We start from the raw sequence: 115,006 nt of genomic DNA, 5'->3' as shown, positions 1-115,006 counted from the left end.
CGCTCCCAGCTCAGGGTCTGCCGGTACAGCGCCGGGCGCACCTGGCGGTTGAGCAGGCGGTAGCGGTAGCGGCGCGCGCGGGCGGAGAAGCGTGCGTGGAAGTCGTCGGCCACCGGCACGCACCAGCGCACGCACACCGAGGGCGGCAATCGCGCGGTGGCGCCCAGCATCCAGCCGCGCGCCGGGCGCGGCGCGTCGCAGTCGAAATGCACCACCTGGCACTCGCCGTGCACGCCGGCATCGGTGCGGCCGGCGCAGACCACGCTCACCGGCGCGTCGGCCACCGACGACAGCGCCGCCTGCAGCGTCGCCTGCACGCTGGGGCCGCCGCTCTCGCCGAGCTGCTGCCAACCCTGGAACTCGCTGCCGTCGTACTCCACGCCTAGCGCGTAGCGCATGGCGACCTCCGCTGCAGTGCGGCACCGGCGGCAGTGCGCCGTGCGGCCGCTTCACACGTGGGAGCGCGCACGGCGCCCGTCACATGGCCGCGGCGGCAGTGCCCCGACCGGGCGCTGAGCGCACCCTCAGCGCTGGCCTGCCGCCGATGGGCAGGGTGCCGCGGGGCCGTCCCGATCCAGACCGGACGGCCGCGGCGAGCGCGCCGCGCGCCGCCTGCCGCCATCAGTCCAGCCGTCCCAGCAGTTGCAGCGCCTCGGCGCGCGCGGCCGGGTCGCCGCTGGCCGCGACCTCGGTCAGCAAGGTGCGTGCGGTCTCGTTGTCGCCCAGGTCCATGTACGCCACCGCCAGTTCCAGGCGTTCGCGGCCGGCCGGTGGATACGGCGACGGCGCTTCGGCCGGTGCGGGTGCGGGCGCCGCGGCGGGCTGGTGCCAGGTCGGCTCCTGTCGGCCGCCGCCGGCATCGCTGTCGGCACGGGCGTCGCTGGTCGGCAATGCGACCACCGGCGACGGCTGCCGCCAGGCCGCCTCGGTCGCGGATTCGGCGGCCGGAGCGGCCTCCGGATGGGCATCGGACACGTCAGCGGAATGGTCGTCGTCGTTGTCCGCGGACAGCGGCGCATCGGCTGGCGCCTGCCGCAACGACTGCTGCGCCAGCACGCGCTCGAACGCGTCATCGTCGAGCGCGGTGTGGTGATCGGCGTGATCGGCGTGATCGGCGGCAGCGTGGTCCACGTGGCCGGCATGCTCCCACGCCTCCAGCGCCTCCTCGTCACGGGTCGCCGTGGCGTCCTCGGCCAGCGGCTCGGCCGGCTCCAGCGGCGGTAGCTCCGGCGCATCGACATCGCGGTGCGCGACCACCGGCACCGCGGCGCTCGCCGCCAGCGCGGCGTCGTCGTCGCGCGGCAACGGCGGCAGCGGCGAGGGCTTGCGCCGACGCGACAGCAGCCAGGCGCCGAGGCCCAGCACCAGCAGGCTCAGCCCGCCCCACAGCCACAGCGGGAACCCGTCATTGGCCGGCGCCTGGGCGGCCGCCGCCGCCGGCGGCGCCTGCCCGGCCTGGGCCAGGCGCTTCTGCGCCGCGGCCAGGTCGCTGTCCTTCAGCGCGATCAGTTGCTGCTGCTGGGACTTGAGCTTTTCGAGCTGGTCCACCCGCGAGCGCAGTTCCTGGACCTCGGCATCGCGTGCCGCGAGGTCTTCGCGCGCCTGCTGCAATTGTTGGGCTGCCACCATGTCTCCTTCGTCGCCGGCACCGGTGCCGGACTTGGTTCCCGCCTCGCGGCGCGTCGCCGGCACCGCCGGCGCGATTTCCAGCCGTGCGCCGGCTGCGGCGGCGGCCGGCGCTGCGGCGGCCGGTTTGGCTGCGGCCTGCGCCGTCGCCGCGTCCTGCTGGGCCTGTGCCGGCTGCGGCACCGGCGCGCGCGCCTGGCGCCACTGCGCCGCCTGCTCGCGCACCACCGCCTCGGCGGCGGCGGCATCCAGGCTCGCCAGGTCCTCCTCGCGCGGCGTGCGCAGCACCGCGCCCTGCTTGAGCAGGTTGAGGTTGCCGCGGATGAAGGCGTCCGGATTGGCGCGCAGCAGCGCGACCATGGTCTGGTCCATCGAATGGCCGTTGCCGCGCGCCAGTTGCCCGGCGATCTGCGACAGGGTCTGCCCGGCGCGTACCGGCGCCAGCGCATCGCCGGGCGCGGCCGCGGGGGCCGGCGCCGGACGCGGCGTGGCGGCCGGCCTGGCGGTCGGCGTCGCCGACGTGGCGGCGGCCGCCGGCGCGGGGGTGGCCGTGGACGCATCGCGGGCGATGCGGTCGGACGGCTGCGCCGCGGCAGGTGCATCGATCGCCGGCGCATCGATCGCCGCGGCCGTGTTGGGCGCGTCGATCAGCGCGGAGTATTCGCGGATCAGCCGGCCCTGGCCCCAATCGACCTCGATCAGGAAGCTCAGCGACGGCACGTCGACCGGCATGCGGCTGCTGACCTGGATCACCGCGCGGCCCTTGCGGGTCTGGGTGAAGCGGAACTGCAGGTCGCTGACCAGGCCTTGCGGCCGCTCCAGCCCGACCCGCGCGAAGGTCGCCGGCGAGGCCAGCGCCACCCGCGCCCGCTCCAGTTCGCCCGGTTCGTTGGAGATCACCGGGATCTCGGCCAGGAACGGCTCGCCCGGCTTGGACAGCACGCGGATATCGCCCAGGCCAAGGGCCAGCGCGGCCTGGCTGCAGGCCAGCAACAGCAGCGCGGCGGCCGCGCGACAGAGGTGGCGCAACCCGCGCGCGGCGGACACCGCATCGCCACTACGGCGATGGAACACACGTGGTTGTAGGCGCATCCCGCCCCTGCCCCTTGGAATCATGCGTGCAATATATAGGAAGCCGGGACCGGGGACCCGGGACCCGGAAAAGCCGGGATGGTGAGAGGACGGGACTCGGGACTGGGGATTCGGAGAAACCTAGGCAGGTACCCCGTTGCCGATACGCTGCTGAAATCCGCGGCTCAGGGATCTGCCGATACAGAAACGCCCAGACAGGCCACTGTGGGAGGGACTTCAGACCCGACGCGAGGTCCAGACGCTGTCTGGACTGAAGTCACCGCATAACCCGGGACTCAGAACGCCCAGGCAGGTACTGCGCTGCGTACTGCGATGTGTGGATCTCGCGTCGGGACTGAAGTCCCTCCCACAACGGGGCGAGCGCGCATGCCTGTAGCTTCCCTTTTCTAGACAAAAAGCCAGGGCTCACGCCCTGGCCTTGGTTCCACTCCACTACACGCTCGGGTCCGCGCAGCGCCGGCCACGCCGACGCGCTATGAAACCACGGGACCCGGGTCCCCGGTCCCGGGTCCCGGCCTTCAGCCCTCCTGGGCCACCAGCTCGGCCAACTGCACCGCATTGAGCGCGGCGCCCTTGCGGATGTTGTCGGCCACCACCCACAGGTTGAGGCCGCGCGGGTGCGAGAAGTCCTCGCGGATGCGGCCGACGAACACCGGGTCCTTGCCCGAGGCATGGGTCACCGGGGTCGGATAGCCGCCGGCCTTGTGCTCGTCGACCACTTCCACGCCGGGCGCCTGACCCAGCAGCGCGCGCGCCTGCTCGACGGTGATCTTGCGCTTGGTCTCGATGTTGACCGCCTCGGAGTGGCCGAAGAACACCGGCACGCGCACCGCGGTCGGGTTCACCAGGATGTTGCTGTCCTCGAGGATCTTCTGCGTCTCCCACACCAGCTTCATCTCTTCCTTGGTGTAGCCGTTGGGCTGGAAGTCGTCGATGTGCGGAATCAGGTTGAAGGCGATCTGCGCCTGGAACTTCTGCGGCTCGATGTCCTGGAACGCCAGCAGCTGCGCGGTCTGCTTGCCCAGTTCCTCCATGCCCGAGCGGCCGGCACCGGACACCGACTGGTAGGTGGCCACGTTGATGCGCTCGATGCCGTACTCCTTGTGGATCGGCGCCAGCACCGGCATCAGTTGCATGGTCGAGCAGTTGGGGTTGGCGACGATGCCGCGCGGACGGTGCTTCAGCGCGTGCGGATTGACTTCCGACACCACCAGCGGCACATCGTCGTCGTAGCGGAAGGTCGAGGAGTTGTCGATCACCACCGCGCCGGCCGCGGCGAACTTCGGCGCGTATTCCTTGGAGATGCCGCCACCGGCGGAGAACAGCGCGATGTCCACGCCGGTCGGGTCGAAGGTGGCCAGGTCGAGCACGGTGACCTTCTGGCCGTTGAACTCGACCTGGCCGCCGGCCGAGCGCTCGGACGCCAGCGGGTACAGCGTGGCGACGGGGAAATCGCGCTCGGCGAGGATGCTCAACATGGTTTCGCCGACGGCACCAGTGGCGCCGACGACGGCGACGTTGAAACGACGGGTTGCATTGCTCATGGAAGATTCGATCCGCAGAAAAAGAAGGGAGGAACAGCCGCACTGCCACGTGGATTCGGGGAACCTGCCGTGTGCGCCGCGCACAGGGCCGCAGGCTCCCTATCGTTTTTTGTCCGCAATCGCCCGCGCAGCGCCGCCGGCCGCGGCGATCGCGTCCAGGTTCAGCGCGTTGGGCGGGCGCCCGGCGTCGGCGCCAATGCCCAGCGCGGCGAGCAGGTTGTCCACCGCCAATGACACCATCGCGCGGCGCGTGGCCACGCTGGCGCTGCCGATATGCGGGGTCAGCACCACGTTGCGCAGCGCCAGCAGCTCCGGACGGATCGCCGGCTCGCCTTCGAACACGTCCAGCCCGGCCGCGGCCAGGCGCCCGTTGGCTAGCGCATCGGCCAGCGCGATCTCGTCGACCAGGCCGCCGCGGGCGATGTTCACCAGCGTCGCGGTCGGCCGCATCTTCGCCAGCGCGGCGGCGTCGATGACGTGGTGCGATTGCGCGCTGTACGGAAGCACCAGCAGCAGGTGGTCGGCGCGCCCCAGCAGGTCGTCGAAGCCGACGTACTCGGCGCGGTGCGCGCGCTCCACCTCGGCCGGCAGGCGGCTGCGATTGTGGTACAGCACGCGCATCGAGAAGCCGGCGGCGCGGCGCGCGATGGCCTGACCAATGCGGCCCATGCCGAGGATGCCGAGGGTGCTGCCGTGGACGTCGGCGCCGAGCATGGTCTGGAACGACCACTGCTGCCACTGCCCGGCACGCAGCCAGCGCTCGGCCTCGCCGACGCGGCGCGCGGCGGCCATCAGCAGGGCGAAGCCGAGATCGGCGGTGGTCTCGGTGAGCACGTCGGGGGTGTTGGTGGCGACGATGCCGGCCGCGCTGAGCGCGTCCAGGTCCAGATTGTTGTAGCCGACGCCGACGTTGGCGATGGCGCGCAGCCGCGGCGCGCCGGCGATCTCGGCAGCGCCGATGCGTTCGTTGAGGGTGACCAGGGCGCCGTCCAGCGGCGCCAGCGCCTGCGCCAGGTCCTGCGGCGAATACTTGGTCACGTCCTCAGTGGTGGTCAGCGCGCAATGGTCGCCGAGCCGTGCGACGACGTCGTCGAACAGCGGCTGGCTGACCCACACCCGCGGCCGCGACTCAGCCATCGCCACCGCCGGGGATGCGCGGCATCACCGTGCCGACGTCGCCGCATTGTGCGCGGTGGCGCAGCGCCTGGTCCATCAGCACCAGCGCCATCATCGCCTCGGCGATGGGGGTGGCGCGGATGCCGACGCAGGGGTCGTGGCGACCGGTGGTGATCACGTCCACCGCCTGCCCGTCCACGTCCACCGTGGCGCCGGGCAGGCGCAGGCTGGAGGTGGGCTTGAACGCCACCGAGACGACCACGGGCTGGCCGGTGGCGATGCCGCCGAGCACGCCGCCGGCGTGGTTGGACTGGAAGCCGTCCGGCGCGATCAGGTCGCGGTGCTCGGTGCCCTTCTGGGTCACCGCGGCGAAACCGTCGCCGATCTCCACGCCCTTGACCGCGTTGATGCTCATCATCGCCGCGGCCAGTTCGCCGTCGAGCTTGCCGTAGATCGGCTCGCCCCAGCCCGCCGGCACGCCATCGGCGACCACGGTGACCCGCGCGCCGATCGAATCGCCGGACTTGCGCAGCGCATCCATGTACGCCTCCAGCTCCGACACCTGCGGCGCATGCGGCCAGAAGAACGCGTTGTCCTCCACCGCCTCCCAGGCAAAACCCTGCGGCAGCAGCGGCCCAAGCTGCGACAGGTAGCCGCGCACGCGTACGCCGTAGCGCTGCGCCAGCCACTTCTTGGCGATCACGCCGGCGGCCACGCGCATGGTGGTCTCGCGCGCGGACGAACGCCCGCCACCGCGCGGATCGCGGATGCCGTACTTCTGCCAGTAGCTGTAGTCGGCATGGCCCGGACGGAACTGCCGGGCGATGTCGGTGTAGTCCTTGCTGCGCTGGTCGGTGTTGCGGATCAGCAGCCCGATCGGGGTGCCGGTGGTGCGGCCCTCGTAGACCCCGGACAGGATCTGGATCTCGTCGGCCTCGCGCCGCGCCGAAGTGTGCCGGCTCTTGCCGGTGGCGCGGCGCTGCAGGTCGTGGGCGAATTCGCTGGCGTCCAGCTCCAGCCCCGGCGGGCAGCCGTCGACCACGCAGCCGATCGCCGGCCCGTGCGATTCGCCGAAGGTGGTGACGGTCAGCAGCTTGCCGAAACTGTTCGCGCTCATGTCGCTTGCGTCACCGGTCCGCGGCCAGCGCGGCGATGCGCGCGTGGTGCGTCAGCAGTTCGCTGCGCTCCACCGCGAAGATGCCCATCTGCCCGACCTTGAACTCGACCCAGGCGAAGTCCACTTCCGGCAGCAGCTGCGCCAGCGCGCGTTCGGACTCGCCGACCTCGCAGATCAGCAGGCCGTCCTCGCTCAGGTGCGCCGGCGCGTCGCGCAGGATCTTCAGCGCCAGGTCCAGGCCGTCGTCGCCCGCGCGCAGGCCCAGCTCCGGCTCGTGCGCGTATTCCGGCGGCAGCGCGTCGGTCTCGGCATGGGTAACGTAGGGCGGATTGGTCACGATCAGCTCGTAGCGGCGCCCGCCGAGCCCGGCGAACAGGTCGGACTTGACCAGTTCGACGTTGTCGGCCAGCAGCCGCTCCTTGTTCTCGGCCGCCAGGCTCAGCGCGTCGTCGCTGATGTCGACCGCGTCCACCTGCCAGTTCGGGTTGTAGTGCGCCATGGCGATGGCGATGCAGCCCGAGCCGGTGCACAGGTCCAGCGCGCGCTCGACCGGGCGGCCGGCCAGCCATGGCTCGAAGCCGGCCTCGATCAGCTCGGCGATCGGCGAACGCGGCACCAGCGCGCGCGCGTCGCTCTTGAAGCTGAGCCCGGCGAACCAGGCCTCGCCGGTGAGGTAGGCGGCGGGGATGCGCTCGGCGATGCGGCGCTCGAACAGCGCCAGCACCTGCGCCTTCTCCGGTGTGGTGACCCGCGCGCTACCGTAGGCCGGGCCCAGGTCGTGCGGCAGGTGCAGCGCGTGCAGCACCAGTTGCGTGGCCTCGTCCAGGGCGTTGTCGTAGCTGTGGCCAAAGCTCAGCCCGGCGGCGTTGAAACGGCTGGTGCCGTAGCGGATCAGGTCGATGATCGTGTGGAGTTCGGCGGCCGCGTCGGCAGTCATGGCAACAGGCAAGGCAATGTGGCCCCCGATTATAGAGGCCCGGCCGCTATGATGAGCGTTCGTTGCATGGGAAATCAGTATGTTCAACCGCACCTTCGGCATCGTCCTGGTGGTTGCCCTGGCCGCCGGCCTGGGGCTGCTGCTGGCCCAGAAGTACTTCGGCGGCAGCGCCGCCCCGGCCTGGCCGGAGACGCGCACGGTGCGCATGTACCCGCAGCCGCGCCCACTGCCCGACTTCCACCTGCGCCAGACCGACGGCACGCCGCTGGTCCCGGGCGAGCTCAAGGGCCACTGGACCCTGGTGTTCCTGGGCTTCACCGCCTGCCCGGACGTGTGCCCAACCACGCTGGCCGACCTGGCGCGCGCGCAGAAGCAATGGGAGACGCTGCCAGACACGCTGCGCCCGCGCGTGCTGTTCGTCTCGGTGGACCCGCAGCGCGACACCCTGCCGCGGCTGGGCGAGTACGCCCACGCCTTCCACAAGGACACCATCGCCGCCACCGCCGACGTGCCCGAACTGGAGCGCTTCGCCACTGCGCTGGGCTTCGTGTTCCAGAAGGTGCCGGGCAAGCATTACGCCGAGAACCCGAACGACTACAGCATGGACCACTCCGCCGCGATCGCGGTGCTCGACCCGCAGGGCCGCCAGGCCGGGCTGATCCGCCCGCCGTTCGATGCCGCGGCGATCGCCGCCGACCTGCAGGCGCTGACCAAGGCCACCGCCCCATGAGCCTGACCACCCGCCTGACCTACGTGCTGCCGCACCGGCTGCTGTCCTCGCTGGCACGGCGCCTGGCCTACTCGTCGCGGCCCGGGCTGAAGCAGTGGCTGATCGACACGGTGGTGCGCCGCTTCGGCGTGGACCTGAGCGAGGCCGCGCAGCCGGATGCGCGCGCCTATCCGACCTTCAATGCCTTCTTCACCCGTGCGCTGAAGCCGGGCGCGCGCGTCGCCGATCCCGATCCGCAGGCGCTGCTGATGCCGGCCGATGGCCGCATCAGCCAGCTCGGCCGCATCAAGGACGGACGAATTTTCCAGGCCAAGGGGCAGTCGTTCACCGCGGCCGAACTGCTCGGCGACGACGCCGCAGCGGCGCCATTCGCCAACGGCCTGTACGCCACCGTGTACCTGTCGCCGCGCGACTACCACCGCGTGCACATGCCCTGGACCGGCACCCTGCGCGAAACCGTGCATGTGCCCGGCAGGCTGTTCAGCGTCGGCACCGACGCGGTGCGCAGCGTGCCACGCCTGTTCGCGCGCAACGAGCGCCTGGTCTGCCATTTCGACACCGACTTCGGCCCGATGGTCTCGGTGATGGTTGGCGCCCTGCTGGTGTCCGGCGTGGAAACGGTGTGGAGCGGCGTGGAGATCCCACGCTACGCCGACCGCATCACCCGCAAGGAGTGGCGCGGCAAGGGCATCACCCTGCAGCGGTTCGAGGAAATGGCGCGTTTCAACTACGGCTCCACCGTGATCGTGCTGCTGCCGCCTGGCGTGGCCGCGTTCGATCCTGCACTTGCGGCGGAATCGCCGGTACGGCTGGGGCAGGCACTGGCGCGTCTGCTGCGCTGAGGCGTGCAGGGCCGCGTTGCGGCCATTTGTGGGGAGTGCAATTGTGGGAGGGACTTCAGTCCCGACGCATTGACGGTGGCGGGCCACAGGCTCTCACTGGATGGCCGAAACGCCATACACCCGACACCGCGGCCGCCGCACCCTCATCCGGCGCTGCGCGCCACCTTCCCCCGAAAAGGGGGCCAGGGTCCCGGGGGGAGAAGGGATGGAGCCGCGCTTGGGTCTCGCCATCGGCTTTTCAGGCTGGCGACCCGCGAGAGCAACAGCCCCACTGTGGGAGGGACTTCAGTCCCGACGCATTGGCGGTGACAGACCGCAGGCTCTCGATGGATGGCCGAAAAGCCATGCACCCGACACTGCGGCCGTCGCACCCTCATCCGGCGCTGCGCGCCACCTTCCCCCGAAAAGGGGGCCATGGTCCCGGAGGGAGAAGGGATCGGCCTACTTCTCGCAGCCCACCAGCTTCAGCGACTGGCCCGGCTTCAATGCATAGCCCGGGGCGCGCAGGCCATTGGCCTTGGCCAGTTCCTTCAGGTCGCAGTCGTGGCGGTCGGCGATCCGGCCCAGGGTGTCGCCCTTGGCCACGCGGTAGTTGCGCACCTGCTTCTGCTTGGGCTTGGCCGGCGCGGGACGGCCGGTGGCCACCGTGGTCGGCACGCCGGCGACCGGGCTGACGTCGCCCACCGCCACGTTGCCGGTCAGGTCGGCGGCCGGCGCCGGGCTGCTGCTGCGCACCGCGGCAGTGACGTCGGCGGTGATCAGCGCGCGGGCCAGGTCGGCGCGCGGGCCGCTGACGCAGTAGCGGTTGTACAGGCCGACGATCTTGGTGGTGGCATTGATGGTCACCCCGGCCGGGATCCAGCCGTCCGGCTCGTAGCGCGGGTTGAGGTTGCGCAGCGCGCGCATGTAGCCGTCGCGGGTGCCGTCGCTGCCCAGGCAGATGGTCAGTTCGTAGATGGTGGTGGACTTGGCCAGGCGCAGCGTGGCCGGCTGCGCATTGATCTTGGGGAAGGCCACGCCGTACTGCTGCGGGTGCAGGAAGATCCACGCCGCGGCGATCACCATCGGCACGTAGTCCTTGGTCTCGGCCGGGAACTGGTTGTACACCGAGGCGTCCCAGAAGCTGCGGCCGGGCATCTGGTTGAACACGCGCGCGGCACGGCCTTCGCCGCCGTTGTAGCCGGCCAGCGCCAGTTCGACGCTGCGGTTGAGTTCGGCCATGCGCTCGTTGATGTAGACCGCGCTGGCCTCGGCGGCACTGCGCGCGTCGTAGCGGGTGTCGAAGCCGGTGCCGTCCGGGCCCAGGCCGAAGCGGCGCCCGGTGGCCGGCATGAACTGCATCAGCCCGGCGGCGCCCACCCGCGAATTGGCGTGCACGCGGCCGTTGGATTCCTTGGCGATGATGCCGAACAGCAGCGCTTCCGGCAGGCCGCGCTTCTCCCACTCCGGCCACATGATCGCGCGCAGGTTCTGGTAGTTCTCGTAGCTGCTCATCAGCGCCGGGCGCATGTCGGTGAGCCAGCGGCGGATGCCGGCCTGCACCGCCGGGTTGTACTCCACCATCGAATCGAAGGCGTGGCGCTTGTCGTTGAGCAGGCTGGCCGCGCGCATCGCTTCGGGCACGTCGGCGGCGAGCGGGCTGATGTGGTCGGGGTCGGCCTGCAGCGGCGCGGAATCGTCGTCGGCAGCATCGGTGTCGCTGGCCTGGCCCTGCGCGTCGGCCTTGGCCTTCAGCAGGCGCTTGTACGCGCCCAAGTAGGTGCCCACCTCGCAACCGCGCTGCTTGATGCAGGCCTGGATCACGTCCTCGATGTCCTCCAGCGCGGCGTCGCTTTCCTGGGTGCCCTTGGGGTCGCTGTTGCCGACCAGCACCATGGCGTCGTTGTAGCGCTTCTCGGCGGCGGCCAGGCGCTGGTCGAGGACGGCGATGGCGGCCTGGTCGCGGGCGGACACGCGGGCTTGGGCGGCAGGAGCGGTGCAGGTCAGCGCCACGGCAGCCGCGACGGGCCACGCGTGGGTGAAGCGGAACGGAAGGGGCATGGTGGGACGCGGCGACGGAAAGGCCGCAGGGTAGCCCCCGCCGTCGCATCGCGGCAAGGTCGCCGCGGCCACGGCGCGGCCCGCGGCGGGCCAGGGTTCATCGCCGCCGGCCATTCCGCGCCGCAACACGGACACCGCACGCGCCGGCCCCGCGCCACCGATGCAGTGCGCCGCGCCCGTGCCGCACCAGCGAATGACCACATCGTGCAAAGACCACCGTTGCCGGGTTGCGACGGCATCCGCAGGGCGACGCGACACGCCCAAGGCAGCCTGTACGCATTCGGCCATGCCGCAGACGCTCTAGAATCCGGGCATCTCATTGCGGACCCCGATATGGACCCGATCCTGCTAGGCAAAGGCGTGACCGACGACATCGCGGTGCTGCTGCAACCGCGCCTGGGCAATCGCCACGGCCTGGTCGCCGGCGCCACCGGCACCGGCAAGACCGTGACCCTGATGACCCTGGCCGAAGGCTTTTCGCGGATCGGCGTGCCGGTGTTCCTGGCCGACGTCAAGGGCGACGTGGCCGGCCTGGCGATGCCCGGCGACGGCAGCGAGAAGGTGCTGCAGCGCGCCGGGGAGATCGGCGTGGCCGACTATGCCCCGGCCGCCAACCCGGTGCTGTTCTGGGATCTGTACGGCAAGCTCGGCCATCCGGTGCGTACCACCGTCAGCGAGATGGGTCCCACCCTGCTGGCGCGCGTGCTGGAACTCAACGACACCCAGGCCGGCGTGCTCGACATCGTGTTCAAGCTGGCCGACGACCGCGGCCTGCTGCTGCTCGACCTGGACGATCTGCGCGCGCTGCTGGCGCTGGTGGTGGAAGAGCGCAAGGACATCTCCACCGAATACGGCCTGGTCAGCGCGCCGTCGGTGGCGGCGATCCAGCGCGCGCTGCTGCGCCTGGCCCAGGACGGTGGCGAGGGCTTCTTCGGCGAACCGGCGCTGGACCTTGCCGAGCTGATGCGGGTCGACCACGACGGCCGTGGCGTGATCGGCATCCTCGCCGCCGCGCAACTGGTGCTCAAGCCGCGGCTGTACTCGACCTTCCTGCTGTGGCTGCTGTCGGAACTGTTCGAGCGGCTGCCGGAAGTGGGCGACCTGGACAAGCCCAAGCTGGTGTTCGTGTTCGACGAGGCGCACCTGCTGTTCGACGATGCGCCGCCGGCGCTGGTGCAGCGCATCGAGCAGGTGGTGCGGCTGATCCGCTCCAAGGGCGTGGGCGTGTACTTCTGCTCGCAGTTCCCGGACGACGTGCCCGACAGCATCCTCGGCCAACTCGGCAACCGCGTGCAGCACGCGCTGCGTGCCTATACGCCGCGCGACCAGAAGGCGGTGCGTACCGCGGCCGAGACCTTCGTGGCCAATCCCAAGCTGGACGTGGCCAAGGCCATCTCCCAGCTCGGCACCGGAGAGGCACTGGTGTCCACCCTGCAGGACAAGGGCGTGCCGGCGCCGGTGCAGCAGACCCTGATCGCGCCGCCGCGCTGCCGCATGGGCGCGATCTCCGACGCCGAGCGCGCGCAGGTGCGCGCCGGCAGCCCGGTCGGCACGCGCTACGACACGCCGGTCAACCGCGAATCGGCGGCGGAGCTGCTGGCGCGCCGGGTCGAGCAGAGCACCGACCGCAGCGCCACGCCGCCGGCGCGCACCCGCGAACAGGACGAGGCGCAGGACAGCGGCTTCGGCCAGGCGGTCAAGGACGCGGTGTTCGGCACCAAGCGCCGCCAGGGCATGCTGGAGGCGATGGCCAAGCAGACCTCGCGCACCATCGGCAATCGCATCGGCCAGCAGATCGTACGCGGCATCTTCGGCAGCATCTTCGGCGGCAAGCGCTGAGCGCTGCCGACGCCAAAGGAAGCTCCAGCATGGACAGGGAAGCAATGAGCGCCTTTCAATGATGTCGCGGGCAGACAAGCTGACAGCGCTCCAGGGAAGCTGCCACTGCGGCTGCCTGACCGTGGAGTTCTCGACGGATCAATCGGCAGAGGAAATCCGTCCGCGCGCATGCGACTGCAGCTTCTGCCAGAAGCATGGTGCGGCATACGTTTCCGATCCCGCCGGCACACTGCGACTGACGGCCACGCATGCCGAGGCCGTGCATCGCTATCGTCAGGGCGCAGAGGCCGCCCAATTCCAGCTGTGCCGCCAGTGCGGGGTGCTGGTTGCGGTCACGTTCGAACACCAGGGGCAGCTTTACGGTGCCGTCAATGCCGGCTGTCTGAACAAGACGCCGGCGCTGGGGGCTGCAGTGCCGGTGTCCCCGCAATGGCTGGACGCCGAAGCAAAAATGGCCCGATGGCGGCAGGCGTGGGTGCCGGACGTGCAATGGGTCATCGCTGACACCTGAGCATGCCTGCCGCACACCGTCGCCACCAGCGATCGACAGGCCCAGCGTGCAGAGCGCTGGATTCGCTGTGAGGCGCGGCCTTCGATCCAGGCGATGCCACGCGCAGAGACAAAAACCGACAACGCTACGCTAGGCCAGCAGCCCGTGCAGCTTGGCGTACTGCAGCAGCATGATGGTCTTGGCGTCGGCGATCTCGCCGGTGTCGATCATCGCCAGCGCGGCATCGAGCGCCAGCTCCAGCACCTCGATCTCCTCGCCCTCGGCGGCCACGCCGCCACCGGCGCCGACCTTGTCGCGGTCGACGTACTCGCCCACGAAGAAATACAGCCGCTCGGTCACCGAGCCCGGACTCATGAACGCTTCGAACACCTTGCGCACGTTCTCGATCCGGTAGCCGGTCTCCTCCTCGGTCTCCTTGCGGATGCAGGTCTCCGGATCGTGGCGATCGAGCAGGCCGGCGCAGGCCTCGATCAGCATGCCGTCGGGATTGCCGTTGAGCAGGGTCGGCAAGCGGAACTGGTGGGTCAGCATCACCGTGCCCTTGGCGCGGCTGTACAGCAGAATGGTCGCGCCATTGCCGCGGTCATAGGCCTCGCGCGTGAGCGCCTGCCAGCTGCCGTCGTGGCGCTGGAAATCGAAACTGACCTTGCGCAGCACGTACCAGTTGTCCGACAGCACTTCGATGTGGGTGACGCGCACGCGCGGATTGCCGGAAACGAAGGAAGGGTCCAAGCGAAACTCCAAGGGGTGAGGGGCACGGCAGGCGGCAGGTGCGGCGTCCGCCACCCTCCCCCGTCGTTCGGCCGCGCAGTGTAGCCAGCGCACGCACGGACGCAGCGGCACAGGTTGCGCTTTGCGCAGCCGACCACACTCCCTCGGTGCCGCCGTCCGCATCGCGCAGCCGCCCCAGCCAGCGTCCCGATTGCGCGCGACGCAGCCGACCCGCACAATCGTCACACTTCGTAGACAGGGGGCGTCATGGAAGACCGTCGTCGCGTGGGCGCAAGCCGCACACACCGCAGTACACCCGAACCGTTCTGGGCGCGCACCCGCGCCATCGCGCTGTATCCGCTGCGCGGCGGCGCGCTGTACGCGTTGATCGCGCTGACCCTGTGCAGCCTGCTGGAAGTACTGCCCGGCATCGGCTGGATCCTGGGCATCGTCACCACCCTGGCGATCTACAAATACGCCTTCGAGATCCTGCGGCACACCGCCGACGGCTACCTGGACGCGCCGGAGCGCGGGTTCGACATCGGCGACGGCGTGGTCGTGCGGCTGCTGGCGCTGATGATCGTGCTCGGCGTGGCGGTGTTCGCCGCGCTGCTTCTGACCGGGCCGGTCGGCGGCCTGCTGATGCTGCTGGCGGTGGTCCTGCTGCAGCCCGGCTTCCTGATTTCCCTGGCGATGGACGGCAGCCTGCGCCGCGCGCTGAACCCGGCCGTGTCGATCGGCCTGGCGCTGCGCATCGGTTGGCCATACCTGGCCGCGTTCGGCCTGCTGTTCGTGATCCAGGCCAGCGCGCTGGGCGCCGCCGCCTGGCTGCAGCGCGCCCTGCCGCCGCTGGTCGCCGACCTGGCGGTCACCGTGGTGACGATCTGGGGCCTGTTCGCCGCCTTCCACCTGATGGGCTATCTGGTCTACCAGTATCACGCCGTGCTGGGCTACGAACCGGCCGCCGACGCAGCGAGCGGCTTCGCCCGCCACGACCCGGACCAGCGCGTGCTCGACGAGGCCGAACAGTTGGTGCGCGACGGTCACACCGACGACGCGCTGCAGGTGCTGCGCAGCGAAGTGCGCACCCGCGCGGTGAGCCTGGGCGTACACGAGCTGTACCAGCGCCTGCTGCGCAGCAGCGCACGCCACGACGAACGCCGCGAGCATACCCGCCAGTACATGCACCGGCTGCTGCAGGAAAAGCAGGAACGGCGTGCGCTGGCCCTGCAGCGCGAGGCACTGGATGCCGATCCCGACTTCGCGCCGCTGCTGCCGGAACAGGCCACGCTGCTGGCCGAACGCGCGCAACTGGCGGGCCAGTTCCGGCTGGCTGCCGATGGCCTGCAGGCCGCGCTGCGCGCCTGGCCGAAGGCGCCGGAACGCAGCGCCTGGTCGCTGCAGGCGGCCCTGCTGCTGGCCGAACGCTTCGGCGAAGACGCGCAGGCGCGCGACCTGCTGGAGGACGCGCTGAGCCGCTGCGACGACGAGGTGCAACGCGGCAAGCTGCAGGCAGCGTTGCGCGCGGTGACGATCGCACCGGTCTAGCGCGCCCTGCACGGCGCGCGGCACCGGACACTCCGCGCACCAGGCAGCGCTCAGGCGTTGGCGAGCAGGAACCGCGCCTTGTCCGCCTGCGGCAGATCCGGATAGCGCACGATCAGTGCCTCCAGCACGCGCCGCCACTCCGCCATGGCCTGGCGTTCGCCATGACCCAGCGCGAGCCGGAACCAGGCCTGCGCCTGCTGCTCGCGCGACGAGCCCGCATCCTGCGCCAGCAGTGTCTCCGCCTCGACCAGCAAGCCCAGCGCCATCCAGCGCGCGAACAACGCCATGCGCGTCGGCACATCCACGTCGCCGGACGCTTGCAACACGGCGGCCTGCTGCCGCGCCTCGTGCACGGACGGCGCCGACAGGCGCAACAGCTCCTGCGCCCGCACCTGTGCCGATGCGGCGTGGCCGGCATTGGCCGCCAGGCGATAGCGCGCCAGCGCCACATCGAAGCGCTGCGGCGCTTCCGCGGCCAACGCGTCCAGCAGCGCGCCGGCCTGGACGTGTTCCATCCGCCCCAAATGCGCCTGCGCGCGCTCCCAGCGATCGTCGGCCGTTGCGTCGCTCTCGTCGCGCAGGAAGGCCTCGCGGGTCTGTCCGGTCGCCACCAGCACGGCACCGAGCAGCGCGCCGATCACCAGGCCGCCGGCATGCGCATCGAAGCCGATGCCGGCATCGCCATTGAACAGCAGGTTGTAAATTTCCCAGCCCAGCCACAGCGGCAGCAGCACGATGGCCGGCGCGCGCACGTAGTCGAACAGCACCGCCACCCAATAGAAGAAGCGCACCGGTCGCCGCCCCCAGACCACGCAGAACGCGCCCATCAGCGCGGCGATGGCGCCGGACGCGCCGAGACCGGCCCCGGCCTCGCCCCAGCGCCACCACAGGCTCACCGCACTGGCGCCGAACGCACCAAGCAGGTACACCGCCAGGAACCGCCAGCCGCCGATCGCGCCTTCCAGCAGCGTACCCAGCGCCAGCAGGAACAGCATGTTGCCGATCAGGTGCATGGCGTCGGCATGCAGGAACGCCGCCGTGAGCATGCGTAGCGGCGCCCATTCCGAGCTGCGCTGCACATGGCGCAGGGTGAACACGCGCTGCAGCAGCGTGTCGTAACGCGCCCGCAGCGGCGCCCAGGCCTGCTGCGCATCGGCGTCCGCGAAGGCGCTGCCGTCGCGCAGGGCCTGCACGAAGCGCACATCGTGCACGGTGATGGCGCCGACGAAGGCCGACCGCTCCGCTGCCGGTACCTGCTGCAGCTGCGCGAGCGGCTCGCGCTGGCCGCTGCGTTCCAGGTAGCGCGCATAGGCCGGCGCTTCCAGCGCGCCGAGTCCGGAGTCCAGGTAATAACGCTGCGCCTGCCGCAGCGGCGCCGCGTCGTGGCGCTGCCAGCCCGCATAGACCGCGATGTTGAGCAGGATCAGCAGCAGCGTGACCAGCGGGAGGTTGTCCCGCGACAGCGGCTTGTGCAGCGGCAGGATCAGCATCGAGCGACGTCCATGTGCGGGGCGGCGCCAGCTTCGGCCATCGCCTGCGGGTGCGCAAGGCGCAGGCACGCGCTAGCATCGCCACCCCGCTCCACCGCAGTCGCACCGATGAGCCGCTGGCGTCCCCCTGCCGAGAAAAGCACCGCCCTGATCACCCCGGAAGGCCATGCCCGGCTCAAGGCCGAGCTGGAGGAGCTGTGGCGGGTACGCCGTCCGGAAGTGGTCAAGGCGCTCGCCGCGGCCGCGGCCGAGGGCGACCGCTCGGAGAACGCCGAGTACACCTACCGCAAGAAGCAACTGGGCGAAATCGACCGCCGCGTGCGCTACCTGAGCAAGCGCCTGGAAGCGCTGCGCGTGGTCGCCGAGGCCCCGTCCGACCCGCAGGCGGTGTTTTTCGGCGCGCACATCGAACTGGAGGATGCCGACAGTGGCGAACTGCGCCGCTACCGCATCGTCGGCCCCGACGAGACCGACGCGGCGCGCGGTTGGATCAGCATCGATTCGCCGCTGGCGCGGGCGCTGCTGAAGAAGCGCGTCGACGACGAAGTGGAAGCGCAGCTGCCCGGCGGCCGCCACAGCTTCGTGGTGGTGGCGGTGGACTACGCCGCGCTGTGAGCGCGTGGCGCCGTGGCGCCACGCATGCCGTCGTCTGCGGCCTCAGAGTACCCGCAGGTCCAGCGGCCTTGCCGGCGTCGCCGGCGCCGGCAACGCATCGCCGAACAGATCGTGCTCGTCGCTGTCGGTGATCTCCACCTGCACCAGGTCGCCCGGCTTCAGCCCACGCTCGCCGCCGTTCTGGATATGCACCAGGCCGTCGATCTCCGGCGCATCGGCCTTGGAACGCGCCACCGCGATGCCGTCCTCCAGCAGGTCGACCAGGCACTCCTGCACGCTGCCGATCTTGGCTTCCAGACGCGCGGCGGAAATCGCCGCCTGCCGCTCCATGAAGCGCGCCAGCCGCTCCTGCTTGACCGCTTCCGGCACCGGATCCGGCAGCGCGTTGGCGCTGGCGCCTTCCACCGGGGAATAGGCGAACGCACCGACGCGGTCGAGCTGCGCGGCGTCCAGGAACTCCAGCAACTGCTCGAACTCGGCGTCGGTCTCGCCAGGGAAGCCGACGATGAAGGTCGAACGCAGGGTGATCTCCGGGCACAGCGCACGCCAGCGTTGCACGCGTTCCAGGGTGCGCTCCACCGCGCCGGGCCGCTTCATCAGCTTGAGGATGCGCGGGCTGGCGTGCTGGAACGGGATGTCCAGGTACGGCAGCAACTTGCCCTCGGCCATCAGCGGGATCACGTCGTCCACGTGCGGGTACGGATACACGTAGTGCAGGCGCGCCCACGCGCCCAGTTCCGACAGGCCCTCGCACAGCGCCTTCATCCGCGTCTGGTAGGCACGACCGCGCCACTCGCGCTCGGCGTACTTCAGATCCACGCCGTAGGCCGAGGTGTCCTGCGACACCACCAGTAGCTCGCGTACCCCGCCCTTGACCAGGCGTTCGGCCTCGCGCAGCACCTCGTCGACCGGCCGTGATACCAGGTCGCCGCGCATCGACGGGATGATGCAGAAGCTGCAGCGGTGATTGCAGCCTTCGGAGATCTTCAGATAGGCGTAGTGGCGCGGGGTCAGCTTGACCCCGATGTCGTCTTCGTTGCCACGACCGCGCGGCAGCAGGTCCACGAACGGATCGTGGCGCGGCGGCAGCGCCGCATGCACCGCTTCCATCACGCTCTGGTAGTCCTGCGGGCCGGACACCGCCAGCACGTCCGGATAGGCCGCGCGGATCTGCTCCGAGCGCTTGCCGAGGCAGCCGGTGACGATGACCTTGCCGTTCTCGGCCATGGCCTCCCCGATCGCCTCCATCGACTCGGCCACCGCCGAATCGATGAAGCCGCAGGTGTTGACCACCACCACGTCGGCCGCGTCGTAGCTGGGCACGATCGCGTAGCCTTCCACGCGCAGCTGGGTGAGGATGCGTTCGGAATCGACAAGGGCCTTCGGGCAGCCGAGGCTGACGAAGCCGACTTTGGGGGTCGCGAGAGACATTGGGGCCGGGGTCCGGGGGCCTGGGAGAAAAACAGCGCGCGAAGTATACCGGGCCGGGGCCGCCGGCGCGGCGGCCGCCCGCTGTGCGCCCGCTCACCCGGGCTTAGCCCGGGCGATGGATAATCGGCCGCTTCCCCCCACCCCACAGGACGCCGCACATGGGCCACTGGACCACACTCGACACCGCTCACGGCCAGGTTTCCGCCTGGCATGCCCTGCCCGAGGGCACGCCGCGCGGCGGCCTGGTCGTCATCCAGGAGATCTTCGGGGTGACCGACTACATCCGCGAGGTCGCCGACCGCTACGCCGCGCACGGCTACGAAGTGCTGGCGCCGGCGCTGTTCGATCCGGTCGAGAAGGACGCGCAACTGGCCTACGACCAGGACGGCGTGCGCCATGGCCTGGAACTGGTCGGCGCGCTCGGCTTCGATCGCGCCCTGGACATCGTGCAGGCGGCCGCGCAGGCGCTGGCGCCGGCCGGCAAGGTCGGCACGCTGGGCTACTGCTGGGGCGGCAGCGTCGCGCTGCTGGCGGCACTGCGCTTGGGCCTGCCCTCGGTGAGCTACTACGGCGGCCGCAACACCCAGTTCCTGGACGAGACGCCGAAGGCGCCGGTGCTGTTCCATTTCGGCGCGCAGGACGGCAGCATCCCGGCCGAGTCGATCCAGCAACATCGCGAGAAGCTGCCGCAGATGCAGACCTTCGTCTACCCGGCCGGGCACGGCTTCGACCGCCATGTGGACCCGAACCACTACGACGCCGACAGTGCCGAGCTCGCCCGCGAACGCAGCCTGGCGTTCCTCGCCGAGCACCTGGGCTGAGCCGCGGCATGGCCGACTTCGTCCTCGACCCGCGACTGCAGGCCGACAGCGCGTTCGTCGCCGACGGACCGCTGTCGCAGGTGCGGCTGATGGACGACGCGCGCTTCCCGTGGCTGCTGCTGGTGCCGCGCGTGGCCGAGGCCAGCGAGTGGATCGATCTGGACGGTGGCCAGCAGCGCCTGCTGCTGGCCGAGATCAACCAGCTTTCGCAGCTGCTGCGGCAGGAGCCGGGCGTGCACAAGCTCAACATCGGCGCGCTGGGCAACGTGGTGCGGCAACTGCACGTGCACGTGCTGGGGCGGCATCCCGGCGATGCCGCCTGGCCCGGCCCGGTGTGGGGCAGCGGCGCGGCACAGCGGATCCCGGCGGAGGAACTGCAGGCGCGTGTTGCGGCGTGGCGCCAGCGGCTACGATAGGCGCCCTTTTTGCGGAAGCCGCGTCTCCATGAAATCCAATGTGATCGCCGCCATCGTGCTGATCGTGATCGGCCTGGTGTTCCTGGCCAACAACCTGGGCTGGACCAACCTGAGCCTGGGCCGGCTGATCGCCACCTGGTGGCCGGCGATCCTGGTCGCGGTCGGCGTCGGCATGTTGTTCGGCCGCGGCAAGTAGTCGGGGCCGGGATTGGGGATTAGGGAGTGGGGATTCGTCAGGGCGATCCCCGACTCCAGCCGCGTGTGTCGCGCGAGCGGCTTGCTGGCGCGCCCCTGCTAGAGGCAGGGGCGCCGTCTCGCGACTACGCGCTCAGCGGCGAACGTTGACCACGCGGGTGCCGGCGATCAGGTCGTGCAGGCAGCGCTTGTCCTGGCGGAAGATGAACAGCGCGTCCACCAGAGCGTAGATGCCGCCCACGATCGGCACCAGCGAGATCGCCTGGGTCGGCAGATAACGCAGCGCGATCAGGCGCCAGAACGGCGGCTGCCCACCGTCGAGGTCGGCGATGCGGATCCACAGCAGCTTCTTGCCCCAGGTCTGGCCGGTCTTGGCCAGCGGGTAGCCCTGCACCAGCAGGAAGATCAGCATGCCCAGCACGCCGTAGCCAAGCGTGGTCAGGAACGACACCTGCACGCCGCTGCGGGCGGCTTCCATGACCTTGCCGAAATAGCCGGTCAGCGCCGCCACCGGCAGGAACGTCGCCAGCGAGATCACGCCGTCGATCAGCGCCGCGCCGAGGCGCTCGCCGCGGCCGGCCAGGACCTCGCCGTCGGCAGCGCCGGGCAGCGCGGGCGGCAACGCCGCGTCGGGGGCCTGGTAGGGGTTGGGGTCGTTCATTGCGCGCTCCTTGTGCTGTCGAAAAGAAGGGAGTTGGAGATCAGGTCTTGGGCAGGGTCACGCCGGTCTGGCCCTGGTACTTGCCGCCGCGGTCCTTGTAGCTGGTCTCGCAGACGTCGTCGGCATCGGACTGGAAGAACAGCATCTGCGCCACGCCTTCGTTGGCGTAGATGCGCGCCGGCAACGGCGTGGTGTTGCTGAACTCCAGGGTCACGTGCCCTTCCCACTCCGGCTCCAGCGGGGTGACGTTGACGATGATGCCGCAGCGCGCATAGGTGCTCTTGCCCAGGCACACCACCAGGGTGTCGCGCGGGATGCGGAAGAACTCCACGGTGCGCGCCAGCGCGAAGCTGTTGGGCGGGATGATGCACTCGTCGGCCTCGATGTCGACGAAGCTCTTGGGGTCGAAGTGCTTGGGGTCGACGATGGTCGAGTTGATGTTGGTGAACACCTTGAACTCGCGCGAGCAGCGCACGTCGTAGCCGTAGCTGGAGGTGCCGTAGCTGACGATGCGCTGGCCGTCGACCTGCTTGACCTGGCCCGGCTCGTAGGGCGCGATCATGCCGTGCTGTTCGGACATGCGGCGGATCCAGCGGTCGCTCTTGATGCTCATGGGGCTTCCTGATGCGGTGGCGGCGGCCGCAGCCTGCGCGCCGGGAACGCGACCGGCGGATGGGGCCGGCCGTAATGACCGGCGATTCTAGCCGGTTGCAAGGCCTTCGCGGCAGGCGCCGCGCGCCGCTCAGCGCAACGCCGCGGTGATCGGGATTGCCGCGCGCGGGCGCTTGCGCAGTTCCTCGGTCAGGCGCTGCGCGGTGGCCAGGTAGGCCTGCGCCGCGGCCGACTCCGGCGCTGCGGCTACCACCGGGGTGCCGGCGTCGCCCTGCTCGCGGATCGCGATCGCCAGCGGCAGCGAACCCAGCAACGGCACGCCGTACTGCTGCGCCATGCGCTGGCCGCCGCCCTCGCCGAACAAGTGCTCGACATGGCCGCAGTGGCTGCAGGTGTGCACCGCCATGTTCTCGACGATGCCCAGCACCGGCACCTCGACCTTCTCGAACATCTTCAGCGCCTTCTTCGCGTCCAGCGTGGCGATGTCCTGCGGGGTGGTGACGATCACCGCGCCGGCCACCGGGATCTTCTGCGCCAGGGTCAGCTGGATGTCGCCGGTGCCGGGCGGCAGGTCGATCAGCAGGTAGTCCAGGTCGTCCCACAGGGTGTCGGCGAACAACTGGGTGAGCGCCGAGGTCGCCATTGGGCCGCGCCAGATCATCGGCGTGTCCTGGTCCACCAGCAGCCCGATCGACATGGCCTCGATGCCGAAGGCGCGCATCGGCTCGATGCGCTTGTCGTCAGGACTATCGGGGCGCCCGCTCAGGCCGAGCATGGCCGGCACGCTGGGGCCGTAGACGTCGGCATCCAACACCCCGACGCGCGCGCCCTGACGCTGCAGGGCCAGCGCCAGGTTCACCGCAGTGGTGGACTTGCCCACTCCCCCCTTGCCGGAACCGACGGCAATGACGTTGCGGATGCGTGGATGCGGGGCGAGCTTGGGCTGGACGGCATGGGCGGGGAGACGCGGGCGTTCGGTCATCGGAAAACTCAACAAGAAAGCGTCGGCGCCGCACACGGGCGTGCGCTGGACGAAAGGGAGACATGGACCGCGAGCGGGGCCGCGGACAGCGGCAGCGTCGCGGGCCGCACGGACACATGACTATACAAGTGTGCCGGTGCCGGGTCCCGCGTCGCGGGCGACGCGACTCTTGGCGAATTTGCGCAAATGGCCTCCAACACCGGCCACCACCCGGCTTCCGCAGGCGGCCGCCATCGTCGAGTGCACCTGCCCGCGCAGCCGCCGGACCAACGCTTGGCGTACTGCGAAGCAAGGCGGCGAGCCCACGACCGCCCCACGATGGCGAAACGCACTCACCGAAGTGGTGCAGCGGCGAGCGCACCCGGACGCCGGCTCCGTTGGCGCAGCCCTGCCGGCGCGGGGCCTGACGAGGTGCGCGCCAACGTAGCGCCGTGCCGTTCAGCAACCTGTCCGCGCAACGCCCCGCAATGGTGCAAAGCAGCGTGAAAATGGTTCTCACTGCCGCCCAGTGCCGGCATTTGCCGACGTTTCCCACCCGATCGCGGCACTTTTCGCTTGTAGACGAAAAAAGTGACACCCATGTACAAACGGCGTTAAGTCCGTGTTACGTTTGGGTTGATCGCAGGATGCGGTCCCACTTTCAAGGCACATGTCGCGGCACGAGGCCCCTCGCCTTATCGATTGATTTTCGGGGATAGAGAAAGATGACTGCTCGTCATACTCGTAGTTTCAAGCACAGCCACCTGAGTGCCGCGCTGGCCTCCGCCCTGCTTGTTCCGGCCGCGTTTGCCGCCTTTGCGCAGGACGCCACGACCGATGACAAGACCGACAAGGCGACGAATCTCGACAAGATCACCGTCACCGGGTCGCTGATCCCGCAGACCGAGATCGAGACCGCCACGCCGGTCACCACGATCAATGCCGAAGAGATCAAGGCGCGCGGCTTCAGCACCGTCGCCGACGTGCTGCAGAAGAGCTCGTTCGCCACCGGCGGCGTGCAGGGCGGGCAGAGCTCGGGCACCTTCACCCAGGGCGCGAAGACGGTGAGCCTGTTCGGCCTGCCGCCGGGCTACGTGAAGTACCTGATCGACGGCCGCCCGATGTCGAACTATCCGGCGCTGTACAACGGCAGCGACACGTTCAACAACATCAGCGGCATTCCGATCGACCTGGTCGACCGCATCGAAATCCTGCCGGGCGGCCAGTCGTCGCTGTACGGCTCCGACGCGATCGCCGGCGTGATCAACGTCATCCTCAAGAAGAAGATGGACGGCGCGGTGTTCAGCATCCGCGGCGGCGGCTATTCCGAGGGCGGCGGCAGCAACTTCCGCACCACCTTCGCCGACGGCTGGACCTCGGCCGATGGCCGCACCAGCATCCTGGGCGGCGTGCAGTACGAAGAGAAGGATCCGATCTGGGCCTACCAGCGCGACCTGACCAAGCAGTTCAACACCCAGGGCTACAACGCCCAGCTGCCGAGCCGCGACTTCCTGGTCTACAGCCCGTTCACCAGCTACAAGTTCCTCGACCCGAACAACTGCAACAACGTGTCCGGCCTGTTCGGCGGCACCATCGCCAAGCAGCAGCGCCCGGGCTTCGGCGACACCTACTACTGCGGCTCCAAGTACACCCCGGGCTATCGCACCCTGGACAGCGGCACCAAGTCGCTGCAGGCCTACATCCACGGCACCCATGACCTGAACGACAACGTGCAGCTGTACGGCGACGTGCTCTACAGCCACGACGAGGTCAAGTTCAACTCCGGCTCCAACTACATCTGGTGGGGCACCGCCGCTGATTTCGGCTATTACTACGATCCGAAGGTGGGCGATCTGCTGAATCTGCAGCGCTCGTTCGCCCCGGAAGAAATGGGCATCAACGGCATCAAGGACACGATGAGCCGCAACAAGAGCGACTCGGTGCGCGTGACCTTCGGCGCCCAGGGCCAGCTCGGCCAGTCGAGCTGGGACTACGATGCCGGCGTCACCTACACCCAGTACAAGCTGGAGGAGCGCCAGCTGGTCCGCTACAAGAACGCGATCGACCAGTTCTTCGTGAACCGCGTGCTGGGTCCGCAGCTCGGCCTGGATCCGCTGTACGACACCTATCCGGTGTATTCGCCGAACTACGCAGCGTTCTACTCGCCGATCAGCCAGGCGGACTTCGCCAGCTTCACCGGCCAGGCCACCAACAAGAGCAAGACCTCCGACGGCATGCTTCGCGTCCAGGCCACCAACGGCAAGCTGTTCAGCCTGCCCGGCGGTGATGCCGGCCTGGCCGTGGTCGGCGAATACGGCAAGCAGAAGTGGGACTACGCGCCGGATCCGGTGATCCTCAACGGCGAAGTCTGGGGCCTGACCTCGGTGGCCGGCGGCGGCCAGCGCGACCGCTACGCGCTGACCTCGGAACTGCGCATGCCGGTGTTCGACCCGCTGACCATCACCCTGGCCGGCCGCTACGATGCGTTCAAGGCCAGCGGCCGCACCATCGACAAGCCGACCTACAGCATCTCGCTGGAGTACCGTCCGTTCGAAACCCTGCTGCTGCGCGGCAAGTACGGCACCGCGTTCCGCGCGCCGACCCTGTCCGACCTGTACCAGGGCCAGAGCGGCTACTACAGCAGCGTCGTCGACTACTACCAGTGCGCGCGCCGCGGCTACCTGCCGGGCAACACCGACAACTGCCCGGCCGCCTTCTCCAGCCGTCAGTTCCGCGGGACGCAGTCGGGCAACCTGGACCTGAAGCCGATCAATGCCGACGTGTGGAGCGCCGGCTTCGTGTGGTCGCCGGTGGACCGCATGGCGCTGACCGTCGACTACCTCAACTGGGACATCAGCGATGAAGTCACCCAGCAGAGCGCCGACGGCCTGAGCCTGCAAGATTACCGCTGCCGCGCCGGCATCGACGATGCCGCCTCGGCGCTGTGCCAGGCCACGTTCGCCCAGGTCACCCGCAACGCCGCCGGCCAGATCACCAACATCTACACGCCGAAGATCAACGTCTCCAACCAGAAGCTGGAAGCGGTCACTGCCTCGTTCCGCTATGGCTACGACTTCGGTCGCTGGGGCGACCTGAGCACCATCGCCAGCTACAGCGAGAACTTGCGCCACAAGTATGTGCGCTACACGGGCGATACGCCCGTGGACCTGCTGAACGATCCGTACTGGAGCACCGACCCGAAGCGCAAGGCCGACGCGTCGCTGACCTGGGACATCGGCAAGTTCTCGACCACCTGGTACGCGAGCTGGTTCGACAAGACCCCGAACTACGCGGCGACCGTCGCCCCGGCCGGCTATGCCTCCCCGCGCGCCGGCAAGCTGCCGTCGCACATCACCCACAACGCCAGCGTGACCTACAAGGCGTTCGAGGGCATGGAGCTGTCGCTGATGATGACCAACGTGTTCAACAAGATGCCGCCGCTGGACAAGTCCTACCCGGGCAGCGCGCAGTGGGCGTACAACGATTACAACTTCGATGTGTACGGCCGTGCGTACTACCTGGAAATGCGTTACTCGTTCGGCAAGTAAGAACGCGCGCATGCAATGAAAGAACCCACCCGCGAGGGTGGGTTTTTTTTTGCCTCGCATTCGCGGACTGCGCGGCCTCCAGGTCGGCGCAGATGCGTGCTCGTCCTGTGCATTCGACCAGGCTAGCCAGGCTCACGCGGTTTGCGCACGCCAGCGTCTCGGCATCGGGGCACCAGCGCCGACGCCCCATGCTGTAGTCGTACAGAACGGAACGGCCATCGCCAACACGTCCAACGCTCACGCGGCTCGGCAGTTCGCATGCCACAGTGGACCCCGTGGAGTGCCAAGATGCCGCGCCGCGACTTGGACCAGGCGGGGCCCGCCTGTGCATTCGCGCAGCGTCGCCACAACACAAAAGCACGTAGCAGCCATCACCTGCCGCAGCACGCCTGTAGCGCCCCAGCAGCGCGTGCGTCGGCCGCGAGCGCGACCGGTGACGGCCCGGCAGAGACCGGCCGGCGGCTGACCCGACCGTTACGGATAGAACGCCGACAACAGCGCCTTCAGTTCGTCCAGATCCTCGCCGTAGCGCTGCCAACGCCCCATGTAGGAGCGCGTCATCGACGTGCGCACCTGCACCACGCTGGCGGTGGCCACCGGCGCCTGGTTCTGCTCGAAATGCAGGCAGGCCTCGTCCCACGGCAGGCCGCAGAAGTCCAGCAGGCGGCGCGTGGTCGGCTCCTGCGCGGTCACCAGGTCCTCGTAGTCGACCTGCAGGATGCGTTGCGGCAAGACCGCGTTCCAGTGCGCCATCAGCCGGTCGAACATCAGGAAGTAGCGGCCGACGTCCATCAGGTCGAAGGAATAGTCGTAGTACGGCGAGGACAGCGCGAACAACTGGCGGAAGTTGCTCAGGCAGGTGTCCATCGGATCGCGCCGCAGGCACACGATCTTCGCCTTCGGCAAGGCGCGCGCGATGTGGCCGGCGTAGAGGAAGTTGTGCGGCAGCTTGTCGACGAAGCGCGGCTTCAGCGCGGTGCCCGGGCGCGTGGATTCGACGTAGCCGCGACCGAGCGCGCGCCAGTCCAGTCCCTGCACCTGGCTCAGCGTGGCGACATCGAGGATCTCCGGCGACGGCGTGCCGGTCAGGCGCTTGAGCACCACCGAGAAGTTCTGCAGCTCCCCGGCCGAGTGCACCTGCGGATGGCTGGACAGGATCCGGTCGACCAGCGTGGTGCCGCTGCGCGGCATGCCGATCACGAAGATCGGCTCTTCGCTCTCGAAACCCGGCACCGGCGCGTCGTCGGCGGGGAAGGTGCGATGCAGGGCATCGAACAGGCGCGCGTCGCGCTCGGAGGTATAGCCGCGCGCACGCTTGTGCACCGACTTGCCCTGCACATAGCCGCGAAACGCGGCGCGGTAATCGCCGAGATCCTCGTGCTCCTTGGCCAGCGCCAGGTTCAGGTGCAACACCGCATCGGGATCGTCGCCGGCCGAGGCCAGCGCGGCCTCGAGCAACGCCAGGTTGTTCTCCTGCGGCGTCCACTTGCGCAACTGCGACAGCGACAGATACACCTTCCAGTAGCGCGGCTCCAGCGCCAGGCAGGCGCGGTACTCGGCCTCGGCCTCCTGCAGCCTGCCGGAGAACAGCAGCGAGGTCCCCAGGTTGTAGCGGAAGCTGGCCTGCTGCGGCGCCGCCTGCACCGCACGCGTGAACGCTTCCAGCGACGCGGCATGTTCGTTGACCTGGCTGTAAACCACGCCCAGCGTGTCCAGGGTATGCGCGTCGGTGGGCTGCAACGCCATCGCATGATCGGCGAAACGGTGCGCATCCTGCAGGAACCGGCCCATCGCCAGCACCCGCGCCAATTGCGCGGCGTAGTCGGCACGCTCGGGATTCAGGGTCGCGGCCTGATGCAGGTGCATCGCCGCGACCTGCATCTGCTGCAGCTCCAGCGCCGCCACGCCGGCGACGAAATGCACGCCCGGATGCTGCGGCAAGGCCTGCAGCAGATGTTGCGCGATCCGCAGCGCGTGCGCCCAGTCGCCGCGGTTGAGCGCCGCGATGGCCTGGTTGTAGAGCTGAACCTGTTCGCTCATGGATGCGCCCGATCTCCCCTGGAAGGCTGGCCGTGGCGACATGCAGGCACGCGACGGTTTCCGATTATGACCGCAGCGCAGCATGCGCGCGCATGCGCGGCGTCTTCCCTCTGCGACCAGCGTGCCCCGCAGCGGAAGCGAGTGCGCAGCGAAACGACGCGTGCCCCGCTCGAAACCGCGCAGCGACAAGGGCTTACGCGCGTCATCGGGCGAGCGAGCTCGCGCCAAGGCCGCCCTTACAGCAAGCCCGCTTCAACAACATGTCGTGTAACGCAAATTTTTCGTTACTTTTCCGATTCGTTCATGCTACGGTCAAGAAACGTGAAATGGACTTCACACTATCTGAACGTACCGGTCCAGGAAGGGACCTGCGTACCGCACATGCATCTAGGGGAAATTTGTCAATGTCAGTCAAAGCACCGACTCCCAAGCGGAGTCTTCTGGTCGTTGCTGTGTCCGCCATTCTGGCCCTGCCTGCCTCGCAGGCACTGGCGCAAAGCCAGAATCCGAGCGAAGAATCGGAAACGGAACAACTGACCGAGGCCACCGGCGCCAAGGCGCATACCCTGGAGAAGGTGACGGTGACCGGTTCGCGCATCCAGCGCACCGAAGTCGAGGGCCCCTCGCCCGTCACCATCATCTCCGCCACCCAGATCGAGCGCGAAGGCTTCAACACCGTCTTCGACGCGCTGAGCACGCTCACCCAGGCGTCCGGTTCCACCCAGAACGAGCTGTTCGCCGGCGGGTTCACGCCCAATGCCAGCGTCATCAACCTGCGCGGCCTGGGCCCGGGCCGCACCCTGCTGCTGATCAACGGCCGCCGCGCCGCGGACTATCCGCTGCCGTACAACGGCCAGAGCAACTTCGCCAATTTCGGCAACATTCCCGCCGCCGCGGTCGATCGCATCGAGATCCTCGCCGGCGGCGCCTCGGCCATCTACGGCTCCGACGCGGTCGCCGGCGTGGTCAACGTCATCCTCAAGACCAACTACGAGGGCGACCTGGTCAAGCTGCGCGGCAGCACCCTGACCCGCGGCGGCGGCGACACCGGCGACTTCCAGTGGATCGGCGGCAAGACCGGCGACCGCTGGAGCCTGACCTACGCCTTCGAATACACCGCCGGCGAGCCGCTGTTCGCCTACCAGCGCGACTTCATGGATTCGGCGCTGGACAATCCGTTCCCGCCGGCCTTCGTCGGCATCCAGCCCACCGGCACCATGCGCGTGCGTCGCCGCACCGGCTCGACCACCAACTCCTACTTCGCACCGCCGGCCGGCGCCTGCGAGCAGCTCGGCGACGAGTGGGTGCGCTGGAACTACCGCACCGCCAGCGCCAGCGGCGCCATCACCAACCTCGGCCAGGCCTGCGGCACCTTCAAGGACCCGGCCTACCAGACCATCCGCAACGAGAACAACGACCTGTCCGGCTACGCCTACGGCACCTTCGATTTCGACGGCGGCGTACAGGGCTGGGCCAGCCTGCAGGCCTGGTCCTCCGAGTCCAAGTACAGCTCGGGCACCCAGTTCTGGTCCGGCCGCACCAACGGCGCGCTGTGGTTCGATCCCGGCTTCAACGCGCTGGTCGACGCGCAGCGCGTGTTCACCCCGCAGGAAGCCGGCGGCGTGGAGCACCTGATGGCGCGCAACAAGGAGAAGTCCTACGACTTCGCCGCGGGCCTGCGCGGCAAGTGGGGCGACCGCTTCGATTGGGACCTGACCCTGTCGCGCGCCGAGTACAAGGTGAAGGTCGACCGTCCGCGCCTGGTGGCGTCGGCGGTCAACGATTACTTCCTCGGCCAGCAGCTGGGCACCCGCGTGGTCGGCGGCGCCACCTACCCGGTGTATCGCCTGAACCAGCAGCGCTACTACAGCGCACTGACCCCGGACCAGTTCGCGGCGCTGAGCACCACGGTCAAGACCGACGCCAACTCGCACGTCAACCAGGGCAACTTCGTCCTCTCCGGCGACCTGTTCGAGCTGCCGGCCGGCGCGCTGGGCTTCGCCGGCGTGGTCGAAGCCTCGCAGCAGGAGTACAAGCTCAACGCCGATCCGCGCATCCTGCCCGACTACACCGGCGCCGACCGTCCGTACAACCTCACCGGCACCGGCGGCGGCGGCAAGCGCGACCGCTACGCGCTGGGCGTGGAGCTGTCGATTCCGATCCTCAGCTCGCTGAAGGCGCACCTGGCCGGGCGCCTGGACAAGTACGACGACGTCACCGCGGTGGACGACGCCAAGACCTGGAATGCCGGCCTAGAGTGGCGTCCGCTGGACAGCCTGCTGCTGCGCGGCTCCTACTCCACCAGCTTCCGCGCGCCCGACCTGCACTACGTGTTCGCCGATCGCAGCGGTTCGTTCTCGAGCATCTTCGATACCCGGCGCTGCCTGGAAAGCGGCCGCGCCGCGGCGCAGTGCCCGACCTCGGACACCACGGTGAACTACACCGCCTACGGCGTGCGCCAGGGCACCACTGCCCTGTCCGAGGAAACCGGTACGTCGTGGACCGCCGGCTTCGTGTGGGACGTGCTCGACGGCCTGTCGGTCACCGCCGACTACTACGACATCCGCCTGAAGAACGTGGTGGCCGACATCACCTCCACCTACATCCTCGACGGCGAAGCCGGCTGCGTGACCGGGCTGACCCGCAACCGCAACCCGTTCACCCTGGGTGCGCCGGGCTCGGCGTTCTGCAACGACATGCTGTCGCGGGTGACCCGCCTCAGCGCGCCGGGCACGCCGAACGACGGCCAGATCACCGAGATCCGCCGCGGTCCGATCAACCGCGCCTTTCTCGGCACCAAGGGCATCGATGCGTCGCTGGACTACCGTCTCGACACCGACCGGCTCGGCGACTTCCGCTTCCAGGTGGGCTACTCGCACACCCTCGAGCAGAAGTCGGCCGAGTTCAAGGGCGATCCGATCCTCGATTACCGCGACGACCTGAGCAACTTCGACTTCCGCAGCCGCATTCGCACCACCGCGACCTGGCAGAAGAACGACTGGCAGGCGGCGGTGTTCATGATCCGCTACGGCAGCCTGCCGAACTGGCAGGAGACCGGCCGCATTGCGCCGTACTTCCTCTGGAACGCGAACGTGGGCAAGAAGCTGACCGACAAGCTGACGGTCAACTTCTACGTCAACAACGTGTTCGACAAGACCCATCCGAAGGACAGCGGCTACAACACGTATCCGTACTTCTGGCGCGCCTACAGCCCGTACGGCCGCGAAGTGGCGGCGGAGTTCCAGTACCGCTTCCGCTGAGCCGCGGCACGCGCACTGGAGGAGGTCAGCGAGAGCCCGGCATCGGGCTCTCGCTGCGTGCAATCACGCAAAAAGGATGCTCGTGAAACGACTCGTTGCTTTCTGTGCGTTGGGGCTGTGTCTGCACGGCGGCATGGCCGCCGCCGCTGCCCCGCCCATCGCGGATTTCGTCAAACGCCCCACCTACAGCGCGGTCAAGATCTCGCCCGACGGCGAGTACCTGGCGCTGACCGTTGACCGCGGCGAACAGGACGTGCTGACCGTGCTCGGCACGCGCGACCTCAAGCCGATCAAGGTCAACGTGCTGCCCGACGGCAAGAGCGTCGGCGCGTTCTACTGGACCGGCCGCAAGCGGCTGCTGTTCACCGCGGTCAAGAAGGTCGGCTCGTTCGAGCGGCCGATGGGCACCGGCGAATGGTTCGCGGTCGACGCCGACGGCGGCCAGCCGCGCACCCTGATCGAATACGGCACGCAAAGCGTCACCCAGCGCGGCAAGAGTGTGGGCCGCGAATCCTTCGCCCTGCTCGACACGTTGCGCGACGACGAGCAGAACGTGGTCATGCAGGTGCGCTACCCGCGCTCCTCGGACGGCGCCGGCACCGAAGTGGTGATGATCGACACCCTCAGCGGCCGGCGCAAATCGCTGGGCCGCGCGCCCAAGGCGAACTGCTCCATCGCCCTGGACGCCGCCAAGCAACCCGCCTTCGCCACCTGCCAGAGCGACAAGGACGAGGACACCGGCTACGACAGCCACAGCGAGGTGTACGCGCTGCAGGACGGCAAGTGGGCGCTGATCAATGCCAGCAAGACCGACGGTGCGCGCCTGGACATCGACTGGTCGACCGCCAGCGGCCGCGTCTATGCCACCCGCGACGACGGCAAGGCGCCTGGCGCGTTCGGCTACCTGGATCCGCGCAGCGGCGGTTTCGTCTCCCTGTTCCAGGATCCCACCAGCGAGGTCGCGCGCACCATCAACGCCACCGACGGCTCGGACACCGCACTGGCGGTGGTCACCGAGGCCGGTGCACCGCAGGTCAAGCTGATCGACGAGACGCATCCGGACGCGGCGCTGTACGCCAGCCTGGCCGCGGCCTTTCCCGGCCAGTACGTCGACTTCGCCAGCGCCACCCGCAATGGCGACACCATCGTGGTCAGCGTGCGCAGCGACCAGAATCCGGGCGAGCTGTACCTGTACGAGCGCGCCACCGGCAAGGCCCGCTTCCTGATGAAGAGCCGGCCGTGGATCGATGCGGCGAAGATGGCCACGATCACCCCGATCCAGTTCACCGCCCGCGACGGGCTGCGCATCCACGGCTACCTCACCGTGCCGGCCGGAGCGCAGGCGAAAAATCTGCCGCTGATCGTCAACGTGCACGGCGGGCCGATGGGGCCGCGCGATACCTGGGGCTTCCACTCCGAGGCGCAACTGTTTGCCAGCCGCGGCTACGCCACGCTGCAACTCAACTACCGCGGCTCCGGCGGCTTCGGCAAGGCGTTCAGGGACCGCGCCTACGGGCAGTGGGACGGCGGCATCATGAACGACATCATCGACGGCACCCAGTACGCCGTCCAGCAGGGCCTGGCCGACAAATCGCGCATCTGCATCTACGGCGGCAGCTTCGGCGGCTACGCGGCGATGATGGCGCCGGTGCGCGCGCCGGGGCTGTTCCGTTGCGCGTTCGGCTACGTCGGCATGTACGACGCCAAGATCCAGCTGCGGCTCAGCGACACCAGCAAGAGCGAGAGCGGCAGGCGCTATCTGCTGCGCGCCTTCGGCAACACCAGCGCCGAGCAGGAGCGGATGTCGCCGATCAACCACGTGCAGGCGCTGACGCTGCCGATCTACCTCGCCGCCGGCGCCCGCGACGACCGCTGCCCACCGGAGCACACCGAGGCGCTGGCCAAGGCCTTGCAGGCCGCCGGCAACCCGCCCGAAGGCGTGATCGTGCAGTCCGGAGAAGGCCACGGCTTCTACAAGGAGGAGAACAACCTCAACCTCTACACGAAGATGCTGGCGTTCTTCGACGCGCATCTGGGCGGTTCCGCGCCACGGCCCGACGCATCCGCGTCGGCCAGCGCGCCCTGACCCTGAGCGCAGATCCGCCACGGCGCGCCGCCGTGGCGCGCGCGGCGCGCTGCACGTGCCGCGCCTTTCCTCGCCCTGGCCATCGCGCCAGGGATTTTTTTGCTGGCCTGGCGCTCCATGCGTCGCGCCAGGATCGATCGGGCGAGGCCATGCTACGTGTGCCCGATCCGCGGTCACGCATCCATGCATGCGCCGTTCCGCTGGCGGCGCATGCGGGAGACGGCAGCCGCGCATGTCGAGCTGCACCCGGAAGAGCCGATGCCGTTCTCGCTGGCCGCGCACATGCCGGCGCTGGCGCCGGTCTGACGGCCCATCGCCGCCGGCGCTGGTGCAGCCGGACGATGCCAAAGCGACACGCAGGGGCTTCGGCGACTTCGGGTTCGGCTCAAGGTTCGATGTGCTGTCGGCCACGGCCCAGATCCGCCTGGCCGGCTCCGCAGAGACCGCTGACCCGGCCGCCACGCAGATCGCCGCCATCACGGCAGGTCGCCAGCGCTATCCTGCCGTCGTCATGACCGTTGAAGAGGCCCGTCGATGCCCTGCGTGAATGTCTCCACCCTGCTCGTCCGCAATCCGCACCGACATCCCGTTGGTTGCACCCGCGTGCGCGCGACGCAGGCATGCCCGCTCGAGCCGCAGTGCCATGCATGAGCCACACCCCCCCGCCGCGCCGCCACACACCCCGGACGATGCCGGAGTCGTGGCGGTCGATCACACTGGCTTCTCGGTCGCGTCGCTGGACGCGGCGCTGCAGTTCTGGACCGAGGCGATGGGGTTCGCCTGCGTGCGCCGCGGCAAGATGGGCGGCCCGTTCCTGCACGAGGTGACAGGCGTCGACGCGCCGCAGTGCCGCATGGCCGTGGTGCAGGCGCCGAATGGCTATCCCATCGAACTCCTGGAATATTCGACCGGCCCCGCCCTGGGCAGGGTCCCGGACAGCGCCGGCGCGATCGGCGCCGCGCACCTCGCGGTGACCGTGACGGACATCGGCCGGGCCTTGCGCCGGATGGCCGCGGCGGGGTGGCCTGCCAAGGGCACGCCACAGCCGATCCCGGCCGGGCCGCGCGCCGGCACCGTGGTCGCCTATGTCAGCGGCCCCGATGGCATCACCATCGAACTGATGCAGCCTCCTGCCTGAGCGCCGCCCCGACCTCAGCCGCGCAACAGCGCCATCGCCGCATTGTGCCCGGGCGCGCCGGTCACGCCGCCGCCGGGGTGGGTGCCGGAACCGCACAGATACAGGCCCGGCAGCGCGCCGCGGTACGCGGCCTGGCCGAGCATCGGGCGCGCACTGAACAACTGGTTGAGGGTCAGCGCGCCGTGGAAGATGTCGCCGCCGATCAGCCCGAAGGTGCGTTCCAGGTCCAGCGGGCTCAGCACCTGCCGGCCCAGCACCGAGGTGGCGAATCCGGGCGCGTAGCGCTCGACGGTGGCGATCATCAGCTCGGCGACCTCGTCGCGGTGCGCATCCCAACTGCGCCCGTCCGGCAGTTGCGGCGCCACGTGCTGGCAAAACAGGCTGGCCACGTGCTGGCCCGGCGGCGCCAGGCTGTCGTCCAGGGTGCTGGGGATCAGCAGTTCGACGATCGGCTCGCGCGACCAGCCATGCCAGCGCGCATCAAGGTAGGCGCGGTCCATGTAGTCCAGGCTCGGCGCCAGCACGATGCCGGCAGTGAGATGGTCGCCCGGCCCCGGCAGCGCGCTGAAGCTGGGCAGGCGCGATAGCGCCACGTTCATGCGGAACGTGCCCGACCCGCAGCGCCAGTGCGCCATGCGCTCACGCGTGGCGGCCGGCACGTGCGCCGGATCGAGCAGGCGTTCGTACAACAGCTTGGGATTGACGTTGGCGATCACGTGCCGCGCCCGCAGCCGCTCGCCTTGCTCGGTGACCACGCCGACCGCGCGCCCGTCCTCGACCAGGATCTCGCGCACGCCGGCATCGGTGCGGATCTGCGCGCCGGCCGCGGTCGCGGCGCGGGCCATGGCCTGGGTGATCGCGCCCATGCCGCCCAGCGCATGGCCCCAGGCGCCCTTGACCCCGTTGCTCTCGCCGAACACGTGATGCAGCAGCACGTAGGCCGATCCGGGCGTGTACGGACTGGCGTAGTTGCCGACGATGCCGTCGAAGCCGAACAGCGCCTGCACCGCATCGCTCTCGAACCAGCGCTGCAGATACTCGGCGGCGGAGAGGGTGAACAGGTCCAGCAGGTCCTGGCGCAGTTCCGCATCCAGCGCGTGCAGGCGGCGGCCGAGGCGGCCGGCGCGCAACAACTCGGGAAGCGCCTGCAGCCAGCCGCCGTCGGTGACGTTGGGCGGCGGCTGCAGCGCCAGCGCGCGCAGCACGTCGGCGATGCCCTCCAGCCGCGCCTCGTAGGCCGGTAGGCGTGCGGCGTCGCGCGCGGAGAACTTGGCCAGTTCGGCCTGGGTGTGGCCGGCACCGGTCAGCAGGTAGCGCCCGTCCGGCAACGGCAGGAAGTTGTTGCGCCGGCGCGGCACGATGCGCAGGCCGTGCCCGGCTAGGTCGAGATCGGCGATCACCTTGGGCTGCAGCAGCGACACCGTGTAGGACGCCACCGAGTTGCGGAAGCCGGGGTGGAATTCCTCGGTCACCGCGGCGCCGCCGACCACACCGCGCCGTTCCAGCACCGTCACCTTCCAGCCGGCCCGCGCCAGATAGGCGGCGCAGACCAGGCCGTTGTGGCCGGCGCCGACGATCAGGGCATCGCATGGCGGCTCGCGGGTCATGGCCGCATGGTAAGCCAGCACCGGCAGGCCTGCCGACCGGCAGGAGGCGACACCGTCCCACGGCCCAATGCCAAGGGCCGCCCATGACCTTCGACACCCCTGAAACCTCCCGCGGCGGCGTAGAGTCTCGCCACGGCCCGTGCGGGCCATTCCTTTATCCACGTCGGCCTGGAGCCTGCCTGTGACCCTTCGCAATCCCAAGATGCTGCTGTTGACCCTGGCCGTGAGCACCGCGCTGAGCGGCTGCGGCAAGCACGACGACGCCGCGCCCGCGGCCGACGCCGCCAAGCCCGCAACCGCCGCCCCGGCCGCCGCTGCGGCGCCGGCCGAGCTCAAGCTCGACACCAGCAAGCTGCCGGCCTACAACGCGTTCAACGTCAATGATCTGGACGCCAGCAAGAACGCCTGCGACGACTTCAACGGCTACGTCAACGGCAAGTGGCTGGCCGCCAACGAGATTCCCAAGGACCGCAGCAGTTGGGGCGCGTTCTCGATCCTGGACGAGCGCTCGGTGGCCGCGCAGCACCAACTGGCCGAACAGGCCGCCGCCGCGGCCAACCCGCAGGGCGTGGAAAAGATCGTCGGCGACTTCTGGTCCTCGGGCATGGACGAAGCCAAGATCAACGCGCAGGGCATCGAGCCGCTGAAGGCCGACCTGGCCGCGATCGACGGCCTCAAGGACGGCCCGGCAGTGGCCGAGTACCTGCGCCAGAGCGCGGCCAAGGGCGAGAACGGCCTGTTCGGCTTCGGCGCCGAGGCCGACTTCAAGAACTCGACGATGAACATGGCCTACGCCATGCAGGGCGGCCTCGGCCTGCCCGACCGCAGCTACTACTTCGACGCCGACAAGCAGGACAAGCTCAAGGCCTACCAGGCGCACGTGGCCAAGGTGCTGGAGCTGGCCGGCGTGCCGGCGGCCGACGCGGCCAAGCAGGCGCAGGACGTGGTGGCGCTGGAAACCCGCCTGGCCAAGGTGTCCAAGTCCAGCGAGCAGCTCTCGCGCGACGCCGAGCTGTCCTACAACCCGGTCACCCCGGCCGACGCCGACAAGCTGACCCCGAACTTCCCCTGGACCAAGTTCTTCGAGTCGCAGGGCGTGGCGGTGCCGGAGAAGTTCTCGCTGGCGATCCCGGCCTTCCACCAGGAAGTGAGCAAGGCGCTGGGCGACACCGACCCGTCGGTGTGGCGCGCCTACCTGCGCTTCCACACCGTGGACAGCGCCTCGCCGTACCTGAGCGATGCCTTCGCGCAGGAAAACTTCGCTTTCTACGGCAAGGAACTCAACGGCCAGGCCGAGATGAAACCGCGCTGGAAGCGCGTGCTCGGCAGCATCAACGACGGCGCCGGCGAGGCGATGGGCCAGATGTACGTCAAGGTCGCCTTCTCGGCCGACGACAAGGCCAAGATGCAGCAGCTGGTGCAGAACCTGAGCCAGGCGCTGAAGGCGCGCCTGGAGAAGCTGACCTGGATGAGCGACGAGACCAAGGCCAAGGCCCTGGACAAGTGGAAGACCTTCACCCCGAAGATCGGCTATCCGGACAAGTGGCGCGACTACAGCAGCCTGAACACCCAGCGCGACAGCTACCTGGACAACGTGCGCGCCTCCACGGCGTTCAACTACAAGTACAACCTGAGCAAGATCGGCAAGCCGGTGGACAAGACCGAGTGGGGCATGACCCCGCAGACGGTCAACGCCTACTACAACCCGCTGCAGAACGAGATCGTGTTCCCGGCGGCGATCCTGCAGCCGCCGTTCTTCGACCCCAAGGCCGACGACGCGTTCAACTACGGCGGCATCGGCGCGGTGATCGGCCACGAGATGACCCACGGCTACGACGACCAGGGCGCGCGCTTCGGGCCCACCGGCAACTTCGAGAACTGGTGGACCCCGGCCGACGCCAAGAAGTTCTCCGCGCTCACCGGCAAGCTGGTCCAGCAGTTCGACGGCTATGAAGTGGACGGCAAGCACGTCAACGGCAAGCTGACCCTGGGCGAGAACATCGCCGACCTGGGCGGCATCACCACCGCCTACGACGCCATGAAGAAGGCCACCGAGGGCAAGGACGACCCGAAGGTCGGCGGCATGAGCCGCGACCAGAACTTCTTCATCAACTGGGCCACCGTGTGGCGCACCAAGTACACCCCGCAGAACGCGATGGTGCGCCTGACCACCGACCCGCACGCCCCGGCGCAGTTCCGCGCGATCGGTGCGCCGTCGAACCTGGAGGCCTTCGCCACCGCGTTCCAGTGCAAGCCGGGCGCGCCGATGGTGCGCAGCGGCGACAAGCGCGTGGTGATCTGGTAAGCGACGGCGTCACCGCCGTCTCGCGAAAAGGCCCGGCATGTCCGGGCCTTTTCTTTGCGCCGGCGCCGGCGCGCGACCGCGGTGGCGATGCCGATTGCCCTATCCGGCGGCAGGCGCCCGTGGTGGCCGGCGTCCCTCGCTGAATCCGGTGGGGACGCGGACACGCGTCATCGCCACAGTTGCACACCGCGGCTTGTTAAACTCCGCCGACTTTAATCCTGACCGGATGCGTTCCCGATGCCCAATGCCCGTCCGCTTGCCCTCGCCGTCGCCCTCGGCCTGATCGCCCTCGCCTCCGCCGCCGATGCCGCGCCCAAGAAGAAGCGCGCCGCCGCGCCCAAGGCCCCGCCGATCAGCGCCGCCTGCAGCGACTTCTACGACGATGCCAACGCCGACTGGCTGAAGCAGAACCCGGTGCCGCAGACCGGCGCGGTCACCGCGCTGGGCCAGCTCGCCGAACGTGCGCAGCAACAACAGCGCGACCTGCTCGATGCAAGCATGCAGTCGCCGCAGAACGCCGTGCAGAAGGCGCTGGGCGACTTCTGGGCCAGCGGCCTGGACGAGGCCGCGGTGGAGAAGGACGGCTCCAACCCGATCGCGCCGCTGCTCGGCCGCATCGATGCGATCAAGAAGGCCAAGGACGTGCCGGCGTCGATCGCCGCGCTGCACCAGATCGGCATCCCGGTCGCGTTCAACTTCGGCGCCGACGTCGACCTGAAGGCGCTGGACCGCCACATCGGCTACTTCATGCAGGGCGGCATGGGCCTGCCCGACCCGGCCTTCTACACCCGCACCGACGCCGACACCATGGCGCTGATGGGCCGCTACCGCACCTACGTCAAGCAGATCCTGACCCTGACCGGCACCCCGGCCGACCGCCTCGAGGCCGACACCCAGTCGGTGCTGCAGATCGAGACCGCGCTGGCGCGCAGCGCCAAGTCGCTGGCCGGCATCAACAACCCGTTCAACAACTACGCGCCGATCTCGACCAAGGAGTTGAACAAGCAGTACCGCAACCTGCAGCTCGACGCCTTCCTCAAGGCCCAGGGCGTCAACGACGACCTGGTGTCGATGGCCGACCCGGACATGTTCAAGCAGCTCGACGGCATGATCGTCAGCATCAAGCCGGAGCAGTGGAAGGCCTACCTGCGCTGGCGCGTGGGCGATGCGATGGCGCCATACCTGTCCAAGAGCTTCCGCGACGCCAGCTTCGAGTTCCGCGGCCGCGTGCTGCAGGGCCAGGTCGCGCCGCCGCCGCGCTGGGCGCAGGTGCTGGACGCGATCAACGTCGCCGCCGGCCCGATGCTGGGCCGCGAGTACGTGGCCCGCTACCTGTCGGCCGACACCCGCCGCCAGGCCGAGACCATCGCCGACCAGGTGCGCGACGCGCAGATCGCCGCGGTCAAGCGCAGCACCTGGCTGAGCGAGCCGGCGCGCACCGAGGCGCAGGCCAAGCTGGCCGCACTGAAGATCGAGATCGGCGCGCCGCGCCGCGACCTCGACTACACCCTGCAGCCGATGGGCCGCGGCAGCTTCGGCGGCAACATGCTGATCGCCTCCACCTGGCGTCACCGCGAGGAAATGAAGCGCATCGGCAAGGGCAATGCGGACCGCCGCTGGGACGTGCTGCCGCAGCAGCCGGCGCTGACCTACGACATCGCCCAGAACCGCCTGATCATCACTGCCGCGGTGCTGCAGCCGCCGGTGTACGCGACCGCCGGCGACGCCGCGGCGCTGTACGGCGCCTACGGCGCGATGGTCGCGCACGAGCTGATCGGCGCCATCGACAACAAGGGCAGCCAGGTCGACGCGCAGGGCCAGTTGCGCAACTGGTGGACCCCGGAGGACAAGAACGCCTGGAACGCGCTGGCGGCCCGCACCGCCGCGCAGTACGGCGCCTACGACTTCCCCGGCGTGAAGGGCGCCAAGGTCAACGGCCCGCTGACCCAGGACGAGGACCTGACCGACATCGGCAGCGTCGAACTGGCCTGGCAGGCCTACAGCGCGGCACAGCCGACCGCCAGCGAGGCCGGCAAGCAGGCGTTCTACAAGGCCTGGGCCGGCCTGTGGGCGCAGCAGCTGTCGCCGACCGACGCCGTGCAGCGGGTCACCGCCGACGTGCACGCGCCGGGCCGCTGGCGCACCAATGGCGCGCTGGTCAACCTGCCCGCCTTCGCCGCGACCTTCACCTGCAAGCCGGGCCAGCCGATGGTCCGCAGCGAGGCCGAGCAGATCCACCTGTGGCCGTGAGCCGGTGCCGGCGCTAGCCGCCGGCCGGGCACACAGCACGACGGCGCGGGCAACCGCGCCGTCGTGCGTTCAGGGGTCGGGAAAATTGTCTGCCCCTCTCCCACCGGGAGAGGGGTTGGGGTGAGGGTACGGCGCGCGAAGCGCCGGCGCCGTGCTGGCAATGCGAGACTCCGCCCGTCCCCTCATCCGCCCCTGCGGGGCACCTTCCCCCGCAAAAGGGGGCCATGGTCCCGACGGGAGAAGGGAAAAGCCATTGCCCCTCGGGTACCGCACGCGCACCGCGTGGAGTTGCGCTTGCGCTATGCGGTCGGTGCGCTCAGCGCACGATGCGCGGGCGCGGCGGCTTGCGCTTGCCGAACGGCGGCTGGCCGCGCCAGTAGCGGATCATCAGCCAGCCGAACAGCATGCCGCCGAGATGCGCGAAATGCGCCACGCCCGGCTGCCAGCCGGTGAAACCCATCAGCAGCTCCAGCGCACCGAACACGATGACGAAGGTGCGCGCCTTCATCGGGATCGGCGGGAACAGCAGCATCACCCGCTGGTTCGGGAACAGCATGCCGAAGGCCAGCAGCAGGCCGAAGATGCCGCCGGAGGCGCCCAGCGTCGGGTACGGCTCGCTGCCGTTGCTCAGCATCCACCAGCCGACCAGCAACTGGCACAGGCCGGCGCCGGCCACGCAGACCAGGTAGTACGTCAGGAAGCGCTTGTTGCCCCAGGTCTGCTCCAGCGGCCCGCCGAACATGTACAGGGCCAGCATGTTGAACAGCAGATGCGAGAAGCTGCCGTGCAGGAAACCATAGGTCAGCAACTGCCAGAGCTGGAAGTTCTGCCCGGGCGAGAACGCATCGAAGGCGCCGATCGGCCACAGCATGAAGGGATCGAAGGTGTTGGTGCCGAGCAGCATCTGCAGCAGGAACACCACGACGTTGCCGATCAGCAGCGCTTGGGTGACGGGTGGAAGTCTGGGAAACATGGTCGGTTCCGTGGCAACTGCCTCCATCATAGCCGCTCGCCGGAGACTGCACTCCAAACGACGCGGTGGCATTCCGGCCCCTCGACTGCGATCGCCCCCGAGGGAACCGCCACACCCTCCTCGATGCCCTGCAGAAGCGACTTCAGTCACGACGAACGACACCGGCCAACCCGCAGGCGGCGCAAAGAGCGTCGGGGCTGAAGTCCCTCCCACAAGGAACAAGCCCCCTCTTCCAAGCACTATCACCGATGCGGTGCGCCGACGGGCGGATGGTGTTCGGGTCGCAGCCTCTCGCAGCTGAAACACCGCATGCGCTTCGCGCCCCGACGCTCACCCCAACCCCTCTCCCGGAGGGAGAGGGGCTTGTACCCATCCTTCTCCCTCCGGGAGAAGGTGCCACGCAGGGGCGGATGAGGGTACGGGCGCAGCCTGGTGCAGTTGAAACACCGCATGCGCCTCTCGCCCCGACGCTCACGCCAACCCCTCTCCCGGAGGGAGAGGGGCTTGTACCCATCCTTCTCCCTCCGGGAGAAGGTGCCACGCAGGGGCGGATGAGGGTACGGGCGCAGCCCCGTGCAGCCGAACACCGCATGCGCTTCGCGCCCCGCCCCCCTCTTCCAACGGGAGAGGGGCTAAGCCATCCACCTGAATCCGGCTTCTTTCCGCTTTGGGAGACCGGCCGCCGCAGTTCTCGTGAGTGTCGCTACCGCGGACCCCACACCTCTGCATCGAGATCGCGCACCGGCGCCGACGTACGCTTCACCCGCCCGCCCTGCACCGCCACGCCTTCGGCGCGCAGGCGCTGGCATTGCTCGCGATAGCCACGCGAGCCTTCCGGAAACGCGATGCGGCCGTCGCTGCGCAGCACCCGATGCCAGGGCAGCGCGGCGTCGGTATTGGCGCCGAGCAGCCGCGCCACCAGGCGCGCGCGTCCCGGCAATCCGGCCAGCATCGCCACCTCGCCGTAGCCGCGCACCTGACCCGGCGGAATCGCCCGGATCGTCGCCAGGATCCGCGCGTGCGCCTCGGCCGCCGCCGTCGCGACCGGTGCAGACGCGCTCGCTGCGGACGGCCGCCGTGGACTCATGCCGGCCGCGCCCGCACTGGCCGCGACACCAGCAGCACCCCGCCCAGCACCAGCACGGTGCCGGCGATCTGCCACGGCCCCATCGCCTCGCCCAGCAGCAGCAGTACGCTGAGCACGATGGTCGAGACCGGGCCGAGCATGCCGATCTGCGACGCCAGCGCCGAGCCGATGCGCTGCACCGCCAGCATCGTCGCCAGCACCGGCACTGCCGTGCACAGCGTGCCGTTGAGCAGCGACAGCGCGTACACCGGCGCCGGCAGGGCAAGCGCGTGCAGCGGCCGCAGCAGCAGGAACTGGGCGATGCACAGCGCACAGGCGACCAGGCTGGCGTAGGCGGTCAACCGCACCGCGCCGACCCGTGCCACCAGTTGGCCACTGCCGACCAGATACGCCGCATAGGCCAGCGCGCTGCCGAACACCAGCAGGCTGCCCCAGGCGGTGCGCGCGCCACCGATGCGCAGGTCGTGACCGAAGGCCAGCAGCACGCCCAGATAGCTCAACGCCAGCGCCCACAGCTGACGCCGCTGCGGCCGTCGCCGCCACAGCAGCACGCCGATCAGCAGCACCAGGGTCGGGGTCAGATAGAGGATCAGCCGCTCCAGGGTCGCGGTGATGTAGGCCAGGCCGAGGAAGTCCAGGAAGCTGGCCAGGTAGTAGCCGAGCACGCCCAGCGCGACGATCCGCCAACGGTCGCCCGGCTGCAGCGGTGGCGCGCGCCGCGCCGCCCACAGCGCCATCGCCGCGAAGCACGGCAGCGCCACCAGCATGCGCAAGGCCAGCAGGGTCACTGCATCGACGCCGTAGCGGTAACCGAGCTTGACGATGATGGCCTTGCCGGAAAACGCGATCGCGCCGCCGGCGGCGAGCAACACGCCACCCAGGCTGGCATGCGTGGCGGCGGGGGCAACGGCAGTGGGCGCGCCGGGCGCGCTCATCGCGCACCGCCGCGGCAAGGACAAGAGGACACGTGCATGCCGCCATTCTACGGCGCTACCGTCTTCCAGCCGTCGGATCGATGCCGCCTCAGCGCCTCAGCGCATCAGCACCACTTCCTCGGCCGAGGTCGGATGGATCGCCACGGTGTCTTCCAGTTGCTGCTTGGTCACGCCCAGCTTCAACGCCACCGCGAACCCCTGCAGGATTTCGTCGGCGCCGTCGCCGAGCAGGTGGACGCCGACCACGCGCTCGTCGGCGCCGACGCACACCAGCTTGAACAGGCTGCGCTGCGGCGAGTCGGCCAGCGCCTGCAGCATCGGCCGGAAATTGCTGCGGTACACCGTCACCGCATCGGCACCATAGCGCTCGCGCGCCTGCTCCTCGCCCAGCCCGACCTGGCCCAGTGGCGGGTGCGAGAACACCACGCTGGGCACGTTCTCGTAGTCCAGCCGCGCCTGCGGCCGGTCGCCGAACACGCGGTCCATCAGCTTGCGCCCGGCGGCGATCGCCACCGGGGTCAGGCCGACCTTGCCGGCCACGTCGCCGATCGCATACAGCCCCGGCACGTCGGTGTTCTGGTACGCGTCCACCACGATCTCGTGCTTGTCGCCCAGGCGCACGCCCAGCGCTTCCAGGCCGAGATCGCGCGTGTTGGGGCGGCGCCCGATCGCGAAGAACACCCGATCGACGCGTTCACCTGGCTGCCCCTGTGCATCGACCACGCACAGGTCCTCGCCGTTGCGGCGCAGGGCGCTGGCGCGGTAGCCGAAATGCAGGCGCACGCCCTGGTGGTGCAGATTGTCGGCGAGCTGCCGCGCCAGTTCCGCGTCGAACCGCTCCAGCAGACGCTCGCCCTGCACGTACAGCTCCACCCGGCTGCCCAGCGCCTGCAATAGCCCGGCCAGTTCCACCGCGATGTAGCCGCCGCCGACGATCGCCACGCGCGGCGGCGCCTCGCACAGATTGAAGAAATCGTCGGAGATCAGGCCCAACTCGGCGCCTTCGATGTTCGGCCGCACCGCATGCGCGCCCGTGGCGATCACCACGTGATTGGCGCTGACCCGCACGCCATCGTCGCATTCGACGGTGTGCGCATCGATCAGTCGCCCGCGCCGCGGGATTAGCACCACGCCATCGGCATCCAGGCGCCGCCGGTAGCTGGCGTGGATGTTGCCGATGTAGCCCTGGCGATGCGCCACCAGTTCCGCCCACGACAGCGTGGCCTCGGGAATGGCGAACCCGACCGCGCGCGCCAGGTCGATGCGCTCGACCAGGTCCGCCGCCAGCCACATCGCCTTCTTCGGCACGCAGCCGACGTTGACGCAGGTGCCGCCGAGCGCACTCGGCTCCAGGATCGCCACCCGCGCGCCATGGCTGGCGGCGCGGAACGCGGTGGCCAGGCCACCGGAACCGCCGCCCAGCACCAGCAGGTCGTAATCGCGGATCGGCGCGCTCACGGCGCACGCCCAGTGCGTGGCACAGCGGCATCGGGCGCGGCGCGGTGCGCGCAGTTCACGTCGTCCATCGGTTGTCCTGTCGCACGGGAGAGATCGGCGCGCAGCATGCCATGGGGTGGACCACGGCAGATGTGAGGGTGCGGCCGCGTGCGACTCAGGCCGGGTCGCGCCGCCGCATGGGCTGCCAGCGCAGATAGCTGGCCGAACGCCACAGCCACTCCACCGGGCCGAAGCGGAAGCGCTGCAGCCACCAGTGCGACAGCGCCACCTGCAGCGCGAACAACACGACCGCGAACGGGATCTGCCAGGCGCGCGGCAGTTGTTCGAAATAGCCGAAGCCGTAGCCGTAGAACAGCGTCGTGCAGACCAGCGACTGCAGCAGGTAGTTGCTCAGCGCCATGCGCCCGGCCGGCGCCAGCCACTGCAGCGCGCGCGCGGCGCGCACCAGCCAGGCCGCATAGCCCAGCGCCATCAGGCCGCCGGCGATGCTGGCCAGGGCATAGGCCACGGTCAGACGCAGATCCAGCCGCGCTGGATCCATCCACGGTTCCAGCCGGAAGCTCAGCAACATCAGCGCCAGGCCCAGCGGCAGCACGCCCCAGCGCAGCACGGCGAGCAGCCGCGGGAAGCGCTGCGGTTGTGCGGCCAGGCCGCTGCGCACGCACCAGGCGCCGAGCAGGAACATGCCGAAGATGGTCGGCGCGTTGAACAGCAGCCCGCTCAGCGATTCGACCAGGTCGCGCGCGCGCTGCGCGGTGGCCTGGGCGTAGCTGCCGTGGCCGAACACCTCACGCTGCTGCGCCAGCGCCGCGGCGCCGTGCTGCGCCTGCTCGGCCATCTCGCGCTGCCACTGCGTCGCGCCGTGCGGATCGGCCTGCGCCGCCCAGGAGGCCGCGCCGATCAACAGCCACAGCGCCGGCGCGAACAGGTAGACCACCAGCGCCATGCCGGGCAGCCAGCGCGTGGGCGCCTCGCGGAACGCCAGCAGCATGAACGCCAGCAGCGCGTAGCTGACCAGGATGTCGCCGGACCACAGCAACACCGCATGCAGCAGGCCGATCACCAGCAACCCCGCACTGCGGCGCAGGAAGAAACCGCCGAACGGCCGCCGCGCGGTCTCGGCGCGCTGCGCCATCACCGCGAAGCCCATGCCGAACAGCAGCGAGAACAAGGTGTAGAACTTGCCCTGCACCAGGATGTAGACCAGCGCGTCGGCGATGCGGTCGGCACCGCGCAGCGCCGGATCCAGGCCGGTCATCGCCGCGTCCAGCGGGCCGACGAAGCCCTCGATGTTCATCAGCAGGATGCCCAGCAGGGCGAAGCCGCGCAGCACGTCCAGGGTGGCGATGCGCTCGGCGGGCGCGACGGGCTGCAACACGGGGGCAGGAGTGGCCAAGGGGCACCGGGCGGGAGGCCGGCGATTGTCCCTCGCCGCGATCAGGAGGGCCGCCGGCGTCCGCGGCGGCGCGACGGCGCCGCTGCGCGCGGCGCCAGGGCCGGCGGCACCGGCGCGACCGGCACCGCCGCAAACGCACTCAGTGGTGGTGGCCGCCGTCGCCGTGCACGTGGCCGTGCTCGATCTCTTCGGCGCTGGCCTCGCGCACGTCGACGATCTCCACGTCGAAGTGCAGGTCCTTGCCGGCCATCGGGTGGTTGAGGTCGACGTCGACCACGCTCATGCCGACCTTCTGCACGGTGACCGCGCGCGGGCCGAAGTTGGTCTGCAGCACCACCTGGCTCCCCGGCTGCAGCTTGGCTGCGCCGAAATGCTTCTTCGGCACGCGCTGGCTCAGGCCCTCGCGGTATTCGCCGTAGGCGTCCTTGGCCGCCACGTCGACGCCGAAGCTGTCGCCGGCGGTCTTGTCCATCATCGCGTTCTCCAGGCCCGGAATGATGTTGCCGTGGCCGACCAGGATCACCAGCGGATCGCGGTCCTTGGAGCTTTCGATCGGTTCTTGACCGACTTCCGAAACGGTGTAGTGGAAACGGACGACGCGGTCTTTTTCGATCTTCATGTGCACTCTGCGCTGTGGCTGCCGGGGCAGACGGGATGGGCGGCTTGTCGGCCGCCGGGAGCGCCGCCATGATGGCGGCCTTCTGAGGTCGCGCATTATCCCGGCTCCATGCACAACACGCCAGTTTCGCCGCGCGGCCGCCGCGCGTTTCCGTGGTGGCTTCCGCTGCTGTGCACCGCCGCGCTGGCGGCCTGTGGACGCCATGAGGTCCGCTACACCCGGCCGGCACCGGTGACAGTGCGCGAGTGGCCGCAGGTGGCGCCGGCCGACCCGGGCGCGGCCAACGCGGTGCTGATGCGCGCGCTGGGCCTGGTCGGCACGCCCTACCGTTACGGCGGCAACACCCCCGAATCCGGGTTCGACTGCAGCGGCCTGGTCGCCTACGTCTACCGCGACATGCTCGACCTGCGGCTGCCGCGCACCTCGCGCGAACTGGCCGCGGTGCAGGGTCCGCGGATCGACCCGCAGCGCCTGAGCACGGGCGACCTGGTGTTCTTCGGCAGCGCAGGAAATGTGACACACGTCGGAATTTACGTCGGCGAAGGCCGCTTCGTGCATGCCCCGAGCACGGGCGGAACGGTGCGCCTGGATTCGTTGGACGGGGCTTACTGGCGAGACCATTACACCGGCGCAAAACGGGTTTTGCGTTGAATTGTGATTTCACCCACATTCATAATTACGAAAATTTAACCTTATTTGAACTTTCTATTTCTGTCTACAAGGCATGATCCCCCATCGTTTTATTTTGTGATCCAAGCGTGACGACCGAAGCCCAGACCTCTCCAGGCAAGCCCGCCGTTCCCCGCCGGACCGCTTTCCGCCTCTTCTGCACCGCCTCGCTCTGTTTCTCGGCCCTCCCGGCCCTGGCCCAGACCGCTCCCGCCGACACCGTCGTCCCGGAAGCGATCGCGACCGTCGCCCCCGCTCCCGCCCAGGTGAGCGCCACGGCGACCACCGCCCAGGCGACCGCGCAGACCCCCAACACCACCATCTCGGCCAAGCCGGCCGCCGCACAGGCGCCCGCACCGTCGCGCAGCAAGGCCGACGCCGCCGCCACCGCCACCCTGGCCGCCCTGCTGCCGCACCTGGCCGCCAACGACACCATTCCGCTGATGGACCGCTCGGCGATGTTCGCTGGCGACATCAGCCGCCTACTGGCCAACTACGACGTGTCCCAGCCGGTCCCGCGCGAAGGCGTGGTGCCGGGCGGCGACAAGGTCCAGTCGGTGCTCAAGCGCGCCATGGCGCTGCTGGGCACCCCGTACCGCTGGGGCGGCGAGGACACCGAAGGCTTCGATTGCAGCGGCCTGGTCGGCTACGTGTTCCGCACCGCGCTGGGCATCGAACTGCCGCGCGTGTCGCGCGAAATGGCCCGCGAGGCCAATGCCCAATTGATCAAGGACCGCGACGCGCTGGCGCCGGGCGACCTGGTGTTCTTCGGCCGCAAGGGCCGCGTCGACCACGTCGGCCTGTACGTCGGCGAGGGCCGCTTCCTGCACGCCCCCAGCCGCGGCAAGGACGTGCGCGTGGACACGCTGACCTCCGGCTACTGGGGCGAGAAGTTCGTGCAGGCGCGCCGCGTGGCGATGTAAGCCGCCAGTCTGCACGCACTGCCGAGAAAGGGCCGCTGGCAACAGCGGCCTTTTTTATTGCGGCGCTTCGCTGCGATCCGGTTGGCCGGCGCATCGCTGGCGCGCGGCGCGGGCGCCTCAGGCGATGGCCACGATCGCGCGCATGTCCTTGTCGATCCGAAATGCCCCGCCGCCGCGCGCAAACGCTGCGTCCACCGCCTGGCGCAAGGCCGGCGCGTGCGCCTGCGGCGGCAACGGCAGGCTCTGCAGGTAGGCCATGACGTCGTCGGGGTCGGTGCAGACCAGCGTATCGTCGAAGCGTGCGACGCGGACCTGGGCGAAGTGCGCGGCGAACAGGCACGCGCCTGTCTCGGCATCCAGGCGCAGGGTGGACGGGTCGCGGTCCGGGCCGCCGGCCACGCCGGCGATCAGCTGCGCGAGCTGGCGCATGTTGTCGTGGCCGTTGAGCACCGCCAGCACCGTCGCGCCGGGGCGGACGATGCGCCGCAGTTCGCGCACGCCCGCGTGCGGATCGGGCAGGTGATAGAGCATGTGCACCGCCAGCGCGGCGTCGACGCTGGCATCGCGCAGCGGCAGGCGCATCGCGTCGCCGACCACGCCCTGCGGGCGCAACGCCGCCGCCTGCGCCAATGCCGCGGCGACCATGGCCGGCGAGCGGTCCAGCACCTGAAGCGCGAGCCGTTCCGGCCACTGCCCGGCGAGCGCGCTCCACAACTGGCCGGTGCCGCAGCCGACGTCGGCCACGCGCATGTGCGCGGCCAACGGCAGCTGCCCGCGCAACCATGGGTACCAGTCGGCACGTCCGTACTTGGCATGCAGCGACTTGCGCTGGTCCAGCCGCTGGGTATCGCCGTACTGCCGCTGCAATTCCGTACTGTCCGCCTGGAGCATCATCGCCGTCGTCCACGTTGCCCGCCGGCACGATACGCTGGTCCGCCGCGATCGCGTCACCGTGACCTCGATGATAATGATGCCGTCCTCCCCCACCCTGGCGTGCCGCCGAGCGCGTCGATATGGCCAGGCCGTACCATGACCGCGCCGACGAGAGAAGACGCGCCGGCGCCGACCGCCGCCACGTTGCCCACGCCCGCCCAGGCGCTGGCGATCGCGCAATCGCTGCTGTCCACCCGCTACGCCGACGCGGCGTTCGGCTTCGCCGCCGGCTCGATCCTGCGCGGCGAAGGCACGCACCTGTCCGATCTCGATCTGGTCGTGGTCTATGAGCGCCTGCCGGCCGCACGGCGCGAATCGTTCCTGGCCGAGGGCGTGCCGGTCGAGGCCTTCGTGCACGATCCGGGCACGCTCGCCTGGTTCGTCGATGAAGACGCCGCCCGCGGCCGCCCCAGCCTGCTGCACATGATCGCCGAGGGCACCCTCGTCGGCACCGCGACCGAATCCGCGCGCAGCCTGCAAGGCCAGGTCGCCGCGCGGCTGCAGGCCGGGCCGCCGCCGCTGACGCAGGCGCAACGCGACGCGCTGCGCTACGAGATCACCGACCTGGTCGACGACCTGTGCGGAGAGCGCAGCGCCGCCGAGATCGTCGCGATCGGCGCCCTGCTGCATCCGCGCCTGGCGGAACTGGCGCTGCGCGGGCGCGGCCACTGGTACGGCAGCGGCAAGTGGGTTCCGCGCCTGCTGGCACGGATGGATCCGGCCTTGGGCCAACGCTTCGACCAGGCCTTCGCCGCGCTGTTCGCCAGCGCCGACCGCGCACCGGTACTGGCACTGGCGCAGCAGGAACTGGCCGTGCACGGCGGCCGCCTGTTCGACGGCGACTGCCGCACCGCGCCTGCGGACTGGCGCGCCTGAGCCAGCGCGGGCGCGCCTGAGCCAGCGCGGGCGCGCCTGAGCCAGCGCGGGCGCGCGCTCAGCCGTGGTAGTGGGCGATGGTGTCTTCGATGCCCTTGCTCAGCTCCATCACCTTCTGCGCGTACTCGGCCAGGCGATGGTCTTCCGGCGTGTCCGGATGCCAGGCCGGCACCGCGGTCGGCCGGCCTTCGACGCCGTCCAGGGCCACGAACACGATGATGCAATGGGTGCACAGGCGCGGCTCGCCGCCCATCGGATCGCGAGCGCGCACCTCGATGGCGAAATGCATGCTGCTGGTGCCGGTGTGGACCAGCTTGGCGCTGACCGTGACCATGTCGCTGATGCGGATCGGCGAGACGAAGCGGATGCCGCCCACCGCCACGGTCACGCTGTAGTGGCCGCTCCAGCCCACCGCGGCGGCATAGCCGACCTGGTCGATCCACTTCATCACCACGCCGCCGTGGACCTTGCCGCCGTAGTTGACGTCGATCGGCTCGGCCAGGAAGCGGAAGGTCAGTTCGCGTTGGGTGCCGCTCATCGGGAGTCCATGCTGGGGAAGGAGGCGGCAGTCTGCCATGCGCCGCTGCCACCAATCGCAACGGCGTCGCAATGACCTGTCGCCGCAGACGCGCTGGCGGCCGGCGTGGTCGGCTACGCGGCGGCCAGCGCCAGGTTGTCGCGCTTGCGGATGCACAGCCACGGGAAATGCGGCTGGCGCCAGCGCAGCGCGCGCAGGCAGCGCACGGACAGGCGGCGCGGGTCGAACAGCCGGCGCAGCACGAGACCATCCAGTACCGCATCGGTGTGTTGATGGTACTGCTGCGCCAGTTCCGCGCAGCCCAGCTCGCTGAAGTAGCGCAGGCTGCGCGCGGCGCTGGCCCGGGCCTGCTCGGCGTCGGCGTAGAACGGGCTGTCGAGGATGTGCAGTTCGCCGTCGTGCTGCAGCAGGTGCAGCAGGCGCGCGATCAGCGCACGCGGATCGGCGAAGTACTGGAGGCAGGCCGGCACCACCACCACATCGAAGCGCTGCGCCGGCAGCGGCAGGCGCAGGATATCGCCGGCGACGAAACTCAACCGCGGCGCGTCGGCGAACACCCGCGCCGCCTGTGCCAGCTCGATGCGATTGACGTCGACGCCGCAGACTTCGCGCTGCAGGCCGCTGGCCAGGCGATGCGACAGCCAGCCGTTGCCGCAGCCCAGTTCCAGCAGCGGCCCGTCGCCGCCACGCGCGCGCAGGTGGCGCAGCAGCCGCCGGCAGGATTCGGCACGCACCCGCCATTCGTGGCTGGAGCCCAGCGCGCCGGGCGGCTGCGGCAGCGTGCGCACCTGGGCGTCGCTGTAGAGTCGGCCTTCGCGGCGGCGCACGTCAAGATAGCGCTGTTCGAACGGGTCGTCCGGCAACGCGTCGTGCACCAGCACGCCCTCGTGGAGCGTCAGCCCGGGCAACCGTAGCAACTGCGCGCGCAGGCTGTCGGCAGGCGTGCCCACGGAAGCATCAACGCACCTGGCCGGAGCTATCGACCGGCGGATCTTCCAGGCCGACATTGCTCGACGCGGCCTCGTAGATGCTGCGATCGAGCAGGCCGGTTTCCTTGGCCACCAGCACCGGCACCAGCATCTGCCCGGTCACGTTGGTCATGGTGCGCATCATGTCCAGCACGCGGTCGATGGCGTACAGGTAGCCGATCACCTCCAGCGGCAGGTTGGCCGCGCTCAGCACTACCGTGGCCATCACCACCGCGGTGCCGGGCACGCCGGCGGTGCCGAAGCTGCCCAGCACCGAGGCGATCAGCACCACGAAATACTGGTTGGCGGTCAGCGGCACGCCGGTGTACTGGGCGATGAACACCGCGCACAACGCCGGGAAGATCGCGCCGCAGCCGTCCATCTTGATGCTGGCGCCCAGCGGCACCGCGAACGCGGCGTAGTCCTTGTTGACGCCGAGGTTGTGGGTGATCGAACGCAGCGCCACCGGCATCGCGGCGAAGCTGGAGGAACTGACGAAGGCCACCTGCATGCCCGGCGCGGCGCCGCGGAAGAACTTCCACGGGTTCAGCCCGTGCACCAGCAGCAGGCCGCTGTACACCACCACGATGTGGATCGCGCAGGCCAGGTACAGCGCCAGCACGAAATTGCCGAACGGCAGCAGCTTGCCGAAACCATAGCCGCCGACCAGCGCGGCGATCAGGCCGAAGGTGCCGAGCGGGGTCATCTCCAGCACGAAGCGGGTGACCTGGATCATGATCTCGCTCATCTGCGTGGTGAGCTTGCGCGCCTCGGCCACGCGCTCGCCGAGCTTGACCATCGCAAAGCCCAGCAGCGCGGCGAAGAAGATCACCGGCAGGATCGAACCGCGCCCGGCCGCCAGCACGGTCTCGCCGGCGGCATTGGTCCTGGTGCCGATGCCGGTCAGCGCATAGAACGGGTTCGACGGCACCACGTCCAGCAGCACCTGCACCGGGCTGGGCACGTCGCGCGGGGTCCAGGCGCTGTCCACGCGCAGGCCCAGGTGGCCGGCGCCCGGCTGCAGCACAGTGCCCACGGCCAGGCCGACGCCGACCGCCAGCGCCGCGGTGACCACGAACCACAGGAAGGTGCGCCCGCCCAGCTTGGCCACCGACTGCTGCCCGTGCAGCGACGAGATCGCGTTGATGACGGCGAAGAACACCAGCGGCACCGCGATCATCTTGATCAGGGTGACGTACAGGTCGCCCAGCGGCTTGAACCAGGTTTCCGCGGTCGGCCCCAGCGCCCAGCCGGCCAGCGCGCCCAGCACGAAGCCGGCGACCACGCGCTGCCAGAACGGAATGCGTAACCAGGCCGTCACCAGTTTCATCGACGCTGTCCAGAGAGATCGGGGGTTTCGCACGATAGCGCACCCCGGCAGCAGCGACGACGCCATGGCTGGAAAGGCGCGATGTCATCGGCGTGCCTTGTCGTAGCCGGCATAATGCGGGGGACTTCGTTGTTCAGGACCCGTTTCGCGTATGCGCCTCCCCGTTTCCGCTCTCGCCGCCGCCTCCACCCTGCTGCTGGGCGCCTGCGCCAGCACGCCGCACACGCCGGCCGCCAGCGCCAACGTCGCGCCGATCGTCGTTCCCGCCGTGGCCCACCCGGCCGGCGAGACCCCGGACTGGTGGTACCGCAGCGGCGCCGCCAAGGCCGCCAACAACGGTGCGATGCGCGGCAAGGCCAAGAACGTCATCCTGTTCCTGGGCGACGGCATGAGCCTCACCACGGTCGCCGCCGCGCGCATCCTCGACGGCCAGCGCAAGGGCGCCTCCGGCGAGGAGAACCAGCTGTCGTGGGAGGCGTTCCCCGCCACCGCGCTGAGCAAGACCTACAACACCGATTCGCAGACGCCGGACTCGGCCGGCACCATGACCTCGATCACCACCGGGGTGAAGACCCACATGGGCGCGATCGGCGTGTCCGCCGGCAAGCGCGACGCGTGCGCCGACAGCCTCGGCAAGCAGTTGCTGAGCTGGCTGGAACTGGCCGACAGCGCCGGCATGGGCACCGGCATCGTCACCACCACCCGGCTGACCCACGCCACCCCGGCCGCGACCTATGCGCACGTGCCGGAACGCAACTGGGAGAGCGATGCCGACCTGCCGGAGAAGGCGGTCGCCGAAGGCTGCCGCGACATCGCCCAGCAGATGGTGAGCGCGCGCTTCGGGCGCGGCCCGCAAGTGATGCTGGCCGGCGGTCGCGGCCAGTTCACCACCGTCGAGCAGCGCGACCCCGAGTACGACGACAAGGTCGGCCTGCGCCTGGACGGCCGCGACCTGGTCGGCGAATGGCGCCAGCGCCACCCGCAGGGCGCCTACGTGTGGACCCGCGGGCAACTGGAAGCGGCGCAGAACGCACCGGCGCTGCTGGGCCTGTTCGAGCCGGACCACATGCAGTTCGACCACGACCGCGACCGCAGCGCCAATGGCGACCCGAGCCTGGCCGAGATGACCCGCGCCGCGATCCGCACCCTGTCACAGGACAAGAACGGCTACGTGCTGATGGTCGAAGGCGGACGCATCGACCACGCGCACCACGCCGGCAACGCCTACCGCGCGCTCGACGAGACCATCGCCCTGTCGCAGGCGGTGCAGGCCGCAGCGGACGCGACCTCGGCCGAGGACACGCTGATCATCGTCACCGCCGACCACTCGCACACGCTGAACTTCGTCGGCTACCCGCAACGCGGCAACCCGATCCTGGGCAAGGTACGCGGCACCAGCGGCGAGGACGCCAACACCGGCGACCTGGCACTGGACGGCAACGGCCAGCCCTACGCCACGCTCAGCTACGCCAACGGCCCCGGCTACACCGGCGCCAGCAACCAGCAGCCGGCCGGGGTCAAGACCTTCCCGCATGCGCCGAGCAACTTCGAGCCGGCCAACGGCCGCCCGGACCTGACCCACGTCGACACCGAAAGCCCGGACTTCATGCAGGAAGCACTGGTGCCGACCAAAGCCGAGACCCATGGCGGCGACGACGTCGGCATCTGGGCGCGCGGCCCCGGCAGCAACGCGTTCCGCGGCAGCCTGGAAGAGAACGTGATCTATCACGTGATCGTGCAGGCCACGCCGACGCTGCGCGCGCGGCTGTGCCAGGCCGGCACCTGCAACGGCGACGGCGTGCCGGTGGAGTTGCCCAAGCCGGCGGCGTTCATGACCAGCGCTGCGACCACGCAATGAGGCGGCATCCGCGGCATGGCGGCGGCCTGCGCGTGGCCGTCGCGGTGTTCGCAGTGTTCGCTGCGGTAACCGCGCTCGGCTCCATGCCGGCCGCCGCGGCCCAACCGGCCACCGAGGCCTGCCGGCTGGGCGACCCGAATACCGATCGGCCGGTGGTGCCGGGCTGCCGGCTCGGTGCCGACGAACGCCTGGCACTGACGCCGCAGGCGCTGCGCGGCCTGCACTTCGATCGCGACGGCCTGGCGCTGCTGAGCGTCGGCGCACGGTTCTACTACGTGCGCGCCGATGGCCGCAGCCTGCCGGTGATCACCTGGGACAACGGCCCGGATGGCTTCACGGAAGGCCTGACCCGCGGCATTTTTCACGGCCGCATCGGTTTCTACGACCGGCAACTGCGGGAGGTGATCGCGCCGGTCCACGATTTCGCCTGGCCGTTCGAGCACGGCGTCGCCGAGGTCTGCGACGGCTGCAGCGCGGGCACGCCCGACGCCGACGGCCATACGCCGATGCAGGGCGGCCGCTGGTACTCCATCGATCGCCATAACCGCGAGGTCCCGGCACCAAAGCGCTGAGCCGATGACCATATGTGGCATGGCGGCGTTGTCACGGAGAACGCCGCCAAGGCCGGCCTTCTGCAACGCATTTCTTGCTGCATCGCCTGCGATTTCGGGGGAAGCGCATCGTCCGCGAGGTGAGAAACCCCGGCGTCGGGACTGAAGTCCCTCCCACAGGGGGCTAACCAACGTTTGCGCCGCTTAAGGCGCCGTAGCGCGCTGGCCGCAGGCCGGGCTTGGCATGCTGGCGGACAACACCGAGCAGGCGCCCTGCTGAGCAGGCCATCGAGATAGTCCCAAGTGCCGAGAACTGCTCTTGTGGGAGGGACTTCAGTCCCGACGCATTGAACTGAAAGGCGTCGGGACTGAAGTCCCTCCCACAACGCTACTCAGGCTCAAAGACGTCGCCATGTCATGCTTCGCGCTGACGTGCGCTTGCGTCTACAGTGACGCGATGCCGCCGCACGCCTCTACGTCCCCGCTGTCCGCACTCGCCGCCGCGCTGCCCGATCCGGCGCCGGCGCCGCTGCTGCTCGGCTTCAGCGGCGGCCTGGATTCGACCGTACTGCTGCACCTGCTCGCGCAACAACCGTCCTATCGTCGCGCCGGCCTGCGTGCGCTGCACGTGCACCATGGCCTGCATGCCGACGCCGACGCATGGGCCGCGCATTGCGCGCAGCGATGCGCGGCGCTGGCAGTGCCGCTGCAGGTGGTGCGGGTACAGGTGCCACGCGACAGCGGCGATGGCCTGGAAGCAGCGGCGCGGCAGGCGCGTCGCCACGCCTTTGCACAGACGCTGCAGCCCGGCGAATGGCTGGCGCTGGCCCAGCACCGTGACGACCAGGCCGAGACCTTCCTGCTGCGTGCATTGCGCGCGTCCGGCCCGGATGGCCTGGCAGCGATGCAGGCGCTGTCCGACTTCGCCGGCAGCCGCCTATGGCGGCCGCTGCTGGCGCAACCACGCAGCGTGCTGCACGCCTATGCACAGCAGCACGGCCTGCAGTGGATCGACGACCCCAGCAATGCCGATCCCGGCTTCGATCGCAATTTCCTGCGCCTGCAGGTGCTGCCGCTGCTGCGCCAGCGCTGGCCGCACGCCGACGCCGCCCTTGCCCGCAGCGCGCAGCTCTGCGCCGACGCCGGCGCACTGCTGGACGCGGACGACCGCACGGCGCTCGACGCGCTGCAGGACGCCCCGAATGCCCCGCTGCCGCTCGCCCCGTTGCGCGCCCTGCCCACGGCGCGGCGCGCGCGCGTGCTGCGGTGCTGGATCGCACAGGCCGGGCTGCCGCCGTTGCCGGCGGCCGGCCTGGCCGCGATCGAACGCGATCTGCTGCAACCGCGTGCCGATGCGGCGGCGCAGTTTGCCTGGCACGGTGCCTGCGTGCGCAGCTGGCGCGACACCCTGTATGCAGAACGCGACCTCGCGCCCTGGCCTGCCGACTGGCATGCGCAGTGGGACGGCCGCACGCCGCTGCCGTTGCCCGATGGCCGCCGCCTGCATCTGTACGCCGAGACCACGCTGGCCTTCGACACGCCGCTGCTGGTGCGCGCGCGCCGCGGCGGCGAACGCCTGCGCCTGCCTGGGCGCACGCAATCGCAGTCGCTCAAGCACCTGTTGCAGACGCAGGCGCTGCCGCCGTGGGAGCGCCTGCGGCTGCCGCTGCTGTTCGATGCCACGCAACTGCTGGCCGCCGGCCCGGACCTGCTGGCTGCGCCGCTGCACGCCTGGCTGCAGGCGCATGCCGCACGCCTGGTGCTGGACCCGCCGCCAGCGCCGACACCGGCGTCGCATTGACCCTGCTGCCGCCGCCGCGCACACTTTCGCCATGCCCAAGAAGTCCCAAGACGATGCCTCCCCGGTCGCCCGCTTCGAGCAATCGCTCGAGGAGCTGGAAGTGCTGGTGGAGAAGATGGAAGCCGGCGACCTGAGCCTGGAACAGTCGCTCAGCGCCTACGAGCGCGGCGTGGGCCTGTACCGGCAATGCCAGCAGGCGCTGGAGCAGGCGGAGTTGCGCGTGCGCCTGCTCAGCGATCCCGAGCAGCCCGACAGCGCCGAGCCCTTCGATCCCGTGCCGCCCCATGGCGGCTGAGGCGGCGTTCGCGCGCTGGCGCGAACGGGTGGAAGCCGGCCTGCAGGCGCAGTTGCCGGCGGCGGCGCTGCCACCACAACGCCTGCACGCGGCGATGCGCCACGCCACCCTCGGCGGCGGCAAGCGCATGCGCCCGCTGCTGGTCTACGCCAGCGGCGCGCTGTTCGGCGCCGACGACGCGCAGTTGGACGCGCCGGCGCTGGCGGTGGAACTGATCCACGCGTACTCGCTGGTCCACGACGACCTGCCAGCGATGGACGACGACGCCCTGCGCCGCGGCCAGCCGACCGTCCACATCGCCTTCGACGAAGCCACCGCAATCCTCGCCGGCGATGCGCTGCAGAGCCTGGCGTTCGCGCTGCTGGCCAATGCCGAGGAGGCGGCCCCCACGCTGCGCGTGCAGTGGCTGCAGACCCTGGCCGAGGCCGCCGGCGCGGCCGGCATGTGCGGCGGCCAGGCGCTGGACATCGACGCCACCGGCCACGTGCAGGCATTGGCCGACCTGCAACGCATGCATGCACTGAAGACCGGCGCGCTGATCCGCGCCAGCGTGCGCCTGGGCGCGCTTGGCGGTGGCGCCGACGCCACCGCGCTCGCGCAACTGGACACCTTCGCCACCGCGTTGGGCCTGGCCTTCCAGGTGCGCGACGACATCCTCGACGTCGAAGCCAGCTCCGAACAGCTCGGCAAGACCGCCGGCAAGGACGCGGCGCAGGCCAAGTCCACCTACCCCGCCCTGCTGGGCATGGACAGCGCCAAGGCCAAACTGGCCGAACTGGCGCAGGCCATGCAGGACAGCCTGCGCGGCTATGGCGCCGCCGCCGATGCGCTGGCGGCGCTGGCGCGGCTCGCAGTCGATCGCGCGCACTAGCGCACTGCGCCTGCACGCGTGCCGGCGTGTGGCACGCGTCTCGCGCAAGCCGCGCCAACGCGCGCGTCGCCAGCAACGCCTGCCGTCGCGACGAAGTAACCGAGAAGGCCCATCCCGCAGCCGCGCCTGGCGTTCGCAGGCTCGGCCTGGCGCGACCGAGGCCGCTCCTGCAGGAATCGGCGAGCGAACCCCACTCGCGACAGGAGAGACACGCGCTCAGCGCGGACGCAGCTCCAGCAACACCACGTCGTTGGCACGCATCGGCACATCGAGCTGCGCGCGGCCATCGCGGTGCACCCGCAGCTGTCGCAGCGCCGGCGTGTCGGCGCTGCGTGCCTGCAGGCGCCGAAGTTGCGAGGCGCTCAGCGTCGTCGGCGACCCCATGCGCAAATAGGCGCTGTAGGCATCATTGGCGTCGAAACCGGTGCGGTGGATCGCCAGGGTGTACGCGCCCGGCGCCAGCCCGCGCAGGTGCAGGCGCAGCGACGGCGCCGGCGCTGCCGGCAGCACCCGGGTGAAATACGGGCGATTGCTCTTGTCCTGCTGCGGCGCGACGAAGTCCCAGGCCAGCACCTTCAGCACGTCGCTGTCGTAGGTCGCATAGCTCTGCGGGTCGGTATTGCGCAGTTGGCGTTCGCCCAGCGCGTTGAGATACCGGTAGGCGAAGTACGCCGGCTTGCGCAGGCCCTGCGGGTTGAGCAGGCCGAACCCGCCCTGGAATGGCGCGGTCGGTGGCCCCGGCTCCTCGAACAGGTCGCTGTAGGTCCAGTAGCTCATGCCCTGCACCAGCCCCTCCACCGCGCGCAGCTTGCTCAGGATGTAGGCCGCGCTCAGGTAGCTGTCGTGCACCGGGTCGCGCGGCGTGTAGCTGCTGCTCCATTCGGTGAAGTACAACGGCAACCCGGGCATCGCCGAGTCCTGGATCTGCGCACGCACGCGACGCACATCGCCACTAATCGCATCCGGCGCAGGCGACAGCCTGGTGTCGCTCTGGCCCTGCTCGTCCAGGAAGCCGCCATCCACGCCATAGGTGTGGGTGGTGATGAAGTCCACCGGCGTGCCCGCCGCATGCGCCTGCGCGATGAATGCCGGCACCCAGGCCGCACCGGCGGTGGCCGGACCGCCCACCCGCAACTGCGGATCGATGCGCTTGAGGGTACGCGCCGTCGCCGCGTACAGCGCGAAATAGGCGGATTGATCGGCGCCTTCCCAGAATCCAGCCAGGTTCGGCTCGTTCCACACCTCGAAATACCAGCGGCGCACTTCTTCCTCGCCGTAGCGCTGGCGCAGGTGGCGTACGAAGGCATCGATCAACGCGGTCCACTGGTCCAGCCGTGGGTGCGAGGTGTTGCCCTTCCAGTAGAAGATGTGTTGGTCGGAGGTCTTCATCGCCTCCGGGGTAAACCCCAGTTCGACGAAGGGGCGTACGCCCATGCCGAGCAAGCGGTCGTACAGGCGGTCGATCCCGCTCCAGTCATAGCGCGGGCGCCCGTCGACCTCGCGGTAGGTCCCCAGCACGTCATGGAAGATCGCGTGGAAGCGGACGTAGCGGAACCCGAGTTCGTCCCGCGCGGTGCGCAGCTGCGCCAGGCTGTCCTCGCGGAGCAGCGTGCCCGGATAGTCCGCGCCGACCGACAGGTCGTAGAAGCGATCGCGCGGCGTGGTCGGCCCCTGCACGTCCAGCGCGATCGTGCGCGGCGTGATCGGCGCGGCGATGGCCACGCACGACCACGCGGCCACGACAACGGCCGAGAGCAGGCGCGGAAATCGCATGGCGGCTCCTCTGCATGAGGTGGACGCCGACTCTAGCATCGACACGACGGTACGTTCATCGACGGCCAGACGGCGCGTGACCGAGGCACGGCGGACGCGACGCAGCGTGCCTAGGTGACGCCGATACTGAGACCGGGCGCGCGCTTCGCTGGACGAAATCGAAGACAAACGCACAAGCGCCGCGCACGCGCGTGGCACCGGGCTAGTTTGCTTCGGCCCCTGTCACGGGGCGCCCACTTTCGACGGAGAGAGACTGCATGAAACACGCATCCCGGATCTCGGCAGCGATCGGCTTCAGCCTGGTCGGCATCATCTCGGCGGCCACCGCGCAATCGCAACTCACGCGCACGCCCGCGCCGCTGCAGGTCGAGCTGACGCCGGTCGCCGACGCCGACGGCCAGCAACGCGGCCAACTGGCGGTGACCGTGCGCAACACCGGCGCGCAGGTCGCGCGCGTGCCCAAGTGGGAACTGCCGCTGGGCGATCTCGACAACGCCCTGTTCCAGGTCCAGCGCGACGGCAAGCCGGTGGATTACGTCGGGCGCCTGGTCAAGCGCGCTGCGCCGCGCGCCGAGGACATGGTGGTGCTGCAGCCGGGCGAAACGCGGCAGGCGCAGATCGATCTCGGCCAGGCCTACGACCTGACCCGCAGCGGCACCTACAGCATCCGCCTCGACGCGCCGCTGCAGGGCGCCGCGCTCGCCGACGGTGCGCGCATGCTGCGCGCCGACGGCGAACCGCAGACGCTGTCCAGCGCGCCGCTGACGGTGTGGCTGGACGGTGGCCGCGGCCGCGCCGTGCGCAACGACCTGATGGTCGGCCCGCAGGCGGTGGTCAACGGCGTCAACTACGCCTCGTGCAGCAGCAGCCAGATCAGCACCATCGGCAGCGCGGTGAACGCGGCGCGCACCTACTCGCAGAACGCCAAGACCTACCTCAACGGCGGCAGCACCGGCGCGCGCTATACCACCTGGTTCGGCGCCTACAACGCCAGCCGCTACAGCACCGCCACCTCCAACTTCGTCAACATCGATTCGGCGATCGACCAGAACAACGGGCAGATCACCATCAACTGCGGTTGCAGCGACAGCTCCTACGCCTACGTCTATCCGAACCAGCCGTACCAGATCTACGTCTGCAATGCGTTCTGGAGTGCGCCGCTGACCGGCACCGACTCCAAGGCCGGCACCCTGATCCACGAAATGAGCCACTTCAGCGTGGTCGCCGGCACGCAGGACACCGCGTACGGGCAGAGCGCGGCCAAGAGCCTGGCCAAGAGCGATCCGGCGCGTGCGGTGAAGAACGCCGACAGCCACGAGTACTTCGCCGAGAACAATCCGGCGCAGAACTGAGTCCACCACGCCGGTGATGTCCCGGGCGCCGACCTGCCGTCGGCGCCCGGTTCGCGTGCGGCGCAGGCCGCATGCCTTCGTGGCCAAGGCGCACCCTAGGCCACCAGTCCCTCCAACCTGGACAGCCCCGCGCTGCCGGGAAATACCTGGATGTCCAGCGCGCGCTCGGACACGCCCAGATGCGCACCGAGCACGTGCCGGAACAGGCCGCGCAGGTCGTTGGTGGCGCGCAGGTCGCGGCCCTCGTTCAAGGCCCACGGCGATAGAGCGGGCCAGTCGCCGGAGATGCGCCCGCCGCGTACCGCGCCGCCGGCCAGGAACGCCACGCCGCCGGTGCCATGGTTGGTACCGCCGGTGCCGTTCACCGCCGCGGTGCGGCCGAACTCGGTCACCACCGCGACCACGCTGCGCGACCAGCAGGCCTGCGCGCCATCGTGGAACGCGCGCAATCCCGCATCCAGTTCGCCCAGCTTGCGCTGCAGCACCGCGGCCTGGTTGCCGTGGGTATCCCAGCCGGCATCCCGCGGCCAGCCAGGCCCGCGGCTCGCCCATCGCGGCCAGCTCTCCGGGACGGGCACCCAGGCCGAAACGATTGGCGGCGCTCCGATGGTGGCGACAGCCTTGCAAACGCGCCGCCCGGGCCGCGGTTGACCGGCGACCGCGCCCGGTTTGGCCAGCTGCCCCGTCGGGCAGCGCGCGCGGCAGGCACAAAAAAAGGCCCGGCGCAGCGGCCGGGCCTTCGGAGACGCGTCGCAGGTGCGCTTACTTGATCAGGCGCAGCGCGAACGGATAGCGGTAGGCGACGCCTTCGTTGGCCTTGATGCCGGCCAGGATGCAGAACACCAGGTTCACCACCCACACCACCGGCATCAGCAGCCCGCCGATGACGATCACGCTGAGCACCACGCAGATCACGTAGGCGATGGCGACGGTGATCTGGAAGTTCAGCGCTTCCTTGGCCTGGTCGTTGAGGAAGGACTTGGCCGGGTTGTCCTTGTTGATCAGCCAGATGATCAGCGGCACGATGAAACCGGCGATGATCCCGGACAGATGGGTGATCAGCGCGACCGTGCGGTCTTCCTGCGGCCCTGCCGAGGCCGGCGGCGGCGGCGGGGCGGTGACGTTGTCGAATTCGCTCATCGGTATTCCGTTCCTTTGGTGGTGAGGGGACAAGACGTTTGGCGCGTCACTCTCGGCGGCCGGCGCAGCGCTGTCAAGCGAAGCTGGCACACCGGCAAGCACACTGCGGTGGGTAGCGCGCCAGTCCATCGCCCCATACGGCAGCGGATCGCGCGCGCATCGATCGTGCATGGCGTCGCGTCGGCGATCGGGCGCAGGCCATCGCGACGTGCACAGGTACGCAGGGAACGCCAGCGCTTGCCCGGCTCGCACGCGTAAGCGGCGATGCCGCGCCACGCGTGCGACGTCGACAACGCGCCCCCCGGCATCGGCGCGCGTTGCGGCACTCAATCGTTGCCGGCCACCGTCATCCTGCCGACCAGTACCGCGCCGATGTGCACGTGCGAGCGCACGTCGATGTCGGCACCCACCGCCTCGATGTCCTGGAACATCTGCCGCAGGTTGCCGGCGATGGTGATCTCGTCCACCGGGTAGGCGATTTCGCCGTTCTCGATCCAGAACCCGCCGGCGCCGCGCGAATAATCGCCGGTGACCGGGTTGACGCCGTTGCCCATCAGGTCGGTGACCAGCAGGCCGCGTGGCAGGCCCTTGAGGATGTTCTGCAGGTCCGGCGCGTTGGCCGCCGCCTGCAGGTTGTGCACGCCGCCGGCATTGGCGGTGGTCTGCAGGCCCAGCTTGCGCGCCGAATAGCTGCCCAGCACGTAACGCTGCAGCACGCCGTCGCGCACCAGCGGCGCGTCGCGGGTGGCCACGCCCTCGCCGTCGAAGGCGGCCGAGCGCAGCCCGCGGCGCAGGTGCGGCCGCTCGTCGATCGCAAACCACTCCGGGAACAGGCGAGTGCCAGCGCTGTCGAGCAGGAAGCTGGCGCGGCGATACAGCGCCCCGCCGGAGACCGCGCCAAGCAGATGCCCGATCAACGAGCGCGCCATCTCCGGCGCGAACAGCACCGGCACCTCGCCGGTCGGCAGCGAGCGCGGCTGCAGCCGTGCCACGGTGCGCTCGGCGGCGCGGCGGCCGATCGCCGACGCGCGCTCCAGGTCCTCGCGCGCCAGCGCGCTGCTGTACCAACCGTCGCGCTGCATGCCGTCGCCGTGCCCGGCGATGAGCGTGCAGGCGAGCGAATGGTGGGTGCTGCGCTCGCAGCCGATGAAGCCGTGCGAATTGGCGTACACCGACAGGCTCTCGCTGCTGCCGGCCGAGGCGCCGTCGGAATTGCTGATCCGCGCATCGGCGTCGCGGCCGGCGGCCTCGCAGGCCAGCGCCAGGTCGATCGCCTCCTCGGCCTGCAGCGGCCACGGATGCCAGCGGTCGAAATCCGGCTGCTCGCGGGCCATCAGCGCCGCCTCGGCCAGGCCGGCGGCCACGTCGTCCTCGGTGTAGCGGGCGATCGCGCAGGCCTGGGCCACGGTGGCCTCCAGGCTGGACTCGTGCAGGTCGGCGGTGCTGGCGCTGCCCTTGCGCTGGCCGAAGTAGACGGTGACGCCGATGCCGCGGTCGCGGGTGGATTCCACGGTCTCCACCGCGCCCAGGCGCACGTTGACGTCCAGCCCGCGGTCCTCGCTGCAGCTGACCTCGGCCTGGCTGGCGCCGAGCGCGCGGGCGCGCGCCAGCAGCCGCTCGGCGATGTCGGACAGGCGTTCCAGGCGCTGCTGGCTGTCGTCGCGGTGCAAATCGGGGGTGATGGCGTTCAATGCTTTATCCTTGTGATGCGAGTCCCTTCGCAAGAGCCCGGCCATCCATGGCCGGACTTTCTAATTGATGCTTCACATCGATCGAGTAGTACGAGCATGCGCGGACGCGACGAGGACACCGGTGAATTCCGCGGCGAAAGCCGCAGCCAGCAACGCCGCGAGGCGCTGGAAGTGCTGAGCCTGGGCGAGAAGCTGGTGGCGCTGACCCCGGCGCAGTTGGCCAAGTTGCCGGTGCCCGAGTCGCTGCTGCCGCACATCGCCGAGACCAAGCGCATCACCTCGCACATCGCGCACAAGCGGCAGCTGGCGTTCCTGGCCAAGCAGATGCGGCGCGAGGACGACGCGGTACTGGAGGCGATCCGCGAGGCCATGGACGTCAACAGCGACAGCGCGCGCCGCGAAGTGGCGGCCATGCACCGGGTCGAGGACTGGCGCGAGCGGCTGCTCGCCGAAGGCGACACCGCACTGGCCGAGCTGCTGGCCGAACACCCCGACGCCGACCGCCAGCGGCTGCGCCAATTGGTGCGCAACGCCAAGGAAGAACGGCTGAAGAACAAGCCGCCGCATGCCTATCGCGAGTTGTTCCGGGAACTGCGCGAGATGATCCTGGGTGGTGCGTCGGGAATGGAGAATGGAGAATCGGGAATCGAACAAGCCGACGACGACGGAGCGTTCGACGACACACGCGACTGAGGTGCGGCGACGCCGGCTGCCGCGCACGAAGGCCGACGCATTCCCAGCCCAGCGAGCGCGGCGCGCGATGGACCGATCTGTCAGGCCGGCAACGCCGCAGCACACCGCGGCGCCCGCTTTACCGAATCCCGATTTCCGATTCCCCACTCCCGGCTCCTAAGCCGTCCCGCCCACGGTCAGCCCGTCGATCAGCAACGACGGCTGGCCCACGCCCACCGGCACGCTCTGCCCGTCCTTGCCGCAGACGCCGACGCCCTCGTCCAGCGCCAGGTCGTGGCCGATCATGCGCACCTTCTGCATGGTCTCCGGGCCGTTGCCGATCAGGGTGGCGCCCTTCACCGGCGCGGTGACCTTGCCGTCCTCGATCAGGTAGGCCTCGGTAGCCGAGAACACGTACTTGCCGCTGGTGATGTCGACCTGGCCGCCGCCGAAGTTGACCGCGTACAGGCCCTTCTTCACCGAGCGGATCATCTCCTGCGGATCGTGCTGGCCGGCGCGCATGTAGGTGTTGGTCATGCGCGGCATCGGCAGGTGCGCGAACGATTCGCGGCGGCCGTTGCCGGTCGGCGCCACGCCCATCAGCCGCGCGTTGAGCGTGTCCTGCATGTAGCCGACCAACACGCCGTCCTCGATCAGGGTGGTGCAGTGGGTCGCGGTGCCCTCGTCGTCGACGTTGAGCGAACCGCGGCGGCCGTCCAGGGTGCCGTCGTCGACGATGGTGACGCCGGGCGAAGCCACGCGCTGGCCGATGCGGCCGGCATAGACGCTGGTGCCCTTGCGGTTGAAGTCGCCTTCCAGACCGTGGCCGACCGCCTCGTGCAGCAGCACGCCGGGCCAGCCCGGGCCGAGCACGACCTGCATCACCCCGGCCGGCGCCGGCACCGCCTCCAGGTTCACCAGCGCCTGGCGCAAGGCCTCGCGGGCGAAGGCTTCCGGACGGCCGTCGGCGAACAGCGTGGCGTAGTCATAGCGACCGCCGCCGCCGGCATAGCCGGACTCGCGGCGGCCGTGCTGTTCGACGATCACCTGCACGTTGAGCCGCACCAGCGGGCGCACGTCGGCGGCGAGCACACCGTCGCTGCGCGCCACCAGCACCGTGTCCACGCCGCCGGACAGGCTCACCATCACCTGCTGCACGCGCGGGTCGGCGGCGCGCAGGTACTGGTCGAGCCGCCGCAGCAGCTCCACCTTGTGCGCGTTGTCCATCGCGTCCACCGGATCCAGCGCCGGGTACAGCGCACGGCCGCCGCCGCGCTGCAGCGCCTGCGCCGGCTGCGCGCCACCATCGCGGGAGATGGCCCGCGCCGACTGCGCCGCGGCCAGCAGCGCGTCGCGGTGGATGTCGTCGGAATAGGCGAAGCCGGTCTTCTCGCCGGAGATCGCACGCACCCCCACGCCTTGCTCGATGGAGTGGGCGCCGTCCTTGACGATGCCGTCCTCCACGCTCCAGCTCTCGCGCCGCGAATGCTGGAAATACAGGTCGCCGAAGTCGATGCCGGGGCCGAGCAGCGTGCCGAAGGCGCGCTCCAGGCTGGGGGCATCCAGACCGGCGGGAAGCAACAGGCGGGTTTCGGCGAGGCTCAGGGCGTGATCGTTCATGGGCTCAACATGGGGGACGAAGGCGCGCAGCGCAAGCGGCGGGCGGCACAAGGCGGGAGCGGCAGCGCGGTGGGACAGCGGCGACGTGGTCTACCTCGCCACATGAAATACATGCTGCGGTCCGGGCTCACCCGGCCTGGCGCAGCCATCCACTACGCTTCCCGCCGACCGATGCGCAGCGCACGCGGCCGCCACCAATCCCCAATTCCGAATCCCCAATCCCCGCCCGATCAGGGCGTACCGGCTGGCGCCGGCGGCCGTGCCGACTCGCGCTCGATCACGTCCACCTTGGGATCCTTCCACGGCCCGGTGACCCGGTAGGTGCGCGCGCCGATGTTGCCCAGCGGCTTGCCCAGCACCGCGTTGGCGGCGGCGCCGACCGCCGCGCCGACCGGGCCGCCGGCCACCGCGCCGACCACGGTCAGCAGGTTGCCGGACTTGGGGTTGACGTCGATGGTCTGGTCGAACTGCTGCGCGCGCAGATCGGCCTCGCCGCGCACCTTGATCTCCGCGGCCGGGCCATCGATGACCAGGTTGTCGCTGCGCGCCATGCCGTCGCCGAAGCGGATCTGCCCGTCGATGCGATTGAAGGCGAAGCCCTTGGAGAAGAAGTCGCGGAAATCGAACATCAGCCGCCGCGGCAGCTGCGCCACGCTGAGCAGGCCGAGCACGCGCCCGGCGCCCGGATTCAGTTCCAGCAACTGCCCATTGCGCGCGGCCACATCGAGCTGGCCCTGCACCGTGGCCAGCTGCAGGCCGGCCGGCGTGCCCGGCCAGGCCGCGCTGAGCTTCAACTGGCCTTCGCCGCCGCGCACCTGCCCGCCGAAGTCCAGGTTCTGCATCAGCTCGCCCAGGTCGCGGCTGTCGACGCTGGCGTCGAGCTGGGTCCGGGCAGTGGCGCCCTTGCCGCGCCAGTCGCCGCTGATGTCGATCTTCTGCTTGTCCGAGCGCAGGTGCAGTTGGTCCACCTGCATGCCGTCGGCAAGCTTGCGCGTGCGCAGCGAGGCCGCGCCGAGGGTCATCGCGCCGAAGCGCAGGTCGTCCACGTCCAGCGCCAGCGCCGGGATCGTGGCCGGGTCCAGACTGTCGGCGAACGGGCCGGCCGGAACCGGACCGGCGCTGCCAGCGCCCCCGCTGCCGGCAGGCGTGGCGACCACCGCCGTGGGCGTGCCGTCCGCCGCCGGCAACGCGGCCGTGGCCGAGCGCCAGTGCACCCGTGCCAGGCGACCGCCGAGCACGCCGCCATCCTTGGTCGGCACGCTGAGGTCGCCAGCCAGGGCCGGGCCGTCGAGGTGCACGTCGATGCTGTCGGCCTGCGGCAACAGGCGCAGGCGGGTGTTGTCGAACACCCCGCCCAGCAGCAGCAGGTGGTCGGCGAGGATGTCGATGCGGCGCAGCGGCATCGGGTCTTCGCCGCCGTTGGCCGCGGCGGCGTTCGGATCGGGGCGGCTGACCACGCCGATCCAGTCGATGGCGTTCAACGCTGCGGTGCGCCCACTCACCACCAGGCCGCTGGCGGGCGGTTCGTCGGCGACGTGGTCGCTGCCCATCACCACGCGCACGCCGGTCTTGCCGCCCTGGCTGCGCGCGGCCAGCGCCATCAGCTTGCCGAAGGCCACCTCGATGCGGCCGCTGCCGACCGGCAGCGGCACGTTGACCGAGGTCGCCAGCGGGGTCGCCGGCGCCTTGTCCATCGGCGCCGGCATCAACAGCGCGGTGCCGACCAGGTCCGAGCGCAGCTGCAGCCGGGTCGGCGGCTGCGCGCCGCCGTCGGGGGTCTTGGGCAGGCCGACGCCGATGTTCCAGCGCGAGCGGCCCTGCACGTAGGGCTTGAGCCAGGCCATTTCCGGCACCCGGTCGAGCAGTTCGTTCGCGTCCAGCGACGCGCTCAGCGCGGCCTCGAAGGCCTGCTGCGGATCCTGCACGCCGTCGCCGGCGCGCAGCGCCAGTTCGCCCTGGTGGCCCTGGTAGGCCACGCTCAGCTTCTGCGCGGCGAACCCGGTATCGCTGTAGTCGGCGCTGCCGCGCATGTCGTCGAAGGCCAGGTCCCAGCGCTTGTCGGCGATGTGCGCGCCGAGCAGATCGACCGTGCCGCGCAGGTGGTGGGTGCCGATGTCGGCACGCAGCGGCTGCAGCAGGTCGAAGGTGACATCGGCCGGCCCCGAGGCGCTGAGCGCATCCAACGTGTCGCCGTAACGGGCGCGCAGCGGGCTCTGCCGCAGCATCGCCAGCAGCTTGCCGGTCTCGGCGCGGGTGCTGGCCAGCACGCTGAGCTGGCCTTCCTTGTAGTCGGGCAGCGCCGCCGACAATTGCTCCACCGGCACCCCGCCCATGCTGCCGCGGCCGTGCACCTCGAAGCCGTTGCCGATGAAGGCGACGCTGGCATCCACGTTCTCCACCGCCGGCCAGTCGTGCTGGAAGCGTACCTTGGCGTCCTCCAGCCGCGCGGTCGCTTCGAAGCGGCCGTTGTGGTCGGCGAACGGCCAGTCGTCCAGGTCGCCGGAGACCAGCGCATGGCCGTCGCGCAGGCGCCCGCCCTGCAGCGCGGCGTCGAGCCAGTCGGTGGCGGCCTTGCTCATCTTGGAGTGGACCCAGAACTTCTTGGCCGCCACCACCGGCGCGTCCTGCAGGTCGGCGGCCAGGTCGATCCACGGCCGCGAGCCGTCGTCCTGGAAGCGCAGCCCGCCGCGCACGTCGGCGCCGTAATCGCTGCCCTGCACGCGCAGCCCCGGGGTTGCCACGCGCAGGCCGTCGCCGTCGCGGAACGCCACGATGCGCCCGGCCAGCTGCACCTGATGGACCACGCCGAAGCCGCTGGGCCAGTCGACGCGCACCGGGCTGCCGGCCTCCAGCGCCAGTTCACCGGCCTGCGCATCGCCGTCGAAACGGCCGCGCAGCCCGCTCATGCCGGGCGCGCCCCCGGCTGGTGCGAACGCCAGGTCGGTCAGGCGCCCCTGGCCGAACAGCGCACCGCCAGGCACCCCGCTCACCGCCACCTGGGCCAGTTGCAGGCGCGGCCGCGCCACCGACAACCAACTGCGCAGGCTGGGCGAGAGGCGGTCGCTGAGTCCGGCTACCGCGATCAGCGGCGCCACGTCGAGATGGTCGCCGAACAGGGCGAAGCGGCGCCCGCCGGCCACGGTCAGCCCATCCAGGCGTTGCAGCGGCTGTCCGGCCTGGCCGAACTGCAGTTGCGGCGCATCCAGCCGCCAGCCGCCGTCGATCTGGCGCCAGCGCGCCTTCGCGCGGAAGGTGGTGAAGGTGAGTTGCGGGCGAGTGTGGCCATCGGCCAGCGGCGCGCCGCGCAGGCGCAGCTCGCGCAGCGTGGCGTCCACGGTCACCCCGGCGACCCGGCGCTGCTGCAGGTCCAGCCAGGCCTGCACTTCGCCGACGCCGCCCTGCAGTTCGATGCCGGCCGCATGCAGCAGGCCGGCCCAGCCGGCCAGTTCCGCCGGCCGCACCGCCAGGTAGGCCTGGCCGTCACCGCGGTGGCGGTCCAGGTCCAGCACCGCGGTCAGCGGCGCCTGTTGCAGATCGCTCCAGCCCTGCACGCCCACCTGCAGGCGCTCGCCGTTCACGCGCATGCGCAGGTCGATCTTCGGTACCTGCGCTTCCAGGCCCAGCGACGGGGCATGCACACGCAGGCGGCCATCGATGACCTGCAGTTCGCCCAGCCCCTGCAGCGCATCCAGCGGATCGCCGCCCTGCCCCGAGGTCGGCAGGCCCTGCACGCTCCAGTTGCCGTCGTCGGCGCGCAGCAGGGTCAGCGCCAGGCCGCGCAGGCGCAGTTCGGTGAACGAGCGCCCGGGCAGCAACCCCGCGTACATCGACACCAGCACCTCGGCCTGGCCGATGCGCACGCCGTCGCCGGCGCCGATGCGCAGCCCGTCCAGGCGCAACAGCGGACCGCGCCGGGTCCAGGCCGTCTCCAGTCGGTCGAAGCGGATCGGCCGCCCGGCGCGCTCGCTCAGCCACGCCGCCACCTGCTGCGGATGCCGCTCGACGAACGGCAGCGCCTGGCTCAGCGCGCCTACCGCCAACGCCACGCACACCAGCCCGATCGCCACCGCGTAGAACGCGAAACGGCGAGCCAGGCGCAGGCGGCGGCGCAGGGGGGTGTGCATTTAACGGCCGGGACCCGGGACCCGGGACCCGGGACCCGGGAGAGCAAAGGCGACCGCACTGGCTTGCGGCGCGAAATGCCGGCAGCGCGTGCGCTTACCGGGACTCGGAAGAGCAACGGCAACAGCACGGGCTTGCGGCGCGAATACCCGGCAGCGCGCGCGCTTACCGGGTCCCGGGTCCCGAGTCCCGGGTCCCGGCTCTCTCACAACAACACCACGTCGAACTGCTCCTGCAGGTATTGTTCGTCGGCCTGGAAGCGGATGGTCTTGCCGAGGAATTCCTCCAGCTCGGCCACTGCCGCCGATTCCTCGTCGGTGATGCGCGCCACCACCTTGGTCGAGGCGATCACCAGCAGCCGCGCCGCGTCGAACTGGCGCACCGCGCGGGTGATCTCGCGGAAGATCTCGTAGGTCACGGTCTCGGCGGTCTTGATCGACCCGCGCCCGCTGCATTCCGGGCACGGTTCGGACAGTTGCCGCTCCAGGCTCTCCACGGTGCGCTTGCGGGTCATCTCCACCAGGCCCAGCGGCGAGAACTCGTACACCGTGGTCTTGGCGTGGTCGCGCGAGAGCGCCTTCTCCAGCGTGCGCAGCACCTGGCGGCGATGCTCGGCGTCGTCCATGTCGATGAAGTCGATGATGATGATGCCGCCGAGGTTGCGCAGCCGCAGCTGCCGCGCCACCGCCTGCGCCGCCTCCAGGTTGGTGCGGAACACCGTCTCCTCGAGGTTGCGCTGGCCCAGGAACGAGCCGGTGTTGACGTCGATGGTGGTCATCGCCTCGGTCTGGTCGATGACCAGGTAGCCGCCGGACTTGAGTGGCACCTGCTTGTCCAGCGCGCGGGCGATCTCGTCCTCGACCCCGTACAGGTCGAAGATCGGGCGGTCGCCGGTGTACAGCTCCAGGCGCTCGGCCAGCACCGGCATGTACTTGGCGACGAAGGCCTGCAGCCGCTCGAAGGTCTCGTGCGAATCGACCTTGACCTTCTCCACGTCCTTGCGGATCAGGTCGCGCACCGCGCGCAGCGGCAGGCTCAGGTCCTCGTAGATGATGCTGGCCGGGGCGCCGTCGCGGCCGCGCCGCTCCACCACGTTCCAGACCCGCGACAGGTAGGCGATGTCCTCGGCCAGGGCCTCGGCCGGCTGACCCTCGGCATTGGTGCGGATGATGTAGCCGAAACCGCCGTGGCTGGCGGCCAGGTCGGCGACCAGGGTCTTCAGGCGCTGCCGTTCGGCCTCGTCCTCGATCCGCGCCGACACCCCGATCACCCGCGACTGCGGCAGCAGCACCAGGTAGCGCGAGGGAATGCTGATCTGCGTGGTCAACCGCGCGCCCTTGCTGCCAATCGGATCCTTGACCACCTGCACCACGATGTCCTGGCCGTCGCGCAGCAACTCCACGATCGGCACCGCGGCCGAGACCGGCAGCGGCGTCGCTTCCTCGGTGTCGCCGTTGCCGACCGGCGCCGGCCGCACCACGTCGTTGGCGTGCAGGAACGCGGCGCGCTCCAGCCCGACCTCGACGAAGGCCGCCTGCATGCCCGGCATCACCCGCTGCACCCGGCCCTTGTAGATATTGCCGACCACGCCGCGGCGCCAGCCACGCTCGATGTGCAGCTCCTGCAGCATGCCGTTCTCGATGACGGCCACCCGGGTCTCGCGTGGTGTGACGTTGACCAGGATCTCTTGCGACATCACAGCACTCCGAAGGTGCGCAGCAGGTGGTGGGTCTGGTGCAGGGGCAGGCCCATCACCCCGGAATAGCTGCCGTCGAGACGGCTGACGAAACGCTCGGCGCCGCCCTGGATCGCATACGCACCGGCCCGCCCCATCGGCTCGCCGCTGGCCACGTAGTCGGCGATGTCGCGCGCGGACACATCGGCGAAGGTCACCGACGTCGGCACCAGCACCACATCCTCGCGGCCGGCGGCGACCAGCGCCACCGCGGTCATCGCCTGGTGGGTGCGTCCGGACAGGGCCGCCAGCATCGCCGCGGCGTCCTCGGCGTCGGCCGGCTTGCCGAACACGCGCTCGTCCAGCACCACTTCGGTGTCGGCACCGAGCACCACCGCGTCGCCGGCATCGGCCAGTTGCGCCAACCCGGCGCGGGCCTTGTCCAGCGCCACGCGGCGCACGTAGGCCTGCGCCGACTCGTCGGCCGCGCGCACTTCCGGCACCTCGAGATCGAGGATCCGGAACGGCACGCCGAGGCGGGTCAGCAGTTCGTTTCTGCGAGGGGAACGGGACGCGAGATACAGCATGGCCGAAGGATAACCCGAGCGGACTGACTGAACGATCGCCAAGTGCGGGACGATCGCCTCGACCCCGGCAAAGATCACGACGCGTTCATCGTCGCGGCAACACCCTCGCCAAATCTTCACAAGGAGAACATCGATGCGCGCATTGTCCGTCCGCCCGCTGCTGCTGGCCCTGTCCCTCGCCCTAGGAGGCACGATGACCGCCCACGCCCAATCCGCCGCGCCCGGCTACGCCGTGCCCGCCGACGGCACCCTGCTCAACATCGCCGCGCAGGCCGAGGCCAAGCGCGCGCCCGACGTGGCCGCCATCTCCGCCGGCGTGGTCACCCAGGCCACCGACAGCGCCGCGGCGATGCGCCAGAACGCCGAGCAGATGACCAAGGTGCTGGCCGCGATCCGCGCCGCCGGCATCGCCGACAAGGACGTACAGACCAGCGGCGTCAGCCTCAACCCGCAATACAAGTATGTCGAGAACCAGGCCCCGCAGATCACCGGCTACCAGGCCAACAACTCGGTGAACCTCAAGGTGCGCGACATCGCCAAGCTCGGCAAGGTGCTCGACGCACTGGCCGCGCAGGGCGCCAACCAGATCAACGGCCCCACCTTCGAGATCGACGATCCGGAACCGCTGTACGACCAGGCCCGGGTCGATGCCTTGAAGAAGGCGCAGGCGCGCGCGCAGACCTACGCCAAGGCGCTGGGCCTGCACGTGCGGCGCATCGTCAGCATCTCCGAAGGCAGCAGCGGCGGCGTGCGTCCGCCGATGCCGATGATGCGTGCGATGGCGATGAAGGCGGAGATGGACAGCACCCCGGTCGCGCCGGGCGAGAGCAGCGTCTCGGTCAACCTGGACGTGGTGTTCGAACTGGGCAAGTAAGCCCGGCCCGCACCCTCCTTCGCGACGGCGCCTGCGGGCGCCGTCGTCGTTTCCGATCCGGCCGCAGCGCCCCTCGCCACTGCGGCGCCCGGCCTCGCTCGACGCCTCCTCTTGCCAAAGCGCCTGTGACCGGCGCACTGTCGAAACGCGGACGGGCGCGATGACCCCATCCGTCGCTCCCGTGCGTTTTCCGGTACCGCAGTCCACGACACTCCTATCGCAGAGGTGGATCCATGGTTCGCACGCAACTCCCCGCCCCGTCCTTCCGCATCGACCTGTCCCGGGTCCTGGCCTACAGCACCGCGATCGCCCTGCACCTGCTGGCCGCCCTGTTGCTGCTGCTTCCGCTCTCGCACGTGACCGCGCCACCGGAACCGGCGCAGGCGCAGCCGCGCTGGCAGCAACCCCTGGTGATTCCGGTCACGCCGACGCCGCCGACCATCCCCACCGTCGAAAAACAACTGCCGACACAGCCGCGCACGCCCACCGTCGTGCCGGTGCCGACCCCGACGCCGGCACCAGTGGTCGACAGCAGCCCGGTGGCCCTGGACACCGCGCCCAGTGTCGATCCCACGCCCAGCATCGCCGCGCCGAGCCTGCCGCCGGCCAGCGTGAGCGCACCGGTGGAAGGCATGCAGTTGCAGTACCTGCGTGCGCCGGCACCGCCGTATCCACGCGACGGTCTGCGCGATCGCCTGCAGGGCAGCGTGCTGCTGCGGGTGCTGGTCGGCACCGACGGGCAGCCGCTGCAGGTCAGCGTCGAGAAGAGCAGCGGCCACCGGGTGCTGGACCAGGCCGCACGCGACCAGGTGCTCAAGCGCTGGGCATTCAAGCCGGCGCTGCAGAACGGCACGCCGGTGCAGGCGTACGGGCTGGTGCCGATCGATTTTTCGCTCGATCGCTGAGCGCATCGATGCGCACGGCCGGGCCGCCCCGGCCGTGCGCATTCGGCAAAAATTCACCATTTGTTCACGATAGATACACCTAGATGGAAACCAGCCGACCGTCAAAACGTCGGCACTTTCGTTCAGAAAGTCACAACCTGCGTTTCCAGTTAGGAGAGAAACTGTGAACATCTCGACCCAACGGCGTGCAACCCGCCGTACCCTCTTGTGCGCCTCCGTCGCCGGCGTTGTCGCCGCCCTCGCAGGACCCGCCGCGCTGGCTCAGGAAGCGGCCACCAACCTCGACCGCATCACCGTCACCGGCTCGAACATCCCGCGCACCAACACCGAGACTCCCGCGCCGGTGCAGGTGGTGAGCCGCCAGGAAATCGACCGCAGCGGCAAGACCTCGCTGGGCGAATACCTGCAGACCCTGACCGCCAATGGCGCCGGCGCGGTGCCGAAGAGCTTCGGCCAAGGTTTCGCCGGCGGTGGCTCCGGCATCTCGCTGCGCGGCTTGGGCGCCGGTTCCACCCTGGTGCTGCTGAACGGCCGACGCATGGCCACCTATGGCCTGGCCGACGACGGCCAGAAGGTCTTCACCGACCTGAGCACGATTCCGCTGGACGCGGTCGAGCGGGTCGAAGTGCTGAAGGACGGCGCTTCGGCGATCTACGGCTCCGACGCCATCGCCGGCGTGGTCAACATCATCCTGCGCAGCGATTTCCAGGGCGCGATCCTGCGCGGCTCCTACGGCATCTCCGGCGACGGCGATGGCGATGCGCGCAAAGCAACCCTGACCGCCGGTACCGGCGACCTCTCCAGCGACGGCTGGAACGCGTTCTTCAGCCTCGACGTGGGCAAGACCGACGCGATCAAGATCGGCGACCGCAAGGATCGCAAGTGGATCGGCACCGGCGACATCCGCCGCTGGGGCTACGCGGCGCAGGACGCGCAGTTTCTCGGTGGCGCCTACCGCAGCGGCGGCACCAACATCGGCAGCCTGAACGGGCCGAACGGTTCGGTGTTCGACACCAGCGGGCAACTGGTCGCGCTTCCCGGCTGCGCCGGCCTGACCACCATCCCGGGTCAGAGCGAAGCCACCTCGCAGGCGCAGGGCTGCCTGTGGGATCCGGTGCAGCAGTTCCGCGACCTGTCGCCGGAAGAGAAGTACGTCAACGTGTTCGGCCGCGCCAGCTTCGCCTTCGGCGAGGGCGGCGAGATCTACACCGAGATCGGCTACTCGAAGAAGAACACGGTCTTTTCCAATACCCCGTCCAACGTCTCCGGCGGCTGGGGCTACCCGGGCGGCCCGGTCAACGCCAACAGCGGCGCCGGCGCCACCGTGCTGTATGCCGGCCATCCGGACAACCCGCTGCCCTACGCGGCGCGTGTGCGCTACAGCGCCTGGGACGTGGGTCCGCGCGTCACCGACAACACCAACGAGTTCAACCGCTTCCTGGTCGGCGTGAAGGGCAACTGGGGCGACTGGAGCTACGACACCGGCTACCTGCACTCCGGCACCGACCTGAGCAGCAAGCGTACCGGCTTCCTGCGCTACAGCGCGGTACAGTGCGTGCTGGGCAACCCGGCCTGCCCGGCCGGCACCTGGCGCATCGGCGACAACGCCAACCTCAATTCGCAGGCGTTGTACGACTACATCTCGCCGACCATCAGCGCGCGCGCCAAGTCCGAGCTGGACATGTTCGACTTCACCGTCTCGCGCAGCCTGGCCGATCTCAAGGGCGGTCCGCTGGGCCTGGCGCTGGGCACGGAATGGCGCAAGACCAGCAACAGCCTGACGCCGCAGACCTATACCGACATCGGCGACATCATCGGCCTGGGCTATTCGGCCTACGACGGTACCCAGAACGTGTATGCCGGCTACGTCGAGCTGTCGGCGCCGGTGCTGGAGCAACTGGAACTGTCGGCGGCGCTGCGCTACGACAAGTACGACGGCGGCGACGGCAAGGCCACGCCGAAGCTGGGCGTGAAGTGGACTCCGGCCGATTGGATCGCGCTGCGCGCCAGCTACGCCGAAGGCTTCCGTGCGCCGAACCCGGCCGAAAACGGCAACGGCGGCCTGGCCGCGTTCTCCAATGCGGCCGATCCGGTGCGCTGCGCGATCAGTGCCAGCGAGTGCGGGACGCGTTCGGTGGCGATCATCACCCGCCCCAACCCGGCGCTGAAGCCCGAGGAATCCAAGAGCTACTCGGTGGGCTTCGTGCTGCAGCCGACCTCGACCACGTCGCTGACCGTGGACGGCTGGGAGATCAAGCGCACCAACGAGATCGCCCCGAGCAGCACGCGCGATGCGATTCTTGCCGGCAACGTGCTGCGCGACAGCAACAACATCGGCGGCGTCGCCAACAGCGGCACCATCCTGGCGGTCAACACCGGCTACGTGAACGCGAACTCCTCGCGCGTGCGCGGCATCGACACCGACATCCGCCAGACCTTCGCGATCGGCCCCGGCCAGTTGGAGCTGGACGCGCAGTGGAGCCACCTGCTCAAGTTCGAGCGCACCGAAGGCGGCAGCACCGTCGACTACGTGGGCACGCACGGCAACTGCGACGTGACCAACTGCATCGGCACGCCGCAGGACCGCATCAACGTCGGCACCACCTGGAAACAGGACGCCTGGAGCGTGAGCGGCGTGGTCAACTACATCTCGAGCATCGAGAACAAGGACAGCCGCGGCGGCGAATACCAGGCGTTCTACGCCGACGGCACGCCGGTGAAGAAGATCGCCTCGTTCACGACCTTCGACCTGTCGGGCCGCTGGAACATCACCGAGGCGTTCGAACTGAGCGCGTCGGTGGAGAACGTGTTCGACCGGATCGCGCCGCTGGATCCGACCACCTATGGCGCGGTCAACTACAACCCGCTGCACGTCAGCGGTGCGATCGGCCGCTATTTCACGGTGGGCGCGAAGTACACGTTCAACTGATGGCCAATGCCGCAATGCAGTAACGAAAAGCCCGGGCGAGAGCCCGGGCTTTTTTCTGCATGATCGGCCCACAAGCATCGAAATTCACGTACGTATTGCCGCCGTGCGCGACTGCGCGACCTGTGCGACCTGCGACCTGCGACCTGCGACCTGCGATCGCGATCCGCGATCCGCGATCCGCGATCCGCGATCAGGCGCGATGGTAGGGATGGTTGGCCAGCATCGCCGCGGCGCGATACAACTGCTCGGCCACCACCAATCGCACCAGCATATGCGGCAGGGTCAGCGGCCCCAGCGACCAGGATTCGCTGGCGACCGCCAGCACCTCCGGCGAATGACCCTCGGGCCCGCCGATCAGGAAGGCCAGGTCGCGCCCCTGACCGCGCCAGTGTTCCATGCGCTGCGCCAGTTGCTCGGAGCTGTGCTGCTTGCCGGGCACGTCGAGCGCCACCACCAGCGCGTTCTTCGGCAGCGCGGCGAGCACGCGGCGGCCCTCGTCCTCGATCGCGCGTTGCGCATCGCGGCCCTTGCCGCGCAGGCCGGGTTCGATCTCGACCAGATCCAGCGGCAGCCAGTGCGAGAGCCGCTTGCGGTACTCGGCGAACCCCTGCGCCACCCAGGTCGGGGCGCGCTCGCCGGTGGCGATGAGACGCGCTTTCATCGCTGCGCGCACGCAGGACGCATCACCAGCGCTCGTCCAGCAACATGGCGTCGTACCACTGGTCGTCCAGCTCCTGTTCGGCCGCCAGCCGCGCACGCTCGCGCCTCAGCCATTGCTTGAGCGTATCGGCACTCCGCACGGCGGCGCGGTCGTCGGCACAGGAGCGGATCTCCTCCTGCACCTGCCGCTTGATCTGCGCCAGCAGCGTATCCAGACGCTGCGGCTGCGGGGCGCGACCGTCGTAAAGACCGTAACGCGCAGTGAAATCATCGACCAGTACAGCCAAGCTCTGCTCGACCTGCTGCAACTGCGCAGCGAACAGGCTGTTGTAATCGCGGATGCGCTCCTCCGCCATGCCCGCGATGCCGGCCTGGTCCAACTGGCCGATTTCCAGTTGCAGCTCCAGCAGTGCCAGCAGATCGTCGTTCTGATACGCCTGGTTGAGGCGCTGCATCAAGGCGGTCTTGCGCTCGCGCTGCTGCGGATCGGGTTCACGGTCCGGATGCAGTGCAGCGACCAGGTTGCGGTACAGCGCGCGACGCGCCTGTTGCGGATCGGCGGCGACCTGCGCGGCCTTGCCGGCACCGGCACGGCGACGCTTGTCGCGCTGCTGGGCGCGCCCGGCTGCATGTGCCTGCTGCGCGTGCAGCCGCTCCTGGACCTGCGCATACAGCGCTTCGGGGGACTGGATATGCGCCAGCTCCTCTTCGGTCAGGCCGAATTCCTCGCCGATCACCGACGTCAGCAATGCCTCGGATTCGGCCAGGCCCTGATCGAAGCCGAGCGGGCTATGGCGGTCGTAGATCTCCTTCAGCCCGTCGCTGTCGCCGTCCTGAATCAACACGGCAGCCAACTCGCAAATGATCTCGGACAGATCGGCGCGATCGCGCTTGCTCAGCTTGCAGGTAGCGTGCGCCGTGTCCAGCTCCCGCAGCAACTGTACCTGCGCCGCGTCGCGCTCCTGCAGCAAGGGATCGATCTGTTCGTGGAAACGCTGCTCCCAGCGCGGCAGCGCTTCCTGCCACGCATGCAACTGGGCACGGGCGCGTTCCAGGCGCTTGACCAGGGAGTCGAAACGCTTGCGTGCCGGCGTCGCGGGTGCCGACACGGTCTCACCGGCACGCAGGCCGACCGGCAACGCCTCGCTGCCGACGCTGCGCGCGGGATCGCGCCGCTTAGGCATCGCGTGCCGTGTCGTCGCCGTCGTCGTCGCCCGGCGGCTGGTCGCCGACCGTCCACAGCCGCTCCAGCGCATAGAACTCGCGCACCCGCGGCAGCATCACGTGCACCACTACGTCGCCGAGATCGACCAGCACCCACTCGGCCTCGCGCTCGCCTTCCACGCCCAGCGGCATCACGTCCAGGCGCTTGGCGTACTTGATCACTTCGTCGGCGATCGACTTGACGTGGCGGGTGGAGGTACCGGAAACGATGACCAGGTAGTCGGTGACGCTGGACTTGCCGCGCACGTCGATTTCCGCCACGTCCTTGGCCTTGAGTTCCTCGACCGCCTCGCGGACGTGGGCGAGCAGGACCGGCAGCGGCGGCGGCGGATTGGGGACTTGGGTCTTGATGACGTGGGCTTGACTGGACAAAGCGGCGAACTCGATGGAATGGGGCGAATTATAGGCGACCCCGGCAAAGCGCGTATTCAGCCAGCGGCGCCGGACGCATACAGGCGGTGCTCGCGGATGTAGGCGGCCACCGGCGCCGGCAGCAACGCTGCCCAGTCCTCGCCGGCGGCGATGCGCGCGCGCACCAGGCTGGCCGATTCGCTGCGCAGCGGCTGCCGCAGGCACCACAGCCGGCCACCCGGCGCACGGGTCAGCGCCTGCGGCGTGTCGGCCCAGCGCCCGGCCACCGCCTGCGCCAGCTCCGCCGGCACCGCCCGCTCCCAGCCGCTGCCGGCGCGGTCGGCGACGATCAGATGCGCGGCCTCGAGCAGCGCCCGCCATTCGCGCCAGCCGCTGAAGCCGACGAAGCTGTCGCTGCCGATCAGCAGCGCCAGCGGCGCCTCGGCGCCGAGCTCGCCGCGCAGCTCGCGCACCGTGTCGATACTGTAGGAGGCCACGCCGGGCCGGGCCTGCGCGCGGCGCAGCTCGTGCAGGTCCAGCACCAGCCCGGGCGTGTCGGCGATGGCCAGCGCCAGCATCGCGCAGCGCTGCTGCGCATCGGCGCCCGGCGCCGGCCGATGCGGCGGATCGGCCGCCGGCATCAGCCGCACCGGCACCCCGAACGCCTCCCGCGCCGCCCGCGCGATCGCCAGGTGGCCGTTGTGGATGGGATCGAAGGTGCCGCCGTAGACGAGGGCGAGAGGCCGGGATTCGGGATTCGAGATTCGGGATGAATCAGCCGCCTGCGCGGGATCGCCGCTGTTGCCAATCCCCAATCCCGACTCCCCAATCCCCGCGTTCATACCACCAACAACCGCACCGCCCGCGCCTCGGCGATCGCCAGCAGCAGGCGCTCCAGGGCGATCCAGGCGTCGCCGTCGGCGCGGCCCTTGGCGATGCGGTCGATGCGGCCGGCCTCGGCGGCGAAGCGCTCCCAGCGGCGCGGTTCGGCGTGGCGCTGCAAGGCGCGCTTGAACGGCGCCTGCCGCGATTCCCAGATGCCCTGCCCCTTCATCTCGGCCGCCAGGTTGCCGCCGGCGGCCTGCACCTTGGCCAGCGCCGCGGTCCGCAACAGTTCCTTGATCAGGATCGGCAGCAGCGCGGCCACCGCCTCGCCTTCGGCACGCAGCCCGGCAAGCATGCGCCGCACCGCCGGAGCCTGCCCGCCGAGGGTGGCCTCGGCCAGGCGGAATACGTCGTAGCGCGCGGCGTCGGCGACCAGCGACTCCATCGCCGCCACGTCCAGGCCCTGGCCGTCGGCGAGCAGGGCCAGCTTGTCGATCTCCTGCGCGGCCGCCAGCAGGTTGCCTTCCACCCGCTCGGCCAAGCGCTGCACCGCGCCGGCATCGGCGCGCAGGCCCTTGCTGCGCAGGCGCCGCTCGATCCAGTCGCCCAGTTCGTGCGGCTTGATCGCCCAGGCCACAGCGATGGTGCCGATGCGCGCGACCGCGTCGGCCCACTTGCCCTGGTGGGCCTTGCTCCATTCGTTGCAGGTGATCAGCAGCACCACGTCCGGCGGCGGGTCGGCGCAGAACGCGGCGATGACCTCGCCGCCCTCCTTGCCGGGCTTGCCGCTGGGCAGGCGCAGTTCGATCAGGCGTTGCGCGCTGAACAGGCTGGGCGCGTTGAAACTGGAATACAGCTGGCCCCAGTCGAAATCGCGGCCGTCGGCATCGAACACTTCGCGCTCGCCGATGCCGGCGGCGCGCGCGCGGGCGCGCACCGCATCGGCCGCCTCGAGCACGCGCAGGGTTTCCGGGCCAGCGATCAGGTAGACCGGCTGCAGCGGCTGCGCTGCCGGCTGGGTGGCGAGTTGTTCGGGACGCAGTTCCATGAGGACAGCCTACGCTGCGGCAGACCGATGCGGCGATCGCCGCGCGCCTGCGGCGAACGGCGCGGCCGCCGCGTGCGGCGGCGAAGGCAGCAGTACCAGGCTCAAGGCTGCGGCGTGGTCGCCGGCTCGCCTGCGGGCGGCGTGCCGTCGGCCGGCTTGCCTTCCACCGGCGTGCCGTCGGTGGACGGCGGCGCGGCATTGACGTTCTTGCCGTCGCGCACCTGCGCGCGCACCACGCTGTCGATCCGGCGCAGCATCGACGCCGACATGTCGCGGCGCAGTTCGTCGGCCAGGATCTCGCGCTCGGTGGAGGTACCGGTGGCGTCGGTCGGCGGCGAGACGTAGTCGCGCGACAGCTCGATCACCTGCTGCGGCACCAGCACGCTGCCGTCGGCGCGGCGGAACACGAAGATCGCTGCATAGCGCAGGCTGTATTCCTGGGCACGGCCTTCGGCGTCGAGCGCGATCGGCAGATCGCCCCAGCGCTCGGACAGCACTTCCAGGCGGGCCACGCCGGTGTTGACGTCCTTGGGGGCGATTTCCGCACCGGCCGCGCGCAGGCCGCGCTCGAGCAGCTTGGCCAGCTCGCTGTACGGCGCCGAGGACACCACCTTCACCGACGGCGTGTCGGCCGGCAGGGTCAGCTTGTTGCGCAGGTGGAAACCGCAGGCGGTCAGGGACGCCGCGAAGACGAGAGCGAGCAGGAGTCGGGTCATGGACACAGTCTGGAGGAGCCGGCTGGGCGCGGCAACAGGCCGCTAGCCTGCCGCACGTCGCGTGAACGCGGGTTGAGACCTGCCGCACCGCGCGGCCGCGCTGCGGCCGCAGCGGCGCGCCGGCTCACGCCGCCACCAGGTTCACGATCTTGCCCGGCACGATGATGATCTTGCGGATGCTCAGCCCTTCCAGGAACTTGGCCGCATTCGGCTCGGCCTGGGCCAGCGCCTCGATCTGCTCGCGCGGGGTGTCGGCGCCGACCTCGATGGTGCCGCGCAGCTTGCCGTTGACCTGCACCGCCAGGGTGACCGCATCGCGCACCAGCGCGGCCGGGTCCGGCTGCGGGAACGGCACGTCCTCCAGCAACGTCGGCGCATGGCCCAGCGCCTGCCACAGCGCGTGGCTGGCATGCGGGGTGATCGGGTTGAGCAGCAGCACCGCCGCTTCCAGGGCTTCCTGGCGCACCGCGCGGCCCTGCGCGCTGGCGTCGTCGAACTTGGCCAGCGCGTTGGTCAGCTCCATCACCGCGGCGATGGCGGTGTTGAAACTGTGGCGGCGGCCGTAGTCGTCGGCGACCTTGCCGATGGTCTCGTGGGTCTTGCGCCGCAGCGCCTTGTGCTCGGCGTCCAGCGCGGCCGGATCCAGCGCCGGGGCGGCGCCGTCGGCGACGTGCCTGTGCACCTGCGCCCACAACCGGCGCAGGAACCGCGCCATGCCGTCCACGCCTGCCTCGTTCCACTCCAGCGACTGCTCCGGCGGCGCGGCGAACATCGAGAACAGGCGCACCGTGTCGGCACCGTACTTGCCGACCATGGCCTGCGGATCGACGCCGTTGTTCTTGGACTTGGACATCTTCTCGGTGCCGCCGATCAGCACCGGCTGGCCGTCGCCGCGATGCACCGCGCCGATCACCCGCGCCTTGTCGTCGCGCTGCACGTCCACGTCGGCCGGGTTGATCCAGTCCTTGGAGCCGTCCGGGTTCTGCCGGTAGAAGGTCTCGGCGATCACCATACCCTGGGTCAGCAGGTTGGTCGCCGGCTCGTCGCTGTCCACCAGACGCGCGTCGCGCAGCAGCTTGTGGAAGAAGCGGAAGTACATCAGGTGCAGGATCGCGTGCTCGATGCCGCCGATGTACTGGTCCACCGGCAACCAGTAGTTGCCGCGCTTGTCGACCATGTCCTTGGCGCCGGGCGAGGTGTAGCGCGCGTAGTACCAGCTCGACTCCATGAAAGTGTCGAAGGTGTCGGTCTCGCGTTCGGCCGCCGCGCCGCATTGCGGGCAGGTGGTCTTGCGCCATTCCGGATCGGTCTTCAGCGGCGAGCCGGTGCCGCTCAGGGCCACGTTCTCCGGCAGCAGCACCGGCAATTGATCTTCCGGCACCGGCACCGCGCCGCAGCTGGGGCAGTAGATGACCGGGATCGGGCAGCCCCAGTAGCGCTGGCGGCTGACGCCCCAATCGCGTAGGCGGTAGTTGATGCGACGCTGGCCCTGGCCCTTGCGCTCGAAGCGCTCGGCCAGCGCCTCGAACGCGCCTTGGTAGTCCAGGCCATCGAACTCGGCCGAGTTGACCAGTTCGAACTCGCGGGTCTTGTCGGTGTACCAGTCGCGCCAGACGTTCGGCTCCCAGGTGCGCTCCTCATCGTTCTTCGGAGCCTTCAGCGTGATCACCTGACGGATCGGCAGCGCGTACTTGTTGGCGAATTCGAAATCGCGCTGGTCGTGGCCGGGCACCGCCATCACCGCGCCGGTGCCGTAGCCCATCAGCACGAAGTTGGCGACCCACACCGGCACCTGCTCGCCGCTGATCGGGTGCACCGCGGTCAGGCCGGTGGCCATGCCGCGCTTTTCCTGGGTTTCCAGCTCGGCCTCGGAGACGCCGCCCTGCTTCAGCTCGGCCAGCAGGGCGGCCAGCTCGGGATTGGACTTGGCCGCATGCAGCGCCAGCGGATGCTCGCTGGCGATGGACACGAAGGTCACGCCCATCAGCGTGTCCGGGCGCGTGGTGAACACGCGCAGCGGGTCCAGCGCGCTGCCGTCGGCGTCGCGCACGTCGAACTGGATCTCCAGGCCCTCGGAGCGGCCGATCCAGTTGCGCTGCATGGTCTTGACCGATTCCGGCCAGCCCGGCAGCTGGTCCAGGCCGTCCAGCAGCTCCTGCGCGTAGTCGGTGATGCGCAGGAACCATTGCGGAATCTCGCGCTTTTCCACCAGCGCGCCGGAGCGCCAGCCGCGGCCGTCGATGACCTGCTCGTTGGCCAGCACGGTCTGGTCGATCGGGTCCCAGTTCACCACCGCGTTGCGGCGGTAGGCCAGGCCCTTGCGCATCAGCCGGGTGAACATGCGCTGTTCGTGCACGTAGTATTCGGGCCGGCAGGTGGCGAACTCGCGCGACCAGTCGATGGCGTAGCCCAGCGACTTGAGCTGGCTGCGCATGTGGTCGATGTTGGCGTAGGTCCACTTCGCCGGCGCGGTCTTGTTCTTGATCGCCGCGTTCTCGGCCGGCAGGCCGAACGCGTCCCAGCCCATCGGCTGCAACACGTTCTTGCCGATCATGCGCTGGTAGCGGCTGATCACGTCGCCGATGGTGTAGTTGCGCACGTGGCCCATGTGCAGCGCCCCGGACGGGTACGGCAGCATCGACAGGCAGTAGAACTTGGGCTTGTCGGAGGTCTCGTCGACCTCGAAGGCGCGGGTGGCGTCCCAGAACTGCTGGGCGGACGATTCGACCTGCTGCGGGTCGTAGGCGGTGGGCTCGACGGCGGACATGGAAACGGGCAAGGGCCAGGCGGCAACAAAGCGGCCAAGGGTACCGTAGCGCGGCAAGCCGCTCCAATCCCGGCGACGGACGGCAGCGGCGCGGGGGCGTCGTGGCGACCTGCAGCAGGCGCCGGAACCGCGGCCGCAGCGCGATTGGCGGCGCGCACGCGCACGCCCGGCATCGGTCCTGCCGCAGCCCGCCGCAATGGCCGATTGCGCAAGCCCGGCAGGGTCAGCCGCGGTGCGGGCCCGCCTGCGGCCCCGGCCAGCAGGCCAGCACCGCCAGCCAGCCCCACCACAGCAGGAACACCAGCCGCTGCGCCAACGCCGGCGACAACAGCCGGTCCAGCGCGAACGCGCCCAGCGCCACCAGCAGCGCGATCGTCAGCGCCAGCGCGGCCCAGCCGCGCGCGGCGGGATCGCGGCGCGCGCCCAGCCCCAGCAGGGCCGCGGCCGCCACCAGCGCCACCACCCACAGCAACCAGGCGCTGGCATGCAACTGCGTCGCGCGCGCCTCCAGGTCGGTCGGGTCCAGCGGCAGCAGGCCCATGCCGGCGAAGGCCAGGCCGGCCAACAGCAGCAACTGCCCACCCACGCGCAACGACCAGGGCGCCTGGCGGCCGGCGCGACGCAGCAGCCGCAGCGCCAGCCCCATGGCCAGGCAGCCGGGCAGCACGAACGCCAGCAGATTGAAGGCCCAGGCATGCGGAATGCCGCGCGCACCGAGCAGGGCCAGCGGATGCGACCACGGCAGATAGCCGGGCAGGACCGCGCCGAAGCCCAGCATCGCCGCCACCGCGGCCACCGCCAGCAGCGGCCCGATCCAGCGCACCACCCGTTCGCTCACTTCGCCCATCCGCTACCGTCCTTTCGCGCCGCCATGGCGCCTGAAACCAGGCATTGTCGCCGCTGCAGCCGCGGCCGGCACCCGTGGCGCGGCAACCCCGCCCTTGCATCGGCGCCGCCGCGCCTCCATACAGAGCGTCCTCTCGCCTGCGATGACACTGCCCATGTCCGACACGCCCCACGTTTTCGACGCCAAGACCGAGACCTTCGAAGCCGATGTGCTGCAGCGCTCGCTGCAGACGCCGGTGCTGGTGGACTTCTGGGCGCCCTGGTGCGGCCCGTGCAAGACCCTGAGCCCGATCCTGGAAAAGCTGGCGGCCGAGTACAACGGCGGCTTCGTGCTGGCCAAGGTCGACGTGGACCAGGAGCAGCAGATCGCCGCGGCGTTCCAGATCCGCTCGGTGCCGACGGTGTTCCTGGTCCAGGGCGGGCAGTTGGTCGATGGCTTCCCCGGCGCGCTGCCCGAAGGCCAGTTGCGCGAGTTCCTGACCCAGCATGGGATCACGCCGCTGGCGGCGCAGGAACCGGCCGAGGACGTGCCGGCGGCGCCGCTGGATCCGCACGCCGAGGTGCAGCGCCTGCGCGAGGCGGTGGCGGCCGAGCCGGACAAGGACGAACTGAAGCTGGATCTGGCCCTGGCCCTGGTCAAGGTCGGCGCCGCCGCCGAGGCCGAAACGCTGATCGACGCGCTGCCGGCCAACCTGGCCACCGACGAGCGCGCGGTGCGGGCACGGGCGCGACTGGGCTTCGTCGGCGCGCTGCAGGCCGCGCCGCCGCTGGAAACGCTGCAGGCCACGCTGGCACAGGATCCGAGCGATCTGAAGGCACGCTACCTGCTGGGCGTGCGCCACCTGGTCGGCGGCGACGACGCGGCCGCGCTGGAGCAGTTCCTGGAGATGCTGCGCCGGGATCGCGCGTTCGAGGACGGCCTGCCAAAGAAGGCGCTGATCGATGCGTTCCGGGTCATCGAGGACGAGGATCTGGTGGGACAGTACCGCCGCAAGATGTCCGCCCTGCTGTTCTGAGGCTGTCGCGGCGCTGGCGTTGGCGGGTCGCGTGCATCGCCAACCCGGGATGGGACCTCGATCCGACGTGGAAGAGGCGCGGGAGCATCGCCCCCGCTGACGGGCGGCGGCCGCTGCAGCCGCCGATCAAGCGCACCAGCGCCGACAGCACGCGCGCGCCGCCGGAGCAACCATACGCATGCGTCTGGTAACCTCCGATTCCCTGCTCCCGCCACTGCCGCGCAATGAAGCCATCGCTGTTCCGCCTGGGCCTGAACCTGTGGCCGCCGTTCCTGTTCGCCGGCATCCACGTGACCGAACTGAGCGCCGACTACCGCCACGCGCGGGTCGAACTGCGCATGCGCCCATGGAACCGCAACTACGTCGGCACCCATTTCGGCGGCAGCCTGTTCGCCATGACCGACCCGTTCTGGATGCTGCTGACCATGCACAACCTGGGGCGCGACTACTACGTCTGGGACAAGGCCGGCAGCATCGAGTTCGTGCGCCCGGGGCGCGGCACGGTCAGCGCACAGTTCGATCTGGACCAGGCGCTGCTGGATGAACTGCGCGCCGCCACCGACGGTGGCGACAAGCATCTGCGCTGGTTCGAGACCGACGTCGTCGACGCGCAGGGCGAGGTGGTGGCGCGGACGCGCAAGCAGTTGTACGTCAAGCGCAAGCCGCCGCGCTAGCGCGCCCTGCGGCCAGCGGGTTCGCCAAGGCCAGCCATGCATCCGCACAGGCGGACATACACACCGCCTGCGAAGGCGAGCACGCCGCCAGCGTGCGCGGCGCGCCGGCTCGGGCAGCGTGCGCACGCTCCAACCCAATCGCAGCTGCACGGCCGTGCCACGAGACCATGCGGCGCCGCACCAACGGCCATCACGCGCCGCTACACTACGCGGATGTCGCCCGATCTCTCCGCTCCCGCTCCCCGCCCGTCCCTGCAACGGCTGTTCTTCACCGGCCTGCTGACCCTGTTGCCGATCTGGCTGACCTGGGTCGTGGTCAAGTTCGTGTTCGTGCTGCTCTCGGGCATCAGCAGCCCCTGGGTGGTGCCGCTGTCGGTGCGCATCGCCGCCTCATTCCCGCGCGAACTGGGCTGGGCCACCGCGCAATGGGTGCAGAACACCATCGCCCTGATCGCCACCCTGGCGGTGATCCTGCTGGTCGGCATCCTCAGCCGGCGCATGATCGGCCAGCGCCTGCTGCGCTGGTTCGAGGCGGTGGTGCGCCGCATCCCGCTGGCCAGCGTAGTCTACGACAGCGTGCGCAAGCTGGTGGACATCCTGCAGACCCAGCCCGGCAGCACCCAGCGCGTGGTGCTGATCGACTTCCCGCACCGCGACATGAAGTCGGTGGGCCTGGTCACGCGGGTGATCAAGGAACATGGCACCGGCCGCGAGCTGGCCGCGGTGTACGTACCCACCACGCCCAACCCGACCTCCGGCTACCTGGAGATCGTGCCCGTTGAGTTGCTCACGCCCACCGACTGGAGCGTGGACCAGGCCATGAGCTTCATCATCTCCGGCGGCGCGGTGGCGCCGGAGAGCGTGCCGTTCACCCGGACCGTGGACCGCTGACGCGCATGCGCCGCGGCACGCTCGACGATCGCGCGGTCCGGCTGTTCATCGCCCTGGCGGCGTTCTTCTGCGTCAACGCCGCGCTGGCCGAGTTCATCGGGGTCAAGATCTTCGCCCTGGAAGACACCCTGGGCATCGCGCCGCTGAACTGGAACCTGTTCGGGCAGACCGGCTCGATGAACTTCACCGCCGGCACCCTGCTGTGGCCGCTGGTGTTCATCCTCACCGACACCATCAACGAGTTCTTCGGCCGCCGCGGCGTGCGCTTCATCTCCTGGCTGGCGGTGGCGCTGATCGGCTACGGCTTCCTGTTCGCGTTCGCCGCGATCGCACTGGCCCCGGCCGGCTTCTGGGTCACCGCGGCGCAGAACCAGGGCGTGCCCGACTACCAGGCCGCGTTCGCCGCGGTGTTCGGCCAGGGCATGTGGACCATCGCCGGCTCGCTGGTCGCGTTCATGGCCGGCCAGCTGATCGACGTGGCGGTGTTCCACCGCATCCGCAGCGTGACCGGCGAGAAGCACGTGTGGCTGCGCGCCACCGGCTCCACCGCGGTCTCGCAGCTGATCGACAGCTTCGTGGTGATCTACATCGCCTTCGTGCTCGGCCCGCAGCACTGGTCGATGCCGCTGTTCCTGGCGGTGAGCACGCTGAACTACATCTGCAAGATGCTGCTGGCGGTGCTGCTGATCCCGTTGCTGTACCTGATGCGGCGGCTGATCACCGATTACCTGACCCCCGAACGCGCCGAACAACTGCGCGAGGAAGCCGCCGCCGACTGAACGCCGGCACACGCGCGAGCGCGCCGCGCGCGCTTGCGCGCGGCCGTCGTGCAGCGCCGCAGACGTCGGTGCCGCCTGGCCCGCCACGGCCGGGCGCCTGCAGGCGGCAGGGCAGCAGGCGCCCGCGGGGAGCGACCATGGGTGGCCTCGGCGGTGCGGATCGGGCAAGCTCCTCGCTCGCTTGTCGTTGGAGCCCGCAATGCCGCCCCGCTTTTCCCGTCTGCTGTCCCTGGCCATCGCCACCGCCCTGAGCCTGTCGCTGGCGGCCCCGGCGGACGCGGCCAAGAAGAAGACCACCAAGCAGACCACCGCGCAGACCCGCGCCAAGGCCAACAAGGCGCGCAAGGCGCGGCCGGCGCCGGCCCCGGTGGTGCTGACCAAGGCGCAACAGCTGAACCGGCTGTACGACGACTACTGGGAAGCCTCGCTCAAGCTCAATCCGCTGCAGGCCACCTTCCAGGGCGACAGCCGCTACAACGACCAGTTGCCGAACTTCCTTTCGGCCGCGTTCCGCCAGCAGTCGCACGACTTCACCGTGGAGTGGCTGGGCAAGGCCGAGGCGATCGGCAAGGACGGCCTGACCGGGCAGGATCTGCTCAGCTACGAGATCTTCGTCGGCGACGCGCGCAACGCGCTGGAGGCGGAGAAGTACCCGAGCTGGATGCAGCCGGTGAACCAGTTCTACAACGTCGGCAGCATCATGGTGATGCTGGGCTCCGGCACCGGTGCGCAGCCGTTTCGCACCGTCAAGGACTACGACAACTGGTCGCGACGCGCGCTCGGCATTCCGGCGCTGTTTGATCAGGCCATCGCCAACATGCGCGAAGGCATGAAGGCCGGCGTGGTGCAGCCGCGCGCGCTTATGGAAAAGGTGCTGCCGCAGCTGGATGCGATCATCAAGCCCACCGCCGAGGAGAGCCTGTTCTGGGGTCCGGTGCGCAACCTGCCGGCGGACCTCCCCGAGGCCGAGAAGCAGCGCATCACCGCCGAGTACAAGCGCATGATCGAGTATCGGATCATGCCCGCCTATCGCTCCCTGCGCGGCTTCATCGCCACCGAGTACCTGCCGGCCACACGCAGCACCGCCGGCGTCGGCGCCCTGCCCGGCGGCGACGCCTGGTACGCCTGGAACGTGCGCCAGAGCACCACCACCGACCTGACCCCCGCCCAGATCCACCAGATCGGCCTGGACGAGGTGGCGCGCATCCAGGGCCAGATCCAGGCGGTGATGAAGCAGGTGCGCTTCCGCGGCTCGATGCAGAAGTTCTTCAAGTTCATGCAGACCGACAAGCGTTTCAGCTTCAAGAGCGAGGACGAGCTGCTGACCTACTACCGCGGCCTGGAAGGCCGGGTCGACGCGGCGGTGCCGCGCATGTTCTCGCTCAAGCCCAAGGCCGCGTTCGAGATCCGCCCGGTGGAACCGTACCGCGCGCAATCGGCCGCAAGCGGCTCGTACATGCGCCCCAGCGAGGACGGCCGCCCCGGCATCTTCTACGTCAATACCTACGACCTGCCCAGCCGCAAGACCTGGGATGCGGAAGACCTGTACCTGCACGAGGCCATTCCCGGCCACCACTTCCAGCTCGGCCTGCAGCAGGAGCTGACCAACCTGCCCAAGTTCCGCCGCTTCGGCGGCGAGACCGCCTTCATCGAAGGCTGGGGCCTGTACGCCGAATCGCTGGGCAAGGACCTGGGCCTGTACCAGGACCCGTACAACTATTTCGGCTACCTGCAGAACGAGTTGTGGCGCGCGATCCGCCTGGTGGTGGACACCGGCGTGCACAGCAAGGGCTGGACCCGCGAGCAGGTGATCGACTACATGCTGCAGAACTCGGCCACCAGCCGCACCGACGCCGAAGCCGAGGCCGAGCGCTACATGGCCATCCCCGGCCAGGCGCTGTCCTACAAGATCGGCGAGATGAAGATCATGCAGCTGCGCGACTACGCCCGCACGCAACTCGGCGACAAGTTCGACATCCGCGAATTCCATGCCGAAGTGCTGAAGGACGGCTCGGTGCCGCTGAACGTGCTGCAGGAGAAGATCGAGCGCTGGGTGGCGAGCAAGAAGGGGTGAGCGAGGCACCGCTTCGCTCGCGGGGAACGCGGGCGGAGGCTTCGTGGGATTTTGTAGATACCGTCTTACCCCCTAGCAGGCAAGGGCCCTTTTCGGGTCGAACGGTGCCCGATTTGAGGAGCGGCTTCAGCCGCGACGGGGCATTCCTGGTGAAGCCCGGTCGCGGCTAAAGCCGCTCCTACGAAAGGCCGCATCGGCGGCGGCGCCATCGCCCTCCCGTTGCCCCCCATCCCACCCGGTGCGGATAGCGCGCCAGTTCCATCATTGCATTGGGCGCGCACAGACCCCTTGTGGGAGGGACTTCAGTCCCGACGCCCTTCACCACAACGCGTCGGGACTGAAGTCCCTCCCACAAACGCCCAACGCGGCTGACCAGCGCCAACATCCGCTGGACCACCAAGGCGAAGCCATCGTGCGGTCGCCTGCAAGGCGAGCCGCCCTCTCTACGACGAAGCCAGACGCTGCGCCAGCTGCGCGACGTCCTGCGGCGTGGTGCGACAGCAACCGCCGATCAGACGCGCACCGGCGGCGCGCCAAGCGGTGAGGTGGTCGGCCAGAGCCCCAGCGTCAGCGCTGTCGGCCTGCCAGCATTTACGCTCGGCGTCGTAGCGCTCGCCGGCGTTCGGATACACCACCAGCGGCAACCGCGTCAGTGTCGCCAGATAGCGCAACGCCGCGGTGGCGAGCGACGGGGCAACGCAGTTGACGCCGAGCGCGACCACCTGCGGGTGGCCGTCGAGCAACGCCACCACCTCACGCAACGGCGTGCCGTCGCTGAGGTGAGCTGCGTCGCGCAGGGTGCAGGCGAACCAGGCGACAACCCGAGGAAACTCCTCCAGCACCTGCAGCAAGGCCGCCATTTCCGCCAGCGACGGCTGCGTTTCGCAGGCCAGCAACTCCACGCCGGCCGCGACCAGGGCGGCGATGCGCGGGCGATGGAAAGCGCGCATCTGTGCCGGCGCCAGCACATAGTCGCCACGATACTCAGCACCGTCGGCTAGGTAGGCGCCATACGGACCGACCGAGCCGGCGACCAGCAAGGGTCCCGCGTGCGGATGTCCCGCGAGATGCGCCTGCCGTGCCTGCTGGGCCAGTTCGACGCTGCGCGCGATCAAGCGTTGCGCGTGCGCGAGGTCGATCCCGCGCGAGGCCAAGCCCTGCGGTGTGGCCTGGTAGCTGGCGGTGATCGCGCACTGCGCACCGGCGGCGAAATAGTCCAGGTGCACCTGGCGGATCAGGTCCGGCTGTTCCAGCAGGATTTTCGCCGACCACAGCGGATCGCGCAGATCACAGCCGCGCCGTTCCAGTTCGGTGGCCAGCGCGCCGTCGAGCACCAGGCACCGGTCCTCGGCCAACAGCGCGGCGAGCGGGTTGTGCGGCATGGCGCGGCCTCGCAGCGACGGAATGCGCAGTGTCGCAGACGGCAGCGGCGCGGTCGCACCGCTGCGCTATGCTGCCGCCATGCCATTGACCCGCCTTCTAAGCACGCACCACAGCACCGTTGCCACCGCCGCATCGCCTGCGCGCAGTGCCGCCATCGTCCACGCCTGCCGTCAGAGCGCGCCGCGATGACGCCGCCGCTGACCCTCGACGGCCTGCACCACGTGGCGATCATCGCCTCGGACTACGCGCGCTCCAAGGACTTCTATTGCCGCATCCTGGGCCTGCCGGTGATCGCCGAGGTCTATCGCGACACGCGCGACTCCTGGAAGCTGGACCTGGCCCTGCCCGACGGCAGCCAGCTCGAACTGTTCTCATTCCCCACGCCACCGCCGCGGCCGAGCCGCCCGGAAGCCTGCGGGCTGCGCCACCTGGCCTTGCGCGTGCGCGACCTGGACGCCGCCGTCGCGCACCTGCAGGCGCATGGCGTGGAGGTCGAGCCGATCCGCACGGACGCTTACACCGGCCGCCGCTTCACCTTCTTCGCCGACCCCGACGACCTGCCGCTGGAACTGTACGAGAGCGGCTGAACCTGCTGGATCGGGCCAAGCGCCCCGACGAACGACGGGCGCCTCGACCAAAGCAGCAATGACTTCCGGCGCATGCGACAGCGTCGCCGACCCCCAACAATCGAGGCCAGACCAGGGGGAAGGTGCCGCATGCTGCAGATCCGCGCGTTGTCCAAGACCTACGCCAATGGCGTCCATGCACTGCAAGGCGTCACGCTGGACATCCCGCGCGGCATGTTCGGGCTGCTCGGCCCCAACGGCGCGGGCAAGTCGTCGCTGATGCGCACCCTGGCCACGCTGCAGGAGGCCGATAGCGGCAGCGTCACCCTCAGCGACGCCGATGGCCACGCCATCGACGTGTTGCGCGACAAGGATGCGCTGCGCCGCAGGCTGGGCTACCTGCCGCAGGATTTCGGCGTCTATCCCAAAGTCAGCGCGCTGGACCTGCTCGACCATTTCGCCGTACTGAAAGGCCTGACCGAGCGCCGCCAACGCAAGGAAGTCGTCGAAGCGCTGCTGCAGCAGGTCAACCTGTGGGACGCGCGCAAGCGCAAACTCGGCACCTATTCCGGCGGCATGCGGCAACGCTTCGGCATCGCGCAAGCGCTGCTCGGCAACCCGCAGTTGGTGATCGTCGACGAGCCCACCGCAGGCCTGGACCCGGAGGAGCGCAACCGGTTCCTCAACCTCCTGGCCGAAATCGGCGAGAACGTGGTGGTGATCCTGTCCACACATATCGTCGAGGACGTCACCGACCTGTGCCCGTCGATGGCGATCATGAACAAGGGCCAGGTACTGCTGAGCGGCCGCCCCAACGACGCCATCGCCACGCTCAGCGCGCAGGTGTGGCGCAAACAGGTACCCAAGAGTGCGTTGGCCGACTACGAGGCGCGCTTCACCGTGCTGTCGACCCGGCTCGTGGCCGGCAACCCAGTGATCCATGTGTTCAGCACCGACTGTCCCGAAGCGGGGTTCGAGCCGGTCGCGCCCGACCTGGAGGATGTGTATTTCCAGCGCCTGCGTCAGCAGGCGCGGGCCGCCTGACGGAGCGCCGACCATGACCCTGGCCTTCCTGCGCTTCGAGTTGCGCGAGCAGCTGCGTTCTCCCCTGCTGTGGCTGCTGGCCGCGTTGCTCGCCCTGCTCGCCTTCGGCGCCACCTCCAGCGACGCGGTGCAGATCGGCGGCGGCATCGGCAACGTCCATCGCAACGCCCCCTCGGTCGTGATCACCATGATGACCGTGTTCACCCTGATCGGGCTGCTGGTGGCGACGCTGTTCGTCAGCAACGCGTTGTTGCGCGATTTCGAGCTGGGCACCGCGGAGCTGGTGTTCTCCGCGCCGGTGCGGCGTCGCGACTACCTGGCAGGGCGGATCGGTGCGGCATTGCTGGCGTGCGTAACGATGTACCTGATCATCGCGCTCGGCATTTTCGTCGCCCAGTTCATGCCGTGGATCGATCCGGCACGGCTGGGGCCGGCCTCGGCGTCGGCTTACCTGTGGGCGCTGGCGGTGATGGTGTTGCCGAACGTGCTGTTCGCCACCGCCTTGCTGTCGCTGTTGGCGGTGACCGCGCGCAGCATTCTCTGGGTGTACGTGGGCGTCATCGTGTTCCTGGTGCTGTACGGCGTCAGCCGCGCGGTGCTGGCCGACTTGGACAACGTGTGGATCGCGACCCTGTCCGACCCGCTCGGCATCCGCGCGCTGGCACAGACCATGCGCTACTGGCCGGCCGAGGAGCTCAACCACAACCTGCCCGAACTCAGCGGCTACCTGCTGGGCAACCGGCTGCTGTGGCTCGGCATGAGCGTGGCGTTGTTCGCAGCCACCTTCGCACTGTTCCGCACCGAGCGCAGCGGCACCGGCCGGCGTGTCGGGCGGCGGCGTCGCCAGGCCGCCGCCGCGACCGCGGCCGTTCCCGCCACGGCTGCGGTCGCGCTGCGCGTGCCAGCCACTGCGCCGTTCGCACAGGCCGGCGCGCACTGGCGGCAGTTGCTGCGGCAGGTGCGCTTCGACACGGCAGGCGTTTTCCGCAGTGCGCCGTTCCTGGTGCTGCTGTTGCTGGGCATCGCCAACTTCGTACCGCAGGCAGTGTATGGCAACAGCCTCTACGGGACCGACGTCTGGCCAGTGACGTCGGTGATGCTGCAGTCGCTGCAGAACAGCTACAGCTTCCTGCTGGTGATCATCGTGCTGTTCTATGCCGGCGAACTGGTGTGGAAGGAACGCGGCGTGCGCATCGACGGCATCACCGACGCGATGCCGGTGCCGAACTGGATACCGCTGCTCGGCAAGCTGCTCACCCTGATCGTCGTGATCGCCGCGTTCCAGGCGGTCGGCGCGATGGCTGCGATCGCAGCCCAGCTGTGCAAGGGCTACTTCCACGTCGAACCGCTGTTGTACGTGAAGACCCTGGCGCTGGGTTCGGTGTTCTACGTTCTGATGGGCGGCATGGCGCTGGTCCTGCAGGTGCTGAGCAACAACAAGTTTCTCGGCTATGCGCTACTGGTGCTATTGCTGATCGGACAGGTGGCGCTGTCCATGCTCGACTATACGCAGAACCTGTACAACTTCGGCAGTTGGCCCAATGCGCCGTACTCGGACATGAACGGCTACGGCCACTTCCTGCCCGGCCAGCTGTGGCTGCAGGGCTATTGGGGGTTGTTCCTGCTGACGCTGCTGTTGTTGGCGGCGGCGTTCTGGCCGCGCGGCGGCGGCAACGGCGTACGCCAGCGGCTGCGCCTGGCGGGGCAGCGGCTGCGCGGCGCGCACGGCGTCGCCACCGCGCTGGCGCTGTTGGCCTGCGCCGCGGTCGGCGGCTGGATCTACTGGAACAGCAACATCTACAACACCTACCGTTCTCCGGACCAGGAACTGGATCTGCAGGCCCGCTACGAACGCGAGTACCGCAAGTACAAGGATCTGCCACAGCCGCGCATCGTCGCCGTCGCCAACCAGGTGGATCTGCATCCCGAAACGCAGTCAGTGCAGGTGGACGCGGCATGGACGGTGCGCAATCCCCATGCCGCGCCGATCCGCGAGGTGCACATCGCCATGTCCGGCGAGGACGGCGACCGCAGCCTGATGTCGGTGGACTTGGGCGGGCAGACCCTGCTCAAGCACGACATGGCACTGGGCTATCGGATCTACCGGTTGGCCACACCGCTGCAGCCGGGCGAGCAGCGCGATTTCCGCTTCCGTATCGAACGCCGTCCGCATGGTCTCACCGTGCAGCAGGCGCAGAGCGAGATCGTGGAGAACGGCAGCTTCTTCAACAGCAGCATGCTGCCGGGCTTCGGCTACAACGAGCAGCAGCAGATCCAGGACCGCAACGAGCGCCGCAAGCGCGGGCTGGGCGAACCCACCCGCATGCCCAAGCTCGAGGACCAGGCCGCGCGTGCCAATACCTACATCAGCGACGATGCCGACTGGATCGATTTTTCCACCACCATCTGTACTGCGCCGGACCAGATCGCGCTGGCGCCTGGCTACCTGCAGAAGGAATTCCACCGCCAGGGCCGGCGCTGCTTCAGCTACGCCATGGACAGGCCGATGCTGAACTTCTACGCCTACCTGTCGGCACGCTGGCAGGTCCGCAAGGCGCGCTACAAGAACATCCCGATCGAGATCTACTACGACGCCAAGCATCCGTACAACGTGCAGCGCATGATCGAGAGCACGCAGAAGTCGCTGGCCTACTACGAACAGAACTTCAGCCCGTACCAGCACCACCAGGTACGCATCATCGAGTTCCCGGGTTACCAGAGCTTCGCACAGTCCTTCGCCAACACCATCCCGTACTCCGAATCGATCGGCTTCATCGCCGACCTGCGCGACCCCGACGACATCGACTACGTGTTCTACGTCACCGCACACGAAGTGGCGCACCAGTGGTGGGCGCACCAGGTGATCGGCGCCAACGTGCAGGGCGCGACCATGCTGTCCGAATCGCTGGCGCAGTACTCGGCGTTGATGGTGATGGAACAGGAATACGGACGCGCGCACATGCGCCGCTTCCTGAAGTACGAACTGGACCGCTACCTGGGCGGGCGTGGTGGCGAGCGCCTGGAGGAGCTGCCGCTGTACCGGGTGGAGAACCAGCAATACATTCACTACCGCAAGGGCTCGCTGGTGTTCTACCGGCTGCGCGAGGAGATGGGCGAGCAGGCATTGAATCGGGCGCTGCACGCCTTCCTGCAGGCCAAGGCGTTCCAGCAACCGCCGTACACCACCTCGGCCGAACTGCTGCAGTTCATCCGCGCGGAGGCGCGCCCCGACCAGCAGACGCTGATCGACGACCTGTTCGAGAAAATCACGTTCTACGACAACCGGGTACAGTCGGCGACCGCGCACAGGCGCGCCGACGGTCGCTACGACGTGACCTTGACGTTGCATGCGGCCAAACACTACGTCGACGGCAAGGGCAAGGAGCGCGACGCGACGCTGAACGACTGGATCGAAGTCGGCGTGTTCGCCAAAGGCCCCTCGGGCAAGGAACGCGACGAGAACGTGCTGGCGCTGCAGCGCATCCACGTGACCACGGCCACGCCCACGATCACGCTGACGGTGAACGGCCTGCCCAGCGAGGCCGGCTTCGATCCGTACAACAAGCTGATCGATCGCGTCTCTGACGACAACCGCAAGCAGGTGACGCTGCAATAGCCTGACGCCCCCTTGTCCGCCGCAAGCAGGCGGGGCGGCGAATGCCTGAACCAGCCGGCATGCAAGGATTCCCAGCACCATACGCTTGGGTATACAGTCGGATCAGGCCGGCATCGCGCCGGCCGCACCGGACATCCCTCGGGAGGGGAACATGCGCACGACCTTCAAGACCCTGATGCTGGCCCTGCCGCTGAGCGCGGCGGCATTCATGGCGCACGCCGCCGACACCTCGCCGGTCGGCCGCTGGCAGACCATCGACGACGAAACCGGCAAGCCCAAGTCGATCGTGCAGATCGAACAGGCCGCCAACGGCACGCTGAGCGGCAAGGTGGTCGAGATCCTGCAGTCCAACCACGGCCCCAACCCGATGTGCGACAAGTGCGACGGCGAGCGCAAGGGCAAGCCGATCAAGGGCATGACCATCCTGTGGGGCCTCAAGCCCGACGGCACCGCGGTGTGGGACGGCGGCTCGGTGCTGGACCCGGCCAAGGGCAAGACCTACAAGGCCAAGGTCACCCTCACCGACGGCGGCAAGAAGCTGCAGATGCGCGGCTACATCGGCATCGAGGCCCTGGGCCGGACGCAGACCTGGATCAGGGAGTGACAGAAACCGGGATTCGGAAGTCGGGATTGGGGATTCGCAGAAGCGGTGTCACTGCCTGATTTCCGTTCTGCAAGCACTCTATTGAAGGCGCCTGCAAGGGCGCCTTTTTAATGGGCGCGCGGATTTGCAGGCGCCGACCAAGCGCTTGACCAATCCCGACTCCCCAATCCCGAATCCCGGCTCCATGCAATAATCCCCGGCCCCCAGCATCGCCGGCCGCCATGACCACCGCTCTCGTCACCACCGCCCTGCCCTATGCCAACGGACCGCTGCATCTGGGGCATCTGGTCGGCTATATCCAGGCCGACATCTGGGTGCGCGCGCGGCGGCTGCGCGGCGACCGCACCTGGTTCGTGTGCGCCGACGACACCCATGGCACGCCGATCATGCTGGCCGCGGAGAAGGCAGGGGTCACCCCCGAGAGCTTCATTGCCGCCATCCAGGCCAGCCACGAGCGCGATTTCGCCGCTTTCGGCGTGGCCTTCGACCATTACGACTCGACCAACTCGGCCGCCAATCGCGCGCTGACCGAGGCGTTCTACGCCAGGCTCGACGCCGGCGGCCACATCGCGCGGCGCTCGGTGGCGCAGTTCTACGACCCGGCCAAGGGCATGTTCCTGCCCGACCGCTACATCAAGGGCATCTGCCCGAACTGCGGCAGCGCCGACCAGTACGGCGACAACTGCGAGGTCTGCGGCGCCACCTATTCCCCGACCGAACTGAAGGAGCCCAAGTCGGTGATCTCCGGCGCCACGCCGGAGCTGCGCGATTCGGAGCATTTCTTCTTCGAGGTCGGCCGCTTCGACGGCTTCCTGCGGCAGTGGCTGGCCGGCGACGTCGCCCTGCCCGGGGTCAAGGCCAAGCTGATGGAATGGCTGGACAGCGAGGGCGGCCTGCGCGCCTGGGACATCTCGCGCGACGCGCCGTACTTCGGCTTCCAGATCCCCGACCAGCCGGGCAAGTATTTCTACGTGTGGCTGGACGCACCGATCGGCTACCTGAGCAGCTTCCAGACCCTGTGCGCGAGCCTGGGCGAAGCGTTCGAGCCGCACCTGGCCGCCGGCACCGCCACCGAGCTGCACCACTTCATCGGCAAGGACATCGTCAACTTCCACGGCCTGTTCTGGCCGGCGGTGCTGCACGGCACCGGCCACCGCGCGCCGACCCGGCTGCACGTCAACGGCTACCTGACCGTGGACGGCGCCAAGATGTCCAAGTCGCGCGGCACCTTCGTCATGGCCCGCACCTACCTGGACGTGGGCCTGGAGCCGGAAGCGCTGCGCTACTACTTCGCGGCCAAGTCCTCCGGCGGCGTCGACGATCTCGACCTGAACCTGGGCGACTTCGTGGCGCGGGTCAATGCGGACCTGGTCGGCAAGTTCGTCAACCTCGCCAGCCGCTGCGCCGGCTTCATCGACAAGCGCTTCGCCGGCAAGCTCGCCGACACACTGCCGGACCCGGCGCAGTACACGCGCTTCGTCGCCGCGCTGGCGCCGATCCGCGAAGCCTACGAGCGCAACGACCCGGCCAGCGCGATCCGCCAGACCATGGCCCTGGCCGACGAGGCGAACAAGTACATCGACGAACACAAGCCCTGGGTGCTGGCCAAGCAGGACGGCGCCGAGGCGCAACTGCAGGCGGTGTGCACGCAGGGCCTGAACCTGTTCCGGGTGCTGGCCGCCGCGCTCAAGCCGGTGCTGCCGCGCACCTGCGCCGAAGCCGAGGCGTTCCTGTCTGCACCGCTCACCGCCTGGGAAGACCTCGACGCCCCGCTGCTGGCGCACGTGATCCAGCCCTACACCCCCTTGTTCACCCGTATCGACCCAAAGCTGCTCGACGCCATGACCGACGCCTCCAAGGACACCCTCGCCCCCGCCCCGGCCGCAACCAAGCCGGTGCCGGCCAAGACCGAAACGAAGGTCGCTGCGAATCCCGAATCCCCACTCCCCACTCCCAGCGTCATCGGCATCGACGACTTCGCCAAGCTCGACCTGCGCATCGGCAAGGTGCTGGTCTGCGAGTTCGTCGAAGGCTCGGACAAGCTGCTGCGCTTCGAACTGGATGCCGGCGAGCTGGGCAAGCGGCAGATCTTCTCCGGCATCCGCGGCAGCTACGGCGAGCCGGAAAAGCTGATCGGCCGCAACGTGGTGTTCATCGCCAACCTGGCACCGCGCAAGATGCGCTTCGGCCTCAGCGAGGGCATGATCCTGTCGGCCGGCTTCGACGGCGGCGCCCTGGCCCTGCTCGACGCCGACAGCGGCGCGCAGCCGGGCATGCCGGTGCGTTGATGGCCGGGATTGGGGAGTCGGGATTGGGGATTGGTTGAGCGCACACCCTCAGCCCAGTCGGGCCCATGAACTGCTGTTGCGAATCCCTAATCCCAAATGCCGAATCCCAACGCCCTGGCGCTCTTCGACTTCGACCACACGGTCACCACCGCCGATACCTACTCGAGGTTCCTGCGCCGTGTGGCCACGCCGGCGCAGCAGGCGCGGGCGCGCTGGACGGTCGGGCCCTGGCTGGCCGGCCATCGGCTGGGGCTGGTGTCGGCGGCGGCGTTGCGCACGCTGGTCACCCGGCTGGTGTTCGCCGGGCGCGATGCAGACGACATCGCCCGCCAGGCCGAACACTACGCGCAGGACGCGCTGCCGCCGCTGCTGCGACCGGACATGATGCAGCGGATCGCCTGGCACCAGGCGCAAGGCCACACCGTGGCACTGGTCTCCGGCTCGCTGGACCTGTATCTGCGACCCTGGTGCACGCAACATGGGCTACGCATGATCTGCAACCGCCTGGAAGTGCAGGACGGGCGCCTGACCGGCCACTATCGCCACGGCGACTGCGGACCCCGCAAGGCCGCGCTGATCCGCATGCAGTACGACCTGAGCGCCTATCAGCGCATCTACGCCTACGGCGACAGCCGCGAGGATCGGCCGATGCTGGCGCTGGCGCACGAACGCTGGTACCGCGGGCGCCGGATCGCCTGAGCCGCTGACGCCGCGCCAGACACCGCCGCCCCTGCCGCCCGCTGCGCAGCGCGTGGCCGCCGCCGCGGCACGCAGCGAGGCCGAGGCACGGTCACCGCGCGACCGCAGCGCGGTCATCGCCCTGTCGATCGTGGCGCTGGTGATCCTGCTCGGCATCGCATTCGCCATCAGGGTGTGGGGATGGAGCATCCACGGCCCGGCGCGCAGCGACGACGCCTGGGTGGCGCCGACTTCCTCGCGCCCCGGTGGCGCAATGCCCGGCACGCCAGCCGCCGTCTCCACGCATGCGCCCACGGACGATGCGACCGTGGTGATCGCCCGATTCCGCGAGGACGCGCTGCCGGCGATCCGGGTCGGCCAGGCCGCGCAGGTGCGCGTGGCCGGCCGTGCAGGAATCGGTTGGGTCGGCCACGTGCAGGCGATCGGCGCCGCCGCGCAGGAGGCGGGGGCGACGCTCGACACGACCGCGCAGGCCGGCAACCATGTCCAGGGTGTGCAGCGCCAGCCGGTGCGGATCGTGCTGGACCGCGCGCAGGCCGCCCCCTTCACACTGGCCCCGGGCACCGCAGTCCTGGTCGAGATCGACACCCGCAGCGCGCGCTAGCGACGGGCCACGGTGCGGCCACGCTACACTGTGCGAGCCGGCCACGTCGGCCTTTCCGCTTCTTCGCCTCTGTTGCACCGCGCGCGCTGCCGCGCGCCGCCTCCGCCATGACGCCCGCCCACGACACCCTGCTCGAACGCCTCGATCGCCTGCTGCCGCAGACCCAATGCGGCCAATGCGGGTTCGATGGCTGTCGCCCCTATGCCGAGGCGATGGCGCAAGGGACCGCGCAGGTGGATCGCTGCCCGCCCGGCGGCGACGCCGGTGCGCGCGCGCTGGCGCGGGTGCTCGGGGTCCCCGCCCTGCCCTACGACCGCAGCCGCGGCACGCACGCGCCGCCGCAGGTGGCGTGGGTGGTCGAGGCCGACTGCATCGGCTGCACCAAGTGCATCCAGGCCTGCCCGGTGGATGCCATCGTCGGCGGCGCCAAGCACATGCACACGGTGCTGGCGCCCTTGTGCACCGGCTGCGCGCTGTGCCTGCCGGCCTGCCCGGTGGACTGCATCCTCCTGCGCTGAAATAGCCGCTGCAACGCGGCCGCCACGGCGGGCGCATCCGGATCGGTGCCGGCCGCGTATGTCCTGGTGTCATCCCACCGGAGCGCCGTGCATGCCGACGTCGACAGCCGCCTTCCCGCTCACCCGACCGTCCCTGCCGCTGGCCCTGGCCCTGGGCACCGCCGCGCTCGTCGCCGCCGCGCCGGCCAGGGCGATGCTGCACTACGAGGGCATCGCCTATGCCGCCGACGGCAAGCAGGTGCTGTACCGCGAAAGCCACTGGGTGCGCGAGGATGGCGCACGCCTGGTGCTGTACCAGTGCGCCGATGGCGCCGCGTTCGCACGCAAGCGCGTGGACGATGGCAGCGCCGCGCCGGACTTCGAACTGGTCGATGCGCGCAGCGGCTACCGCGAAGGCGTGCGCCGCAACGGCAGCGGGCGCGAGATGTTCAGCCAGGCCAAGGGCCAGGCCGAACGCCGCGCGCCGCTGCCGAAGAGCGCCGAGGCACAGGTGATCGACGCCGGCTTCGACGCCTACCTGCGCCAGCGCTGGGACAGCCTGGGCAGCGGCGCACCGCAGCGCATCGCCTTCGTGCTGCCCAGCGAACTGCGCACGCTCGACTTCCGCATCACCCCCGGCCCGGCCGATGCCGAGGTGCAGCGCTACACCCTGAGCCTGGCCGCCTGGTACGGCACGCTGCTGCCCGACCTCAGCGTCGCCTACACGCGCAAGGACCGGCGTCTGCTCGAATTCCGCGGCGTCGGCAATATCCGCGATGCGCGCGGCCGCTACCCGAGCGTGCGCATCGAGTTTCCCGAACGCTTGCGCGGCCAAGCCGACGATGGCGCCTGGCAAGAGGCGTTGCAGCAACCGCTGGTCGCGCAATGCAGCGCGCGCTGAGCCGCGCCGCCAGCGCATTCACGCCGGCCTGCGCCGCACCCGCTACAACCATGCCTGCGCATCGCTCGCGCATCGACGAGGACACCTCATGGCCAAGGCCTACCTGTGGTTCAACGCCGCGCTGTACGCGCTCCTGGCCGTCTGGTGCACGCTGCTGCCGGCGCAGACCGCCGCGGCGGTGGGCTATGTCGGCCTGGACCGCTCCGGCCAGTCCGAATATCTGGTCATCTACGGCGGCCTGCAGTTGGGCATGGCCTTCCTGTTCGGCTACTTCGCCCGCACCGCGCAGCTGCGCACCGGCCTGCTCCTGGCGCTGGCGTTCTACGTGCCCATCGTGCTCTACCGCAGCGCCAGCCTGCTGCGGCTGTGGCCGGTGGGCCCGACCACGACCGGCCTGGCCGCGTTCGAGATCGTCCTGCTGCTCGTCGCCCTCGTGCTGTGGCGGCGCCAGCGCGCCTGAGCGACGGCCGCGGCGAAAGCCTGTAGCATCGCGCCGACCTTCGCCACCGTCTCCCGGCATGACCGAGTCGCCCGATCACGACGAAGCAGGACAATTGCTGGTCGCCACCGCCGCCGGCGACAGCGCCGCGTTCGAACGCCTGTACCGCACCACCGCCTCGCGCCTGTTCGGCGTGTGCCTGCGCATCGTGCCGCAGCGTGGCGAGGCCGAGGACGTGCTGCAGGAGGTGTTCTCGTCGGTCTGGCGCAAGGCCGCGCAGTTCGACCCGCAGCGCGCGCGCGGCCTGACCTGGCTGACCATGATCGCGCGCAACAAGGCCATCGATCATCTGCGCGCACGTGCCCCGGCGCGGCAATCGGTGGCGCTGGACGACGCCGGCGAGCTGCAGGACGAAGGCCGCGATCCGCTCGCCGACACCGAGTGGCGGGTGGCCGGCCGGCGCCTGGACGTGTGCATGGGTGAACTGGAGCCGCCGCGTGGCGAGCTGATCCGCACCGCGTTCTTCGAAGGCATCACCTATGAGGAACTGGCGCACCGCAGCGGCACGCCGCTGGGCACGGTCAAGAGCTGGATCCGCCGCGGTCTGGCCAAACTGAAAGCGTGCCTGGAACGATGAACGCCTTCTCGCCCGATCCGCAGGAAACCCCGCCGCCGCGCGACGTGCTGGCCGGCGAGTACGTGCTCGGCGTGCTCGACGCGCAGGAGCGCCGCGCTGCCGAGGCGCGCATCGACAGCGACCGCGACTTCGCCGCAGCGGTGCTGCAGTGGCAGCAGCACCTGATGCCGCTGGCCGACGAGATCGCCCCGGTGGCGGTGCCCGAGCGCGTGTGGGTGCGCATCCGCGCCTCGCTGGGCCTGGATGCGCCGGCGCCGCGCGCGCGGCCCGCTGCGCCCGGATTCTGGGACAGCGTGCGGACCTGGCGCTGGCTCAGCGCCGGCGGCTTCGCCACCGCCACCGCCTGCCTGCTGGCACTGCTGCTGGCGCGTGCGCCTGTGCCTCCGCCGGCCGTGCAGCCGCCGCCGGTGGCCACCACCACCACGCCCAAGCCCAGCGGCATCGCGATGACCTCCACGCTGATGCAGGACGACGGCAAGCCCGGCTACGTGGCGCTGATGGATGCCGACAAGCGCAGCATCACCCTCACCCCGCTGGGCGACAATCGCGACAGCGCCCGCGTGCCCGAACTGTGGCTGATCCCCGCCGACGGCAAGGCGCGCTCGATGGGCGTGTTCGACGAGGCCAAGGCGCGCGTGGCGCGCATCCCCGATGCGCTGATGCCCTTGCTCAGCGACGGCGCGGTGCTGGCGGTGACCATGGAACCGCCCGGCGGCGCGCCCGGCGGCGTCGCCACCGGCCCGGTCGTGGCCAAGGGCGGCATCAGCACGCTGCAACTGGCGCCGTAGACAATTCCCCTTCTCCCATCGGGACCATGCATTCCCTTCTCCCATCGGGAGAAGGTGCCCCGTAGGGGCGGATGAGGGTCCGGGCGTAGCCTCGTGCAGCGTCCGGTAGCACGAGTTGGATGCGCGAGAGCTTCACTCCGTACCCTCACCCCAACCCCTCTCCCGATGGCAGAGGGGCAATACCGCCTCGGTACTCCAGCGCCTTGCACGCGCCGTGGAGAGACCGCGCCGCGGGCAGGCGGTGCCGCTCTCTTCTGCAAAAACCCGGCGCGCATTCACCCGCCCACCACTCGTGCGCAGGCAACATCGCCGCCGCCATCGCGCATCCGCACGACAGCCAGATCTTCCGATTCGTGCGACGCCTGCGCCGCGCCGTCGTGGCCGCCATGCCGCGCCCGCAGCCGATGCAGGGGAAATGCGACGCGGGTGCATCCGTCTTCCGGTTTCGCTCGTATCGCTCCCCAAGTCCCCCAATGAGACGCGCTTGTGCCGAGTCCCGTTCCGGAACCCCGCCCTGCCTCAACCCCGCCTGCGCCGCGTGGCCGCATCCTGCGCACCCTGCGCCGCTGGTTCGACACCAGCGCCGAGATCGAACTCGATCCGGCACGCGCCGACCGCATCGACTGGCTGCGCGCCGCGCCCTACATCGGCCTGCACCTGGCCTGCCTGGGCGTGTTCTGGGTCGGCGTATCGTGGTTCGCCGTCGGCATGGCCGTGGCGATGTACGCGGTGCGCATGTTCGCGCTCACCGGCTTCTACCACCGCTATTTCGCCCACCGCGCATTCAAGACCTCGCGCCCGGTGCAGTTCCTGTTCGCCGCGATCGGCGCCACCTGCGTGCAGCGCGGGCCGCTGTGGTGGGCCGCGCACCACCGCAACCATCATCGCCACACCGACACCCCGGCCGATCCGCATTCGCCGCGCCAGCACGGTTTCTGGTGGAGCCATAGCGGCTGGTTCCTGACTCCGCGCGGCTTCCGCACCGATTGGGAGGCGATCCCGGATCTGCGCCGCTTTCCCGAACTGCGCTTCCTCGATCGTTTCGACCTGCTGCTTCCCGTGCTCCTGGCGCTGGCGCTGTTCCTGCTCGGCGAGTGGCTGCAGCAGCACGTGCCGCAGCTCGGCACCGATGGCCCGCAGCTGCTGGTGTGGGGTTTCTTCGTCTCCACCGTGGCGCTGTTCCATGCCACCTTCACCATCAACTCGCTGGCGCACCGCTTCGGCAGCCGCCGCTTCGACACCCGCGACGACAGCCGCAACAACCTGTGGCTGGCGCTGCTAACCTTCGGCGAAGGCTGGCACAACAACCACCATTTCTTCCCCGGCGCCGCGCGCCAGGGCTTCCGCTGGTGGGAACTGGACCTGACCTGGTATGGACTGAAGGCGCTGTCGTGGACCCGCATGATCCGCGAGCTCAAGCCGGTGCCGGCCGGGCTGGTGCGTGCACAGGCGCGTGCCCGATGAGCCGGATCGCGGTGGTGGGCTCGGGGATCGCCGGCCTCGGCGCGGCGTGGCTGCTGTCGCAGCGTCACGAGGTGACGCTGTACGAAGCGGCCGACTATCTCGGCGGCCATACCCATACCCATGCGATCGAACTGGAGGGCGTGGAATACGCGGTGGACAGCGGCTTCATCGTGTTCAATCCGCAGCACTACCCGCTGCTGAGCGCGTTGTTCGCGCGGCTCGGGGTCGAGTCGCAGCCGACCACGATGAGCTTCTCGGTGCACGAGGAACGCACCGGGCTGGAGTACAACGCCGGCACGCTCGATGGGCTGTTCTGCCAGCGCCGCAACCTGCTGTCGCCACGCTTCTGGCGCATGCTGCGCGACCTGCGGCGGTTCTACCGGGAGGCGCCACAGGCGCTGCACGACGCCACCCTGGCGCAACTGACCCTCGGCGAATTCCTGCAGCGCCACCGCTACTCCCAGGTATTCCGCGACGCGCACCTGGTGCCGATGGCCTCGGCGCTGTGGTCCTCGCCCTCGCGGCAGATCCTCGACTTCCCGATGCGCCAGTTGATCGGCTTCATGGCCAACCACCACATGCTGCAGGTCAGCGGCCGCCCGCAGTGGCAGGTGGTGCGCGGCGGCTCCAACAGCTACGTGCGCGCGCTGCGCAGCCGCTGGCGCGTGCGCGAGCGGCTGGGCACGCCGGTGCGCGCGCTGCAGCGCACCGCGCACGGCAGCGTCGCGATCGCCTGCGATGCCGACACCCAGCAATACGACCATGCGGTGCTGGCCTGCCACGCCGACGATGCCTTGCGCCTGCTCACCGATCCCAGCGACGCCGAAACCGCGATCCTCGGCGCGATCGGCTACCAGGACAACGAGACCGTGCTGCACACCGACGCGCGTGTGCTGCCGCGCGACCGCCGCGCCTGGGCCGCGTGGAACGCGCACGTGCCGGCCGATCCGGACGCGCCGTGCACGGTCAGCTACTGGATGAACGCACTGCAGTCGCTGCAGGCGCCGCAGCCGTTCATCGTCAGCCTCAACCGCAGCGATGCGATCGATCCGGCCAAGGTGCTGCGGCGCATGCGCTACCGGCATCCGCTGCAGACCCAGGCGTCGGTGGCGGCGCAAGCACGCAAGGGCGAGATCCAGGGCCAGCGCAACACCTGGTTCGCCGGTGCCGGCTGGGGCTTCGGCTTCCACGAAGACGGCCTGCGCAGCGCGGTCGACGTGGCCGCCGCGCTGGGGGTACCCTGGTCATGACCTCGATGCACCGTGCTGCCGTGCCCGCCCCGCCGGCTGGCGCCGTCTCGACAACGTCGGCGGCGGCGGGCACGACCTTGCATGGCCTGCACAGCGCGGTATACACCGGCTGGGTGCGGCATCGCCGCTACGCGCCCAAGGCACTGGCGTTCCGCTATCCGCTGTTCCTGCTGTACCTGGACCTGGGCGAGCTGGAGCAGGTGTTCGCGCGGCGCTGGCTGTGGTCGGTGAACCGACGCAACGTGGCCGAGTTCCGCCGTAGCGATTACCTGGGCGACCCTGCGCAACCACTGGACGAGGCGGTACGCGACCGCGTGCAGCAGCACACCGGCGAGCGCCCGCTCGGCCCGGTGCGCATGCTCACCCACCTGCGCTACTTCGGCCACTGCTTCAATCCGGTCACCTTCTACTACTGCCACGACGCGCAGCAGCGCCTGCACAGCATCGTCGCCGAGATCACCAACACGCCGTGGCGGCAACGCCACGCCTACGTGCTGCCGATGGCCGAGGCGCGCAGCCACGGCATCACGCATGCGTGGCGCTTCGCCAAGCGTTTCCACGTCTCGCCGTTCATGGCGATGGCGCACACCTACGCCTGGCGTTTCAGCGAACCCGGCGCGCACCTGCGCGTGCACATGGACGTGCTCGATCCCACGCCCGCAGCCACGCGGCGGCGCTTCGACGCCACCCTCGTCCTGCAGCGCCGCGCCCTCGATGGCGCCAGCCTGGCGCAGGCGTTGCTGCGCTATCCGGCGATGACCCTGCAGGTCATGGCCAAGATCCACTGGCAGGCCCTGCGGTTGTGGCTGCGCGGCAACCCGGTGCACGACCACCCCGACCATTCCCTTCCGCGAGAACGCCGATGAACGCTCCGCACGCGCCCTCTTCCGCCGCCGCGCTGGCCCCTGCCGCACCGCCGCTGCGCGGGCTCGACCGCCTGCTGCGGCAACGCCTGCTCGCCACGCTGGACGGCCTGCGCGAGGGCCAGTTGCGCATCGAGGAGGCCGGTACGCTGACCACGCTGGGCGATCCCACTGCGGGCGCCGACACGCTGCAGGCGCATCTGCGCATCCACGACCCGCGCTTCTACCGCCAGGCCGCGCTCAACGGCAGCGTCGGCGTCGGCGAGGCGTACATGGATGGCCTGTGGGACTGCGACGACCTGGTCGCGCTGGTGCGCCTGCTGGTGCGCAACCGCGACCGCCTCGACGCGATGGAGACCGGCCTGGCCCGATTCGGCGGCCTGGCGATGCGCGGCCTGCACGCGTTCGCGCGCAACACCCGCGCCGGCAGCCGCCGCAACATCGCCGCGCACTACGACCTGGGCAACCAGTTGTTCGAACTGTTCCTGGATCGCAACCTGATGTACTCCTCGGCGATCTTCCGCGATGCCGACGCCGCCTTGGGCGAGGCCGCGCTGGAGCGCGCCGCCGAACGCAAGTTGCAGCGCATTTGCGCCAAGCTCGACCTGCAGCCGCACCATCATCTGGTCGAGATCGGCACCGGCTGGGGCGGCTTCGCGCTGTATGCCGCCAAGCACCACGGCTGTCGCGTCACCACCACCACCATCTCGCGCGAGCAGTACGAACTGGCGCGGCAGCGCATCGCCGTCGCCGGGCTGTCGGACCGGGTCGAGGTGTTGCTGCGCGACTATCGCGATCTCGACGGCCGCTACGACCGCCTAGTCTCGATCGAAATGATCGAGGCGATCGGCCACCAGTACCTGGATACCTACTTCGGCAAGGTCGGCAGCCTGCTCAAGGACGACGGCCAGGCGCTGATCCAGGCCATCACCATCGAGGATCACCGCTACGCGCAGGCGCTCAAGTCGGTGGACTTCATCAAGCGCCACATCTTCCCGGGCAGCTTCATCCCCTCGGTGGCGGCGATGACCGGTGCGATCGGCCGCGCCAGCGACCTGCGCCTGTTCAACCTGGAGGACATCGGCCCCAGCTACGCGCTGACCCTGCGCGCCTGGCGCGAGCGCTTCATGGCCAAGCTGCCGCAGGTGCGCGCGCTCGGCTACGACGAACGCTTCATCCGCATGTGGGAGTTCTACCTGGCTTACTGCGAAGGCGGCTTCCTGGAGCGCTCGATCGGCGACGTGCACCTGTGGCTGAGCAAGCCGCGCGCGCGGCCGGCGCAGTTCGCGCCGGCGCTGGCGGGCGACGCATGAGCAACCTGATCAACTACCTCGCCCTGCAGGGGCTGTGGCTGGCCGCGGTGGCCGGTGCCGCGCACGAGCTGGCCTGGGCCGGTCCGGCGGCATTGGCGCTGTTCGCGCTGTACCAGTTGTGGCCGCGCCGCCGCGCGCATGGCGACGCCGCGCTGATGGCGCTGGCCTTGCCGCTGGGCGCCGGCGTGGATGCCGCCCTGCGCGCCGGCGACTGGGTGCGCTACGCCGCTGCGCCGCCGGCGCCGTGGCCGCCGCTGTGGATCCTGGCGCTGTGGGCCGGCTTCGCGCTGACCTTCCAGCATTCGCTGGCCTGGGTGATGCGCCATCCCTGGCGCGCGGCACTGTTCGGCGCCACCGCCGGCCCGTTGGGCTATGTGCTGGCCGCGCGCGGCTGGCAGGCGGTGACGCTGACCGCGCCGTTGCCGCAGGCGCTGCTGGCGCTGGCCGTGGGCTGGGCCGCGGCGCTGACCCTGCTGAGCCTGGCGACGCGCCGCCTGATCGCCGCCACCCCGGCACTGCCCGCAACCGGAGCAGCGCGATGAACGCCTGGCCGCTGCTGCACGTGGGCGTGTTCACCGTGCTGGTCATGCTCGCCGGCTGGGCCTGGCAGCGGCAGACCCGCAATGCCGGCGTGGTCGATGTGCTGTGGTCGGCGTGCATGGCGCTGACCGCGGTGTATTGCGCCTGGCGTGCCGACGGCGCGCTGCTGCCGCGCGTGCTGACCGCGGTGCTGGGCGGGCTGTGGGGCGTGCGCCTGGCCTGGCACCTGGGCGTGCGCGTGTTCGGCGATACGCACGAGGACGGCCGCTATCGCGCGCTGCGCGAGCACTGGCGCGGCGATCAGCGCAAGTTCCTTGCGTTCTTCCTGGGCCAGGCGCTGGTGGTGCTGGCGTTCGCGGTGCCGCTGTCGGTGGCCGCGCACAATCCGCAACCGCAGTGGAGCGTGTGGACCACGCTGGCGGTGGCAACGTGGCTGATCGCGGTGGGCGGGGAAAGCCTGGCCGACCGGCAACTGGCCGCGTTCCGCGCCGATCCATCGAACAAGGGCAAGACCTGTCGCCAAGGCCTGTGGCGCTATTCGCGGCATCCGAACTACTTCTTCGAATTCGTGCACTGGTTCGCCTACGTGTTCCTGGCGGTGGGCAGCGGCGCGCTGTGGGTCGGCGTGGCCGCGCTGGGACCGCTGCTGATGTTCGCCTTCCTGTACCGGGTCACCGGCATTCCCTACACCGAACAGCAGGCCCTGCGCTCGCGCGGCCGCGACTACGCCGACTACCAGCGCAGCACCAGCGCCTTCTTCCCCATGCCGCCGCGGCACTGAACCCGCGCGAGGAGATCCGCCATGTCCAGCACCTTCGCCACCTCTTCCCCGCCCGCCGCGCCGGCCGAGCCGCTGAGCACGCGCCTGGCCGAATCCGGCCTGCTGCCCGACGCCGTGCTGCGCGCAGCGATGCGCCGGCTGTGCGCACAGCGCCTGCGCGAGGAGCGCGACGGCGGCGCCGATGCGGCCTGGGAACGCCAGCGCGTGCTGATCGAATCACTGCGCGAGAGCGCCATCGCGATCGAGACCGACGCGGCCAACCGCCAGCACTACGAAGTGCCGCCGCGCTTCTTCGAGCTGTGCCTGGGCAAGCGCCTGAAATACAGCAGCTGCTACTGGGATGCGACCACGCCCGACCTGGACGCGGCGGAAGAGCGCATGCTGCAGCTGTATGGCGAACGCGCGCAGCTGCGTGATGGCCAGCGCATCCTCGAACTGGGCTGCGGCTGGGGCTCGCTGACGCTGTGGATGGCCGAGCAGTTCCCCGGCGCGCGCATCACCGCGGTGTCCAACTCGCGGCCGCAGCGCGAGCACATCGAAGCGCAATGCCGCGCGCGCGGGCTGAACAACGTCAAGGTGATCACCCACGACGCCAACACCCTGACCCTGCCGACCGAGAGCTACGACCGCGTGGTCTCGATCGAGATGTTCGAGCACATGCGCAACTACCGCGAACTGCTCAAGCGCGTCAGCCACTGGCTGGTGCCGGGCGGACGGCTGTTCGTGCACATCTTCTGCCATCGCGACCTGGCCTACCCGTTCGAGGTGCAGGGCGAGGACAACTGGATGGGCCGGCACTTCTTCACCGGCGGCCTGATGCCGGCCGCCGACACCCTGCTGCAGTTCCAGGACGACCTGGCGATCGAACGCCGCTGGCTGCTGTCCGGCCAGCACTACGAGAAGACCGCCAACGCCTGGCTGCACAACCAGGACCGCCACCGCGATGCGCTGATGCCAGTGCTGCAGGCCACCTACGGCGCCGACGCCAAGATCTGGTGGCAACGCTGGCGCATGTTCTGGATGGCCTGCGCGGAACTGTTCGGCTACGAACACGGCCAGCAGTGGGGCGTGGCGCATTACCGGTTCGTCAGGCGCTGAGGCGCTGAGGTGCCGGGATTGGGGAGTCGGGATTGGGGATTGGCAAAGGCGGCGTGCTGCCGCCTGATCGCTTCCGTGTGGGAGCGACTTTAGCCGCGAGGGGCGTTACCGGTGCCTGTCGCGGCTGAAGCCGCTCTTACGAGGATCAGGGATACGCACGCGACGTCGTGGCGGGCAAGACGCATCCCCAATCCCCAATCACGAATCCCGCCGCTCAAGCGGCCGCTGTAATGACGATCTCGATCTTCCAGGCCGGATCGGCCAGCTTGGCCTGCACGGTGGCGCGGGCCGGGGTGTTGCCCGGGCTGACCCATTCCTCCCAGACCTTGTTCATCTCGGCGAACTCGGCCAGGTCGGTCATGTAGATCTCGGCGCGCAGGATCCGGCTCTTGTCGGTGGCGGCGAGCGCCAGCAGCCGGTCGATCGCAGCGAGCACTTCGCGGGTCTGGCCGGCGATGTCGGCGCTGGTGTCCTCGGCGATCTGGCCGGCCAGGTAGGCCACGCCGTTGTGCACGGTCATCTCCGACATGCGTGGGCCGGTATCGAAACGCTGGATCATGATGCGCTGTCCTGTAGTGGGAAGACCACGCCATTGTCGCGCGATTGCGCCGCGGCTGCAGGCGCCGGGCGCCACACGCGGTACGCCACCGGCAACAGCCAGGCCAGGATCAGCACGATCGCCAGCTTCTGGGTCAGCCCGCGAGGCGGCGCGCGCCACAGCACATGCACCCACAAGGCGACGAACGCCAGCACCGCCAGCAGCAGCAACGGCCCGGCGCGGCCCTGCCACGCCGCCTGCCGGCGCAGCCACGCACTTTGCAGCAGCATCGCCGTGGTCACGCACAGGAACGCGGTCTGCGCGGATAGCCCGTGCACCAGCGGCGCCAGCAGTGGTGCGCGCTGCGGCAAATAGCTGTCGCCGATCGCCACGCCGCACAGGCCAACCGCAGCGCAGCCGAACAGCAACACCGGCGCGCCGCTGCGTGCGCGTGGCGGTGCTTGCGCATACAGCCCGGCTGCCAACGCCACCACCCCGGCGGCCAGCAAGACGTAGACGGTGCGCAGCAGCAGACCACCGGGGCCATGCAGGTACTGGCTGAGTGTGGCCTGCTGCCAGTGCAGATCGGCGCGCAGGCCCTGCAAGACGATGGCCACGCCAAGGAACGACAGCGCCAACAGCAGCGCCGCGGCACCGGCCAGGCGCGTCCAGCGCGGCGGCGCGGGAAAGGGAGATGCGGACAACGCCATCG

At 69.7% G+C, this 115,006-nt stretch carries 96 protein-coding genes (1 of these 96 running past the window's edge); 52 read left to right on the top strand and 44 right to left on the bottom strand.

Translation table 11 applies throughout. The annotated features are described in order from the left end of the window. The 6 genes from truA to prmB form a co-directional block, all read right to left on the bottom strand. Positions 1-398, bottom strand: the 5' portion of a protein-coding gene (gene truA, locus GGR71_RS06605; protein WP_160960955.1) for a tRNA pseudouridine(38-40) synthase TruA. It extends 376 nt beyond the left edge of the window; only the first 398 of its 774 coding nucleotides appear in the window; the start codon lies at positions 396-398; the stop codon falls past the left edge of the window. A gap of 223 nt (positions 399-621) precedes the next feature. Then, positions 622-2,718, bottom strand: coding sequence for a FimV/HubP family polar landmark protein (locus GGR71_RS06600; RefSeq protein ID WP_184451745.1), 2,097 nt, complete (start codon positions 2,716-2,718; stop codon positions 622-624). A 518-nt stretch (positions 2,719-3,236) separates the two neighbouring features. Next, entirely contained in the window at positions 3,237-4,262 is a 1,026-nt protein-coding gene (locus GGR71_RS06595) for an aspartate-semialdehyde dehydrogenase (RefSeq protein ID WP_160960960.1), read from the bottom strand. A 99-nt stretch (positions 4,263-4,361) separates the two neighbouring features. Further along, complete coding sequence (locus tag GGR71_RS06590) at positions 4,362-5,399, bottom strand: 2-hydroxyacid dehydrogenase (protein WP_160960963.1); 1,038 nt, start codon at positions 5,397-5,399, stop codon at positions 4,362-4,364. Next, positions 5,392-6,495 (bottom strand): chorismate synthase, encoded by a 1,104-nt coding sequence (aroC, locus tag GGR71_RS06585; RefSeq protein WP_160960966.1) that lies wholly within the window; start codon positions 6,493-6,495, stop codon positions 5,392-5,394. The genes GGR71_RS06590 and aroC overlap by 8 nt, the downstream gene beginning before the upstream one ends. A gap of 10 nt (positions 6,496-6,505) precedes the next feature. Next, positions 6,506-7,432, bottom strand: coding sequence for a 50S ribosomal protein L3 N(5)-glutamine methyltransferase (gene prmB, locus GGR71_RS06580; protein WP_160960969.1), 927 nt, complete (start codon positions 7,430-7,432; stop codon positions 6,506-6,508). 79 nt (positions 7,433-7,511) lie between these two features. Here prmB and GGR71_RS06575 point away from each other — a divergent pair, with 79 nt between their 5' ends. Both GGR71_RS06575 and asd read left to right on the top strand, forming a co-directional pair. Next, positions 7,512-8,162, top strand: coding sequence for an SCO family protein (locus GGR71_RS06575; RefSeq protein WP_010340523.1), 651 nt, complete (start codon positions 7,512-7,514; stop codon positions 8,160-8,162). Further along, positions 8,159-9,004 carry an archaetidylserine decarboxylase gene (asd, locus tag GGR71_RS06570; protein ID WP_160960972.1) on the top strand — a complete coding sequence of 282 codons (846 nt, stop codon included), beginning with the start codon at positions 8,159-8,161 and terminating at the stop codon, positions 9,002-9,004. Before GGR71_RS06575 ends, asd begins: the two co-directional genes overlap by 4 nt. Before the next feature lie 441 nt (positions 9,005-9,445). Here the strand turns inward: asd and GGR71_RS06565 are convergent, their stop codons facing one another. Further along, the gene (locus tag GGR71_RS06565) at positions 9,446-11,044 is read right to left on the bottom strand and encodes a transglycosylase SLT domain-containing protein (RefSeq protein WP_160960974.1); all 1,599 of its coding nucleotides are present in this window, start codon (positions 11,042-11,044) and stop codon (positions 9,446-9,448) included. A 333-nt stretch (positions 11,045-11,377) separates the two neighbouring features. On the opposite strand from GGR71_RS06565, the gene GGR71_RS06560 reads away from it, so the two are divergent. Continuing rightward, positions 11,378-12,883, top strand: a complete 1,506-nt coding sequence (locus GGR71_RS06560) for a helicase HerA-like domain-containing protein (protein ID WP_160960976.1) — start codon at positions 11,378-11,380, stop codon at positions 12,881-12,883. 61 nt (positions 12,884-12,944) lie between these two features. Beyond that, positions 12,945-13,394, top strand: a complete 450-nt coding sequence (locus GGR71_RS06555) for a GFA family protein (protein WP_456362592.1) — start codon at positions 12,945-12,947, stop codon at positions 13,392-13,394. 129 nt (positions 13,395-13,523) lie between these two features. Here the strand turns inward: GGR71_RS06555 and nudK are convergent, their stop codons facing one another. Beyond that, a complete protein-coding gene (nudK, locus tag GGR71_RS06550; RefSeq protein ID WP_160960981.1) occupies positions 13,524-14,126 on the bottom strand; it encodes a GDP-mannose pyrophosphatase NudK in 603 nt (200 codons plus the stop codon). A gap of 246 nt (positions 14,127-14,372) precedes the next feature. Between nudK and GGR71_RS06545 the strand changes: the two genes are divergently transcribed. Continuing rightward, positions 14,373-15,653, top strand: a complete 1,281-nt coding sequence (locus GGR71_RS06545) for a tetratricopeptide repeat protein (protein WP_160960984.1) — start codon at positions 14,373-14,375, stop codon at positions 15,651-15,653. Positions 15,654-15,703: 50 nt separating this feature from the next. Here the strand turns inward: GGR71_RS06545 and GGR71_RS06540 are convergent, their stop codons facing one another. After that, the gene (locus GGR71_RS06540; protein WP_160960986.1) at positions 15,704-17,143 is read right to left on the bottom strand and encodes a rhomboid family intramembrane serine protease; all 1,440 of its coding nucleotides are present in this window, start codon (positions 17,141-17,143) and stop codon (positions 15,704-15,706) included. 108 nt (positions 17,144-17,251) lie between these two features. Here GGR71_RS06540 and greB point away from each other — a divergent pair, with 108 nt between their 5' ends. Then, positions 17,252-17,758 (top strand): transcription elongation factor GreB, encoded by a 507-nt coding sequence (greB, locus tag GGR71_RS06535; protein WP_160960988.1) that lies wholly within the window; start codon positions 17,252-17,254, stop codon positions 17,756-17,758. A gap of 42 nt (positions 17,759-17,800) precedes the next feature. Here the strand turns inward: greB and rimO are convergent, their stop codons facing one another. Beyond that, a complete protein-coding gene (rimO, locus tag GGR71_RS06530; RefSeq protein WP_160960991.1) occupies positions 17,801-19,189 on the bottom strand; it encodes a 30S ribosomal protein S12 methylthiotransferase RimO in 1,389 nt (462 codons plus the stop codon). A 158-nt stretch (positions 19,190-19,347) separates the two neighbouring features. Here rimO and GGR71_RS06525 point away from each other — a divergent pair, with 158 nt between their 5' ends. From GGR71_RS06525 to GGR71_RS06515, 3 genes are read left to right on the top strand one after another with little or no spacing between them, the layout of a single operon-like run. Further along, positions 19,348-20,010, top strand: a complete 663-nt coding sequence (locus GGR71_RS06525; protein ID WP_160960993.1) for a dienelactone hydrolase family protein — start codon at positions 19,348-19,350, stop codon at positions 20,008-20,010. A gap of 8 nt (positions 20,011-20,018) precedes the next feature. Beyond that, positions 20,019-20,426, top strand: a complete 408-nt coding sequence (locus GGR71_RS06520; protein ID WP_048489513.1) for an HIT domain-containing protein — start codon at positions 20,019-20,021, stop codon at positions 20,424-20,426. 28 nt (positions 20,427-20,454) lie between these two features. Further along, positions 20,455-20,622 (top strand): LiaI-LiaF-like domain-containing protein, encoded by a 168-nt coding sequence (locus GGR71_RS06515; RefSeq protein WP_003467495.1) that lies wholly within the window; start codon positions 20,455-20,457, stop codon positions 20,620-20,622. Between the two features lie 132 nt (positions 20,623-20,754). Here the strand turns inward: GGR71_RS06515 and GGR71_RS06510 are convergent, their stop codons facing one another. The 3 genes from GGR71_RS06510 to apbC all read right to left on the bottom strand — a co-directional run bounded on the left by GGR71_RS06510 (position 20,755) and on the right by apbC (position 22,876). Continuing rightward, a complete protein-coding gene (locus tag GGR71_RS06510) occupies positions 20,755-21,282 on the bottom strand; it encodes an RDD family protein (RefSeq protein ID WP_160960996.1) in 528 nt (175 codons plus the stop codon). A 40-nt stretch (positions 21,283-21,322) separates the two neighbouring features. Then, a complete protein-coding gene (gene dcd / locus GGR71_RS06505; protein ID WP_010340509.1) occupies positions 21,323-21,895 on the bottom strand; it encodes a dCTP deaminase in 573 nt (190 codons plus the stop codon). Positions 21,896-22,024: 129 nt separating this feature from the next. Next, positions 22,025-22,876 (bottom strand): iron-sulfur cluster carrier protein ApbC, encoded by an 852-nt coding sequence (apbC, locus tag GGR71_RS06500; RefSeq protein ID WP_160960998.1) that lies wholly within the window; start codon positions 22,874-22,876, stop codon positions 22,025-22,027. A 704-nt stretch (positions 22,877-23,580) separates the two neighbouring features. Here apbC and GGR71_RS06495 point away from each other — a divergent pair. Beyond that, positions 23,581-26,403 (top strand): TonB-dependent receptor plug domain-containing protein, encoded by a 2,823-nt coding sequence (locus GGR71_RS06495; RefSeq protein WP_237474404.1) that lies wholly within the window; start codon positions 23,581-23,583, stop codon positions 26,401-26,403. Positions 26,404-26,877: 474 nt separating this feature from the next. Here the strand turns inward: GGR71_RS06495 and GGR71_RS06490 are convergent, their stop codons facing one another. After that, complete coding sequence (locus GGR71_RS06490; protein WP_160961001.1) at positions 26,878-28,443, bottom strand: tetratricopeptide repeat-containing sulfotransferase family protein; 1,566 nt, start codon at positions 28,441-28,443, stop codon at positions 26,878-26,880. A 452-nt stretch (positions 28,444-28,895) separates the two neighbouring features. Between GGR71_RS06490 and GGR71_RS06485 the strand changes: the two genes are divergently transcribed. The 3 genes from GGR71_RS06485 to GGR71_RS06475 all read left to right on the top strand — a co-directional run bounded on the left by GGR71_RS06485 (position 28,896) and on the right by GGR71_RS06475 (position 34,927). Beyond that, the gene (locus GGR71_RS06485) at positions 28,896-31,703 is read left to right on the top strand and encodes a TonB-dependent receptor domain-containing protein (protein ID WP_160961004.1); all 2,808 of its coding nucleotides are present in this window, start codon (positions 28,896-28,898) and stop codon (positions 31,701-31,703) included. A 76-nt stretch (positions 31,704-31,779) separates the two neighbouring features. Next, positions 31,780-33,789, top strand: a complete 2,010-nt coding sequence (locus tag GGR71_RS06480; protein WP_160961007.1) for an alpha/beta hydrolase family protein — start codon at positions 31,780-31,782, stop codon at positions 33,787-33,789. Positions 33,790-34,432: 643 nt separating this feature from the next. Beyond that, positions 34,433-34,927 carry a VOC family protein gene (locus GGR71_RS06475; protein ID WP_160961013.1) on the top strand — a complete coding sequence of 165 codons (495 nt, stop codon included), beginning with the start codon at positions 34,433-34,435 and terminating at the stop codon, positions 34,925-34,927. Between the two features lie 14 nt (positions 34,928-34,941). Here the strand turns inward: GGR71_RS06475 and GGR71_RS06470 are convergent, their stop codons facing one another. Continuing rightward, positions 34,942-36,534, bottom strand: coding sequence for a phytoene desaturase family protein (locus tag GGR71_RS06470; protein ID WP_160961016.1), 1,593 nt, complete (start codon positions 36,532-36,534; stop codon positions 34,942-34,944). Between the two features lie 202 nt (positions 36,535-36,736). On the opposite strand from GGR71_RS06470, the gene GGR71_RS06465 reads away from it, so the two are divergent. Next, positions 36,737-38,839, top strand: coding sequence for a M13 family metallopeptidase (locus GGR71_RS06465; protein WP_184451852.1), 2,103 nt, complete (start codon positions 36,737-36,739; stop codon positions 38,837-38,839). A gap of 237 nt (positions 38,840-39,076) precedes the next feature. Then, complete coding sequence (locus tag GGR71_RS06460) at positions 39,077-41,089, top strand: M13 family metallopeptidase (RefSeq protein WP_160961021.1); 2,013 nt, start codon at positions 39,077-39,079, stop codon at positions 41,087-41,089. A gap of 316 nt (positions 41,090-41,405) precedes the next feature. On the opposite strand, the gene GGR71_RS06455 is transcribed toward GGR71_RS06460, so the two are convergent. The 6 genes from GGR71_RS06455 to GGR71_RS06430 form a co-directional block, all read right to left on the bottom strand. Continuing rightward, on the bottom strand, positions 41,406-42,062 hold the full coding sequence (locus GGR71_RS06455; RefSeq protein WP_160961024.1) for a rhomboid family intramembrane serine protease: 657 nt from the start codon (positions 42,060-42,062) through the stop codon (positions 41,406-41,408). A 703-nt stretch (positions 42,063-42,765) separates the two neighbouring features. Further along, the gene (locus GGR71_RS06450; protein ID WP_160961026.1) at positions 42,766-43,149 is read right to left on the bottom strand and encodes an MGMT family protein; all 384 of its coding nucleotides are present in this window, start codon (positions 43,147-43,149) and stop codon (positions 42,766-42,768) included. After that, positions 43,146-44,084: a DMT family transporter gene (locus GGR71_RS06445; protein WP_160961028.1), complete on the bottom strand. Its 939-nt coding sequence runs from the start codon at positions 44,082-44,084 to the stop codon at positions 43,146-43,148. Before GGR71_RS06445 ends, GGR71_RS06450 begins: the two co-directional genes overlap by 4 nt. A 96-nt stretch (positions 44,085-44,180) precedes the next feature. Further along, positions 44,181-45,542 carry a glutathione-disulfide reductase gene (gorA, locus tag GGR71_RS06440; RefSeq protein WP_160961031.1) on the bottom strand — a complete coding sequence of 454 codons (1,362 nt, stop codon included), beginning with the start codon at positions 45,540-45,542 and terminating at the stop codon, positions 44,181-44,183. Between the two features lie 154 nt (positions 45,543-45,696). Further along, positions 45,697-46,920, bottom strand: coding sequence for a DUF418 domain-containing protein (locus tag GGR71_RS06435; protein ID WP_160961034.1), 1,224 nt, complete (start codon positions 46,918-46,920; stop codon positions 45,697-45,699). A 157-nt stretch (positions 46,921-47,077) separates the two neighbouring features. Next, positions 47,078-47,557 carry an FKBP-type peptidyl-prolyl cis-trans isomerase gene (locus tag GGR71_RS06430; RefSeq protein ID WP_160961037.1) on the bottom strand — a complete coding sequence of 160 codons (480 nt, stop codon included), beginning with the start codon at positions 47,555-47,557 and terminating at the stop codon, positions 47,078-47,080. Between the two features lie 108 nt (positions 47,558-47,665). On the opposite strand from GGR71_RS06430, the gene GGR71_RS06425 reads away from it, so the two are divergent. Both GGR71_RS06425 and GGR71_RS06420 read left to right on the top strand, forming a co-directional pair. Next, positions 47,666-48,208, top strand: a complete 543-nt coding sequence (locus GGR71_RS06425) for a C40 family peptidase (protein WP_160961039.1) — start codon at positions 47,666-47,668, stop codon at positions 48,206-48,208. 107 nt (positions 48,209-48,315) lie between these two features. Continuing rightward, positions 48,316-49,149 carry a C40 family peptidase gene (locus GGR71_RS06420; protein ID WP_048489529.1) on the top strand — a complete coding sequence of 278 codons (834 nt, stop codon included), beginning with the start codon at positions 48,316-48,318 and terminating at the stop codon, positions 49,147-49,149. A gap of 117 nt (positions 49,150-49,266) precedes the next feature. On the opposite strand, the gene GGR71_RS06415 is transcribed toward GGR71_RS06420, so the two are convergent. Further along, positions 49,267-50,040, bottom strand: a complete 774-nt coding sequence (locus GGR71_RS06415; protein WP_456362591.1) for a class I SAM-dependent methyltransferase — start codon at positions 50,038-50,040, stop codon at positions 49,267-49,269. Positions 50,041-50,178: 138 nt separating this feature from the next. On the opposite strand from GGR71_RS06415, the gene GGR71_RS06410 reads away from it, so the two are divergent. Then, positions 50,179-50,958 (top strand): nucleotidyltransferase domain-containing protein, encoded by a 780-nt coding sequence (locus GGR71_RS06410; RefSeq protein WP_160961047.1) that lies wholly within the window; start codon positions 50,179-50,181, stop codon positions 50,956-50,958. 58 nt (positions 50,959-51,016) lie between these two features. Here GGR71_RS06410 and GGR71_RS06405 read toward each other — a convergent pair whose 3' ends face one another. From GGR71_RS06405 to GGR71_RS06395, 3 genes are all read right to left on the bottom strand, one after another. After that, positions 51,017-51,496, bottom strand: a complete 480-nt coding sequence (locus tag GGR71_RS06405) for an acyl-CoA thioesterase (protein ID WP_010341292.1) — start codon at positions 51,494-51,496, stop codon at positions 51,017-51,019. Between the two features lie 113 nt (positions 51,497-51,609). Next, positions 51,610-52,446, bottom strand: a complete 837-nt coding sequence (locus GGR71_RS06400) for a class I SAM-dependent methyltransferase (RefSeq protein ID WP_160961049.1) — start codon at positions 52,444-52,446, stop codon at positions 51,610-51,612. A 7-nt stretch (positions 52,447-52,453) separates the two neighbouring features. Then, positions 52,454-53,794 carry a dicarboxylate/amino acid:cation symporter gene (locus GGR71_RS06395; protein ID WP_160961052.1) on the bottom strand — a complete coding sequence of 447 codons (1,341 nt, stop codon included), beginning with the start codon at positions 53,792-53,794 and terminating at the stop codon, positions 52,454-52,456. Positions 53,795-53,945: 151 nt separating this feature from the next. On the opposite strand from GGR71_RS06395, the gene GGR71_RS06390 reads away from it, so the two are divergent. From GGR71_RS06390 to GGR71_RS06370, 5 genes are all read left to right on the top strand, one after another. Continuing rightward, positions 53,946-55,652 carry an alkaline phosphatase gene (locus tag GGR71_RS06390; RefSeq protein WP_160961055.1) on the top strand — a complete coding sequence of 569 codons (1,707 nt, stop codon included), beginning with the start codon at positions 53,946-53,948 and terminating at the stop codon, positions 55,650-55,652. Beyond that, positions 55,649-56,224 carry a WG repeat-containing protein gene (locus tag GGR71_RS06385; RefSeq protein ID WP_237474406.1) on the top strand — a complete coding sequence of 192 codons (576 nt, stop codon included), beginning with the start codon at positions 55,649-55,651 and terminating at the stop codon, positions 56,222-56,224. The genes GGR71_RS06390 and GGR71_RS06385 overlap by 4 nt, the downstream gene beginning before the upstream one ends. Before the next feature lie 436 nt (positions 56,225-56,660). Continuing rightward, positions 56,661-58,004: a tRNA lysidine(34) synthetase TilS gene (gene tilS / locus GGR71_RS06380; RefSeq protein ID WP_160961057.1), complete on the top strand. Its 1,344-nt coding sequence runs from the start codon at positions 56,661-56,663 to the stop codon at positions 58,002-58,004. A 31-nt stretch (positions 58,005-58,035) separates the two neighbouring features. Continuing rightward, positions 58,036-58,299, top strand: a complete 264-nt coding sequence (locus GGR71_RS06375; protein ID WP_017909613.1) for an exodeoxyribonuclease VII small subunit — start codon at positions 58,036-58,038, stop codon at positions 58,297-58,299. Next, positions 58,289-59,170 (top strand): polyprenyl synthetase family protein, encoded by an 882-nt coding sequence (locus GGR71_RS06370; protein WP_160961060.1) that lies wholly within the window; start codon positions 58,289-58,291, stop codon positions 59,168-59,170. Before GGR71_RS06375 ends, GGR71_RS06370 begins: the two co-directional genes overlap by 11 nt. Positions 59,171-59,386: 216 nt before the next feature. On the opposite strand, the gene GGR71_RS06365 is transcribed toward GGR71_RS06370, so the two are convergent. After that, positions 59,387-60,943, bottom strand: coding sequence for a GH39 family glycosyl hydrolase (locus GGR71_RS06365; RefSeq protein ID WP_160961062.1), 1,557 nt, complete (start codon positions 60,941-60,943; stop codon positions 59,387-59,389). Between the two features lie 257 nt (positions 60,944-61,200). On the opposite strand from GGR71_RS06365, the gene GGR71_RS06360 reads away from it, so the two are divergent. Then, positions 61,201-62,295, top strand: a complete 1,095-nt coding sequence (locus GGR71_RS06360) for a M35 family metallo-endopeptidase (RefSeq protein WP_160961064.1) — start codon at positions 61,201-61,203, stop codon at positions 62,293-62,295. A gap of 95 nt (positions 62,296-62,390) precedes the next feature. Here GGR71_RS06360 and GGR71_RS06355 read toward each other — a convergent pair whose 3' ends face one another. The 3 genes from GGR71_RS06355 to pmbA all read right to left on the bottom strand — a co-directional run bounded on the left by GGR71_RS06355 (position 62,391) and on the right by pmbA (position 65,126). Continuing rightward, positions 62,391-62,873 (bottom strand): DUF1501 domain-containing protein, encoded by a 483-nt coding sequence (locus GGR71_RS06355; RefSeq protein WP_343160830.1) that lies wholly within the window; start codon positions 62,871-62,873, stop codon positions 62,391-62,393. A gap of 184 nt (positions 62,874-63,057) precedes the next feature. Next, a complete protein-coding gene (locus tag GGR71_RS06350; RefSeq protein WP_019797965.1) occupies positions 63,058-63,435 on the bottom strand; it encodes a DUF4870 domain-containing protein in 378 nt (125 codons plus the stop codon). 326 nt (positions 63,436-63,761) lie between these two features. Then, positions 63,762-65,126 carry a metalloprotease PmbA gene (gene pmbA, locus GGR71_RS06345; protein ID WP_160961066.1) on the bottom strand — a complete coding sequence of 455 codons (1,365 nt, stop codon included), beginning with the start codon at positions 65,124-65,126 and terminating at the stop codon, positions 63,762-63,764. 96 nt (positions 65,127-65,222) lie between these two features. Here pmbA and yjgA point away from each other — a divergent pair, with 96 nt between their 5' ends. Next, positions 65,223-65,819, top strand: a complete 597-nt coding sequence (gene yjgA, locus GGR71_RS06340; protein ID WP_048489543.1) for a ribosome biogenesis factor YjgA — start codon at positions 65,223-65,225, stop codon at positions 65,817-65,819. 156 nt (positions 65,820-65,975) lie between these two features. On the opposite strand, the gene tldD is transcribed toward yjgA, so the two are convergent. The 4 genes from tldD to GGR71_RS06320 form a co-directional block, all read right to left on the bottom strand. Beyond that, positions 65,976-67,418, bottom strand: a complete 1,443-nt coding sequence (gene tldD / locus GGR71_RS06335) for a metalloprotease TldD (protein ID WP_184451743.1) — start codon at positions 67,416-67,418, stop codon at positions 65,976-65,978. Between the two features lie 230 nt (positions 67,419-67,648). Beyond that, the gene (locus GGR71_RS06330; protein ID WP_160961072.1) at positions 67,649-71,542 is read right to left on the bottom strand and encodes a YhdP family protein; all 3,894 of its coding nucleotides are present in this window, start codon (positions 71,540-71,542) and stop codon (positions 67,649-67,651) included. Positions 71,543-71,745: 203 nt separating this feature from the next. Continuing rightward, positions 71,746-73,236 carry a ribonuclease G gene (rng, locus tag GGR71_RS06325; protein WP_010340444.1) on the bottom strand — a complete coding sequence of 497 codons (1,491 nt, stop codon included), beginning with the start codon at positions 73,234-73,236 and terminating at the stop codon, positions 71,746-71,748. Beyond that, positions 73,236-73,802 (bottom strand): Maf family nucleotide pyrophosphatase, encoded by a 567-nt coding sequence (locus tag GGR71_RS06320; RefSeq protein ID WP_160961075.1) that lies wholly within the window; start codon positions 73,800-73,802, stop codon positions 73,236-73,238. Before GGR71_RS06320 ends, rng begins: the two co-directional genes overlap by 1 nt. A gap of 133 nt (positions 73,803-73,935) precedes the next feature. On the opposite strand from GGR71_RS06320, the gene GGR71_RS06315 reads away from it, so the two are divergent. From GGR71_RS06315 to GGR71_RS06305, 3 genes are all read left to right on the top strand, one after another. After that, positions 73,936-74,676: an SIMPL domain-containing protein gene (locus GGR71_RS06315; RefSeq protein WP_160961078.1), complete on the top strand. Its 741-nt coding sequence runs from the start codon at positions 73,936-73,938 to the stop codon at positions 74,674-74,676. 233 nt (positions 74,677-74,909) lie between these two features. Continuing rightward, positions 74,910-75,581 (top strand): energy transducer TonB, encoded by a 672-nt coding sequence (locus tag GGR71_RS06310; protein WP_160961080.1) that lies wholly within the window; start codon positions 74,910-74,912, stop codon positions 75,579-75,581. 163 nt (positions 75,582-75,744) lie between these two features. Further along, positions 75,745-78,510, top strand: coding sequence for a TonB-dependent receptor (locus tag GGR71_RS06305; protein ID WP_184451741.1), 2,766 nt, complete (start codon positions 75,745-75,747; stop codon positions 78,508-78,510). A gap of 190 nt (positions 78,511-78,700) precedes the next feature. Here the strand turns inward: GGR71_RS06305 and rlmH are convergent, their stop codons facing one another. The 8 genes from rlmH to GGR71_RS06265 all read right to left on the bottom strand — a co-directional run bounded on the left by rlmH (position 78,701) and on the right by GGR71_RS06265 (position 86,948). Next, positions 78,701-79,171, bottom strand: coding sequence for a 23S rRNA (pseudouridine(1915)-N(3))-methyltransferase RlmH (gene rlmH, locus GGR71_RS06300; protein ID WP_160961086.1), 471 nt, complete (start codon positions 79,169-79,171; stop codon positions 78,701-78,703). A 22-nt stretch (positions 79,172-79,193) separates the two neighbouring features. Then, complete coding sequence (locus GGR71_RS06295) at positions 79,194-80,354, bottom strand: J domain-containing protein (RefSeq protein ID WP_184451739.1); 1,161 nt, start codon at positions 80,352-80,354, stop codon at positions 79,194-79,196. Beyond that, positions 80,347-80,766, bottom strand: a complete 420-nt coding sequence (gene rsfS / locus GGR71_RS06290; RefSeq protein WP_160961088.1) for a ribosome silencing factor — start codon at positions 80,764-80,766, stop codon at positions 80,347-80,349. Before rsfS ends, GGR71_RS06295 begins: the two co-directional genes overlap by 8 nt. 56 nt (positions 80,767-80,822) lie before the next feature. Beyond that, positions 80,823-81,587, bottom strand: coding sequence for a nicotinate-nucleotide adenylyltransferase (gene nadD / locus GGR71_RS06285; RefSeq protein ID WP_237474407.1), 765 nt, complete (start codon positions 81,585-81,587; stop codon positions 80,823-80,825). Continuing rightward, positions 81,584-82,618 (bottom strand): DNA polymerase III subunit delta, encoded by a 1,035-nt coding sequence (gene holA, locus GGR71_RS06280; RefSeq protein ID WP_160961091.1) that lies wholly within the window; start codon positions 82,616-82,618, stop codon positions 81,584-81,586. Before holA ends, nadD begins: the two co-directional genes overlap by 4 nt. Before the next feature lie 101 nt (positions 82,619-82,719). Beyond that, positions 82,720-83,334, bottom strand: coding sequence for an LPS-assembly lipoprotein LptE (locus tag GGR71_RS06275; protein WP_048491015.1), 615 nt, complete (start codon positions 83,332-83,334; stop codon positions 82,720-82,722). 124 nt (positions 83,335-83,458) lie between these two features. Beyond that, positions 83,459-86,101, bottom strand: a complete 2,643-nt coding sequence (leuS, locus tag GGR71_RS06270; protein WP_160961094.1) for a leucine--tRNA ligase — start codon at positions 86,099-86,101, stop codon at positions 83,459-83,461. Between the two features lie 223 nt (positions 86,102-86,324). Further along, positions 86,325-86,948 carry a DUF998 domain-containing protein gene (locus GGR71_RS06265; RefSeq protein WP_160961097.1) on the bottom strand — a complete coding sequence of 208 codons (624 nt, stop codon included), beginning with the start codon at positions 86,946-86,948 and terminating at the stop codon, positions 86,325-86,327. 154 nt (positions 86,949-87,102) lie between these two features. On the opposite strand from GGR71_RS06265, the gene trxA reads away from it, so the two are divergent. The 5 genes from trxA (at position 87,103) to GGR71_RS06240 (ending at position 92,381) form a co-directional block, all read left to right on the top strand. Next, positions 87,103-87,963, top strand: coding sequence for a thioredoxin (trxA, locus tag GGR71_RS06260; protein ID WP_237474408.1), 861 nt, complete (start codon positions 87,103-87,105; stop codon positions 87,961-87,963). 224 nt (positions 87,964-88,187) lie between these two features. Further along, positions 88,188-88,637, top strand: coding sequence for a DUF4442 domain-containing protein (locus GGR71_RS06255; protein ID WP_160961102.1), 450 nt, complete (start codon positions 88,188-88,190; stop codon positions 88,635-88,637). Positions 88,638-88,850: 213 nt separating this feature from the next. Beyond that, on the top strand, positions 88,851-89,528 hold the full coding sequence (locus tag GGR71_RS06250; protein ID WP_160961105.1) for a DUF502 domain-containing protein: 678 nt from the start codon (positions 88,851-88,853) through the stop codon (positions 89,526-89,528). Positions 89,529-89,533: 5 nt separating this feature from the next. Beyond that, a complete protein-coding gene (locus GGR71_RS06245) occupies positions 89,534-90,307 on the top strand; it encodes a queuosine precursor transporter (protein ID WP_160961107.1) in 774 nt (257 codons plus the stop codon). A 199-nt stretch (positions 90,308-90,506) separates the two neighbouring features. Beyond that, positions 90,507-92,381 (top strand): DUF885 domain-containing protein, encoded by a 1,875-nt coding sequence (locus GGR71_RS06240; RefSeq protein WP_160961110.1) that lies wholly within the window; start codon positions 90,507-90,509, stop codon positions 92,379-92,381. A gap of 443 nt (positions 92,382-92,824) precedes the next feature. On the opposite strand, the gene mmuM is transcribed toward GGR71_RS06240, so the two are convergent. Further along, complete coding sequence (gene mmuM / locus GGR71_RS06235) at positions 92,825-93,763, bottom strand: homocysteine S-methyltransferase (RefSeq protein WP_160961112.1); 939 nt, start codon at positions 93,761-93,763, stop codon at positions 92,825-92,827. Positions 93,764-93,961: 198 nt separating this feature from the next. Between mmuM and gloA2 the strand changes: the two genes are divergently transcribed. The 19 genes from gloA2 to GGR71_RS06140 all read left to right on the top strand — a co-directional run bounded on the left by gloA2 (position 93,962) and on the right by GGR71_RS06140 (position 113,756). Then, entirely contained in the window at positions 93,962-94,351 is a 390-nt protein-coding gene (gene gloA2 / locus GGR71_RS06230) for an SMU1112c/YaeR family gloxylase I-like metalloprotein (RefSeq protein WP_202405091.1), read from the top strand. Between the two features lie 129 nt (positions 94,352-94,480). Next, positions 94,481-95,374 (top strand): ABC transporter ATP-binding protein, encoded by an 894-nt coding sequence (locus GGR71_RS06225; RefSeq protein ID WP_160961115.1) that lies wholly within the window; start codon positions 94,481-94,483, stop codon positions 95,372-95,374. A gap of 13 nt (positions 95,375-95,387) precedes the next feature. Next, entirely contained in the window at positions 95,388-98,990 is a 3,603-nt protein-coding gene (locus GGR71_RS06220; protein WP_160961116.1) for a M1 family aminopeptidase, read from the top strand. A gap of 151 nt (positions 98,991-99,141) precedes the next feature. Further along, positions 99,142-99,594: a DUF2147 domain-containing protein gene (locus GGR71_RS06215; protein ID WP_017910211.1), complete on the top strand. Its 453-nt coding sequence runs from the start codon at positions 99,142-99,144 to the stop codon at positions 99,592-99,594. A 221-nt stretch (positions 99,595-99,815) separates the two neighbouring features. Next, positions 99,816-101,882, top strand: a complete 2,067-nt coding sequence (gene metG / locus GGR71_RS06210) for a methionine--tRNA ligase (RefSeq protein ID WP_160961117.1) — start codon at positions 99,816-99,818, stop codon at positions 101,880-101,882. A 96-nt stretch (positions 101,883-101,978) separates the two neighbouring features. After that, complete coding sequence (locus tag GGR71_RS06205) at positions 101,979-102,581, top strand: HAD family hydrolase (RefSeq protein WP_160961118.1); 603 nt, start codon at positions 101,979-101,981, stop codon at positions 102,579-102,581. A 52-nt stretch (positions 102,582-102,633) separates the two neighbouring features. Beyond that, entirely contained in the window at positions 102,634-103,185 is a 552-nt protein-coding gene (locus GGR71_RS06200) for an HlyD family secretion protein (protein WP_160961119.1), read from the top strand. Positions 103,186-103,271: 86 nt separating this feature from the next. Next, complete coding sequence (rnfB, locus tag GGR71_RS06195; RefSeq protein WP_160961154.1) at positions 103,272-103,703, top strand: Rnf electron transport complex subunit RnfB; 432 nt, start codon at positions 103,272-103,274, stop codon at positions 103,701-103,703. A 91-nt stretch (positions 103,704-103,794) separates the two neighbouring features. Next, complete coding sequence (locus tag GGR71_RS06190) at positions 103,795-104,583, top strand: hypothetical protein (RefSeq protein WP_160961120.1); 789 nt, start codon at positions 103,795-103,797, stop codon at positions 104,581-104,583. 88 nt (positions 104,584-104,671) lie between these two features. Further along, positions 104,672-105,043, top strand: a complete 372-nt coding sequence (locus tag GGR71_RS06185; RefSeq protein ID WP_160961121.1) for a DUF4345 domain-containing protein — start codon at positions 104,672-104,674, stop codon at positions 105,041-105,043. 58 nt (positions 105,044-105,101) lie between these two features. Continuing rightward, the gene (locus GGR71_RS06180; protein ID WP_019801198.1) at positions 105,102-105,659 is read left to right on the top strand and encodes a sigma-70 family RNA polymerase sigma factor; all 558 of its coding nucleotides are present in this window, start codon (positions 105,102-105,104) and stop codon (positions 105,657-105,659) included. Next, positions 105,656-106,447 (top strand): anti-sigma factor, encoded by a 792-nt coding sequence (locus GGR71_RS06175; protein ID WP_160961122.1) that lies wholly within the window; start codon positions 105,656-105,658, stop codon positions 106,445-106,447. The genes GGR71_RS06180 and GGR71_RS06175 overlap by 4 nt, the downstream gene beginning before the upstream one ends. 486 nt (positions 106,448-106,933) lie before the next feature. After that, entirely contained in the window at positions 106,934-107,911 is a 978-nt protein-coding gene (locus GGR71_RS06170; RefSeq protein WP_184451737.1) for an acyl-CoA desaturase, read from the top strand. After that, complete coding sequence (locus tag GGR71_RS06165; RefSeq protein WP_160961123.1) at positions 107,908-109,161, top strand: NAD(P)/FAD-dependent oxidoreductase; 1,254 nt, start codon at positions 107,908-107,910, stop codon at positions 109,159-109,161. Before GGR71_RS06170 ends, GGR71_RS06165 begins: the two co-directional genes overlap by 4 nt. Beyond that, positions 109,158-110,027, top strand: coding sequence for a DUF1365 domain-containing protein (locus GGR71_RS06160; protein WP_160961125.1), 870 nt, complete (start codon positions 109,158-109,160; stop codon positions 110,025-110,027). Before GGR71_RS06165 ends, GGR71_RS06160 begins: the two co-directional genes overlap by 4 nt. Further along, positions 110,024-111,337 (top strand): SAM-dependent methyltransferase, encoded by a 1,314-nt coding sequence (locus tag GGR71_RS06155; protein WP_160961128.1) that lies wholly within the window; start codon positions 110,024-110,026, stop codon positions 111,335-111,337. Before GGR71_RS06160 ends, GGR71_RS06155 begins: the two co-directional genes overlap by 4 nt. Beyond that, complete coding sequence (locus GGR71_RS06150; RefSeq protein ID WP_160961130.1) at positions 111,334-111,879, top strand: DUF2878 domain-containing protein; 546 nt, start codon at positions 111,334-111,336, stop codon at positions 111,877-111,879. Before GGR71_RS06155 ends, GGR71_RS06150 begins: the two co-directional genes overlap by 4 nt. Next, on the top strand, positions 111,876-112,658 hold the full coding sequence (locus tag GGR71_RS06145; RefSeq protein ID WP_160961133.1) for a DUF1295 domain-containing protein: 783 nt from the start codon (positions 111,876-111,878) through the stop codon (positions 112,656-112,658). Before GGR71_RS06150 ends, GGR71_RS06145 begins: the two co-directional genes overlap by 4 nt. Positions 112,659-112,679: 21 nt before the next feature. Further along, positions 112,680-113,756: an SAM-dependent methyltransferase gene (locus GGR71_RS06140; protein ID WP_160961136.1), complete on the top strand. Its 1,077-nt coding sequence runs from the start codon at positions 112,680-112,682 to the stop codon at positions 113,754-113,756. Positions 113,757-113,970: 214 nt separating this feature from the next. Here the strand turns inward: GGR71_RS06140 and GGR71_RS06135 are convergent, their stop codons facing one another. Further along, positions 113,971-114,315 (bottom strand): RidA family protein, encoded by a 345-nt coding sequence (locus GGR71_RS06135; RefSeq protein WP_010342343.1) that lies wholly within the window; start codon positions 114,313-114,315, stop codon positions 113,971-113,973. After that, the gene (locus GGR71_RS06130) at positions 114,312-115,004 is read right to left on the bottom strand and encodes a DUF998 domain-containing protein (RefSeq protein ID WP_160961138.1); all 693 of its coding nucleotides are present in this window, start codon (positions 115,002-115,004) and stop codon (positions 114,312-114,314) included. Before GGR71_RS06130 ends, GGR71_RS06135 begins: the two co-directional genes overlap by 4 nt. Positions 115,005-115,006 lie beyond the last annotated feature (2 nt).

It is taken from the genome of Xanthomonas sp. F1, assembly GCF_014199855.1.
Note: the sequence above shows the minus strand (reverse complement) of the source record. Positions and strands in the feature narration are given on the sequence as shown.

What these genes read in the sequence shown, in the direction of transcription:
- GGR71_RS06310 (WP_160961080.1), top strand. Translation starts at nt 74,910, where the DNA reads ATGGTTCGCACGCAACTCCCCGCCCCGTCCTTCCGCATCGACCTGTCC.
- GGR71_RS06455 (WP_160961024.1), bottom strand. Translation starts at nt 42,062, where the DNA reads ATGTTTCCCAGACTTCCACCCGTCACCCAAGCGCTGCTGATCGGCAAC.
- nadD (WP_237474407.1), bottom strand. Translation starts at nt 81,587, where the DNA reads ATGAACGCGGGGATTGGGGAGTCGGGATTGGGGATTGGCAACAGCGGC.
- GGR71_RS06560 (WP_160960976.1), top strand. Translation starts at nt 11,378, where the DNA reads ATGGACCCGATCCTGCTAGGCAAAGGCGTGACCGACGACATCGCGGTG.
- GGR71_RS06410 (WP_160961047.1), top strand. Translation starts at nt 50,179, where the DNA reads ATGACCGCGCCGACGAGAGAAGACGCGCCGGCGCCGACCGCCGCCACG.
- GGR71_RS06595 (WP_160960960.1), bottom strand. Translation starts at nt 4,262, where the DNA reads ATGAGCAATGCAACCCGTCGTTTCAACGTCGCCGTCGTCGGCGCCACT.
- GGR71_RS06145 (WP_160961133.1), top strand. Translation starts at nt 111,876, where the DNA reads ATGAACGCCTGGCCGCTGCTGCACGTGGGCGTGTTCACCGTGCTGGTC.
- rlmH (WP_160961086.1), bottom strand. Translation starts at nt 79,171, where the DNA reads ATGAAAGCGCGTCTCATCGCCACCGGCGAGCGCGCCCCGACCTGGGTG.
- GGR71_RS06540 (WP_160960986.1), bottom strand. Translation starts at nt 17,143, where the DNA reads ATGCTGATCCTGCCGCTGCACAAGCCGCTGTCGCGGGACAACCTCCCG.
- GGR71_RS06475 (WP_160961013.1), top strand. Translation starts at nt 34,433, where the DNA reads ATGCATGAGCCACACCCCCCCGCCGCGCCGCCACACACCCCGGACGAT.
- GGR71_RS06240 (WP_160961110.1), top strand. Translation starts at nt 90,507, where the DNA reads ATGCCGCCCCGCTTTTCCCGTCTGCTGTCCCTGGCCATCGCCACCGCC.
- GGR71_RS06425 (WP_160961039.1), top strand. Translation starts at nt 47,666, where the DNA reads ATGCACAACACGCCAGTTTCGCCGCGCGGCCGCCGCGCGTTTCCGTGG.
- GGR71_RS06135 (WP_010342343.1), bottom strand. Translation starts at nt 114,315, where the DNA reads ATGATCCAGCGTTTCGATACCGGCCCACGCATGTCGGAGATGACCGTG.
- GGR71_RS06130 (WP_160961138.1), bottom strand. Translation starts at nt 115,004, where the DNA reads ATGGCGTTGTCCGCATCTCCCTTTCCCGCGCCGCCGCGCTGGACGCGC.
- greB (WP_160960988.1), top strand. Translation starts at nt 17,252, where the DNA reads ATGAGCCGCTGGCGTCCCCCTGCCGAGAAAAGCACCGCCCTGATCACC.
- GGR71_RS06265 (WP_160961097.1), bottom strand. Translation starts at nt 86,948, where the DNA reads ATGGGCGAAGTGAGCGAACGGGTGGTGCGCTGGATCGGGCCGCTGCTG.
- metG (WP_160961117.1), top strand. Translation starts at nt 99,816, where the DNA reads ATGACCACCGCTCTCGTCACCACCGCCCTGCCCTATGCCAACGGACCG.
- GGR71_RS06510 (WP_160960996.1), bottom strand. Translation starts at nt 21,282, where the DNA reads ATGAACGACCCCAACCCCTACCAGGCCCCCGACGCGGCGTTGCCGCCC.
- GGR71_RS06450 (WP_160961026.1), bottom strand. Translation starts at nt 43,149, where the DNA reads ATGAGTCCACGGCGGCCGTCCGCAGCGAGCGCGTCTGCACCGGTCGCG.
- GGR71_RS06185 (WP_160961121.1), top strand. Translation starts at nt 104,672, where the DNA reads ATGGCCAAGGCCTACCTGTGGTTCAACGCCGCGCTGTACGCGCTCCTG.
- GGR71_RS06430 (WP_160961037.1), bottom strand. Translation starts at nt 47,557, where the DNA reads ATGAAGATCGAAAAAGACCGCGTCGTCCGTTTCCACTACACCGTTTCG.
- GGR71_RS06600 (WP_184451745.1), bottom strand. Translation starts at nt 2,718, where the DNA reads ATGCGCCTACAACCACGTGTGTTCCATCGCCGTAGTGGCGATGCGGTG.
- yjgA (WP_048489543.1), top strand. Translation starts at nt 65,223, where the DNA reads ATGCGCGGACGCGACGAGGACACCGGTGAATTCCGCGGCGAAAGCCGC.
- GGR71_RS06180 (WP_019801198.1), top strand. Translation starts at nt 105,102, where the DNA reads ATGACCGAGTCGCCCGATCACGACGAAGCAGGACAATTGCTGGTCGCC.
- GGR71_RS06360 (WP_160961064.1), top strand. Translation starts at nt 61,201, where the DNA reads ATGAAACACGCATCCCGGATCTCGGCAGCGATCGGCTTCAGCCTGGTC.
- GGR71_RS06415 (WP_456362591.1), bottom strand. Translation starts at nt 50,040, where the DNA reads ATGCTCCAGGCGGACAGTACGGAATTGCAGCGGCAGTACGGCGATACC.
- GGR71_RS06150 (WP_160961130.1), top strand. Translation starts at nt 111,334, where the DNA reads ATGAGCAACCTGATCAACTACCTCGCCCTGCAGGGGCTGTGGCTGGCC.
- GGR71_RS06250 (WP_160961105.1), top strand. Translation starts at nt 88,851, where the DNA reads ATGTCGCCCGATCTCTCCGCTCCCGCTCCCCGCCCGTCCCTGCAACGG.
- GGR71_RS06160 (WP_160961125.1), top strand. Translation starts at nt 109,158, where the DNA reads ATGACCTCGATGCACCGTGCTGCCGTGCCCGCCCCGCCGGCTGGCGCC.
- GGR71_RS06225 (WP_160961115.1), top strand. Translation starts at nt 94,481, where the DNA reads ATGCTGCAGATCCGCGCGTTGTCCAAGACCTACGCCAATGGCGTCCAT.
- GGR71_RS06140 (WP_160961136.1), top strand. Translation starts at nt 112,680, where the DNA reads ATGTCCAGCACCTTCGCCACCTCTTCCCCGCCCGCCGCGCCGGCCGAG.
- GGR71_RS06515 (WP_003467495.1), top strand. Translation starts at nt 20,455, where the DNA reads ATGAAATCCAATGTGATCGCCGCCATCGTGCTGATCGTGATCGGCCTG.
- GGR71_RS06565 (WP_160960974.1), bottom strand. Translation starts at nt 11,044, where the DNA reads ATGCCCCTTCCGTTCCGCTTCACCCACGCGTGGCCCGTCGCGGCTGCC.
- GGR71_RS06405 (WP_010341292.1), bottom strand. Translation starts at nt 51,496, where the DNA reads ATGAGCGGCACCCAACGCGAACTGACCTTCCGCTTCCTGGCCGAGCCG.
- apbC (WP_160960998.1), bottom strand. Translation starts at nt 22,876, where the DNA reads ATGACCGAACGCCCGCGTCTCCCCGCCCATGCCGTCCAGCCCAAGCTC.
- GGR71_RS06395 (WP_160961052.1), bottom strand. Translation starts at nt 53,794, where the DNA reads ATGAAACTGGTGACGGCCTGGTTACGCATTCCGTTCTGGCAGCGCGTG.
- GGR71_RS06490 (WP_160961001.1), bottom strand. Translation starts at nt 28,443, where the DNA reads ATGAGCGAACAGGTTCAGCTCTACAACCAGGCCATCGCGGCGCTCAAC.
- GGR71_RS06295 (WP_184451739.1), bottom strand. Translation starts at nt 80,354, where the DNA reads ATGCCTAAGCGGCGCGATCCCGCGCGCAGCGTCGGCAGCGAGGCGTTG.
- GGR71_RS06175 (WP_160961122.1), top strand. Translation starts at nt 105,656, where the DNA reads ATGAACGCCTTCTCGCCCGATCCGCAGGAAACCCCGCCGCCGCGCGAC.
- GGR71_RS06255 (WP_160961102.1), top strand. Translation starts at nt 88,188, where the DNA reads ATGAAGCCATCGCTGTTCCGCCTGGGCCTGAACCTGTGGCCGCCGTTC.
- dcd (WP_010340509.1), bottom strand. Translation starts at nt 21,895, where the DNA reads ATGAGCATCAAGAGCGACCGCTGGATCCGCCGCATGTCCGAACAGCAC.
- GGR71_RS06390 (WP_160961055.1), top strand. Translation starts at nt 53,946, where the DNA reads ATGCGCCTCCCCGTTTCCGCTCTCGCCGCCGCCTCCACCCTGCTGCTG.
- tilS (WP_160961057.1), top strand. Translation starts at nt 56,661, where the DNA reads ATGCCGCCGCACGCCTCTACGTCCCCGCTGTCCGCACTCGCCGCCGCG.
- GGR71_RS06215 (WP_017910211.1), top strand. Translation starts at nt 99,142, where the DNA reads ATGCGCACGACCTTCAAGACCCTGATGCTGGCCCTGCCGCTGAGCGCG.
- asd (WP_160960972.1), top strand. Translation starts at nt 8,159, where the DNA reads ATGAGCCTGACCACCCGCCTGACCTACGTGCTGCCGCACCGGCTGCTG.
- GGR71_RS06555 (WP_456362592.1), top strand. Translation starts at nt 12,945, where the DNA reads ATGTCGCGGGCAGACAAGCTGACAGCGCTCCAGGGAAGCTGCCACTGC.
- GGR71_RS06165 (WP_160961123.1), top strand. Translation starts at nt 107,908, where the DNA reads ATGAGCCGGATCGCGGTGGTGGGCTCGGGGATCGCCGGCCTCGGCGCG.
- GGR71_RS06575 (WP_010340523.1), top strand. Translation starts at nt 7,512, where the DNA reads ATGTTCAACCGCACCTTCGGCATCGTCCTGGTGGTTGCCCTGGCCGCC.
- GGR71_RS06385 (WP_237474406.1), top strand. Translation starts at nt 55,649, where the DNA reads ATGAGGCGGCATCCGCGGCATGGCGGCGGCCTGCGCGTGGCCGTCGCG.
- GGR71_RS06470 (WP_160961016.1), bottom strand. Translation starts at nt 36,534, where the DNA reads ATGACCCGCGAGCCGCCATGCGATGCCCTGATCGTCGGCGCCGGCCAC.
- GGR71_RS06350 (WP_019797965.1), bottom strand. Translation starts at nt 63,435, where the DNA reads ATGAGCGAATTCGACAACGTCACCGCCCCGCCGCCGCCGCCGGCCTCG.
- GGR71_RS06275 (WP_048491015.1), bottom strand. Translation starts at nt 83,334, where the DNA reads ATGACCCGACTCCTGCTCGCTCTCGTCTTCGCGGCGTCCCTGACCGCC.
- GGR71_RS06590 (WP_160960963.1), bottom strand. Translation starts at nt 5,399, where the DNA reads ATGGCTGAGTCGCGGCCGCGGGTGTGGGTCAGCCAGCCGCTGTTCGAC.
- GGR71_RS06190 (WP_160961120.1), top strand. Translation starts at nt 103,795, where the DNA reads ATGCCGACGTCGACAGCCGCCTTCCCGCTCACCCGACCGTCCCTGCCG.
- GGR71_RS06155 (WP_160961128.1), top strand. Translation starts at nt 110,024, where the DNA reads ATGAACGCTCCGCACGCGCCCTCTTCCGCCGCCGCGCTGGCCCCTGCC.
- GGR71_RS06375 (WP_017909613.1), top strand. Translation starts at nt 58,036, where the DNA reads ATGCCCAAGAAGTCCCAAGACGATGCCTCCCCGGTCGCCCGCTTCGAG.
- mmuM (WP_160961112.1), bottom strand. Translation starts at nt 93,763, where the DNA reads ATGCCGCACAACCCGCTCGCCGCGCTGTTGGCCGAGGACCGGTGCCTG.
- GGR71_RS06205 (WP_160961118.1), top strand. Translation starts at nt 101,979, where the DNA reads ATGCCGAATCCCAACGCCCTGGCGCTCTTCGACTTCGACCACACGGTC.
- rimO (WP_160960991.1), bottom strand. Translation starts at nt 19,189, where the DNA reads ATGTCTCTCGCGACCCCCAAAGTCGGCTTCGTCAGCCTCGGCTGCCCG.
- trxA (WP_237474408.1), top strand. Translation starts at nt 87,103, where the DNA reads ATGTCCGACACGCCCCACGTTTTCGACGCCAAGACCGAGACCTTCGAA.
- leuS (WP_160961094.1), bottom strand. Translation starts at nt 86,101, where the DNA reads ATGTCCGCCGTCGAGCCCACCGCCTACGACCCGCAGCAGGTCGAATCG.
- aroC (WP_160960966.1), bottom strand. Translation starts at nt 6,495, where the DNA reads ATGAGCGCGAACAGTTTCGGCAAGCTGCTGACCGTCACCACCTTCGGC.
- GGR71_RS06320 (WP_160961075.1), bottom strand. Translation starts at nt 73,802, where the DNA reads ATGCTGTATCTCGCGTCCCGTTCCCCTCGCAGAAACGAACTGCTGACC.
- GGR71_RS06370 (WP_160961060.1), top strand. Translation starts at nt 58,289, where the DNA reads ATGGCGGCTGAGGCGGCGTTCGCGCGCTGGCGCGAACGGGTGGAAGCC.
- GGR71_RS06460 (WP_160961021.1), top strand. Translation starts at nt 39,077, where the DNA reads ATGCCCAATGCCCGTCCGCTTGCCCTCGCCGTCGCCCTCGGCCTGATC.
- GGR71_RS06330 (WP_160961072.1), bottom strand. Translation starts at nt 71,542, where the DNA reads ATGCACACCCCCCTGCGCCGCCGCCTGCGCCTGGCTCGCCGTTTCGCG.
- GGR71_RS06445 (WP_160961028.1), bottom strand. Translation starts at nt 44,084, where the DNA reads ATGAGCGCGCCCGGCGCGCCCACTGCCGTTGCCCCCGCCGCCACGCAT.
- GGR71_RS06545 (WP_160960984.1), top strand. Translation starts at nt 14,373, where the DNA reads ATGGAAGACCGTCGTCGCGTGGGCGCAAGCCGCACACACCGCAGTACA.
- GGR71_RS06365 (WP_160961062.1), bottom strand. Translation starts at nt 60,943, where the DNA reads ATGCGATTTCCGCGCCTGCTCTCGGCCGTTGTCGTGGCCGCGTGGTCG.
- GGR71_RS06245 (WP_160961107.1), top strand. Translation starts at nt 89,534, where the DNA reads ATGCGCCGCGGCACGCTCGACGATCGCGCGGTCCGGCTGTTCATCGCC.
- holA (WP_160961091.1), bottom strand. Translation starts at nt 82,618, where the DNA reads ATGGAACTGCGTCCCGAACAACTCGCCACCCAGCCGGCAGCGCAGCCG.
- prmB (WP_160960969.1), bottom strand. Translation starts at nt 7,432, where the DNA reads ATGACTGCCGACGCGGCCGCCGAACTCCACACGATCATCGACCTGATC.
- GGR71_RS06480 (WP_160961007.1), top strand. Translation starts at nt 31,780, where the DNA reads ATGCTCGTGAAACGACTCGTTGCTTTCTGTGCGTTGGGGCTGTGTCTG.
- GGR71_RS06220 (WP_160961116.1), top strand. Translation starts at nt 95,388, where the DNA reads ATGACCCTGGCCTTCCTGCGCTTCGAGTTGCGCGAGCAGCTGCGTTCT.
- GGR71_RS06525 (WP_160960993.1), top strand. Translation starts at nt 19,348, where the DNA reads ATGGGCCACTGGACCACACTCGACACCGCTCACGGCCAGGTTTCCGCC.
- GGR71_RS06465 (WP_184451852.1), top strand. Translation starts at nt 36,737, where the DNA reads ATGCTGCTGTTGACCCTGGCCGTGAGCACCGCGCTGAGCGGCTGCGGC.
- GGR71_RS06495 (WP_237474404.1), top strand. Translation starts at nt 23,581, where the DNA reads ATGACTGCTCGTCATACTCGTAGTTTCAAGCACAGCCACCTGAGTGCC.
- GGR71_RS06315 (WP_160961078.1), top strand. Translation starts at nt 73,936, where the DNA reads ATGCGCGCATTGTCCGTCCGCCCGCTGCTGCTGGCCCTGTCCCTCGCC.
- tldD (WP_184451743.1), bottom strand. Translation starts at nt 67,418, where the DNA reads ATGAACGATCACGCCCTGAGCCTCGCCGAAACCCGCCTGTTGCTTCCC.
- rng (WP_010340444.1), bottom strand. Translation starts at nt 73,236, where the DNA reads ATGTCGCAAGAGATCCTGGTCAACGTCACACCACGCGAGACCCGGGTG.
- GGR71_RS06520 (WP_048489513.1), top strand. Translation starts at nt 20,019, where the DNA reads ATGGCCGACTTCGTCCTCGACCCGCGACTGCAGGCCGACAGCGCGTTC.